Origin of the sequence: Cyclobacterium qasimii M12-11B (assembly GCF_000427295.1) — a bacterium.
Lineage (GTDB): Bacteria > Bacteroidota > Bacteroidia > Cytophagales > Cyclobacteriaceae > Cyclobacterium > Cyclobacterium qasimii.
Window position 1 is genome coordinate 57672 of the sequence record NZ_ATNM01000091.1, and the last position, 115343, is coordinate 173014.

Annotated in this window: 106 protein-coding genes, 4 tRNA genes, 1 other RNA gene and 4 pseudogenes (1 of these 115 only partly in view); 33 read left to right on the forward strand and 82 right to left on the reverse strand. The window is 39.1% G+C overall.

Annotation, left to right across the window (positions count from 1 at the left end; genetic code table 11):
* Positions 1 to 54 carry the beginning of a transglutaminase-like domain-containing protein gene (locus ADICYQ_RS08980; RefSeq protein ID WP_235114517.1) on the reverse strand. Its footprint begins 783 nt before the window's first position, so only the first 54 of its 837 coding nucleotides appear in the window; it begins with the start codon at positions 52 to 54; its stop codon lies beyond the left edge, outside the window.
* Positions 55 to 179: 125 nt separating this feature from the next.
* Positions 180 to 980: an N-acetylmuramoyl-L-alanine amidase family protein gene (locus ADICYQ_RS08985; protein WP_020888599.1), complete on the reverse strand. Its 801-nt coding sequence runs from the start codon at positions 978 to 980 to the stop codon at positions 180 to 182.
* 99 nt (positions 981 to 1079) lie between these two features.
* Between ADICYQ_RS08985 and ADICYQ_RS08990 the strand changes: the two genes are divergently transcribed.
* Positions 1080 to 3812: a putative LPS assembly protein LptD gene (locus ADICYQ_RS08990; protein WP_020888600.1), complete on the forward strand. Its 2733-nt coding sequence runs from the start codon at positions 1080 to 1082 to the stop codon at positions 3810 to 3812.
* 72 nt (positions 3813 to 3884) lie between these two features.
* On the opposite strand, the gene ADICYQ_RS08995 is transcribed toward ADICYQ_RS08990, so the two are convergent.
* The 9 genes from ADICYQ_RS08995 to ADICYQ_RS09035 form a co-directional block, all read right to left on the reverse strand.
* Positions 3885 to 5102: an arginine deiminase gene (locus ADICYQ_RS08995; RefSeq protein WP_020888601.1), complete on the reverse strand. Its 1218-nt coding sequence runs from the start codon at positions 5100 to 5102 to the stop codon at positions 3885 to 3887.
* A gap of 57 nt (positions 5103 to 5159) precedes the next feature.
* Positions 5160 to 6008 carry a prephenate dehydrogenase gene (locus tag ADICYQ_RS09000; RefSeq protein ID WP_020888602.1) on the reverse strand — a complete coding sequence of 283 codons (849 nt, stop codon included), beginning with the start codon at positions 6006 to 6008 and terminating at the stop codon, positions 5160 to 5162.
* Positions 6005 to 7165, reverse strand: coding sequence for a pyridoxal phosphate-dependent aminotransferase (locus ADICYQ_RS09005; protein WP_020888603.1), 1161 nt, complete (start codon positions 7163 to 7165; stop codon positions 6005 to 6007). The genes ADICYQ_RS09000 and ADICYQ_RS09005 overlap by 4 nt, the downstream gene beginning before the upstream one ends.
* Entirely contained in the window at positions 7165 to 7980 is an 816-nt protein-coding gene (locus ADICYQ_RS09010) for a prephenate dehydratase (protein WP_020888604.1), read from the reverse strand. Before ADICYQ_RS09010 ends, ADICYQ_RS09005 begins: the two co-directional genes overlap by 1 nt.
* 114 nt (positions 7981 to 8094) lie before the next feature.
* Entirely contained in the window at positions 8095 to 9324 is a 1230-nt protein-coding gene (locus ADICYQ_RS09015) for a 3-phosphoshikimate 1-carboxyvinyltransferase (protein ID WP_020888605.1), read from the reverse strand.
* 148 nt (positions 9325 to 9472) lie between these two features.
* Positions 9473 to 10420: a 3-dehydroquinate synthase gene (aroB, locus tag ADICYQ_RS09020; RefSeq protein ID WP_020888606.1), complete on the reverse strand. Its 948-nt coding sequence runs from the start codon at positions 10418 to 10420 to the stop codon at positions 9473 to 9475.
* A gap of 239 nt (positions 10421 to 10659) precedes the next feature.
* Positions 10660 to 11766, reverse strand: coding sequence for a chorismate mutase (locus tag ADICYQ_RS09025; RefSeq protein WP_020888608.1), 1107 nt, complete (start codon positions 11764 to 11766; stop codon positions 10660 to 10662).
* A 496-nt stretch (positions 11767 to 12262) separates the two neighbouring features.
* Positions 12263 to 13609: a hypothetical protein gene (locus tag ADICYQ_RS09030; protein WP_040415349.1), complete on the reverse strand. Its 1347-nt coding sequence runs from the start codon at positions 13607 to 13609 to the stop codon at positions 12263 to 12265.
* 7 nt (positions 13610 to 13616) lie between these two features.
* Complete coding sequence (locus ADICYQ_RS09035; protein ID WP_020888610.1) at positions 13617 to 14681, reverse strand: nucleoside hydrolase; 1065 nt, start codon at positions 14679 to 14681, stop codon at positions 13617 to 13619.
* Positions 14682 to 15313: 632 nt separating this feature from the next.
* On the opposite strand from ADICYQ_RS09035, the gene lysS reads away from it, so the two are divergent.
* Entirely contained in the window at positions 15314 to 17035 is a 1722-nt protein-coding gene (lysS, locus tag ADICYQ_RS09040) for a lysine--tRNA ligase (protein WP_020888612.1), read from the forward strand.
* A 96-nt stretch (positions 17036 to 17131) separates the two neighbouring features.
* Here lysS and ADICYQ_RS09045 read toward each other — a convergent pair whose 3' ends face one another.
* Entirely contained in the window at positions 17132 to 17614 is a 483-nt protein-coding gene (locus ADICYQ_RS09045) for a DinB family protein (protein ID WP_020888613.1), read from the reverse strand.
* A gap of 155 nt (positions 17615 to 17769) precedes the next feature.
* Between ADICYQ_RS09045 and ADICYQ_RS09050 the strand changes: the two genes are divergently transcribed.
* Positions 17770 to 18741 (forward strand): helix-turn-helix transcriptional regulator, encoded by a 972-nt coding sequence (locus tag ADICYQ_RS09050; protein ID WP_020888614.1) that lies wholly within the window; start codon positions 17770 to 17772, stop codon positions 18739 to 18741.
* Between the two features lie 24 nt (positions 18742 to 18765).
* Here the strand turns inward: ADICYQ_RS09050 and ADICYQ_RS09055 are convergent, their stop codons facing one another.
* The 57 genes and pseudogenes from ADICYQ_RS09055 to ADICYQ_RS09335 all read right to left on the reverse strand — a co-directional run bounded on the left by ADICYQ_RS09055 (position 18766) and on the right by ADICYQ_RS09335 (position 62316).
* Entirely contained in the window at positions 18766 to 19140 is a 375-nt protein-coding gene (locus tag ADICYQ_RS09055; protein ID WP_020888615.1) for a VOC family protein, read from the reverse strand.
* An 87-nt stretch (positions 19141 to 19227) separates the two neighbouring features.
* The gene (locus ADICYQ_RS09060; RefSeq protein WP_020888616.1) at positions 19228 to 20259 is read right to left on the reverse strand and encodes a sugar phosphate isomerase/epimerase family protein; all 1032 of its coding nucleotides are present in this window, start codon (positions 20257 to 20259) and stop codon (positions 19228 to 19230) included.
* A 503-nt stretch (positions 20260 to 20762) separates the two neighbouring features.
* Positions 20763 to 21980: a hypothetical protein gene (locus ADICYQ_RS09065; protein WP_020888617.1), complete on the reverse strand. Its 1218-nt coding sequence runs from the start codon at positions 21978 to 21980 to the stop codon at positions 20763 to 20765.
* A gap of 254 nt (positions 21981 to 22234) precedes the next feature.
* The gene (cysM, locus tag ADICYQ_RS09070; protein WP_020888618.1) at positions 22235 to 23113 is read right to left on the reverse strand and encodes a cysteine synthase CysM; all 879 of its coding nucleotides are present in this window, start codon (positions 23111 to 23113) and stop codon (positions 22235 to 22237) included.
* A gap of 11 nt (positions 23114 to 23124) precedes the next feature.
* A complete protein-coding gene (locus ADICYQ_RS09075; RefSeq protein ID WP_020888619.1) occupies positions 23125 to 23961 on the reverse strand; it encodes a serine O-acetyltransferase in 837 nt (278 codons plus the stop codon).
* 15 nt (positions 23962 to 23976) lie between these two features.
* Positions 23977 to 24489 carry a hypothetical protein gene (locus ADICYQ_RS09080; RefSeq protein ID WP_020888620.1) on the reverse strand — a complete coding sequence of 171 codons (513 nt, stop codon included), beginning with the start codon at positions 24487 to 24489 and terminating at the stop codon, positions 23977 to 23979.
* A 36-nt stretch (positions 24490 to 24525) separates the two neighbouring features.
* Entirely contained in the window at positions 24526 to 24813 is a 288-nt protein-coding gene (locus tag ADICYQ_RS09085) for an FtsB family cell division protein (protein WP_040415479.1), read from the reverse strand.
* A gap of 410 nt (positions 24814 to 25223) precedes the next feature.
* Positions 25224 to 26501, reverse strand: coding sequence for a phosphopyruvate hydratase (gene eno / locus ADICYQ_RS09090; protein ID WP_020888622.1), 1278 nt, complete (start codon positions 26499 to 26501; stop codon positions 25224 to 25226).
* A 21-nt stretch (positions 26502 to 26522) separates the two neighbouring features.
* A complete protein-coding gene (carA, locus tag ADICYQ_RS09095) occupies positions 26523 to 27614 on the reverse strand; it encodes a glutamine-hydrolyzing carbamoyl-phosphate synthase small subunit (protein WP_040415354.1) in 1092 nt (363 codons plus the stop codon).
* A 130-nt stretch (positions 27615 to 27744) separates the two neighbouring features.
* The gene (gene rplQ, locus ADICYQ_RS09100) at positions 27745 to 28332 is read right to left on the reverse strand and encodes a 50S ribosomal protein L17 (RefSeq protein ID WP_040415358.1); all 588 of its coding nucleotides are present in this window, start codon (positions 28330 to 28332) and stop codon (positions 27745 to 27747) included.
* Positions 28333 to 28338: 6 nt separating this feature from the next.
* Entirely contained in the window at positions 28339 to 29328 is a 990-nt protein-coding gene (locus ADICYQ_RS09105) for a DNA-directed RNA polymerase subunit alpha (protein ID WP_020888625.1), read from the reverse strand.
* A gap of 32 nt (positions 29329 to 29360) precedes the next feature.
* A complete protein-coding gene (rpsD, locus tag ADICYQ_RS09110; protein ID WP_020888626.1) occupies positions 29361 to 29966 on the reverse strand; it encodes a 30S ribosomal protein S4 in 606 nt (201 codons plus the stop codon).
* A gap of 17 nt (positions 29967 to 29983) precedes the next feature.
* Complete coding sequence (gene rpsK / locus ADICYQ_RS09115; RefSeq protein WP_014020645.1) at positions 29984 to 30382, reverse strand: 30S ribosomal protein S11; 399 nt, start codon at positions 30380 to 30382, stop codon at positions 29984 to 29986.
* Positions 30383 to 30397: 15 nt separating this feature from the next.
* Positions 30398 to 30775 carry a 30S ribosomal protein S13 gene (gene rpsM, locus ADICYQ_RS09120; RefSeq protein ID WP_020888627.1) on the reverse strand — a complete coding sequence of 126 codons (378 nt, stop codon included), beginning with the start codon at positions 30773 to 30775 and terminating at the stop codon, positions 30398 to 30400.
* Between the two features lie 5 nt (positions 30776 to 30780).
* Complete coding sequence (gene rpmJ, locus ADICYQ_RS26705) at positions 30781 to 30897, reverse strand: 50S ribosomal protein L36 (protein WP_009034194.1); 117 nt, start codon at positions 30895 to 30897, stop codon at positions 30781 to 30783.
* A gap of 48 nt (positions 30898 to 30945) precedes the next feature.
* Positions 30946 to 31164 (reverse strand): translation initiation factor IF-1, encoded by a 219-nt coding sequence (infA, locus tag ADICYQ_RS09125; RefSeq protein ID WP_014020643.1) that lies wholly within the window; start codon positions 31162 to 31164, stop codon positions 30946 to 30948.
* A gap of 2 nt (positions 31165 to 31166) precedes the next feature.
* Positions 31167 to 31940: a type I methionyl aminopeptidase gene (gene map, locus ADICYQ_RS09130; RefSeq protein ID WP_020888628.1), complete on the reverse strand. Its 774-nt coding sequence runs from the start codon at positions 31938 to 31940 to the stop codon at positions 31167 to 31169.
* A 2-nt stretch (positions 31941 to 31942) separates the two neighbouring features.
* Positions 31943 to 33259: a preprotein translocase subunit SecY gene (gene secY / locus ADICYQ_RS09135; protein ID WP_020888629.1), complete on the reverse strand. Its 1317-nt coding sequence runs from the start codon at positions 33257 to 33259 to the stop codon at positions 31943 to 31945.
* Between the two features lie 3 nt (positions 33260 to 33262).
* Entirely contained in the window at positions 33263 to 33709 is a 447-nt protein-coding gene (rplO, locus tag ADICYQ_RS09140) for a 50S ribosomal protein L15 (RefSeq protein ID WP_020888630.1), read from the reverse strand.
* Between the two features lie 55 nt (positions 33710 to 33764).
* A complete protein-coding gene (gene rpmD / locus ADICYQ_RS09145) occupies positions 33765 to 33944 on the reverse strand; it encodes a 50S ribosomal protein L30 (RefSeq protein ID WP_020888631.1) in 180 nt (59 codons plus the stop codon).
* Between the two features lie 3 nt (positions 33945 to 33947).
* On the reverse strand, positions 33948 to 34466 hold the full coding sequence (rpsE, locus tag ADICYQ_RS09150) for a 30S ribosomal protein S5 (protein WP_020888632.1): 519 nt from the start codon (positions 34464 to 34466) through the stop codon (positions 33948 to 33950).
* Between the two features lie 5 nt (positions 34467 to 34471).
* Positions 34472 to 34822: a 50S ribosomal protein L18 gene (gene rplR / locus ADICYQ_RS09155; RefSeq protein WP_020888633.1), complete on the reverse strand. Its 351-nt coding sequence runs from the start codon at positions 34820 to 34822 to the stop codon at positions 34472 to 34474.
* 7 nt (positions 34823 to 34829) lie between these two features.
* On the reverse strand, positions 34830 to 35387 hold the full coding sequence (rplF, locus tag ADICYQ_RS09160; protein ID WP_020888634.1) for a 50S ribosomal protein L6: 558 nt from the start codon (positions 35385 to 35387) through the stop codon (positions 34830 to 34832).
* Positions 35388 to 35396: 9 nt separating this feature from the next.
* Positions 35397 to 35792, reverse strand: a complete 396-nt coding sequence (gene rpsH, locus ADICYQ_RS09165) for a 30S ribosomal protein S8 (RefSeq protein WP_020888635.1) — start codon at positions 35790 to 35792, stop codon at positions 35397 to 35399.
* Between the two features lie 84 nt (positions 35793 to 35876).
* Complete coding sequence (gene rpsN / locus ADICYQ_RS09170; protein WP_020888636.1) at positions 35877 to 36146, reverse strand: 30S ribosomal protein S14; 270 nt, start codon at positions 36144 to 36146, stop codon at positions 35877 to 35879.
* A 2-nt stretch (positions 36147 to 36148) separates the two neighbouring features.
* On the reverse strand, positions 36149 to 36709 hold the full coding sequence (gene rplE / locus ADICYQ_RS09175; RefSeq protein ID WP_020888637.1) for a 50S ribosomal protein L5: 561 nt from the start codon (positions 36707 to 36709) through the stop codon (positions 36149 to 36151).
* The gene (gene rplX / locus ADICYQ_RS09180; protein ID WP_020888638.1) at positions 36702 to 37046 is read right to left on the reverse strand and encodes a 50S ribosomal protein L24; all 345 of its coding nucleotides are present in this window, start codon (positions 37044 to 37046) and stop codon (positions 36702 to 36704) included. Before rplX ends, rplE begins: the two co-directional genes overlap by 8 nt.
* A 2-nt stretch (positions 37047 to 37048) precedes the next feature.
* Complete coding sequence (gene rplN, locus ADICYQ_RS09185) at positions 37049 to 37417, reverse strand: 50S ribosomal protein L14 (protein WP_020888639.1); 369 nt, start codon at positions 37415 to 37417, stop codon at positions 37049 to 37051.
* A 3-nt stretch (positions 37418 to 37420) separates the two neighbouring features.
* Complete coding sequence (gene rpsQ, locus ADICYQ_RS09190; RefSeq protein ID WP_020888640.1) at positions 37421 to 37684, reverse strand: 30S ribosomal protein S17; 264 nt, start codon at positions 37682 to 37684, stop codon at positions 37421 to 37423.
* Between the two features lie 9 nt (positions 37685 to 37693).
* Complete coding sequence (gene rpmC, locus ADICYQ_RS09195) at positions 37694 to 37888, reverse strand: 50S ribosomal protein L29 (protein ID WP_040415370.1); 195 nt, start codon at positions 37886 to 37888, stop codon at positions 37694 to 37696.
* A 4-nt stretch (positions 37889 to 37892) separates the two neighbouring features.
* Complete coding sequence (rplP, locus tag ADICYQ_RS09200) at positions 37893 to 38315, reverse strand: 50S ribosomal protein L16 (protein WP_040415373.1); 423 nt, start codon at positions 38313 to 38315, stop codon at positions 37893 to 37895.
* A 20-nt stretch (positions 38316 to 38335) separates the two neighbouring features.
* On the reverse strand, positions 38336 to 39073 hold the full coding sequence (rpsC, locus tag ADICYQ_RS09205; protein ID WP_020888642.1) for a 30S ribosomal protein S3: 738 nt from the start codon (positions 39071 to 39073) through the stop codon (positions 38336 to 38338).
* A 3-nt stretch (positions 39074 to 39076) separates the two neighbouring features.
* Positions 39077 to 39466 (reverse strand): 50S ribosomal protein L22, encoded by a 390-nt coding sequence (gene rplV, locus ADICYQ_RS09210; RefSeq protein WP_020888643.1) that lies wholly within the window; start codon positions 39464 to 39466, stop codon positions 39077 to 39079.
* A gap of 2 nt (positions 39467 to 39468) precedes the next feature.
* Complete coding sequence (gene rpsS / locus ADICYQ_RS09215; protein ID WP_014020625.1) at positions 39469 to 39747, reverse strand: 30S ribosomal protein S19; 279 nt, start codon at positions 39745 to 39747, stop codon at positions 39469 to 39471.
* A gap of 2 nt (positions 39748 to 39749) precedes the next feature.
* Positions 39750 to 40562 (reverse strand): annotated as a pseudogene (gene rplB, locus ADICYQ_RS09220) (50S ribosomal protein L2); the annotation flags it as partial.
* A gap of 24 nt (positions 40563 to 40586) precedes the next feature.
* Complete coding sequence (rplW, locus tag ADICYQ_RS09225) at positions 40587 to 40874, reverse strand: 50S ribosomal protein L23 (protein WP_020888646.1); 288 nt, start codon at positions 40872 to 40874, stop codon at positions 40587 to 40589.
* A 4-nt stretch (positions 40875 to 40878) separates the two neighbouring features.
* The gene (rplD, locus tag ADICYQ_RS09230) at positions 40879 to 41508 is read right to left on the reverse strand and encodes a 50S ribosomal protein L4 (RefSeq protein WP_020888647.1); all 630 of its coding nucleotides are present in this window, start codon (positions 41506 to 41508) and stop codon (positions 40879 to 40881) included.
* Between the two features lie 4 nt (positions 41509 to 41512).
* Positions 41513 to 42145, reverse strand: a complete 633-nt coding sequence (gene rplC, locus ADICYQ_RS09235) for a 50S ribosomal protein L3 (RefSeq protein WP_040415383.1) — start codon at positions 42143 to 42145, stop codon at positions 41513 to 41515.
* Positions 42146 to 42392: 247 nt separating this feature from the next.
* Entirely contained in the window at positions 42393 to 42698 is a 306-nt protein-coding gene (rpsJ, locus tag ADICYQ_RS09245; RefSeq protein ID WP_014020620.1) for a 30S ribosomal protein S10, read from the reverse strand.
* Between the two features lie 11 nt (positions 42699 to 42709).
* The gene (gene fusA / locus ADICYQ_RS09250) at positions 42710 to 44857 is read right to left on the reverse strand and encodes an elongation factor G (protein ID WP_020888649.1); all 2148 of its coding nucleotides are present in this window, start codon (positions 44855 to 44857) and stop codon (positions 42710 to 42712) included.
* 6 nt (positions 44858 to 44863) lie between these two features.
* Entirely contained in the window at positions 44864 to 45331 is a 468-nt protein-coding gene (gene rpsG, locus ADICYQ_RS09255) for a 30S ribosomal protein S7 (protein ID WP_020888650.1), read from the reverse strand.
* A gap of 23 nt (positions 45332 to 45354) precedes the next feature.
* Positions 45355 to 45738: a 30S ribosomal protein S12 gene (gene rpsL / locus ADICYQ_RS09260; RefSeq protein WP_009053171.1), complete on the reverse strand. Its 384-nt coding sequence runs from the start codon at positions 45736 to 45738 to the stop codon at positions 45355 to 45357.
* 155 nt (positions 45739 to 45893) lie between these two features.
* Positions 45894 to 46223 carry a DUF3467 domain-containing protein gene (locus ADICYQ_RS09265; protein WP_020888652.1) on the reverse strand — a complete coding sequence of 110 codons (330 nt, stop codon included), beginning with the start codon at positions 46221 to 46223 and terminating at the stop codon, positions 45894 to 45896.
* Between the two features lie 70 nt (positions 46224 to 46293).
* Positions 46294 to 50603 (reverse strand): annotated as a pseudogene (gene rpoC, locus ADICYQ_RS09270) (DNA-directed RNA polymerase subunit beta').
* Positions 50604 to 50650: 47 nt separating this feature from the next.
* Positions 50651 to 54526 carry a DNA-directed RNA polymerase subunit beta gene (rpoB, locus tag ADICYQ_RS09275; protein ID WP_020888654.1) on the reverse strand — a complete coding sequence of 1292 codons (3876 nt, stop codon included), beginning with the start codon at positions 54524 to 54526 and terminating at the stop codon, positions 50651 to 50653.
* Positions 54527 to 54683: 157 nt separating this feature from the next.
* Positions 54684 to 55061, reverse strand: a complete 378-nt coding sequence (gene rplL / locus ADICYQ_RS09280; protein ID WP_020888655.1) for a 50S ribosomal protein L7/L12 — start codon at positions 55059 to 55061, stop codon at positions 54684 to 54686.
* Positions 55062 to 55110: 49 nt separating this feature from the next.
* The gene (gene rplJ, locus ADICYQ_RS09285; protein WP_020888656.1) at positions 55111 to 55653 is read right to left on the reverse strand and encodes a 50S ribosomal protein L10; all 543 of its coding nucleotides are present in this window, start codon (positions 55651 to 55653) and stop codon (positions 55111 to 55113) included.
* Between the two features lie 3 nt (positions 55654 to 55656).
* A complete protein-coding gene (gene rplA, locus ADICYQ_RS09290) occupies positions 55657 to 56355 on the reverse strand; it encodes a 50S ribosomal protein L1 (protein WP_020888657.1) in 699 nt (232 codons plus the stop codon).
* Positions 56356 to 56364: 9 nt separating this feature from the next.
* Positions 56365 to 56808 (reverse strand): 50S ribosomal protein L11, encoded by a 444-nt coding sequence (gene rplK, locus ADICYQ_RS09295; RefSeq protein ID WP_020888658.1) that lies wholly within the window; start codon positions 56806 to 56808, stop codon positions 56365 to 56367.
* A 3-nt stretch (positions 56809 to 56811) separates the two neighbouring features.
* Positions 56812 to 57369 (reverse strand): transcription termination/antitermination protein NusG, encoded by a 558-nt coding sequence (gene nusG / locus ADICYQ_RS09300; RefSeq protein ID WP_020888659.1) that lies wholly within the window; start codon positions 57367 to 57369, stop codon positions 56812 to 56814.
* 17 nt (positions 57370 to 57386) lie between these two features.
* Entirely contained in the window at positions 57387 to 57575 is a 189-nt protein-coding gene (gene secE / locus ADICYQ_RS09305; RefSeq protein ID WP_020888660.1) for a preprotein translocase subunit SecE, read from the reverse strand.
* A 126-nt stretch (positions 57576 to 57701) separates the two neighbouring features.
* A tRNA-Trp gene (locus ADICYQ_RS09310) sits at positions 57702 to 57772 on the reverse strand.
* Positions 57773 to 57886: 114 nt separating this feature from the next.
* Positions 57887 to 59074, reverse strand: coding sequence for an elongation factor Tu (tuf, locus tag ADICYQ_RS09315; RefSeq protein WP_020888661.1), 1188 nt, complete (start codon positions 59072 to 59074; stop codon positions 57887 to 57889).
* Between the two features lie 59 nt (positions 59075 to 59133).
* Positions 59134 to 59205 (reverse strand) — tRNA-Thr (locus ADICYQ_RS09320).
* Positions 59206 to 59238: 33 nt separating this feature from the next.
* Positions 59239 to 59311: transfer RNA gene (locus tag ADICYQ_RS09325), tRNA-Gly, on the reverse strand.
* A gap of 153 nt (positions 59312 to 59464) precedes the next feature.
* Positions 59465 to 59547 (reverse strand) — tRNA-Tyr (locus ADICYQ_RS09330).
* Positions 59548 to 59706: 159 nt separating this feature from the next.
* Positions 59707 to 62316 carry a M1 family metallopeptidase gene (locus ADICYQ_RS09335; protein WP_040415394.1) on the reverse strand — a complete coding sequence of 870 codons (2610 nt, stop codon included), beginning with the start codon at positions 62314 to 62316 and terminating at the stop codon, positions 59707 to 59709.
* Between the two features lie 432 nt (positions 62317 to 62748).
* Between ADICYQ_RS09335 and ADICYQ_RS09340 the strand changes: the two genes are divergently transcribed.
* From ADICYQ_RS09340 to ADICYQ_RS29645, 9 genes and pseudogenes are all read left to right on the forward strand, one after another.
* Positions 62749 to 64296: a glycosyltransferase family 39 protein gene (locus ADICYQ_RS09340; protein WP_020888663.1), complete on the forward strand. Its 1548-nt coding sequence runs from the start codon at positions 62749 to 62751 to the stop codon at positions 64294 to 64296.
* 447 nt (positions 64297 to 64743) lie between these two features.
* Positions 64744 to 65454, forward strand: coding sequence for a UMP kinase (pyrH, locus tag ADICYQ_RS09345; RefSeq protein WP_020888664.1), 711 nt, complete (start codon positions 64744 to 64746; stop codon positions 65452 to 65454).
* Positions 65455 to 65462: 8 nt separating this feature from the next.
* Positions 65463 to 66023, forward strand: coding sequence for a ribosome recycling factor (gene frr / locus ADICYQ_RS09350; RefSeq protein ID WP_020888665.1), 561 nt, complete (start codon positions 65463 to 65465; stop codon positions 66021 to 66023).
* 912 nt (positions 66024 to 66935) lie between these two features.
* The gene (locus ADICYQ_RS09355; RefSeq protein ID WP_040415396.1) at positions 66936 to 70112 is read left to right on the forward strand and encodes a SusC/RagA family TonB-linked outer membrane protein; all 3177 of its coding nucleotides are present in this window, start codon (positions 66936 to 66938) and stop codon (positions 70110 to 70112) included.
* A gap of 20 nt (positions 70113 to 70132) precedes the next feature.
* The gene (locus ADICYQ_RS09360; RefSeq protein WP_040415487.1) at positions 70133 to 71992 is read left to right on the forward strand and encodes a RagB/SusD family nutrient uptake outer membrane protein; all 1860 of its coding nucleotides are present in this window, start codon (positions 70133 to 70135) and stop codon (positions 71990 to 71992) included.
* Between the two features lie 306 nt (positions 71993 to 72298).
* A pseudogene (locus tag ADICYQ_RS09365) lies at positions 72299 to 75621 on the forward strand (VCBS repeat-containing protein).
* 11 nt (positions 75622 to 75632) lie between these two features.
* The gene (locus ADICYQ_RS09370) at positions 75633 to 76994 is read left to right on the forward strand and encodes a vanadium-dependent haloperoxidase (RefSeq protein WP_020888670.1); all 1362 of its coding nucleotides are present in this window, start codon (positions 75633 to 75635) and stop codon (positions 76992 to 76994) included.
* Between the two features lie 37 nt (positions 76995 to 77031).
* The gene (locus tag ADICYQ_RS29640) at positions 77032 to 77790 is read left to right on the forward strand and encodes a hypothetical protein (RefSeq protein WP_316929286.1); all 759 of its coding nucleotides are present in this window, start codon (positions 77032 to 77034) and stop codon (positions 77788 to 77790) included.
* Positions 77774 to 78388: a vanadium-dependent haloperoxidase gene (locus ADICYQ_RS29645; RefSeq protein ID WP_316929287.1), complete on the forward strand. Its 615-nt coding sequence runs from the start codon at positions 77774 to 77776 to the stop codon at positions 78386 to 78388. The genes ADICYQ_RS29640 and ADICYQ_RS29645 overlap by 17 nt, the downstream gene beginning before the upstream one ends.
* Before the next feature lie 73 nt (positions 78389 to 78461).
* On the opposite strand, the gene nadD is transcribed toward ADICYQ_RS29645, so the two are convergent.
* From nadD to ADICYQ_RS09395, 4 genes are read right to left on the reverse strand one after another with little or no spacing between them, the layout of a single operon-like run.
* Positions 78462 to 79028 carry a nicotinate (nicotinamide) nucleotide adenylyltransferase gene (nadD, locus tag ADICYQ_RS09380; RefSeq protein WP_040415398.1) on the reverse strand — a complete coding sequence of 189 codons (567 nt, stop codon included), beginning with the start codon at positions 79026 to 79028 and terminating at the stop codon, positions 78462 to 78464.
* 5 nt (positions 79029 to 79033) lie between these two features.
* Positions 79034 to 79606: a guanylate kinase gene (gmk, locus tag ADICYQ_RS09385; RefSeq protein WP_020888674.1), complete on the reverse strand. Its 573-nt coding sequence runs from the start codon at positions 79604 to 79606 to the stop codon at positions 79034 to 79036.
* A gap of 5 nt (positions 79607 to 79611) precedes the next feature.
* Positions 79612 to 79884, reverse strand: a complete 273-nt coding sequence (locus ADICYQ_RS09390) for an anti-sigma factor (protein WP_040415401.1) — start codon at positions 79882 to 79884, stop codon at positions 79612 to 79614.
* 23 nt (positions 79885 to 79907) lie between these two features.
* Complete coding sequence (locus ADICYQ_RS09395) at positions 79908 to 80498, reverse strand: sigma-70 family RNA polymerase sigma factor (protein WP_020888676.1); 591 nt, start codon at positions 80496 to 80498, stop codon at positions 79908 to 79910.
* A gap of 72 nt (positions 80499 to 80570) precedes the next feature.
* On the opposite strand from ADICYQ_RS09395, the gene ADICYQ_RS09400 reads away from it, so the two are divergent.
* The 10 genes and pseudogenes from ADICYQ_RS09400 (at position 80571) to ADICYQ_RS27395 (ending at position 94519) form a co-directional block, all read left to right on the forward strand.
* Entirely contained in the window at positions 80571 to 81464 is an 894-nt protein-coding gene (locus ADICYQ_RS09400) for a lysophospholipid acyltransferase family protein (RefSeq protein WP_316929288.1), read from the forward strand.
* A 516-nt stretch (positions 81465 to 81980) separates the two neighbouring features.
* Positions 81981 to 84226: pseudogene (locus tag ADICYQ_RS09405) on the forward strand (ATP-dependent helicase).
* Between the two features lie 107 nt (positions 84227 to 84333).
* The gene (locus ADICYQ_RS09410) at positions 84334 to 85011 is read left to right on the forward strand and encodes a DUF4290 domain-containing protein (RefSeq protein WP_020888681.1); all 678 of its coding nucleotides are present in this window, start codon (positions 84334 to 84336) and stop codon (positions 85009 to 85011) included.
* The gene (gene murA / locus ADICYQ_RS09415; RefSeq protein WP_020888682.1) at positions 85011 to 86318 is read left to right on the forward strand and encodes a UDP-N-acetylglucosamine 1-carboxyvinyltransferase; all 1308 of its coding nucleotides are present in this window, start codon (positions 85011 to 85013) and stop codon (positions 86316 to 86318) included. Before ADICYQ_RS09410 ends, murA begins: the two co-directional genes overlap by 1 nt.
* Before the next feature lie 299 nt (positions 86319 to 86617).
* On the forward strand, positions 86618 to 87103 hold the full coding sequence (locus ADICYQ_RS09420; protein WP_020888683.1) for a response regulator transcription factor: 486 nt from the start codon (positions 86618 to 86620) through the stop codon (positions 87101 to 87103).
* 17 nt (positions 87104 to 87120) lie between these two features.
* Entirely contained in the window at positions 87121 to 87294 is a 174-nt protein-coding gene (locus ADICYQ_RS29650; RefSeq protein WP_316929289.1) for a helix-turn-helix domain-containing protein, read from the forward strand.
* Entirely contained in the window at positions 87239 to 88567 is a 1329-nt protein-coding gene (locus ADICYQ_RS09425) for a sensor histidine kinase (protein WP_161625592.1), read from the forward strand. Before ADICYQ_RS29650 ends, ADICYQ_RS09425 begins: the two co-directional genes overlap by 56 nt.
* Before the next feature lie 573 nt (positions 88568 to 89140).
* Positions 89141 to 91495 (forward strand): TonB-dependent receptor, encoded by a 2355-nt coding sequence (locus tag ADICYQ_RS09435; RefSeq protein WP_235114519.1) that lies wholly within the window; start codon positions 89141 to 89143, stop codon positions 91493 to 91495.
* A 10-nt stretch (positions 91496 to 91505) separates the two neighbouring features.
* Positions 91506 to 92255: a glycosyltransferase family 2 protein gene (locus ADICYQ_RS09440; protein ID WP_020888688.1), complete on the forward strand. Its 750-nt coding sequence runs from the start codon at positions 91506 to 91508 to the stop codon at positions 92253 to 92255.
* Positions 92252 to 94519 carry a lipid-A-disaccharide synthase N-terminal domain-containing protein gene (locus ADICYQ_RS27395; RefSeq protein WP_020888689.1) on the forward strand — a complete coding sequence of 756 codons (2268 nt, stop codon included), beginning with the start codon at positions 92252 to 92254 and terminating at the stop codon, positions 94517 to 94519. Before ADICYQ_RS09440 ends, ADICYQ_RS27395 begins: the two co-directional genes overlap by 4 nt.
* Before the next feature lie 36 nt (positions 94520 to 94555).
* Here ADICYQ_RS27395 and ADICYQ_RS09450 read toward each other — a convergent pair whose 3' ends face one another.
* Positions 94556 to 95125 carry a DUF3109 family protein gene (locus tag ADICYQ_RS09450; RefSeq protein ID WP_020888690.1) on the reverse strand — a complete coding sequence of 190 codons (570 nt, stop codon included), beginning with the start codon at positions 95123 to 95125 and terminating at the stop codon, positions 94556 to 94558.
* Between the two features lie 371 nt (positions 95126 to 95496).
* On the opposite strand from ADICYQ_RS09450, the gene rnpB reads away from it, so the two are divergent.
* Positions 95497 to 95897: RNase P RNA component class A (gene rnpB, locus ADICYQ_RS25905), an RNA gene on the forward strand.
* Positions 95898 to 95925: 28 nt separating this feature from the next.
* Entirely contained in the window at positions 95926 to 97083 is a 1158-nt protein-coding gene (locus ADICYQ_RS09465; RefSeq protein WP_020888693.1) for a sigma-54-dependent transcriptional regulator, read from the forward strand.
* Between the two features lie 183 nt (positions 97084 to 97266).
* On the opposite strand, the gene ADICYQ_RS09470 is transcribed toward ADICYQ_RS09465, so the two are convergent.
* Positions 97267 to 98262: a LuxE/PaaK family acyltransferase gene (locus ADICYQ_RS09470; RefSeq protein WP_020888695.1), complete on the reverse strand. Its 996-nt coding sequence runs from the start codon at positions 98260 to 98262 to the stop codon at positions 97267 to 97269.
* 77 nt (positions 98263 to 98339) lie between these two features.
* Between ADICYQ_RS09470 and ADICYQ_RS09475 the strand changes: the two genes are divergently transcribed.
* Positions 98340 to 99011 carry a hypothetical protein gene (locus tag ADICYQ_RS09475; protein ID WP_020888696.1) on the forward strand — a complete coding sequence of 224 codons (672 nt, stop codon included), beginning with the start codon at positions 98340 to 98342 and terminating at the stop codon, positions 99009 to 99011.
* 18 nt (positions 99012 to 99029) lie between these two features.
* Here ADICYQ_RS09475 and ADICYQ_RS09480 read toward each other — a convergent pair whose 3' ends face one another.
* Positions 99030 to 101450 (reverse strand): alpha-ketoacid dehydrogenase subunit alpha/beta, encoded by a 2421-nt coding sequence (locus ADICYQ_RS09480; RefSeq protein ID WP_020888697.1) that lies wholly within the window; start codon positions 101448 to 101450, stop codon positions 99030 to 99032.
* Positions 101451 to 101804: 354 nt separating this feature from the next.
* Between ADICYQ_RS09480 and ald the strand changes: the two genes are divergently transcribed.
* The 3 genes from ald (at position 101805) to ADICYQ_RS09495 (ending at position 105237) form a co-directional block, all read left to right on the forward strand.
* The gene (gene ald / locus ADICYQ_RS09485) at positions 101805 to 102926 is read left to right on the forward strand and encodes an alanine dehydrogenase (protein ID WP_020888698.1); all 1122 of its coding nucleotides are present in this window, start codon (positions 101805 to 101807) and stop codon (positions 102924 to 102926) included.
* A gap of 127 nt (positions 102927 to 103053) precedes the next feature.
* Positions 103054 to 104391, forward strand: coding sequence for an oxygen-independent coproporphyrinogen III oxidase (gene hemN / locus ADICYQ_RS09490; protein ID WP_040415409.1), 1338 nt, complete (start codon positions 103054 to 103056; stop codon positions 104389 to 104391).
* Between the two features lie 30 nt (positions 104392 to 104421).
* Positions 104422 to 105237, forward strand: a complete 816-nt coding sequence (locus ADICYQ_RS09495) for a Cof-type HAD-IIB family hydrolase (protein ID WP_040415411.1) — start codon at positions 104422 to 104424, stop codon at positions 105235 to 105237.
* Here ADICYQ_RS09495 and ADICYQ_RS09500 read toward each other — a convergent pair.
* A complete protein-coding gene (locus tag ADICYQ_RS09500) occupies positions 105234 to 105917 on the reverse strand; it encodes a DUF2461 domain-containing protein (protein WP_020888701.1) in 684 nt (227 codons plus the stop codon). The two genes, ADICYQ_RS09495 and ADICYQ_RS09500, sit on opposite strands and share 4 nt — an antisense overlap.
* A gap of 332 nt (positions 105918 to 106249) precedes the next feature.
* Here ADICYQ_RS09500 and ADICYQ_RS09505 point away from each other — a divergent pair, with 332 nt between their 5' ends.
* Positions 106250 to 106621: a DUF7009 family protein gene (locus ADICYQ_RS09505; protein WP_020888702.1), complete on the forward strand. Its 372-nt coding sequence runs from the start codon at positions 106250 to 106252 to the stop codon at positions 106619 to 106621.
* 6 nt (positions 106622 to 106627) lie between these two features.
* On the opposite strand, the gene ADICYQ_RS09510 is transcribed toward ADICYQ_RS09505, so the two are convergent.
* From ADICYQ_RS09510 to ADICYQ_RS09525, 5 genes are all read right to left on the reverse strand, one after another.
* Positions 106628 to 107338, reverse strand: coding sequence for an SIMPL domain-containing protein (locus ADICYQ_RS09510; protein ID WP_020888703.1), 711 nt, complete (start codon positions 107336 to 107338; stop codon positions 106628 to 106630).
* Positions 107339 to 107484: 146 nt separating this feature from the next.
* Complete coding sequence (locus tag ADICYQ_RS09515; RefSeq protein WP_020888704.1) at positions 107485 to 107934, reverse strand: MarR family winged helix-turn-helix transcriptional regulator; 450 nt, start codon at positions 107932 to 107934, stop codon at positions 107485 to 107487.
* Positions 107935 to 108018: 84 nt separating this feature from the next.
* Positions 108019 to 110289, reverse strand: coding sequence for an ABC transporter permease (locus ADICYQ_RS09520; RefSeq protein ID WP_235114526.1), 2271 nt, complete (start codon positions 110287 to 110289; stop codon positions 108019 to 108021).
* Positions 110290 to 110312: 23 nt separating this feature from the next.
* Positions 110313 to 110510, reverse strand: coding sequence for a hypothetical protein (locus ADICYQ_RS28445; protein ID WP_235114528.1), 198 nt, complete (start codon positions 110508 to 110510; stop codon positions 110313 to 110315).
* Between the two features lie 19 nt (positions 110511 to 110529).
* Positions 110530 to 111207: an ABC transporter ATP-binding protein gene (locus ADICYQ_RS09525; protein ID WP_020888707.1), complete on the reverse strand. Its 678-nt coding sequence runs from the start codon at positions 111205 to 111207 to the stop codon at positions 110530 to 110532.
* Between the two features lie 92 nt (positions 111208 to 111299).
* Between ADICYQ_RS09525 and ADICYQ_RS09530 the strand changes: the two genes are divergently transcribed.
* The 4 genes from ADICYQ_RS09530 (at position 111300) to ADICYQ_RS09545 (ending at position 115335) form a co-directional block, all read left to right on the forward strand.
* On the forward strand, positions 111300 to 111989 hold the full coding sequence (locus ADICYQ_RS09530) for an arylesterase (protein WP_020888708.1): 690 nt from the start codon (positions 111300 to 111302) through the stop codon (positions 111987 to 111989).
* 104 nt (positions 111990 to 112093) lie between these two features.
* The gene (locus ADICYQ_RS09535; protein ID WP_020888709.1) at positions 112094 to 113833 is read left to right on the forward strand and encodes a GMC oxidoreductase; all 1740 of its coding nucleotides are present in this window, start codon (positions 112094 to 112096) and stop codon (positions 113831 to 113833) included.
* 4 nt (positions 113834 to 113837) lie between these two features.
* Positions 113838 to 114554 (forward strand): gluconate 2-dehydrogenase subunit 3 family protein, encoded by a 717-nt coding sequence (locus ADICYQ_RS09540; RefSeq protein ID WP_020888710.1) that lies wholly within the window; start codon positions 113838 to 113840, stop codon positions 114552 to 114554.
* A gap of 91 nt (positions 114555 to 114645) precedes the next feature.
* Entirely contained in the window at positions 114646 to 115335 is a 690-nt protein-coding gene (locus ADICYQ_RS09545) for a 3-keto-disaccharide hydrolase (protein WP_020888711.1), read from the forward strand.
* Positions 115336 to 115343 lie beyond the last annotated feature (8 nt).

The window sequence follows — 115343 nt, forward strand, 5'->3', positions numbered from 1 at the left end:
CTGATCCCCATCATCCAACAAAGACACAAGAGCATTTAATTCTTTATCTGTCATTTGCATATTCATCTCAACTAACCCTCACAGTTTCAACTAACCAAATTTACCAATTTTTGGGGATAAAATACCTGTCATTTTATTTTTAAGTGAGATGTTAATTGAATTTGAGCGCTAAAAAACCATCATATAGCTTCCAATTCTTCTTTATAGGCCTTAATCGCCCTGAATATACCAGAAGCCACATAAGTTTGTCCACTTTTACTATTAAGGTATTTTTCTTCTGCCGGGTTTGACAAAAAGCCTGTCTCTATTAACACACTCGGCATACTCGTTGTCCATAAAACATAAAAAGGAGCTTGTTTTACCCCTCTTGAATGCCTATTCACTCTCGTTGACAAATCAGTTTCAATTTTCTCGGCTAAAGAAAGACTATTGGCAAAGTAAGCCTTTTGCATCAAGTTAAACATCATGTAAGACTCAGGTGACTTTGGATCGAAGCCCTCATAGTTTTGCTGATAATCGTCCTCTAGCAGGATTACTGCATTCTCTCGTTTTACTATCTCAAAATTGCCATTGAAATTTTTATTTCCCATTACGAAGGTTTCGGTACCGTAAGCTCTGGTTGAGGAAATCGCATTGCAATGGATGGAAACAAACAAATCCGCTCTATTCCTATTGGCTATGTTTGCCCTTTCTTTAAGTTCTATAAACACATCTGTTTCTCGGGTATAAATTACTTCCACATCAGGAAGCAACTCTGAAATATACCCACCAACCTTCAGCGCAATGGCAAGCGTAACATCCTTTTCTCTCGAAATTCTACCAGAAGTCCCAGGATCCTTACCACCATGTCCGGCGTCTATCACTATCCTTCTTAATTTGAACTCTGCCTTTTTTTCGTCAGGAGGAATAAATCCCACTAATACAGCAGTAATGAAGAGCAATGAAATTATAAGAATATTTTTCAATTTGGTTCGTTCCATAAACGTTAATAACCTTAACTTTACTGAAAATTAAATGATTTTTATAGCTAACATAATTTATTAGTGCAGATAATAAAGAACGTATTTCTTTCCATCTGTATGCTCACCTTCTTTGGGCATACTGTCCTGGCCCAGGAATCCGGCAATGAAAGAACTTCTGAACTAGAACTTACAGTTCCTGACACCTTGGGAAATCCCGAAGTCAGGTTAGACACATTAATGCCTGTACTTCCAGACAGCATACTTAACATCACTGCTGCTGATTTGGATTCGACCCTGAATCAACCAAAAGGTGATATTCAAACCACAATCAATTATTACGCCGAAGACAGTATCATAACTGACTTTGCACAAAATAAAGTATTTCTGTATAAAGGTGCATGGTTTGAGTATGGAAATATACGGCTGGATGCAGATTATATCGCAATTGATTGGAAAAAAAATGAACTCTACGCCTCAGGATTGAAAGACAGTCTCGGTGTGGCACAGGGAACGCCAATGTTCAAGGAAGGCAATAGCGTTTATGAAATCCGCAAGGAGATGCGCTATAACTTTAAAAGCCAAAAAGCCATTATCTCGGATGTTGTAACCCAACAGGATGAAGGCCTTCTCCGTGGAGCCATTGTCAAAAAAGACAATGATGGTTCTGTTTATCTGAGTAAAGGTTTTTATACCACCTGTGATTTGGTGGAGCCACACTGGCACATTTCCTCTTCTAAAATCAAATCTGTCCGTGGAAAACACATTATTTCCGGGCCATTCAATTTGTATTTCAACAATATCCCAACACCCTTGGGACTTCCTTTCGGTATAATACCCGATACTCCTGAAGAAAAATCATCTGGTATTATTTTCCCTTCCTATGGGGAAGAACAACTCCGAGGCTTTTTCCTAAGAGATTTTGGCTATTATTTTGCATTCAATGATTATGTGCACACGCGTGTAACTGGTGAAGTTTATTCTAAAGGAGGATATGGCTTGAAGACGGCTTCGGTTTACAACAAAAGGTACCGATACAAAGGAGGATTGAATATTGATTATCAAAAATTCCAAAGTCCAGAGACAGCTGAAACTCCTCTGGAATACAATGCTTTTTGGTTTAGGTGGAACCATACACCTGAATCCCGAGGCAATTCCAGATTCTCTGCTTCCGCTAATTTTGGCACCAAGTCCTACAATGACAATATCCTTAATCAGGGGAATTTCCAGCAAAATCAGCAATCAGATTTCTCTTCTAATATATCTTATAGCAAGACATTTACTGGAACACCTTTTAGTATGTCAGCCAACTTGAGGCATTCTCAGAACCAAGTAACGGACGAAGTGAATTTACTCTTGCCGGATGTGGCGATCAATATGAACAGGCAAAATCCTTTTAGCAAGGTGAAATTCGAACCACTTAAGACATTGAATGTCTCCTGGAATTTTAATGCCCAAAACTCGATCAATAACCGTATCACTACAGAACTAGGTGTAGATCCAGGGCTTCAGCAGGAGCTTGAGGAGTTGGGAGTAACCTCCACCCCAGATGTGATTCCATTTACTATTGCCAATATCCCTCAACTACTTAGGGATGCTGACAACGGTTTCAAAAATACGGTCCCTATATCCTCTAACTTTAGCCTCTTCCGGTTCTTTACAGGTACGGCCTCAATGAACTTCACGGAACTATGGTACCTGGACAAAATCAATTATTATTACAACCCTGAAGAAGAGCGGTTAGATCAAATCCTGGAAAGTGGCTTTAACAGAGTAAATTATTACAACAGCTCTTTTAACCTCTCTACCAATGTTTATGGCTTTTATACCTTCAGGAAAGGTTCTAAAATAGAAGCAATAAGGCACCACATGCAACCTACTTTTGGTTTCACCAGTACTCCGGATTTCTCTGATCCTAAATATGGGTATTACCAGGAAGTACAGACAGATGCCGATGGGACCCTTATGCGTCTATCGCGCTTTCAAGGCTTTATCTATGGTGGTGCTCCTTTAGGCGAGTCAAAATCTCTGAGCATCAATATAAGAAACACGTTAGAAGCCAAACTTAAAACAGAAAGTGATACTGCAGAAGCCACAACCAAGAAAATACCACTACTGCAATCATTAAATGTATCTACCAATTACAACTTTGCGGCAGATTCATTTAACCTTGCGCCCTTCAGTTTCAGTACCAGAACTTCGTTATTTGATAAAAAGCTATCTGTCAATCTGAACACAACCCTAGATCCTTATGCTACCGGGACCTTCACCAATGGTGAAGAAGTAACCACTCGAAGAATAAATGAGTTTGCCTGGAAAAAAGGACAAGGAATTGGCATCATAAGAAGGGCCTCTTTAAACATCAATGGAAGCATTAATCCAAGTAAAACAGAGCAATCACCAGGGGAGGTAAGAGATGATCTCACCAATGATTTCCTAAATCAGGGTGGCCAAATGAATGATTTTGTGGAAAATGAAATCAATCGAATAGCCAATGACCCGAGCCAATACATCGACTGGTCAATTCCCTGGAACATGACTTATAGCTATAACCTGAGTTATAATAAGGCCGCCTCGGGGACGAAGAATGTTACTCAGGCGATCAATATTTCGGGTGATCTAAGTCTGTCTGATAAATGGAAAATTAACTTTACCAGTGGTTACGATCTTTCTACTGCTGCGATCACCCAAACCATGGTAGGTATTGCAAGGGACTTACATTGCTGGCAATTGAATGCGAATTGGGTGCCTTTCGGTAGGTTTACATCCTATAGTATCGATATACGAGTAAAATCAAACATACTTCGTGACCTTAAAGTATCCCGAAGAAGGTCCTTCTTCGATAGTTTTTAAGCCGTACGCTGTTACTGAGTCACTAAAAAGGGATGGGAATCCCTTGTGAAATCATTGGCGCTTTTCAGTCGCTTATAAAATCACCTCCCTGGCAATCGGTAAACTCATACACCTTGGCCCACCCAAACCTCGGGAAAGCTCTGATGAAGGCATTTCCAACACTTCCACGCCATAATCTCTCAATGCGCGATTGGTGTGTTTGTTTCTATTATAGGAGATGACCTTCCCTGGACCTACGGTAAATACGTTGGCCCCATCAAACCATTGTTCTCTCAGTGCATATTCCTGGTTTACTTTGTCAGTACCTATTATTTCCAAATCAGGTAATTCCATTCTAAGCACCTCTCTTAACGGTTTCTTTAATACCGTTCTTTTGATGTTAACCTGCTCATTGTCTTCATCTTTTCTAGTATATACCGAAATGCGCTGAATAGCTTGAAGGGCATCAGGGTAAGTCAGCACCCTGTTTTTATCCAAAATAGTAAATACAGTATCCAGGTGCATAAAATTTCTTTTCTTGGGCAAATGGATTTCATAGACACGTTCAATTCTACCTTCAGCGATAAGATTTTTGGCTACATGGTATACGGCTTTTTCGTCAGTTCTTTCAGAGCATCCAATCGCCACAGCTTTGTCTGACAGAATAATTACATCTCCTCCCTCTATGGATGGTGTATGATTGTGGGTTGTCAGGGGATATACTTGTTGGATTTTATCTTTAAACAGAGAGTGATTTTCAAAGATTTTCCTCACCATATTGGCTTCTCTCTGTCGTTGATCCAGGCGCATACTGGAAAAAATCATACCTCCTGGTAAAATGGCCGCCGTATCTCGCTGGAAATACAAATTAGGACATGGAGGAATCAAAAATGCTAAGTCTAAAAGATCAGCCAATGCCGCAGCACTTACTCTTCCCCTAACCTCATGCACTTTTATGCCTGCTATTAAGGCTTGAACACATTGCTCCTGGCTAAGTACCCCTAGCAGTTCATCACTTAAATGCTCCAATCTGGAAACAGCAAGTGCTTCCCGTATCAAGTCATTTCTTAAGGAATTGTCTTCAAGAATATCACCTAATAATTTGTCAAAAAAATGAACTTTAGCACCGCATTGTTCACTAATAAGCTGGGTGAAAACATCATGCTCTCTCTGCATTTCTTCCAGATAAGGGACATCTTCAAACAACAACAAGTGCTTGTTGTAGGGTGTCAATCTATCTATCTCACGTCCAGGCCTATGAACTAATACTTCTTTTAATGTGGCAAATTCAGAGTTGATGGTCAAATGCATATTCACCAATTTACAACAAAACCACAATTAATGAACTATTAGTACCATTTTTTCAATTTATTCTTTAAAATCTAAAATATCTCTAATTCTATTGGCTTCTCTCATATCGGCCTTCAAACCGTCAATATCATCTTCAGCTATTTTTTTTCTAAAAGCTGTCAAATGTTCAATGTAGCTATCAAAAGCTTCTAAGACATTGCTTTTGTTTTCTAAAAAAATTGGCCCCCACATTTCAGGAGAGCTTTTTGCCAGTCTGACAGTGGATGTAAATCCGCTCCCAGCCATGTCTAGAATATTTCTTTCATCTGCTGTTTTATCAATAACAGTCTTTCCCAAAACAAAGGATGTAGCATGAGAAAGGTGTGAAACAAAAGCCAAATGAAGATCATGATCTTTTGGATCCATGAAACGCAACCTAAGGTTTAGGGCGTCAAAAATCTCATAGGCCATCCCTTTAAGATGGACATCTGTCTTCTCCATTTCACAGATGATCATTACATTTCCATCAAAAAGATCAGCTTGAGCAGCTCTAGGGCCCGAATTCTCAGTCCCCGCAATAGGATGCACTGCAAGAAACTGCTGCCTTTTAGGATGCTGACTCATTTGGCGACAAAGTTGGTCTTTTGTAGAGCCAAAGTCCATCACCAATGTATTTTCACCTACTTGATCGAGCGTTTTTTCTAAAAGCGCAAATAACGTATCAACAGGTGTTGCTAGGATCACTATATCAGTATCCTTGTCCGGTACAGCAAGACCTCTGGAAATAAGTTGCATGTCCAAAGCAAGGTCCAGGTTTCCACTGTCTGAATCAAATCCAGTGATTTCTAATTCAGGATATATTTTCTTCGCTGCCAGTGCAAAAGAACCACCCAGCAGCCCTAGCCCTATGATATGTATTTTTTTCATGGCGTAATGTAATTTTTCAACCTTGTAATGGCTTCATTAATTTTATCTTCACCTATACACAATGAAAAGCGAACATATGAAGCTCCTTTGCTACCAAATATTAATCCCGGAGTAATGAAAATATCGTATTCATAGAGCAATTGATCCACTATTTCTGTGGCCGTCTTATCGTCTGGAACTTTCCCCCAAACAAATAAACCTACTGCATCCTCCTGTACGTCAAGCTGCAATAACTTGGCCATTTTTAACACAAGTGCTTTTCTCCTTGCATATATTTTATTCATGGAGCTTATCCAGGTACTATCTAGTTTTAAAGCAGCTACTGCACCCTCTTGAATCCCCAAAAACATTCCAGAATCCATATTGCTTTTCACCCTCAATACGGCATCAAGATAATCACTCCTTCCGGCCAACATCCCCACTCTCCAACCCGGAATATTGAAAGTTTTACTCAAAGAGTTTAACTCAAGGGCATGGTCTTTAGCACCTGATATTTCCAATAAGCTTTTTGGTTCTTCATTCAAAATGAAGCTATAAGGATTGTCATGAACCAAGAGAATATTGTGCGTTTTAGCAAAATCCACCAGCTTTTTAAACAAGGATTCACTTCCCTTTGCACCGGTAGGCATGTGGGGGTAATTGACCCACATCAATTTTACCTTTGAAAGATCCATTTGAGCCAACGCTTTCCAGTCCGGTTCCCAATTATCGTCCTCATTGAGGGAATAATAAACAGGAATGGCATTAAGCAACTTGGTCACGGAGGTGTAAGTAGGGTATCCTGGATTGGGAACCAAAACCTCATCTCCTTCATTCAGAAAGGCCATGGAAATGTGCATAATCCCTTCTTTAGAGCCCATCAAAGGCAATACTTCTGAAGTAGGGTCTAGAGACACGCCATAATTCTTATCATAAAATGCAGCAATAGCATTTCTCAACGCAGGGATACCCTGATAGGATTGGTACCCATGTCCCGAAGGGGAGTCAGCTGTGCTTTTCAACGCCTCTATCACGCTAGGATCAGGAGGCAAGTCTGGGCTACCTATTCCCATGTTGATTATCGGCCTTCCACTTTCTCTAAGTTTCTGTACCTCTTTAAGTTTTTTGGAGAAATAATACTCCTTAACTTCTCCCAACCTGTCGGAAAAACCTTTCATTATTTTCTACTTTGATAAGTTCCAAAAATCTTAACTGACCCAAAATCAGAAGCGATTAATTCCATCGCCCGATTAAATTGCTCAACATCAGAAATAAGTGTATCGACAAAAAAGGAATATTCCCAGGGTTTGCTCATTACTGGAATAGACTGAATCTTTGTTAAATCAAGGTCATTGTCACTCAAAACGGTTAGCAATTTGGCCAAACCTCCTTTTTGATTTTTTATCGTAATTTTCAAGCTTGCTTTTGTAGGAGAAGCCATGCTTATGGGTTTCTCCTTTTGAAGAATGATAAATCGAGTGAAATTGTTTTTCACCGTCTGAATATCCTCGGCCAACAATTCTAATCCATAAAACTCAGCAGCTTTTATACTGGCCACAGCCCCTAGACCTTTGATTTTTTGTTCTGAGATAATCTTTGCAACATACGCAGTATCAACATCGTCTATTGGATTTATAGACGGGTGACTGGCAAAAAAATTCTTGCATTGCAACAGTGCCATAGGGTGAGATCTTGCTTCTGTAATATCAGATAACTGTTGACCTGGCAATGCCATTAAATTGTGAGAAATGGGTAAATAGTATTCATCGGTGATATAAAGTTCATACCGATCGATAATGTCATAATTAGGCAAAATAGCACCTGCAATAGAGTTTTCTATGGCCATTACAGCCACATCCACCACCTCATTCCCAACACTTTTGGCTACTTCCTCAAAAGTATTGTAACCGAACACCTCAATATTTTCCCCAAAATATTGTTGGGCAACCTGGTGATGAAAAGAACCCAGAACTCCCTGTATTGCTATTTTCATTTTCTTTTCCAAAATCTATCTATTAAGTGTATTATACTGTAAATTCAGCTTATTCTCTCAGCTTTCCCTACCATAATTGCTCCTAGCTAGCGAGGAAAAAACCATTGTGACGGATTATTCTTTGATAAATTCTGGCTGAATATCCAATAAGGAACAATGCTTCCAGAAACTTGGATACGACTTATTAACCACCTCAGGATCTTCTATTTCCAGTTTCGTTCTGGTGATCAACGGCATAAATGCCATTGCCATTCGGTGATCATCGTAAGTTGCAATACTTACGGTATCAGGTATATTCGTTGCAGGAACAAGAGTGAAAACACCTTCTTTGCGTTCCTCAAGTAAAGCACCAATTTTCGCCAATTCCTTTTGTAACGCATCTATACGGTCTGTTTCTTTTATTCGCAAGCTTTCTAAGCCAGTGAAATCAGAAGTTTGTCCTGTAAGTGCGCAGGTAACTGCTACTGTCTGTGCCAAATCAGGACAATGGGTAAAGTCAAATGAAGGTAGACCGCTAATCGCTTTTTTCTTAAGGAGTATTCCATCACTTGTAAATTCGCTCTCCACCCCCAACTTATCCATTATAGTGACGATTTTCGCATCACCCTGTAAGCTTTCTGCTTTGAGACCTTTAAGGAATAATACCCCAGAATCAGCACATGCCAATAAACTAAACCAATAACTGGCTCCTGACCAGTCGCTCTCTACTGAAAAAGTAGTGGACTGGTATTTTCCAGGCTTGATTTTGATCTGGCTTCCTTCAAATATATAATCAACACCGAAGGCCTTCATTAATTCCAGGGTCATGGTGATATATGTCCTTGAACCAATTTTACCAGTGAGGTTAAGCACTAAGCCTTCAGGAAGTAACGGTGCATTCATCAATAAGGCTGATATGTACTGACTGCTGACATCGCCTCGAATTTCTATTTCTTTGGTTTTTTGACCAGTAAACCCTTCAATAGTCAAGGGCGGATAACCTTCTTTCTTCAGATAACTTATACTAGCCCCTATTTCTTTTAAAGCATCTACCAAAATACCTATAGGCCTTTCACACATTCGGGGAGTTCCCGTCATGGTTTTTTGTCTATTGTTTAGCGCAGCATAAGCTGTCAAAAACCGCATCGTAGTCCCTGCATCCAACACATCATAAGTGTCTGGATCCTCTTCGAGTAGTCGAATCATGGTTTGCGTATCTCTTGCTTCGGCCAAGTTGGAAAGTGTATTCCCTCCTTCGGTGAGAGCGTCGATGATCAAAACCCTATTGCTTTCACTTTTGGATGAAGGAAGAGGAATTTGAATTTCACCAAATGCGCTTTTTTTTGGTAGTAAAATAGTATTCATGAATTATTTAAAGCTTAAATTTTACAGGTTTAATACGACTGAGGGGCATTGTTCATCTTTCAATTTTCCAATTGATTGTAATATTTCAAGGCCTCTATAATGGCTTCTTTTCCTACCACAATATTAAAATCGCATTCTCCAATTCTTTTTAACAAGGAAAATTAAGCACATTTCCTTCATTTTTCTTGTCCTGAAAACATAAGTCAATTATTGCCTCAAAATCTTTTTCATCAATATGGACCTTTCCATATACTGTCAAAAGTTTTTGTTGGATAATCTCAAGTTGCTCCTTTGGCAATCGTAAAAATTTCTGCGAAAGATATCCTTCAGTTACCATACCTATGGCAATCGCTTCACCGTGGAGAAGATGTAAAGGTGTATCAAGATAATGTGACTCTACGGCATGTCCGATGGTATGTCCAAAATTCAGGATTTTTCTGAGCCCTTCTTCCTTTGGATCTTTTTCAACTACCTCTCTTTTGATTCCTACCGAAACAGAGATAATGTCTTTCCAAGATTGATTCTGCCAATTTTCAGTCTTTAGGCTATTAAAGTAATTTTCATTCCTTATCAACCCATGCTTAATGACCTCTGCATATCCAGAGCGCAATTCAGGCTCAGGAAGCGTTCCTAAGAATTCTTCACTTATTAAAACCCCTTCAGGTTGGTTGAATACGCCGATGTGATTTTTGAATCCCTTAAAGTCAATTCCTAACTTGCCACCAACACTGGCGTCAACTTGGGAAAGCAGGGTAGTAGGTAAATTAATAAACCGAATACCACGTTTATAGGTACTGGCACAAAAGCCTCCCATATCACCTGTTACTCCACCACCAATATTCAGGATGAGGGTCTTTCGGTCGAAACTATTCTCTGTCATCCATTCCCAGATAGCTACACAAGTGTCTAGGGTTTTATGCACTTCACCTGCTTCAAAAGCAAAACTGCTGTGCTCAGGAAGGTGACTGGAAATTAATGGGTAACAGTGTTTGATGGTATGACTATCCATAATGACTCCAAGTTTGGAGTACTTTTTTGAATCGAGAAACCGAACCAAATCCTGTGCTATTCGGGAAGAAAATATAATTGTTTCCAAAAGCTGTTTTTTTGTAAAGGTAAAATTAAACCCGTTTTTATCCCTTAAAAGAATGGATTGGAAAAAGGTTATTTAACACGCTATTTCCAATCTCTGAATATCAATCCATTGAACCCTAAACAGGCTATTAAACCCTATTTCAAGCTAAACTTACTTCACGTCCTACTACAAAGAATAGGTACGAAATAAATTTATGGACAACATTCAGCACTTATTTAAGAATAAAAACGGGCTTAACATCAAACTGATTTTTTTGCGGAAACGTCTCCCCTCAATTTTTTCTCTTGACGTTTAACAGACTCTTCATGAATACAATAAAGTAATTCTTTCATGAACTTTTCGCTAAGATTTTTATCCATTCCTTTGGCAGTTCTGGACTCCATTACTTGCTTCCAACGATCTGCTTGAAAAACAATAAGGTTATTGTCTCTTTTGTGCTCACCAATTTGGTCTATAATAGAAAATCTTTCTGCAAGAAGATCCATCAATTGATCGTCTAAATGATCAACAGCATTTCTAAGATCTTGCAATTTCTCTGAAGGGTTCTCATTTTGAACCGGGTGTTTGAAATCAATTTTATCCAAAATCTCTCTAAGCTGCTGAGGAGTTACCTGCTGCTTCGCATCACTCCATGCATTGTCAGGATCATGATGCGTTTCTATCATCAATCCGTCAAGTCCGAAATTAATCGCACGCTGAGCTGTTTCGTATATACCTTTTCTATTACCTACAATATGACTAGGATCATTGATGACTTGCATCCCTTTCCATAACCTTTTCAAATGAATAGGCATAGACCAGTTTGGCTTATTACGGAATTTAGTATCATAAGCATCACTGAAACCTCTATGTATGGCTGCAAGTTTGTTCACTCCCACCACCTGAAGTCTTTCCAAAGCTCCTCTCCAAAGTTCCAAATCAGGATTCATTGGGTTTTTTACCATTACAGGAATATCAACACCTTTAAGCGCATCAGCAATTTCCTGAACAGCAAATGGATTTACCGTAGTTCTTGCTCCTATCCAAAGAATGTCTACGCCATGTTTTAACGCTGATTCTACGTGAGATGCATTTCCTACTTCTATCGTAATTGGAATATTAAGTTTCTCTCTAACGATTTCCAACCAACCCAATCCTTCTTCACCAATACCTTCAAAACTTCCTGGTCTTGTTCTTGGCTTCCAAATTCCTGCTCTGAAAACGTCAGGGACAACATTGGCGGTGATCATGTCTGCGCAAACCTTTTCGATTTGCTCAGGAGTTTCTGCACTACAAGGTCCTGCTATAATCAGGTGCTCGTTGTTAAGACCTAAACCCCAGTCTTTTGTTTGTAAGTGATTTTCCATTTCTGTATTCTCGGTTAAATATTAAAATAAAAAAGCCCGACTCTTTCGAATCGGGCTTCTATGTTTTTTATCTTTTTTTATTTTTTGTTAAGACAATACGCAGCTCCGATTCGACTTTGGGGACGAAAGTAAAAGTAAAAGAAGCTAAAGTAGGTAGCTGCGAAATTTTTCATGCGTCAAATGTAACCTATCCCCCTTTAAAAATCAAATAGTTATTGGTTTATTTCGTATTAAGTCTTGAATTTAAACTGGATTGCACCATCAAATTTTCATCTCCTACTTAATAAAGAATATAATCAATAGACAATCAATTGTTTACGATGTTTCATTTTATTATTAACCTAAAGCAGGAATGCTCCAGTAATTAAGGAGGGCTAGCTCATAGCTAGCAAATTACAAGGCATTTACAGCAGTCTCTTTCTGAATTTTAAGCGCTACTATAGGGGATAATGTCATAATATCCCTTTTCATGTCTTGCCTTTTATGGGTAATCCGCTTATTTCTGTCCGCTCAATATTTCCCTAAAAACAGCAAGTGGGCTTGCTACAGAGGTAAGGTAAACGGGGTTTTGGGTTCCGCCCTCCTTATCAAAGCATTCATAAGGCGCACCAAAAGCTGTTCCCTTTCTAAAATCATTTTCTATTAACTCATCTATGTATTCCGTCGCCAATTGTTTGGCAAGCTCAGGACTGCTTTGGTGAATGGCATAAGCCACCCAGCCGGTAGGAGTTCCCCAATAAGCGCCATTTTGATAAGTGTTTTTCGCTGCTATAGACTTTTCCCAGACTTTATTTTCATCAAAATCATGGTCTGTAGGTACATGCCTGATATTCCCACGATAGCTAATAGTACCCTTCTTATAAGCTTCCATCAAAACCTCACTGGCAGCAGCAAGTTCTTCACCTTCTAAAACGCCCAGGTAAACCGCAAGGGAAGTTCCCCAAACATCCGGTTGTGCACTCAGTTTTGTGGATGCCTTTAAAAATCCGCTGTCATCTCTGAACACATTGGGTATGCTTTCCTTGATAGCCTTTGCTATTTGCTGGTATTTCACGGCCAGCTCTGGGCGGTTCATAATTGAGAAAAGCGCTGACAGTTCCAAGGCAGCTCTGTACTTAAGCAGAGATGGATACAGTAACTCACCTGTGAATTCAATCGCATCCCTAAACCCAAAATCTACGCCTCTAAATTTCTCAGAGGCAATTACCAACTGATTTTCTAACCCAGAAGGAGGTACGTGAAAAGCCAGTGTAAGCCTCTCTATTAAATTCAAACCATTGATTTCTTCCGAGAGAATTGACATCCCCCCATTCGCTTTCACATAAATATACGCCATGTGGACAAACATAAACTGATCCCCATAGGGAGGAAGGCTACCCCATTTTTCTGTCCCTTGATCGGTAAAACTATATGTTCCTGGGAAATAAATGGGAAGGCCATCATCTATTCGGATATGGTCAGCAATTGCTCCCACAGGAATCATACTTCCACCTGATGTAATCCATGTTTGATTTGCTTGTGTTTGAGCTGTGAGCAATAACATGTGCTTTTGTTCTTCTAGCGAAATCAGCCCAGTTTCTAAGGACATTGCATAGTCCCTAATCCAGAATGAAGGGTAAGCATTTCTTCCTCCAGGCCGGATTAGCGTCCCGCCTGTGTTGTTTGCCCCAAACGCATCAGATATAAATTGGTTTGGATAGATCCTGGACGCTTCAAGTACTGCTTCAGTTAAACCTTCCAGAAACTCAAATTGATCTTTGGATAAAACTTCGGTCTTATCAAGTGTTTGCCCTTGTAGCAAAAAGGGAGCGGACAACATCAAATATGCCAAAACTAAAAACATGATCTATTCATTTCGCAATTGATTTTTTGGGGCTAGCACTAATGGCCGAATTTAACTTGACAGCAAATGCTTTGTCAACATCCTTTCGCTGTAATACAAAATGGTGCAAAGGGTTGACCTTGTCAGAAACCCATCTACTCCCCTCTTCCATATCAAAGGTTAAAGCACCAGGCCCTAACTCTTGTAAAAATTCACCTGGCCCAATTACTGCATAATAAACAGTAGCCAGATCCCAACTTGGCCTTTGATCCTTAATTCTTTTACTTTCCACATTCCAAAGCCAGTCCCTATATGCTGTTCTAAGAATGTTTCCAGGGCTTAATGCTTCGAGAGATTCTCCAGTAAAAACCTTTGCTCCTGCATCCACAAAATAAGTAGGTTTTGGAAAATGGTCTATTAAGTAATCGGTATAGCTAGCCGTATTGTTTCTGAAAAAATTCCAATCTTTCACCCCCACTCCTTCTTCATTGGATGCCCCCAATGCACCAAGTGCCACCCATCTTTTCACTTTTTGAGTTACTAATTCTAAACCAGTCAATGGGGAATCACTACCTGGGGACGATTTAAGTAATTCATACAAACCTTTGGTATGGCCTATAGTGATATAGGTAACTGAGTTGTCCGCTGTTTGTATCAGGAGTTTTCTATTTAGAGCAGTTTGCTCCATGGCATCATGATTATGAACCAATTTATTTTTATAAGCCACAGTGTCTTTGGCAAGCTTTTCAGCATGCATTTTATCCTTTGGATCCCCAAAGTTCAGGTCATGACTGGCTCCTACCGGTATTTCAGGTCTCCCATAGTAAACGTTGATGGCATCAATTATACCGACCCCATAAGGGACTTTTCCAGAACTATAGATCACTCCAAGTATTTCCACTTTTCCTTGGTCAGCAAAATGGTGTAACAAAGCCATGGCCCCTACATCATCACAATCGGAACCCATATCTGTATCCAGTATAATTTTCTCAGCCTGACCTATTGAATCATAAGGCTGAGAAAATAGAAAGGCAAAAAGGAAGACACAAAAAAACGGATGGAGCAAATTAATTTTCGAAATACGGTTGAGCATACTTTAAACTATGATTTATAAAACTAAAGACACTGAAAATAAAAGTTAGAAATCTCCTATTCTCCAGAACAAGGTATTTCTATCGGTACCTATTCCCAAGTCTTGAAACACATAAAACAATAATGAACAGCATCATTATAATGTGTTAGAAAATTAGGCAATTCTATTTTTTAGATTCAAATAATTCTAAATTTAGGTATTCTGACTTAAAAACCAAGGTAGTTAAATCAAGGGTTAAGTGATAAAATCACACCTCAAACCCTGCCCTTAGTTGTTTTTTTTGGTATCTTTGCGCTCTGAAAATGAGAATAAAACCTGATTTTTCTTTTGATAATCTGGGAATTGACTTTGTACATCTCAAAGTTGATGAATTGGAAAGGATAGAGAAGTTGATTGAGTTAAAGAATTCGGCTTCTATTTAAAAAGCTGCTATTTAAACCTGAATCCCTTTTCAACTTATACGACCCAAATCACACTTATAATACGGCTGGTTTTCCTTCAGTCTTATAGGGGGAATAGAATAAATAGCCTTTAAACTGTTTAAAGCAGAATAAATTTGAAGGATATTGCACAATCTATGTTAAAAGAAAAAATCTAAAAAACTTCCAAAAATAGCATAACTGATATTATCCATGCAATTACTGAACGAACAGGAGATAGAAAGAAGAAAAGACCGGGAGGCATTAATTAATTTGGGAATTGATCCATACCCAGCCCTTTCTTACCCTATAAATGCCACCGCGGCAGACATTCATCAAAATTACGAAAATCGTAAAAACGATTACAAAGCAATAACCATAGCGGGAAGGCTTATGACCAGAAGGATCATGGGTTCTGCCAGCTTTGCAGAAATACAAGACAGTACTGGCAGGCTTCAGATCTACGTTAAAAGAGATGATCTTTGTCCTGATGAAGATAAAACCCTTTACAATACTGTATTTAAAAAGCTATTGGGTATCGGGGATTTCATTGGACTTAAAGGATTTATTTTCACCACCCAGACTGGCGAAATTTCTTTGCATGTTCAGGAATTCATCTTATTGGCTAAATCAGTAAAGCCACTCCCTATAGTCAAGAGAGACGATGAAGGAAATGTATTTGATGGATTTAAAGATCCAGAACTAAGATATAGACAACGGTATGTTGACCTTATTGTCAACCCTGAGGTAAAAGAAACCTTTGTCACACGGTCCAAAATCATTTCCACCATGCGAAGGTACTTTGATGACCATGGCTGGATGGAAGTAGAGACGCCAATATTACAACAGGTGCATGGAGGTGCGGCAGCAAAGCCTTTTGAAACACACCATAATGCATTGGATACTCCTTTATTTTTAAGAATCGCCAATGAGCTTTATTTAAAGCGATTGATCGTAGGTGGTTTTGAGGGCGTATATGAAATAGGTAAAATGTTTCGTAACGAAGGCATGGACAGAACGCATAATCCTGAGTTCACCTCTATGGAGATTTATGTCGCCTATAAGGATTACATCTGGATGATGGAAATGGTTGAGAACCTAATTTCACAGATTGCAACCAAAGTTTTGGGCACTACTCAAGCAAAGGTTGGCGATAAGGTGATTGAATTTGAAGGGCCCTACAGGCGCTTGTCCATGTTTGAATCTATACAGGAATATACCGGTATAGATGTCAGCCAAATGGATGAAAAAGGCTTGAGGGAAGTCTGTAAGGACATGGGAATCGATGTAGATGACAGCATGGGTAAGGGTAAATTGATCGATGAGATATTTGGAGAAAAGGTAGAAGAACACCTGATCCAACCAACTTATATTACCGACTACCCTATAGAGATGACCCCACTTGCTAAAAAGCATCGATCCAAACCAGGATTAGTGGAAAGATTTGAATTGTTTGTCAATGGCAAAGAGATTGCCAATGCCTATACGGAGTTGAATGACCCAATAGACCAGAGAGAGCGATTTGAAGACCAACTCAAACTAGCCCAAAGAGGTGATGACGAAGCCATGGCCATGGATGAAGATTTTCTCCGGTCTTTGGAATACGGCATGCCTCCTACGTCTGGATTGGGCATAGGTATAGACAGGCTTTGCATGATGCTTACCAACCAAAGCACCATTCAGGAAGTTTTATTCTTTCCGCAAATGAAGCCTGAGAAAACCATAAAAGTTGCTACGGATGAGGAGTTTATAGGATTAGGTATCCATCCTGGTCTTGTTCCAGCTATTAGGGAACTTAACATCCACACCATTGAACAACTTAAAGGACTGAACCCTAATAAGCTTTTTAATGATGTTTGTGGTAAAAAGAAAAAATTGAAGTTGGAAGTACCCAACCCCAGCAAGGAAGATGTTTCCAACTGGATAAATGGTTAAAAGGAAAGCCCGAAGCAATAATCGCTTCGGGCTTTTTTTATGCCCTAATCATAAGACTTAATAAGATGGCTTTGCCTTACCTCAGTCTCAAGTCCTCTAGTGTTCCCAAAAATTAGGTGGCACTATCCCCAATGCACGCAGGTATACATATCCTTGCCCTCTGTGATGCACTTCATTGTCAATAAAATACATCAAAGAACAATAAACCTTGTTTTCATACTGGCCAAAAGCTTTCACAGTATCCTGAAAATCTTCAGTTGAAAGCTTGGGAAACCATTCGTCTATTTCAATTGTAGCCTGATCCCAAAGCGCTAATAATTTTTCTTTGCTTTCTTCTACCCCATGCTCTTCATTTAGCGGCTCCCATTCCCTGGTCACAAGGCCTTTGATCCCCGGGCCTGCTATTCCTATTAATTCCTGAGCCATTTCTCCAAAAGGACGCATTTCCCCCAAAGTAAAGTGAAAAAGTTGCTCTTCCGGAAATGCCTCAATTATCCGACGTGTAAGCCCTCGGTGTCCTTGCCAGTGCTTTAATAGTTGCTCTTGTGAAATGATCATTTGAAGTTCATTGGTTTCCATAATACAAGTTTTTTTAAGTGAATAATGAATGCTTATGACAAACTTAGGCACCGCTAGTGACAGCCCTATGTCAGTAGGTTTGAAAAAAAATAGCACATGGTTAAATGTTTTTTTAGTGTGAAAATTTCATTAGTTTTAATTGACCTCAATCCTCCATGAATAGATTAAACAGACTTACCGCCATACTCACCCAATTGCAGAGCAAAAGGCACATCACAGCAGAAGAAATCTCGAAAAGATTTGATATAAGCCTGAGGACAGTTTATAGAGATGTCAGAGCACTTGAGGAAGCCGGAGTGCCATTAACAGGCGAGACGGGCAAAGGATACGCCTTGGTTGAAGGATATAGACTACCACCAGTAATGTTTGATGAAAAAGAAGCCTATTCATTATTGTTGGCAGAAAAAGTAATCGAACAATTTACAGATAGAGAAATAAGTGAAAGATTTAAATCGGCACTGATCAAAATTAAATCCGTATTAAAAGACCGTCAAAAATATGCATTAGATCACCTTGATCAACAGGTTGCTTTTTATAGCAAGGATATACACGACTCTAACAGAAATGAGCAGGTAATTCAAGGGATTTTATCGGGCTTGGCTGATAACAGCGTCTTACAATTTAACTACACAAGCTTTCTAAAAGAAGAGAATACCAGTAGAGCAGTAGAACCAGTCGGTATGTACTATTCGAAAGAAAACTGGTACTTAATTGCCTATTGCAAACTCCGTGAAGATTATAGAACTTTTAGGATAGATCGAATCCGAAATCTGGAGATAGGTGAGGCTATTTTCAACACCAATCATCCCACTTTAAAAGCCTATTTAAAAAAAATGGAAGAGGGGCATGAACTGACTAAAATAGTAATACAGATGGAACCTTCATTTGTCAAGTATATAGATACCCAAAAATACAATCATGGCTTTGTATTGCAGGAGACTATAGGGCAGAAAGTACAGCTTACTTTTATGGTTGGTTCTTTGGAGTACTTTGCTCGCTGGGTCATTTCTTTGGCAGACATTATTAATGTCATACAACCCAAGGCACTTTCTGACAGGTTAGAAGTTTTACTTACTACTATGATTAAAAAGCTAAAAGAAGGAGGTCAAACTCAGGAAGCCAATTGATCTAAAAGTCTCACCATAATCCTATCATGGTGCATGTTGGTCAATCAAAATAACATTTCCATCCGGATCTTTGACCATTATGCTTTCAGGGCCTTTACTATTCTCTTTAGCTTCTTTATCAAGAGTCAAACCCTGTTTCTTAAGCGCTTGTTGAATTTCTCTAACATCTTGATAATCCTCCAGCACATTAGCATCTGCATCCCACCCAGGATTAAAAGTCAAAATATTCCCTTCAAACATTCCTTCAAAAAGGCCAATTAGGGTATCCCCATTTTTCATAATGAGGTAATGATTTTCCTCAGACCCTCCAAACTTTGAAAAGCCTAACTTTTCATAAAATTCTTTGGATGCTTTTAAGTTTTTTACGGCAAGACTGACAGAGAATGCACCTAATTTCATAATTGATAAGATTTAACTTTAACAATCAATTTAAAAAGGTGGAGAATTTAATGTCAAACATAAATTCCCCACCTCATTTATATTGCTCTAGGCAAGTGACCTTCTACAATATTCAAGGCAATTCTGAACTTCTTTAACAGCATCAGATCCTTCTGGCACCTTATATTCAAGCTCTATGGTAGCAGGGAATTTATACTTTCTGCTTTGGATTTCACTCAATAATTCCACAATAGGTGTATCTCCTTCACCCCACGGAAGGTTGTGCTGCCCATTTGCCAGGGTTTGACGGTCCTTGGTATGCATGCTTAAGATGCGTTTGTGATGTTTTTGAAGTAAATCCATAATATCAGTATAACCTGCGGCGATATAATGGCCAGCATCTAAGTTCAAGACATTTCTGGGGCTTTGTGCCAAGGCAGTATCCCAGAAAGTTGGGGTCTGTTGCGTATGTCCATGGTATCCTACAGACATTTTATTTACCTCTCCCATCTTGCCCAATTTCAAGGTACGGGCATCGTCAGCTGGATGTTCTAAGGTAACATGCGTAGCTCCCAAGGCCCTAGCTGCTTTCATGCCATAGGCAATTTCCGCATCGGTATTGTTTCTTCCAAAAGCACTGGGCTTGAAAGCATAAATGCTCACCCCAGCATCTTTGTACATTTTTCTAAACTTTTCGAATTTTTTATAATCTGTTTTCGCACGCCAGTCCGCCACTGTATTAGAGTAAGCAGTGGCTTCTTTTTGCAGTTCACCGAATTCCTTGGCTTCATCAGCAGAAAGTTGTCCTCCATCCCTCTTTTTACGGCCTAACTCATTGAACCTCCCTTTGTCCATGTTGGATTCAGGAATGCCTGCAAAAGACTCGGCCGGTCCACCCATTAGTTCTATGGCACTAATACCACTATCGGTAACATATTTAAGTGTGGCGTCTGCACTTTGATCCGCCATAGATCGGAAGGAATAGGTAATACAGCCTATCTGAACCCCGTTAATTTTCGAGTTCGGCTTGTTATAGTTTTTGATTATAGCTGGCGCTCCTTTTATCAACGAAGTTGAAGCCAACGCAAGGCCTGCAGTACCTAAAACGGACTTTATTAAAAACTCTCTTCTATTTTTCATTGGATGGGAATTTAGGTTTAAACTGTAAGATAAGAATTGGCTGATTAAAAATTATTCTTTTCGACCAAAAACGCTAAAAATCTACCAAATAATTAGTAGGAAATGCCGTGAATTAAGGCCTTTTATAAAATGGATTTACCCAAACTACAGGATATGGAGAATTGATTCAACCATAAATGGGGAATAGCCATTCTAGTAAGTGGTGGAAGTACTTACTTAGAAAAATCCGGAAATCTTATCGTACAACTCCATTTAATGCTTAATTAATTTACTTTATTCACTTTATCAATCTAGACTATTCCATCGCGTCCTAATAAATAGCATTGAAAAGACCAAACCTTTCAGCTTCCGATGGAAGCGCGAATTCAGAAAATAGTTCAATTTGGTTTTGGCAGCATTGCTGGATTTTCAGGGACTACCTACAAGGATTTAAATAAAAAAGGCCCGAAACAAAAATGCTAGTTTCAGGCCTTCCTCTTGATCAACTTATCAATTGGGTCTACTTATTTGCTTACTTTATCTTTCAAATCATTGATTATTTTCTCAATCACTTGCCTGTTATTCTCAAGGCTAATACCGACCTCTGCGGCCAAAGCTTCCAGATCAGGTTCTTTTTCAGCCGTAATTGCAGCTATTGCTAACCCTGCCAATTGATCAAGTTTCCTAAGCTCTTCATCCATTTCCTCTTCATTTTCTTGCTCAAACATAAGCTCAAGAGGCATGAGTTCTATACCCCGCTTTAAAATCTCCTGAGCGGTATTGTGCATAGAAGGTCCCAAATAAATATCTGCATTCTTATTCAGCTTTACCCCGAACTTTGCCAAGGCATCTATCAATGACTCGAAGCCCTTTTCTGTCAATGCAGTGGCCTGAATTGTTTGGTCCTTTTCATTGTAGTAGGCTACTGCAAAATGGGGGGACACCTCCAATTCCTTGAGTCCAAGTCTGTAAACACCACCTGTATAGCTAACATTGAATTCTCCTTCCATCTCCTGAACGTTAGGAACAGTTCCTTTCCCTTCAGTTATGACCATTACCAAACGCTCCCCTTCGTGTACTACGGAAGGTTGTGTCGACCCTGCAAATAACATCATGTATGGGGTTGGATTATTATCGACATCCTTGATCAGCGCACCTTCATCTTCAATCAAATGATTGAGTTCTGTAGCAAAAAAGAAAATATCATCGGGACTAAAACTAGCATAACCTGACAAAGGGCCATACGTTTGCCAACATTCGCCATTAAAGCCAATCAGGTTAAACCAAAGTTCTTTTTCCCCATCTCTGCTTACAATATCTTTTATAGACGGAGAATACAGAAGGTAATTTTCACCTGAAAAAACATCTTCCATTTGATAAAAATCTTTCTCTGGCTGACTTTTTACTTCAGAAAAAGTAAATCTCCAGGGATTTTCTGACTGAAAAGCCATCCAATTCCTCTTGTTTTCCTCGAGACTACTAATTGCAGCGTGTTTTAGGTATTTGGTAATAAGCCCTCCATCCTTCATTAACCTGTGGATAATGTATTGAGATTTAAGCATATCAAACCAGTGGCGACCAAATTTTTCAATGATGTGCCTATACACATGTAACTTTTGATCAGCCTCCTTTCCTAATTTATCTTTTTCAGAAGCATAGGACAAAAGGAACCTGTCCAGAATGGCTACACTCAAGGCTGTATTTTCTTCACAAGCCTTCTTTATCTTAAGAAAATCTTCCATGGCTAAAAGATAAGCCGAAATTAACTTTTCATCAAATGATTTTATTCCAATAAGAAAGAATTTCCTTATTCAGGGAGATAATCCATGAAATCCAATTGAAAACCTGGTAATCATAAATAACATAACCAAAAGGTTATAAAGAGATTACAAGGACAGGTTCATTTACTAGCGAAGCTTTCCAAAAAAAATCATTTTTAGCAGTATTAAAAAATGGATCAATCCGGTCTTTTTTATCGAAATCCAAATGCCTTTAACTACCCAAATAAATCAGAACTTAGGTAACGGTCTCCACGGTCACAGGTAATACAAACAATTACTCCGCTTTCTAAGGTTTCAGAAAGCTTAATGGCCGCATACAGGGCTCCACCACTGCTCATTCCTCCCAATATACCTTCTTCCTTTGCCATCCTTCTAGTCATCTGTGTCGCGTCTTCCTGGCTTACATCTATGACCAGATCCACTCTTTTTGGCTCAAATATTTCAGGAAGAAATTCTGGTGACCATCTTCTTATGCCTGGAATACTTGAACCTTCGGTTGGTTGAGTACCTACGATTTGTATGTCTTTGTTTTGTTCTTTAAGGTATCTTGACACCCCCATTATAGTTCCAGTAGTACCCATCGCGGACACAAAATGAGTTATTTTACCTTCAGTCGCTTTATAAATCTCTGGTCCTGTAGAATTGTAATGGGCCAAATAATTGTCCGGATTTGAAAATTGATTGAGCATAAAATACCCTTGATTTTCGGCCATGTCTTCAGCCAGGGTTCTGGCGTATTCTATGGATTTTTCTGCAGGTGTAAGGATGACTTTTGCGCCATAGGCCTCCATAGACAAAACCCTCTCTCTGGTAGCATTGTCTGGCATTATCAAGGTCATTTCAACGCCTAGGAGATTGGCAACCATGGCTAGGGCAATACCAGTATTACCTGAAGTTGCTTCTACCAATTTGTCTCCTCTCTTAATATCTCCCCTGTCTAATGCTGATTGGATCATATGGTAAGCTGCACGATCTTTAACAGACCCACCGGGATTCTGCCCTTCCAGCTTACAATAAATTTTCACATTGGGATTTACAGGAATATTTTCGAGTTCAATTAAAGGGGTATTTCCTATTAATTCAAATAACTTCATAATTGTATTTATCAGGCTTCGCTTTTCAGCACATAAAAATCTGTTAGATTGGAAGCTCCGTCTAACATTTTGGTTTGGTAATATATTTTACTCTTAGCGGGTATACTTTTGGTCAACCAAACATTTCCACCTACCACACTGCCTTTACCAATAACGGTATCTCCACCCAAAATAGTAGCACCTGCATAAAGCACTACATCATCTTCAATGGTAGGATGTCTTTTCTTGTCAGCATCCTCTTTATTGACACTTAGGGCCCCAAGGGTAACCCCCTGATAAATTTTAACCCTATCACCAACGACTGTAGTTTCGCCAATAACGATCCCTGTGGCATGATCAATGCAAAAGAACCTACCAATGACGGCTCCTGGGTGTATGTCGACACCCGTTTTACTGTGTGCATATTCAGTAATCATCCTGGGTATCAAAGATATCCCCAATCGATGCAACAAATGCGCTACACGATAAGCAGATATGGCATAAAATCCAGGGTAACAACGAATGATCTCAGTTTTTGACTTGGCGGCAGGATCACCGTTATACATGGCATCGATGTCTTCATGAAGTTTATTATAAACTTCTTCTTCCAATTTATCAAAAAACTCATCGGCCAATGCTTCTCCATTGGATTGATGAAGTGCCACGTTAAGTTTTAGGATTTCACGTAATTGTAACCTTAGGCCGGAAAATTTCACTTCCAAACTTCCCAAGTCCTTTAATGCTTTACTAGAATGCTCTGGAAATAAAATCCCCAAAATATCATCAAAAAAACTATTGATCACCTTCGGAGAAGGACATCCTGGACATAGGCTATGGGCTTTTTGTAATCGGTTTAAGAATCCATCCATACTAAATTTATTACTTTAGAATACAAAACCGACTCGCAAAACATATGGTTCATTATAATTTGACCTTTTACTGTCATAACTGAAATTATACAACGCCATAAAGTTCATCCCGCCTCTATCTCCGAAAGGGACAAAGTATCCTGCTCCTGCAAACAAACCAGGTATCCATTCCCTAGAAAAGGAAATTTCATTGTTGGCCAAGGTGTAAGGCACCTCCAAATTCAGTGCTTCATATTCAGCATGAACAAAAATTTGACGGAATACATTGTATCGATTAAAAATGCGTGCCCCATAAACATGGGAGGTTCCATCAACATAAAACTTGTTGTTATAATATTGGTAGGTAGCACCAACCCCTGCTGAATATTTGTCCGTAATCATGGCTCCTACCAATGGAGAAGCATCGATATAGGTGATGTTACCTAATTGGAGGCTAAAGTTGCCCCCATAATACAATCGTTCTGTTAATGGAGGGTTTTCATCTTCATAAATAACCCTTTGGGCATTCACCTCACCATTAAAAAACAAATAAAAACAACGGTAAACAGTGTTAATGCTGCCGATTTACTCTTCCATAATAACATAAAGGTCTTCCGTTTTTCTTTTCATTAAATACCGCTCTCGAGCAAATTTTTCCAACAGCTCAAAATTACTGAGCAATTCCTCTCGTTCAACTTTAATTTTCTCCTTCCGTTCTTGATAAAATTCCTTTTGCTTTTCAAGCTCATTTAATTTTGAACGAAGTTTGAAATGACTGACAATATCATTGCTATCAATGAATATCATCCACATAACGAATAAAACGGTAAAAACGAAGTAGAAGTTTTTGGTATACTTTAAATATTTAGCCATAATCTGCTTCAGTGTTTCTACAAATATATTAAAAGAAAAACAATCCCTTCTTTCAGTGTCTTGAAAATAACGTTGAAACACTCAACAGAGTTTAAATCGTGAACCAGGATTATTCAATAGTTATCGAATTCTAGGGTGATTAAAAAATAATAATATGGCCTTAGGTCGTAAATTAGGCCTAATTAAATGCAGCATGCTTATAAACGCACAATCTACAATCTGCCACTCTTGCCATTTGGTTAAATTACATTAAATACCTACAATACCTTTTTTAAAAAATGCTTGTTTTCAACATGAGTAAAAAAAATCTATAAAAACATAAAAGCCTTTTCAGGAAAATCCTGAAAAGGCTAATTATAGATTCCATTGAAAAAAAGGAACCAGATTAGATTCAAATTTTGAATCGTATATTAAAATTTAAGTCCTGGGAAATAAGCAGACTCACCAAGTTGCTCTTCAATTCTTAACAATTGATTGTACTTGGCCATTCTATCAGACCTAGAAGCAGAACCAGTCTTGATTTGTCCTGTATTCAAAGCAACTGCAAGGTCAGCAATAGTAGAATCTTCAGTTTCACCAGAACGATGAGACATTACTGATTTGTATTTGTTTCTATGACAAAGGTCCACTGCATTGATTGTCTCTGTCAAAGAACCGATTTGGTTTACTTTAACAAGAAGTGCATTGGCAATATTTTCGTCAATACCTTTTTGCAATCTTTCAACATTGGTTACAAACAAATCATCACCAACTATCTGGATTTTATCTCCAACATATTCAGTCATCATTTTCCATCCAGCCCAATCATCTTCTTGCATTCCATCTTCAATGGATTTGATAGGGTATTTGCTTACCCAGTCTTTCCAGTAATCAGCCATTTGAGATGAAGTTAATTCATCACCAGTAGATTTCTTGAATACATACAACCCTTTTTCTTCGTCATAAAACTCAGAAGAAGCAGCGTCCATGGCTATGAAAACATCTTCACCTGGTCTAAAACCAGCTTTTTCGATTGCTTGTAGTACAATCTCAACAGCTTCAACGTTAGAACGTAAATTTGGAGCAAATCCTCCTTCATCACCTACGTTAGTACTTAAACCTTTTGCTTTAAGAACTGACTTAAGGTTATGGAAAATTTGAGTTCCCATTCTTAATGATTCAGAGAAAGAAGTAGCACCAGCAGGCATTACCATGAATTCTTGAAAATCGATAGCATTATCAGCATGCGAACCACCATTCAAGATATTCATCATTGGAACAGGAAGGGTGTTTGCATTAACACCACCTATGTATCTGTATAGAGGCTGACCAGATTCCATAGCTGCTGCTTTAGCTACTGCTAAAGAAACACCGAGTATAGCATTGGCTCCAAGTTTTGATTTATTCTTGGTACCATCAAGGCTACACATGATCTCATCAATTTGATTTTGCTCAAAAATATCAAAACCAATAAGCTCAGGTGCGATAACATCGTTTACATTGGAAACCGCTTTCAAAACGCCTTTACCCATGTATACACTCTTGTCCTCATCTCTAAGCTCTACAGCTTCATGTATACCTGTAGAGGCGCCACTAGGAACTGCGGCCCTTCCGAAGGCGCCGGTTTCTGTAAAAACATCAACTTCTACCGTAGGGTTACCACGGGAATCTAATATTTGTCTTGCGTGAATCGATTGAATTAATGTCATATCAATATTAAGGTTAATGAATTATTTCTGAATTTGTGAAATAAATTGGTCAAATAAATACCTGGAATCATGTGGCCCTGGAGAACTTTCAGGGTGATATTGAACAGAGAAAGCAGGTTTATTGGTAAGTTTAATACCAGCTACCGTGCCATCATTTAAATGAACGTGAGTAATTTCCAACTCTTTGTTGTTATCAATGTCATCTTTATTGACAACAAACCCATGATTTTGAGAAGTGATTTCACTTTTACCAGTCAAAAGGTTTTTAATTGGATGGTTAAGTCCTCTATGCCCATGGTGCATTTTAAAAGTACCTACACCACATGCTCTTGCCAAGATCTGATGTCCTAGACAGATACCAAAAAGTGGTTTGCCTAAATCAAGAATCTCTTTAGTAGTTGCTACAGCATAACTCATTACAGCAGGATCCCCAGGTCCATTTGAAAGAAAATACGCATCAGGATTCCACTTTTCCATTTCTACTAAACCGGTTTTTGCAGGAAATACCTGACAATAAACGCCTCTATCAGTTAAACATTTTAAAATGTTTCGCTTAATGCCATAATCTACACATGCAATTTTAATAGAAGCATCCGGATTACCTACAAAATAAGGTTCTTTTGTAGAAACTGTGGAAGAAAGTTCAAGACCATTCATGTCAGGCACCTTATCCAACTCAGCCTTAAGGCTTTCGATATCTTCAAATTCAGAGCTAATGATAGCATTCATTGCACCACTAGACCTAATATGTCGAACCAATTTCCTGGTATCTATATCTGAAATCCCAGTAATGTTATGATTTTCTAAAAACTCTTGAAGTGAGGATTTAGCATCCAATCTACTGTAAATTTCAGAGAAATCATTCACAACTATCCCGGCAATAAGAGGCGTAGCTGATTCCTGTTCTTCATCAATTACCCCATAATTACCAATATGTGGGGTAGTATTTACAATAATTTGTCCCGTATAAGAAGGGTCGGTGTAAATTTCTTGATAGCCTGTCATGCCTGTATTAAAACAGATTTCACCTCCGTTTGTGCCATGGCTACCAACGAGGTTACCAGTGAATACAGTGCCATCAGCTAAAAGAAGTATTGCTTTTTTCTTTTTCATATCAAATTTTGCTATGCAAATTTAAGAATTTTCTAATTTGTAAAAAGCTTTCGGCGAAAAGGATATAAAAAAAGGGACTGAACAAAAGCCCAATCCCTATTAATATTAAAGAAGGTATAGCATAGATAGATTACTCTGCTTTTTTATCTTCATCCTTATTTTCGGCTTTATCTTCTGAAACAACATCAGAAGCATCTGCCGAAGCTTCCTCTTCAGGTGCTTTTTCTGCTTTTGCACTTTCTTTAGCTTCTCCAGCAACTTCTTCAGTAGCTGCACCTTCTTCGCTTGTCGCTTTTCCGGTACCTCTTCTGCTTCTTCTGCTAGATTTTTTAGCTGGTTTTTCTTCTTTCAACATCAATTCGTTGAAGTCAACCAATTCGATGATACACATTTCTGCGTTGTCACCTAATCTAAAACCAGTTTTGATAATCCTTGTGTATCCACCAGGTCGGCCACCAACTTTTTCTATTACTTCTCCAAAAAGAAGTTTAATAGCCTCTTTATTTCTAAGGTAACTAAACGTTATCCTTCTATTGTGGGTAGTATCATCTTTGGCCTTTGTGATCAAAGGTTCGACATATTTCCTCAACTCTTTGGCTTTGGCAAGGGTGGTGCTGATCCGCTTGTGTTCCAAAAGAGATTTGGCCATATTCGAAAGCATGGCCTTTCTATGTGAGGCGGTTCTACCCAAATGGTTAAATTTCTTACCGTGTCTCATTTTTAATTATTCTTCATCAAGTTTATACTTAGACAGATCCATACCGAAGGTCAGGCCTTTTTCCTGGATTAGTTGTTCCAATTCTGCCAAAGACTTCTTACCAAAGTTCCTGAATTTCATCATATCAGAAATTTCAAGTTTGGCAAGATCTCCTAGACTCTTAACATCGGCTGCTTTAAGACAGTTATAAGCCCTAACAGAAAGATCCAAATCACTTAAGGAGGTTTTAAGCAACTTCCTCATGTGTAGGTATTCTTCGTCTATTGGCTCAATGGCACCGCTTCCTGGAGCATCGATAACCATAGTCTGATCTGAAAACAGCATGAAATGTTGAATCAAGATCTTTGCAGACTCTTGCAAGGCTTTTTCAGGATGTATAGACCCGTCTGTGCTGACTTCCATGATCAATTGCTCATAATCAGTCTTTTGCTCAACTCGGGTATTTTCAATCCTGTATTTTACATTTTTTATAGGCGTAAAAACAGCATCTACTGAAATCGTACCATAAATCTGTTCCTTAGGTTTGGACTCCTCTGCAGGAAGATATCCTCTACCTTTGTCAACCGTAAGTTCTATCTCAAGGTTTTTTGAATTATCCAAATGACATATAACCAAATCAGGATTCAACACTTCAAAAGAGGTAGTAAATTTGGCAATATCTCCTGCGGTAAAAACATCCTGATTTTTTACTTCCACTGTAATTTTATTATCAATGGCATCATGGATTTTTTTGAACCTGACCTGTTTTAGGTTAAGGATAATATCTGTAACGTCTTCAACCACTCCCTCAATACTCGAAAATTCATGTACTACTCCCGGTAATTTCACGGCAGTAATAGCATATCCTTCCAATGAAGACAAAAGAATCCTTCTGAGGGCATTTCCGATGGTAACCCCGTACCCTTTTTCAAGTGGCTTAAAGGTAAACAGTCCGTGGAAATCGTCTGCTTTCTCCATTACCACTTTCTCTGGCATTTGAAATGCTAATATGGACATATCTTTAATTCTTTTTTTAGGAATGTAAATGATTACTTAGAGTACAATTCTACGATGAGTTGTTCTTTTATGTTCTCTGGAATATCTTCTCTAATTGGAACATTTACAAACTTACCGCTCAGGGAACCATTGTCCCATTCCAACCAACTGTATCTGGTTGTTCCTTTGCCTCTTAAACTTTCTGTAATAGCCTCAAGAGATTTAGATTTCTCTCTTACGGCAACTACGTCGCCAGGCTTCAACTGAAAAGAAGGAATATTTACAACGGTTCCGTTTACAAGAATATGTTTGTGTGAAACCAATTGACGTGCTCCTCTTCTGGTTGGTGCAATTCCCAGTCTATAAACTGAGTTATCCAAACGACCTTCCAACAATTGTAACAAGTTTTCACCCGTAACTCCTTTTTTCCTGGAGGCGTGATCAAACATTTTAGCAAATTGCCTTTCCAATACACCGTATATGTATTTAGCCTTTTGTTTCTCCATCAACTGAACAGCAAATTCAGACTGCTTTTTGCGTCTACCTCTGCCATGCATTCCCGGAGGATAATTTTTCTTCTGAAGCACTTTGCTTTGCCCTTCAATGGGCTCGCCAAATTTCCTGGCAATTTTTGCTTTTGGACCTCTATATCTAGCCATGCTATATTTTCTTTAAATTAAACTCTTCTGCGTTTTGGAGGACGACAACCGTTGTGTGGTAATGGGGTGACATCAGTAATGGTAGTCACATCCAGCCCAACATTTTGTAAGGTTCTGATGGCAGATTCTCTACCAGCACCAGGACCTTTTACAAATACTTCAATCTTTCTAAGACCGAGGTCATACGCAACCTGCCCACAGTTTTGAGCAGCCATTTGAGCAGCATAAGGAGTGTTCTTTTTAGAACCTCTGAATCCCATTTTACCAGCAGAAGCCCAAGAAATCACTTGACCTGAATTATTGGTAATGGATATAATGATGTTGTTAAAAGAAGCCTTGATATGGGCCTGTCCCACAGCTTCAACTTTAACAACCCGCTTTTTAGCTTTTGTCTTTTCGTTTCTTTTCTGAGCCATAATCTATGTCAGGATTTATTTAGTCGCTTTCTTCTTATTGGCAACAGTTTTTCTCTTACCTTTTCTGGTTCTGGCGTTGTTTTTGGTTTTTTGACCACGAACGGGAAGTCCCTTTCTGTGTCTCAAACCTCTGTAACAACCAATATCCATCAGCCTTTTGATACTCAACTGTACTTCAGATTTAAGTACACCTTCCGTCTTGTATTCCTCAGCAATGATGTTCCTGATGGCGGTAGATTCATCATCATCCCACTCCCCGGCTTTCTTGTCTAAAGAAATACCTGCTTTTAATAGTATGGCTTTAGCCGTACTTCTGCCGATACCAAAAATATAGGTAAGGCCTATTTCACCACGTTTATTGTCCGGTATATCGACACCTGAAATTCTAGCCATAGTATTTAACCTTGTCTTTGTTTAAACTTCGGATTCTTTTTGTTGATGACATAAAGCTTTCCTTTCCTTCGGATCACTTTACAGTCAACACTTCTTTTTTTAATAGATGCTTTAACTTTCATATCAATACTAATTTTCCTAATTTGATACTGCTTACTTACTACTACAATTTACTTGTAACGGTAGACGATTCTTCCTTTTGTAAGATCATAAGGAGACATTTCTAACTTAACCTTATCCCCTGGTAAAATTTTAATGTAATTCATTCGCATCTTACCGGAAATATGTGCAATCAATTGGTGACCATTTTCAAGTTCCACCTTAAACATTGCGTTGGACAATGCTTCGACGATGGTACCGTCCTGCTCAATAGATGCTTGTTTAGCCATAATTAAAATTTAAAATTCTCTTCTATAAAACGATGTGTTGTCAAGATTTCGGTTTTATCCTCTAATATGGCAACCGTGTGTTCATAATGGGCGGAAGGCTTCCTATCAGCAGTTCTAATAGTCCAACCATCACGCTCTTGAACAACATTGCGGGTACCTAGGTTTACCATTGGTTCTATGGCTATTACCATCCCTGCTTTTAGTTTGGCTCCTCCTCCTCTTTTCCCCCAATTGGGAACTTCCGGAGACTCATGAAGTTGTTTACCAACACCATGACCAACTAATTCTCTAACAACAGTGTATCCTTTTGCTTCTACAAATTTTTGTATTGCATTACCGATATCACCAACACGGTTTCCACAAACCGCTTTTTCTATCCCTAAATAAAGGGATTCCTTTGTAGCTTTTAAAAGTGCAATCGTCTTGGGAGAAACTTCACCAACAGGGTAAGTATAAGCGGAATCGCTATGAAAACCTTGGTGAAAGACTCCACAATCTATTGAGATTATATCGCCATCTTTCAATTGATATTGACTTGGAAATCCGTGAACAACAACTTCATTCACAGAGATACACAAAGATGCCGGGAAACCATTATATCCTTTGAAGGATGGAATGGCTTTATTATCCCGGATAAATTCTTCAGCAATTTTATCTAAAAAAGAGGTCTTTACCCCTTCTTTCACATGTTTGGCTACTTCACCGTGCGCTTTTCCTAAAATCAGCGCACTTTCTTTTATTATTTCAATTTCTTCTGCAGACTTGAATTGTATCATACTTAAGCCACTGCATAACTTGAAGGGTCATTTTTCATGTTACCACTTTTCATCATACCTTCATAGTGTCTCATCAAGAGGTAACTTTCAATCTGGCGAAGGGTATCTAAGATGACACCTACCATAATCAATAGTGATGTTCCTCCATAAAACTGAGCAAATTCGCTACTTACACCTGCAATGATTGCAAAGGCTGGCATAATGGCTACTAGTGCTAGTAAAATGGATCCTGGTAAAGTTATTCTTGAGATAATGTTGTCAATGAAATCACCAGTGGGTCCTCCAGGCTTAATACCTGGTACAAATCCACCATTTCTTTTCATGTCTTCTGCAATTTGTTCAGGATTAACCGTGATCGCAGTATAGAAGAAGGTAAAGAGTATGATCATCAAAGCAAAAACAAGATTGTATTGCCAAGAAGTAAAATCACTAAATGTGGTACCGATGTAAGATGCTATATCACTGTTGTCAGCCCAAATTTGTGCAATCAATGCTGGTAAGAACATCAACGATTGTGCAAAGATAATAGGCATAACTCCAGATGCATTTACCTTAATTGGTATGTACTGTCGTTGTCCACCATATACTTTACCTCCAACAACTTGTTTGGCGTATTGTACAGGTATTCTTCTTACAGCTTCTGTGAGAGCAACCACTCCAACAACTACAAAGAAGAGAATTACAGCTTCTAGAAGTAATAATAATATACCTCCTCCGCCTTTGGATAAACTCTCAGAGATAATGGCACCTGGCAAAGCAGATATGATACCGATCATTATTAGCATTGAAATACCATTGCCAATACCTTTTTCGGTAATCTTCTCCCCTATCCACATACAGAACATTGTTCCGGCTGTCAATAGTATAAGGGCAGATGTCATAAAGAGGGTCTTATCAATAACTATCGCTTCATCAGGAATAGTGGCTGTAATATAGCCAATCCCTTGAGCTAGAGTAATCAATATGGTGAGAACTCTGGTGATTTGATTGATTCTCTTCCTACCAGACTCTCCATCCTTTTGTAATTTTTGAAAATAGGGTACACCAACAGTCAACAATTGAAGAACAATTGAAGCAGAAATATAAGGCATAATACCCAAGCCAAAAATGGACGCCCTACTGAAAGAACCACCTAAAAAGGTATCTATCAATCCGAAAATACCAGATGCAGCTTCTCCAAGGCGACTTGGATCAACACCTGGCAGGACGACATAGGACCCTATTCTGAAAACGATAAGTAAACCTATAGTATTCAGGATTCGGATTCTTAAATCCTCTATCGAAAAGATATTCTTTACTGTTGAAATAAACTTTTTCATGTATTAAATCTTATTTACAGATCCTCCAACTTTTTCAATCGCCGCTATGGCACTAGCAGAGAAACTGTGGGCACTTACGTTTAATTTTGAAGTAAGTTCGCCTCTTCCTAGGACTTTTACAAGATCTTTTTTGGAAACTAATCCATTTTGATGTAAAACATCGAAATCTATACTGTCCGTGTTAAGTTTGCTTGCCAACTCCTGAATGATATCAAGATTTACTGACTGATAGGCTACCCTATTGTGATTTGTAAATCCAAATTTAGGCACCCTACGTTGAAGAGGCATTTGACCACCTTCAAAACCTAGCTTGGTTTTATAACCAGATCTGGATTTAGCACCTTTATGTCCTTTAGTGGATGTACCTCCTCTACCAGAACCTTGACCTCTACCGATCCTTTTTCTAGTTTTTATGGAGCCTTCCGCCGGTTTTAATGTATGTAATTTCATTTTACTTAGATTTTCGATTGGTTTAAATATTGAATAACTTTTAGGTTACCCAACTTTAAACTTCCTGTACCTTAACTAGATGGGCTACTTTTTTGATCATGCCTTGTAACTGTGGAGTATCTTCTTTCTCCACTGTTCTGTTGATCTTACCTAGTCCCAAAGCTGAAATCGTAGCTTTCTGAGATTTGGGTCTATTAATTATACTCCTTATCTGAGTGATTTGTATCTTTGCCATTTCTTAACCGTTAAAAACTTTAGCAATTTTAATCCTTCTTTGTTGAGAAACAGCAATAGCATCTCTCAATTTCAAAAGCGCTTCAATAGTCGCCTTAACCACGTTATGTGGATTAGAAGAACCTTTCGATTTAGCAAGAATATCAGTATATCCAGCACTTTCTAATACGGCACGCATAGAACCACCAGCCAAAACTCCAGTACCAGGTGCTGCAGGTTTAATTAAAACCAAACCCCCACCATACTTTCCTAATTGCTCATGAGGTATAGTACCTTTATACAAAGGAACTTTAATCAAATTCTTTTTAGCGTCTTCTATACCTTTGGTAATAGCATCCGTTACCTCATTGGCTTTACCTAAGCCATAACCAACAACTCCGTTGCCGTCACCAACCACAACAATTGCTGAAAAGGAGAATCTACGTCCACCCTTTACAACCTTTGCTACACGATTAATGGCAACAACTTTTTCGGTTAATTCTGTATCTGTAGCCCTTATGGGTCTTTTACTTACTTGGGACATAGTTATTAAAATTTAAGGCCTCCTTCTCTGGCACCTTCTGCCAAAGCTTTTACATTACCATGATAAAGATATCCACTTCTGTCAAAGACAACATTATTCAAGCCGTTGGAAACAGCTTTTTCAGCCAATTTCTTACCAACTTCTTTAGAAACAGATACGTTTACATTCTTAATTGCACCCAATTCCTTGGATGAGGCTGCTGCAAGTGTTTGACCTTTTAAATCGTCAATCAATTGAGCGTATATTCCTGTATTACTTTTGAATACAGAAAGTCTTGGCCTGGCATCGGTACCTGAAATCTTCCTTCGGATACCTCTTTTAATTCTCAGTCTTCTAGTTGTTTTCTTGAAAGCCATCTTCTAATTATTTTTTAGCGGCAGTTTTACCAGCTTTACGTCTAATAACTTCTCCTACAAACTTAATACCTTTGCCTTTGAAAGGTTCAACTTTACGTAGGGATCTTATTTTAGCAGCTACCTGACCTATTAATTCTTTGTCGATACTATCTAAAGTAACCAATGGGTTTTTACCTTTAGGAGTTTCTGTTTTGATAGCAACTTCCTGAGGGATCATCAAAAAGATATTGTGAGAGTATCCCAAAGAAAGTTCAAGAACTTGACCTTGATTAGTGGCTTTGTAACCCACACCTACCAGTTCTAATTCTTTTTTGTAACCTTCCGTTACGCCTATCACCATGTTATTCAACAATGAGCGGTAAAGCCCATGTAATGATTTGTGACGCTTGGAGTCAGTTGGCCTTGTAATTACAAGACTACCTTCTTCATTTTCTACTGTAAAATCAGGATGAACATCTTGATTCAGTGTACCTTTGGGACCTTTAACAGTTATCTGATTATGCTCAGTAACGTCTACAGTCACACCCGCAGGTAGATTTATCGGTTTTTTACCTATTCTAGACATATCAATTTATTAGTAAACGTAACAAAGTACTTCGCCACCCACACCTTCTACGCGGGCTTCTTTGTCAGTCATTACACCTTTAGACGTAGAAAGAATCGCAATTCCCAAACCATTAATGACTCTAGGAAGAGAATCTTTGTCTACGTATTTTCTTAAACCTGGCTTACTTACTCTTGTAAGGCTTACAATAGAATTTTCTTTTGTTTGAGGGTTGTACTTCAGGGCAATTTTAATAGTGCCCTGAGGTCCTTCCTCAACAAATTTATAATTCTGAATGTACCCTTTTTCAAGAAGAACTTTTGTAAGTTCTTTTTTAATGTTAGAAGCAGGTATTTCTACTATCCGGTGAGTTGCCTTAATGGCATTCCTCAACCTGGTTAGATAATCAGCTATTGGATCAGTCATATTTGTATTAGTCTAACTGCAAAACCCCTAATGGGCCTGCAAAGTTACACAATGAAATTAAGAATAAAAACTATTATATAATTTTTACCAGCTAGACTTGGTTACACCCGGTATTTTACCTGCTGAAGCCATTTCTCTAAAAGTCACCCTATTGATGCCAAATTTTCTCATATATCCTTTCGGACGGCCGGTAAGTTTGCAACGGTTATGAAGCCTTACTGGAGAAGCATTTTTAGGAAGCTTATCCAATCCCTCGTAATCACCAGCTGCTTTAAGCTCAGCGCGTTTGTTGGCATACTTAGCTACCATACGCTCTCTTTTTCTTTCGCGGGCTTTAATCGATTCTCTTGCCATAATTATTCTGCTTTATTATTATTTACGAAAGGCATTCCAAGTGACTTCAACAAAGCAAGTGCTTCTTCGTCAGTATTTGCAGTGGTCACCAAAGTGATGTCCATACCAGAAATTCTGTTCACCTTTTCGAGACTAATTTCAGGAAAAATAATTTGTTCTGTTACACCTAAAGTATAGTTACCTCGGCCATCAAAGCCTTTATCAGAGATTCCTTTGAAATCCCTAACCCTTGGCAAAGCGATGCTTACCAAACGATCTAAGAATTCAAACATTTTATAACCTCTAAGCGTAACTTTTGCGCCGATTGGCATTCCATCTCTTAATTTAAAGTTAGAGATAGAATTTTTAGCTTTAGTAGCTACAGCTCTTTGACCAGTGATCAATGTAAGTTCTTCAACTCCTTGATCTACTAATTTTTTGTCAGCTACAGCAGCACCAATACCTTTGTTTAAAACAATCTTGGTCAACGTAGGTACTTGCATCACACTCTGAAATTGAAATTTATCTTTCAATTCAGATTTGATTTCGTTGTCGAATTTTTCTTTTAATCTAGGTTTAGCCATTGATCACCTCCCCGGTTATCTTAGAGTATCTTACTAATTTTCCGTCCTCATTCTTTTTCCTACCTATTCTAGTAGCATCACCTGTCTTAGGGTCTACTAGTTTAAGGTTGCTAATATGAATGGGCGCCTCTTTCTTTTCAATACCACCTTGAGGAGAGTTAGTAGTAGGTTTAATATGTTTGGTTACCATATTTAAACCTTCAACTATTGCCCTTCTTTTGGCACGATCAACAGAAAGGATCTTACCTTTTTTGCTTTTATCATCGCCTGCAATTACCAATACGGTATCTCCAGTCTTGATATGCAATTTTGGTTGCTTATTAAATTTTCTTTCCATGATTACAATACTTCAGGGGCTAAAGATACAATTTTCATAAACTGCTTTTCCCTAAGTTCCCTGGCTACTGGGCCAAAAATACGGGTTCCCCTCGGTTCGTCATTGTTGTTTAAAAGTACAGCTGCGTTATCTTCAAATCGGATATACGAACCGTCTTTTCTTCGGACTTCTTTTTTAGTCCTTACTATTACCGCTCTAGACACGGTACCTTTTTTCATATTACTGGATGATAGGGCTGATTTAACAGTGACCACAACCTTGTCTCCAATAGAGGCATACCTTCTTTTGGTTCCTCCCAAAACACGGATTACAAGTACTTCTTTCGCACCTGAATTATCCGCTACACTTAATCTGGATTCTTGTTGTATCATGATTTATAATGCCCTTTCTATTATTTCCACCAATCTCCAACGTTTGCTCTTACTCAGCGGACGCGTTTCACTGATTTTAACCAAGTCTCCTTGCTTACAATCATTGTTTTCGTCATGAGCCATGAATCTGGTCGTTTTACCAACAAATTTACCGTAAATAGGGTGTTTTACACGACGCTCTATTGCCACGGTTATGGACTTATCCATTTTGTTGCTAACTACCTTGCCTATTCTTTCTTTACGAAGGTTTCTATCTGTAGTAGCCATTTTTGTTTATTATTTAGCTAGTTGTTTGGCTCGTAAGAATGTATTCAACCTTGCAACCAAACGCCTTGATTCTCTTATTCTATTAGGATTCTCAATAGGGGATATCGCATGAGCAAAACGTAATTTTGTCAAGTTCTCCCTCTCCGCTTCAACGCGGGATTGTATTTCGCTCTCTGTTAGAGCAATGATTTCAGAATTTTTCATCAGCTTATGATCCAACGTAATCTCTACGTACGATAAATTTTGTACTAACAGGAAGCTTTTGTTGTGCTAATCTAAGGGCTTCTTGCGCAACTTCCTCAGAAACACCAGTAGCTTCAAAAAGGATTGTTCCTGGTCTGATAACTGCTACCCAGTATTCAGGAGCTCCTTTACCTTTACCCATCCTTACCTCAGCAGGTTTTTTAGTGATCGGTTTATCTGGAAATATTCGGATCCAAACTTGTCCTTCCCTTTTCATTGCTCTTGTCATAGCAATACGGGCAGCTTCTATTTGTCTCGAAGTGATCCATCCAGGCTCCAGGGATTTGATTCCAAAATTACCAAAGGCCAAAGTATGACCTCTTTGGGCAATTCCTTTGATCCTCCCTTTATGCATTTTTCTAAATTTCGTTCTTCTTGGCTGTAACATGATTGCTCAGTTAAGGATTTTTAGTTGTTTCTTTTTCTTCTCTTAGGTCCGCCTTCTCTTCTTCTTCTGTTACCAGCAGGCGCGTTTCCTTTGGAATCATTGCTTAGCCCAGCGTTAGGAGAAAGATCTCTTTTACCGTAAACTTCACCTTTGAAAATCCAAACTTTGATCCCTATTTTACCATAAACTGTTTGTGCTTCAGAAAGCGCATAGTCCACATCTGCACGAATGGTGTGCAATGGAATTCTACCTTCTTTGTACATCTCAGATCTAGCCATTTCAGCACCACCTAATCTACCGGAAAGTTTTACTTTAATCCCTTCAGCGCCTACTCTCATAGTAGCTGCAATGGATTGTTTCATAGCTCTCCTAAAAGAAATCCTGGCCTCTAATTGCTGTGCAATAGATTCACCAACCAACTTTGCATCTAATTCAGGACGTTTGATTTCAAATATGTTAATTTGAATGTCCTTATCAGTAATTTTCTTAAGTTCTTCTTTTAGCTTATCCACCTCAGAACCACCTTTTCCAATCACTACACCAGGACGTGCAGTTTGAATGGTTAGGGTTATTCTTTTAAGAGTCCTTTCAATAATCACTTTAGAAATACCACCTTTAGGGATCCTGGCAAAAACGTATTTTCTGATATTCTGGTCTTCATAAAGCTTATCAGCGAAATCGCGTCCTCCATACCAGTTAGAGTCCCACCCCTTAATGATACCAAGCCTTAAACCAATTGGGTTAACTTTTTGTCCCATATTTTAGTTTACTTTTTCATTTGATTCAACAATATCAGCGGTAACTTCTCCGGCAACGGAGTCTACTACTAGCGTTACATGATTTGATCTTTTACGGATTCTATGTGCTCTTCCCTGAGGTGCAGGTCGAAGCCTTTTCAACATCCTACCTCCATCTACAGAGATGGTCTTGATATACAATTCAGCGTCTTCAAGCTTTTCATCAGGATTTTTCGCCTGCCAGTTGGCAATAGCGGATAAAACCAGTTTTTCAAGTCTGATAGATCCATGATTAGGCGTAAATTTCAAGATGCTTAATGCCTGACCAACTTTCTTTCCCCTTACTAGATCCGCAACCAGACGCATCTTTCTGGGAGAGGTAGGAACATTATTTAATTTTGCTATAGCTTCCATGATTATCTCTTTCCTTTATCTTTTTTGGCAATGTGTCCACGGAAATTCCTGGTAGGTGCAAATTCACCTAACTTATGTCCAACCATATTGTCGGTCACAAAAACAGGAATAAATTTGTTTCCATTATGCACTGCAAAGGTCAGTCCAACAAAATCTGGAGAAATCATTGATCTTCTGGACCAAGTTTTGATTACAGATTTTTTCCCAGATTCGTTCATAACATCCACTTTCTTTAACAAGTGGTGCTCTATATATGGGCCTTTTTTTAACGAACGTGCCATGTTTACTTAGTTCTTCTGCTAATGATAAATTTATTGGAGTACTTTTTGGGCGAACGAGTCTTTTTACCCTTGGCCAATAAGCCATTTCTCGAACGTGGATGACCACCTGAAGAACGGCCTTCACCACCACCCATTGGGTGATCTACAGGGTTCATAGCAACACCTCTTGTACGAGGTCTTCTTCCAAGCCATCTCTTACGACCAGCTTTTCCAAGTACTACGTTCATATGGTCTCCATTAGAAACAGTTCCAATCGTAGCCTTACATGTACCCAAAACAATTCTCATTTCGCCAGAAGGCAATTTGAGTGTCACGTATTTTCCTTCTCTAGCCAAAAGCTGAGCGTATCCACCCGCACTTCTTGCCATTGCTCCACCTTTACCAGGCTTCAATTCAATGTTGTGAATAATTGTACCCAAAGGAATTTTACTCAAATACAAAGTATTGCCAACTTCAGGACTTGCTCCTTCACCAGAAACAACCGTTTGACCTACTTCAAGTCCTTCAGGTGCAATCATGTAAGCTTTAGTACCATCTACGTAAAACAACAAAGCAATCCTTGCTGTTCTATTTGGATCGTATTCTATCGTCTTAACAACTGCAGGAACGCCTTCTTTATTTCTTTTGAAATCGACGATCCTAAGTCTCTTTTTATGTCCGCCACCTAGATATCTGGTGGTCATTTTACCGCTATGATTCCTGCCACCGCTTTTCTTCAAAGGAGCCAAGAGGCTCTTTTCCGGCTTAGAGGTAGTAACTTCATCAAATGAAGGTGCCACCCTAAAACGGGTACCAGGAGTTACAGGTTTTAATTTTTAACTGCCATTGCTCTGATTCAATTAAATTTCTCCGTAAAAATCAATGATTTCACCTTCTGCTACCTGTACCATTGCCTTCTTAAAGGTGTTGGTATATCCAGAAACAATTTTAGCTTTGGTGTACCTCGTCTTTTTCTTTGCAGCATAGCGCATGGTGCGTACTTCAACCACTTTAACACCGTACATTTTCTCTACGGCATCTTTAATTTGAGGCTTTTTTGCAGTTCTTTCAACTACAAAACCGTACACCCCACGTTCGTTCATGGCTGAGATCTTTTCTGTAATTAAAGGTCTTTTTAATATATCCATGATTTTACTTCGATAAAAGGGTTTCTAACTTACTTACTGCACCTTCACAAAGAACAAGACTATCAGCATCAAGAACTTCGTAAGTATTCAACTCACTGAAAATTCTAACTTTCGTCTTTGGTACGTTCCTAGATGACAAATAAACATTTGGATTGTTTTCACCAACCACTAGAAGTGTCTTTTTATCTGATAAAGATAACTTGGACAACAGATTGATAAAATCTTTGGTCTTAGGTGCATCAAAAACCAAATCTTCTAAAATCACTAAACCATTTTCTTTGGCTTTGTAACTTAATGCAGACTTTCTGGCAACCTGCTTCAATTTCTTGTTCAATTTAAAAGAGTAATCTCTAGGCCTTGGCCCGAATACTCTTCCTCCTCCTCTAAATATTGGAGATTTGATAGACCCTGCACGAGCACTACCGGTACCTTTTTGCTTTTTAATCTTTCTGGTAGAGCCGGAAATTTCCGCTCTTTCTTTAGATTTATGCGTACCCTGTCTTCTATTCGCCAAATACTGTTTTACATCCAGATAAATCGCGTGATCATTGGGCTCCATAGAAAATATATCTTCCGAGAGCGTGATCTTCCTTCCGGTTTCTTCACCGGTTTGTTTTAATATCGCTAATTCCATCTTATTACTTCTCTAGAATCACAAAAGAATTTTTGGCTCCCGGTATTGAACCACTAACTAATAGTAGGTTCTTTTCAGGATATATTTTAAGTACTTTCAAATTTAGTACTTTGACCCTGTTACCACCGGTTCTTCCAGCCATTCTCATGCCTTTAAAAACCCTTGAGGGCCAAGAGCAAGCACCGATAGAACCTGGATGACGTAGTCTGTTGTGCTGGCCGTGAGTGGCACCGCCAACCCCTGCAAACCCATGACGCTTAACAACACCTTGGAAACCTTTCCCTTTGGAAGTTCCTATGGCATCAATAAAATCGCCTTCAACAAAGATCTTGTCAGATACCACAGTTTTACCCATGTCAACCTGACCTTCGAATTCCACTCTGAAATCCCTAAATTCAACAACTTTCTGTTTTGGAGTTGTCCCAGCCTTTTTAAAATGGCCAATTAATGGTTTAGGCGTATTTTTTTCTTTACGCTCCCCATAAGACAACTGTACAGCGTTGTACCCGTCTGATTCTACATTTTTTACTTGCGTAACTACACAAGGACCAGCTTCTACTAACGTGCATGCGACATTTCGTCCATCGGCACTAAAAATACTAGTCATTCCGATTTTTTTACCTATTATTCCAGACATCTTTGGATATATGATATACAATGATTCACAAGTGTCTACACACCTGTCCCCTTTAAAGGATTGCAAAGTTAGTAATTTAAACTCAGGTAACAAACTGCAACATGAATATTTTCAAACAATTAGCTTAGAAAACATCCGGAAGCAGAGTTATATTTTACTTTCTACTAAAACCAACGCAAAAAATTTGCTCAAAAAAAAACCTACACCAGAAATGGTGTAGGTTTTTTTCAAATTTTATAAGTAAAGATTAAACTTTAATTTCTACATCAACTCCACTTGGAAGTTCGATTTTCATCAAAGCATCTACAGTTTTTGAACTATTAGAGTAGATATCTACCAATCTCTTGTACGTACAAAGCTGAAATTGCTCTCTAGCTTTTTTGTTTACGTGTGGAGATTTCAATACGGTGAATTTCTCTTTTTTAGTTGGAAGAGGAATTGGACCTACAACCACTGCACCTGTAGATTTTACAGCTTTCACGATTTTCTCTGATGACTTGTCCACCAGGCTATGATCGTAAGACTTTAGTTTTATTCTGATTTTTTGATTCATGTTCGATTATTTTAAGCCTTCTCTCCTTTTACTTTAGCTATGATAGCTTCGGCAATGTTATTAGGAACAGGGTCATAGTGTGAGAAAGTAAGTGAGGCAGAAGCCCTTCCTGATGTAATGGTTCTCAAATCTGTAACATAGCCAAACAATTCTGACAATGGTACTGAGGACTTGATAACAGAAGCTACACCTTTTGTATCCATCCCTTTCATCAAACCTCTTCTACGGTTCAAGTCACCTGTTACAGGTCCTGTGTATTCTTCAGGTGTAACTACTTCCACAGCCATGATTGGCTCCAATAATTGAGGCTTACATTTTTTAGCTGCTTCCCTAAATCCTAGTCGCGCTGCCATTTCAAATGACAATGCATCTGAATCCACATCGTGGAAAGAACCATGGAACAATCTCACTTTCATGGATTCAATTGGATATCCTGCCAATGGACCATTCTTCATAGACTCCGCAAAGCCTTTCTGAACTGAAGGGATAAATTCTCTTGGAATAACACCACCTACGATACCATTTACAAAATCCAATCCTGCTTTGATCTCATTGGTTTCAGGATCTGGGTCTTTTGGTCCAATTTCGAACACAATGTCTGCAAATTTACCCTTACCACCTGTTTGCTTCTTGTACACTTCTTTGTGTTCAATACCAGCAAAAAGAGCTTCCTTATAAGCTACCTGAGGTGCACCTTGAGTGATCTCAACCTTAAACTCACGCTTAAGCCTGTCGATAATAATTTCAAGGTGAAGTTCACCCATACCTCTCAAGATAACCTGACCAGTTTCGTGATCTGTGTTAACGTGTAGTGTAGGATCTTCCTCAACCAACTTAGAAATAGCCATACCTAATTTATCGACATCCGCTTGAGTTTTAGGCTCAATCGCATAACCAATAACTGGTTCAGGGAAAGTCATTTCTTCTAGGATAACTTTATGTTTTTCATCACAAAGTGTATCCCCAGTTTTGATATCTTTAAAACCAACACCAGCACATATATCTCCAGCTTCTACCCTATCAATTGGGTTTTGCTTGTTGGAGTGCATCTGAAGTAGTCTTGATATTCTTTCTTTTTTATTCGTTCTAGTGTTGAATACATATGATCCAGAACTCAAGTTTCCAGAATACACACGCATAAATGCCAATCGACCAACAAATGGATCGGTAGCAATTTTAAATGCTAGTGCTGCAAATGGTTCATCACTGTCAGGATGTCTTAACACTGGCTCTTCAGTATCAGGATCAGTTCCTTTTACAGGAGGCAAATCAAGAGGTGAAGGCAAGTATGCCATTACAGCATCCAATAAGGCCTGAACTCCTTTGTTTTTGAAAGCAGAGCCACAAAGAACAGGAGAAAAGTCCATGTTAATAACTGCCTTTCTGATGGCTGTCATTATTTCTTCTTTGGTGATGGAGTTTTCATCCTCAAAGAATTTAATCATTAAATCCTCATCATAAGAAGCTACTTGCTCAATAAGACTTTGTCTGTATTCTGCAACAGTCTCCTTAAGATCTTCAGGAATATCAATGACTTTATATGTCATTCCCTGATCCTCTTCATTCCATACAATGGCCTGATTAGTGATAAGGTCAACAACTCCTCTAAATGTGTCCTCTGCTCCAATTGGAATCTGAAGAGGAACAGGGTTAGCACCTAATTTCTCTTTGATTTCAATAATAGCATTGAAAAAATCAGCTCCGGCACGATCCATTTTGTTTACAAAGCAGATTCTTGGAACGTGATATTTATCAGCTTGTCTCCAAACTGTTTCGGACTGAGGCTCTACACCTGACACAGCACAAAACAAGGCAACTGCACCATCCAATACACGAAGGGATCTTTCTACCTCTACGGTAAAATCCACGTGACCTGGGGTATCAATCAAGTTAACGTGATATTCTTTAGTGGTTTCTAAAGGTTGTCCTTGATTTGTTGGGTATTTCCATTTGGTAGTTGTAGCGGCAGAAGTGATGGTAATCCCTCTCTCCTGCTCTTGCTCCATCCAGTCCATAGTGGCTGCTCCATCATGTACTTCACCGATTTTATGTGACAAACCAGTGTAATACAAAATACGCTCGGAAGTTGTTGTTTTTCCGGCGTCAATGTGAGCCATTATACCAATGTTTCTTAAATATTGTAAGTCTTTCTTAGCCATTACTTATTAAAATCTAAAATGCGAGAATGCTTTATTGGCTTCCGCCATCCTATGCGTATCGTCTTTCTTCTTCACAGCCGCTCCTTCTCCTTTAGAAGCTGAGATAATCTCTCCAGCCAGTCGATCCATCATGGTTTTTTCACCTCTTTTTCTAGCAAAAGTAATCATCCATTTAATACCTAAGGAAATTTTACGGTCAGGCCTAACTTCCAAAGGTACCTGGAAAGTTGCACCCCCAACTCTACGACTCTTTACCTCTACGGCAGGAGTGATAGTGTTAAGCGCTTTTTTCCAAACCTCAAGACCATTCTCACCTACTTTTTCTTCTACTTTGCTGATAGCATCATAGAATATTCTGTAAGCAATACTTTTCTTACCGTCTACCATAAGACAATTGACGAACCTGGTGACCAAAGTGTCATTGAATTTGGGATCAGGAAGAATATACCTCTTTTTTGGTTTTGCTTTTCTCATTTTATTCTGTTATTAATATGATATTATTTTTTAGCGGCCTTAGGTCGCTTAGCCCCATATTTAGAACGGCCCTGCTTACGGTCTTTCACGCCTGCAGTATCCAATGCTCCACGGATAATATGGTATCTAACTCCTGGTAAATCTTTAACCCTTCCACCACGGATCAACACAATAGAGTGCTCTTGAAGGTTGTGACCCTCTCCAGGAATGTAAGCGTTGACTTCTTTACCATTGGTCAATCTAACCCTGGCCACTTTTCTCATGGCAGAATTAGGCTTCTTTGGCGTAGTAGTGTACACACGGGTACACACACCTCTCCTTTGAGGACATGCATCCAAAGCCCTTGACTTGGATTTGCTCTCAAGAGTGGTTCTACCTTTTCTAACTAACTGTTGTATAGTAGGCATTAATAGATAAATTAATTAATCTGCTTTAAACTTATAAAATTCGGATTGCAAAGGTAAACAAATCAATAAAACAAACAAAATTAAGGAGTTATAATTTGTAATGGTCCTATAAACTATCTTCACGGTAAATAGGATTTTTACGTTACTCCTGATTATTATGCTTCTCCTAATGTTCCCCCAAAATTCATTGGGAATTGAGGTGCATCCTTTCCTCCTTGGATTTTCCCAAATGCTTTTTCGTACTTTTCGATGTTATCTTTCAAAGCATGTAAAAGCCGCAAAGCATGATCTGGCGTCATTATTATTCGTGATTTAACCTTTGCCTTAGGTATTCCAGGCATCAGGCGAATAAAATCTACGACAAATTCTGAATTAGAATGAGCGATCATTGCTAAATTGGAATATATTCCTTCAGCAATCTCATCCGTCAGCTCAATATTTATTTGCTGCTTTTTCTGCTCCTCTATTTTTTTATCATCTTCCATAGCGTATGTCAAATAGGATAAAAAAAGGTCTGCTCCAAAAAGCAGACCTTTTGTATTTAGGAATTATTTTTTATTTAATTACCTCGCGAACCTTCTTGTAACCCGCCTCTTTCTCAGCCGTCAACAACTCATATTCTTCTTTTGACCCTACGATCAAATTGTTGAATTTTCGTTGTCCTGTTCCAGCCGGAATAAGGTGACCAACAATTACGTTCTCTTTAAGACCTAATAACTCATCTCGCTTGCCTCTGATAGCAGCCTCACTAAGTACCTTAGTGGTCTCCTGGAAGGACGCAGCAGAAATAAAGCTTTCTGTACCTAAAGATGAAGCCGTAATACCTTGCAATGTAGGTCTAGAAACAGATGTTTGTGCATCTCTAACCTGAACTATCTTGAGGTCCTTACGCTTCAAGCTAGAATTCTCATCTCTAAGCTTACGCGCAGAGATTATCATTCCTGCCTTCAAGGCTGCTGAATCGCCTGGCTCTACCACAACCTTTTTGTCAAGAATCATATCATTCTCTTGACGGAAAGCCCATTTGTCTACAATCTGATTCTGAAGAAATCCTGTATCTCCAGCATCAAGGATTTCAACTTTCTGCATCATCTGGCTTACAATTACCTCGATGTGCTTGTCATTGATTTTTACACCTTGTAGACGGTATACTTCCTGAATTTCATTTACCAAGTATTCCTGAACAGCTGTAGGGCCTTTGATAGCCAATATGTCATTCGGAGTAATGGCGCCATCAGAAAGTGGCTCACCAGCTCTTATAAAGTCATTCTCTTGCACCAAAATGTGCTTGGACAAGGATACCATGTATCTTTTCCTAACGCCATCTTTGGATTCAATGAAGATCTCACGGTTACCTCTTTTGATTCCACCGTACAATACTACACCATCAATTTCAGATACTACAGCAGGGTTGGATGGGTTCCTGGCTTCAAAAAGCTCAGTAACTCTTGGAAGACCACCGGTAATATCTCTTGTTTTACCTACAGAACGAGGAATTTTAACAAGGATCTGACCAGATTTAACGTCCTCTCCTTTTTCTACTGAAAGGTGAGCTCCAACAGGAATATTGTAAGACTTGGTATCATCACCATGCTCTACAACTACAGCTGGGTTTTTCGTTTTATCTTTGGTATCGATAATTACTTTTTCTCTATAGCCAGTTTGATCATCAGCTACCTCCTTATAGGTAACTCCCTCAATGATTGCTTCAAAATCAACTTTACCGTCAAACTCAGAGAGGATAACAGCATTGTATGGATCCCAAGTACATAGAGAATCGCCTTTAACGATTTTCTGTCCGTCAGCTACATTAAGAATAGACCCGTAAGGGACGTGATTAGAAACCAAAGTTTTACCAGATTTCAGGTCATTAATTTTAATTTCACCTGATCTACCCATTACGATAGAAACATCATCACCATCTTTATTAGTGGTTTTGATCCATCTTAGCTCGTCTTCAAATTCTACAATTCCATCAAACTTAGAGTTAATATTTGCCTCTACAGATATATTGGAAGCTGTACCCCCAACGTGGAACGTTCTCAAGGTCAACTGAGTACCTGGCTCTCCAATAGACTGAGCAGCAATTACACCAACTGACTCTCCAACTTGAACAATGCTACCAGTTGTAAGGTTACGACCGTAACATTTACAGCAAACACCTCTTCTGGTTTCGCAAGTCAATACAGATCGAATTTCAACTTCTTCTACTGCAGATTCGTCAATGATCTTAGCGATCTCATCAGAAATTTCTCCACCGGACTCAAGTATCAATTCGTCAGTTAAAGGATCAATCACATCGTGAACTGCAATTCTACCTACAATTCGCTCAGATAATGGCTCTACGATCTCATCATTGTCTTTCAAAGCTTGAACAACAAGCCCTCTCAATGTACCGCAATCTTCTTCAGATACGATCATGTCTTGGGCTACATCCACAAGTCTTCTTGTCAAGTATCCAGCATCCGCAGTTTTAAGTGCTGTATCCGCTAGACCCTTTCTTGCACCGTGAGTAGAGATAAAGTACTCCAATACATCCAATCCTTCTTTAAAGTTAGATAGAATAGGGTTTTCAATAATCTCTCCTACTGAACCTTGAAGATTTTTCTGAGGTTTGGCCATCAGCCCACGCATTCCACCCAACTGTCTGATCTGCTCACGGGAACCACGGGCTCCTGAGTGCATCATCATATAGATGGCGTTGAATCCCTGGTTGTCTTCCTCCATCTGACGCATAAGAATATTCGTCAGGTTAGAGTTGGTTCGGGTCCATATATCAATTACTTGATTGTATCTCTCATTATCAGTGATCAATCCCATCAAGTAATTGTTCCATACCTGATCAACATCTGTAGTAGCTTTCGCTATCAACGGATCTTTTTCATCAGGAATAATTACATCGTCAAGTCCCATAGACAGGCCTCCTTTAAAGGCTGTTTGGAATCCTAAATGCTTGATATCATCAAGGAATTGTGCTGAACGTGCAATGCCACAAATCTTAACCACCTCAGCAATAATTTGCTGCAGTTTTTTCTTGGTCAACAATTCGTTTACAAAGCCTACTTCATCAGGCACAAATTGATTGAATATTAATCGACCAGCTACAGTTTCTATTAATTCTACAGCCAGAGATCCATCATCTTTCCTTACTTTAACTTTACACTTAATATGGGCATGTTTAGAAATGGCACCTTCATTCAGTGCGATCAAAACCTCTTCTAGACCATAGAAAGTCATTCCTTCACCCTCAACTTTTTTCTCTGGGGTAGATCTCATGCCTTTGGTTACATAATAGAGACCCAAAACCATATCCTGTGAAGGAACAGTAATCGGTGCACCATTGGCAGGATTAAGAATGTTGTGAGAGGATAGCATCAAAGTTGAGGCTTCCAATATCGCTTCATGTCCCAAAGGAACGTGAACAGCCATTTGGTCACCATCAAAATCCGCATTAAAGGCAGTACATACAAGTGGATGAAGTTGAATTGCTTTTCCTTCGATCAACTTGGGTTGGAATGCCTGAATACCCAATCTGTGCAATGTTGGTGCACGGTTTAGCATGACAGGATGCCCTTTAAGAACATTTTCTAAGATATCCCAAACAACCGGGTCTTTCCTGTCTACTATTTTCTTAGCAGATTTCACTGTCTTTACAATGCCTCTTTCTATCAGTTTCCTGATAATAAAAGGTTTGAAAAGCTCAGCTGCCATATTCTTAGGCAATCCACATTCATGTAGTTTAAGCTCAGGCCCAACTACAATCACAGAACGTCCAGAATAATCAACCCTTTTTCCCAAAAGGTTTTGACGGAATCTACCTTGCTTTCCTTTCAGCATGTCTGATAAGGATTTTAAAGCCCTATTTCCATCAGATCTTACCGCATTGACTTTCCTTGAATTGTCAAATAAGGAATCAACAGCTTCCTGAAGCATTCTTTTCTCATTTCTAAGAATTACTTCTGGTGCTTTAATATCAATTAATCTTTTCAGACGGTTATTTCTAATAATAACCCTTCTGTATAGATCATTTAAATCTGAAGTAGCAAATCTACCACCGTCAAGAGGAACCAAAGGACGAAGCTCTGGTGGAATAACCGGTACCATACGTACGATCATCCATTCAGGTCTGTTTTCTATTCGTGTCCTGGCATCTCTGAAAGCTTCTACAACCTTAAGTCGCTTCAATGCTTCAGCTTTTCTTTGCTGAGAAGTATCGGTAGCGGCCTGGTGTCTAAGGCTATAAGATAGATCGTCCAAATCAAGTCTAGCCAATAACATTTCAAGTGCTTCTGCACCCATTTTGGCAATAAACTTATTCGGATCATCATCATCCATCATATGGTTTTCCTTAGGAAGCTTATCCATAATATCAAGATATTCATCCTCCGTTAGGAAATCCAGGTATTGCAATCCATCATCCGCTTTTATACCAGCGTTGATCACTACATACCTTTCATAATAAACGATTTGATCCAGCTTTTTTGTAGGCAATCCCAACAGGTAACCAATCTTGTTGGGAAGGGATTTGAAGTACCATATATGCGCTACGGGCACAACCAACTCTATGTGGCCCATGCGCTCTCTCCTTACCTTCTTCTCAGTAACTTCTACGCCACAACGGTCACAGATGATACCTTTATACCTTATGCGCTTGTATTTCCCACAATGACATTCCCAGTCTTTTACCGGCCCGAAGATTCTCTCACAAAACAATCCACCCATTTCAGGCTTGTAAGTTCTGTAATTGATCGTTTCAGGTTGTGTAACCTCACCATGCGAACTGTCCAAGATGGACTCAGGTGAAGCCAAACTAATGGTGACTCTGGAAAAGTCGTTGTTTAGTTTTTATTTTTTCTGAACGCCATAGTTTTTATGTGTAATTGAAGGCCTTAAAGGCCTAATGGTTTCTAAGTTAGTCAAGCGTAATTTCCAATGCAAGTCCTCTGAGCTCGTGTACAAGTACGTTGAAGGACTCAGGAATGTTAGCTTTTGGTAAATTCTCACCTTTTACGATGGCTTCATAAGCTTTTGCACGGCCTATAACATCATCAGACTTCACAGTTAAGATTTCTCTTAGTACATGAGAAGCACCAAATGCCTCAAGTGCCCAAACTTCCATTTCTCCAAAACGCTGTCCACCAAACTGAGCTTTACCACCCAATGGTTGTTGTGTAATAAGAGAATATGGTCCGATTGACCTTGCGTGCATCTTATCATCTACAAGGTGACCTAGTTTAAGCATATAAGAAATCCCAACAGTAACAGGTTGGTCAAACTTATTACCCGTAAGGCCATCGAATAGGTAAGTCCTACCGAATGATGGTAGACCAGCTTTACCAAGTTCTTCCGCAACTTCTTCAGTAGTAGCACCGTCAAAGATTGGAGTAGCATAGGTTTTACCTAAGATTCTTCCTGCCCAGGCAAGAACAGTCTCATAGATCTGACCAATATTCATCCTAGAAGGTACACCAAGTGGATTCAACACAATATCCATAGGCTGTCCGTCAGCAAGGAAAGGCATGTCTTCATCCCTTACTATCCTTGCAACAATACCTTTGTTACCGTGTCTACCTGCCATTTTATCTCCTACCTTCAACTTACGTTTCTTGGCAACATATACTTTGGCCATTTGAACAATACCAGCTGGTAATTCATCACCTACTTCTAAAGTAAATTTGTTCCTTTTGAAGATACCTGAAATTTCATTTCTGGTATTGGTATAGTTTTTCACCAACTGCTGAACCAAAGAATTGGTATGCTCGTCCTCAGTCCAGTCATCCAAAAGGATATCTGATATAAGGTTTACCTCTTCAGCCACATTGTAGTTGCTTTCGTCTCTATAAGGATTCTTAGCAGGGAAAAGATTGTTTTCAATGTTTTGATAATTGAATTTAACCCCTTTGCTAATTATCTCATCACCAAACTTGTGACGAATACCTTTCGAAACTTTTTCCTCAAGAACAGTAACAAGCTTTTGAATCATCCTTGATCTTACACCAAGTAGATCTTTGCTGTATTTTTGTTTAAGTTTCTCTACATCAGCTTTCGCTTTTGCACGAAGATCCTTGTCTTTCTTAGGTCTGGAGAATAATTTAGTATTGATAACCACACCATTCAACGATGGAGAAGCTTTCAATGAAGCATCTTTGACATCACCAGCTTTGTCCCCAAATATGGCACGAAGTAATTTCTCTTCCGGAGTAGGATCAGTTTCACCTTTTGGTGTAATCTTACCTATGATTATATCTCCTTCTTTTAATTCAGAACCTACTCGAATGATACCATTCTCATCAAGATTCTTAACTGCATCTTCAGACACGTTAGGAATTTCAGAGGTAAGCTCTTCTTCACCACGTTTGGTATCTCTAACTTCGAGTTGGAATTCTTCGATGTGTATGGAAGTAAATACATCTTCCCTTACTACTCTCTCAGAAATCACGATTGCATCTTCAAAGTTATACCCCTGCCATGGCATGTAAGCCACAAGAAGGTTTTTACCCAATGCCAACTCGCCTTTATTGGTTGAGTATCCTTCTACCAATACCTGACCTTTAACTACCTTTTGTCCTTGTAATACAATCGGAGTTAGGTTAATTGTAGTATCCTGGTTAGTTCTTCTGAATTTAATCAGTTTATAACTTTTATACTCGTCACTGAAATTTACCAGCAATTCATCATCTGATAATTCATATTTGACGGTTATTTTTTCAGCATCTACATAATCAATAACGCCATCAGCTTCTGCCAATATTAGCGACCTTGAATCTATCGCAGCTTTACCTTCCAGGCCAGTACCAACAATTGGTGCTTCAGCTTTTAGCAAAGGAACTGCTTGACGTTGCATGTTTGAACCCATTAGGGCACGGTTTGCATCATCATGTTCCAAGAAAGGAATTAAAGATGCCGCAACAGAAACAATTTGATTTGGTGCTACGTCCATGTAGGAAATTTCTTTAGGTTCAAGAACCGGGAAATCACCTTCAAATCTGGCTTTTACTTTATCATTAATAAATACACCTTTGTCATCAAGTGGCGCATTTGCCTGTGCGATATTGTTATCATCCTCTTCTTCTGCGGTAAGGAATACAACATCTTCAGGTTTCATACTCACTTTACCCTCGCTTACTTTTCTGTAAGGGGTCTCTAAGAATCCCATGCCGTTTACTTTGGCATGAACACAAAGAGAGGAGATCAATCCAATATTTGGACCTTCAGGAGTTTCAATGGTACAAAGACGTCCATAATGCGTATAGTGAACATCTCGTACTTCAAATCCTGCACGTTCTCTGGATAGTCCACCAGGTCCAAGCGCAGAAAGTCTTCTTTTATGGGTCAACTCCGCAAGTGGGTTGGTTTGATCCATAAATTGACTTAGTTGATTCGTTCCGAAGAAGGAGTTGATTACAGAAGAAAGCGTTCTTGCATTGATAAGATCAACAGGTTTGAAATCCTCATTGTCCCTAACATTCATTCTTTCTCTGATCGTTCTAGCCATTCTAGCCAAACCAACACCAAATTGGCTATACAGTTGTTCTCCAACTGTTCTTACCCTTCTATTGCTCAAGTGATCAATATCATCAACTACAGCTTTAGAGTTGATCAAACCAATAAGGTATTTTACGATAGAGATGATGTCCTGGGTAGTAAGAACAATTTTCTCAGAATCGATATCCAATCCTAATTTTTTATTGATCCTGTACCTACCTACTTCACCTAAATCGTATCTTTTGTCTGAAAAGAATAGACCGTGTATAACTTCTCTTGCTGTAGCTTCATCAGGAGCTTCAGTATTTCTAAGCTGACGGTAAATTACCTCAACAGCTTCTTTTTCAGAGTTAGAGTTATCTTTTTGAAGGGTATTATAAATAATGGAATAATCAGCAATATTGACATCCTCTCTATGAAGGATGACACTTTTTGCACCTGACTCCTGAATTAACTCAATGTCCTCATCGGTTAAGATGCTGTCTCTTTCCAATAAAACTTCGTTTCTATCAATAGAAACTACCTCTCCTGTATCTTCATCAACGAAATCTTCTACCCAGGTACGAAGCACCCTAGCAGCAAGTTTTCTACCGATGATCTTTTTAAGATTGGATTTATTGGATTCTACTTCTTCTGAAAGACCGAAAAGATCAAGTATTTGTTTGTCTGATCCATAACCTATGGCCCTCAAAAGGGTGGTTACAGGGAATTTCTTTTTCCTATCAATATAAGCATACATTACATTATTGATATCAGTAGCAAATTCAATCCAAGAACCTTTAAAAGGTATAATCCTGGCTGAATAAAGCTTGGTACCATTTGTATGTTTACTTTGCGCAAAGAATACGCCAGGTGAACGGTGCAATTGAGAAACAATAACCCTTTCAGCACCATTGATTACGAAGGACCCTTTTTCCGTCATGTAAGGAAGATTTCCTAGGAAAACTTCTTGTTCGATGGTTTCAAAATCTTCGTTGTCCTCGTCAGAGCAAAGCAATCTTAATTTTGCTTTAAGCGGGACAGAATAAGTAAGACCACGGTCAATACTTTGTGAAACATTGTATTTTGGAGGATCTACGGTATAGTCGATAAATTCAAGGGTGAAATTTTCCCTAGAGTCACTGATGGGAAAATTTTCTGAGAAAACCTTGAAAAGACCATCCTGCCTTCTTTTCTCTGCAGGAGTATCCAACTGAAAGAAATCTTTGAAAGATTGCAGTTGAATATCTAAGAAATCCGGATAGTCTTTGACTACCTTAATGGATGAGAAACTTTTCCTTCCGGTTTGATTCTGGATAGCCAAGGCAGTATATAGTTTTAGTGAAAATTTTTATATTTATAATACAATACACACTTAAAAAAGTGCAATTGTTTCAATGTCCATAAACAGGAAAAGACCTGACTAAAAAGTCAGGTCTAATGCTGCTTAACCAATCCTAAGAGGAGTTGGCTATTCAATTCTATTTAAGCTCAACTTCAGCTCCAGCTTCTTCAAGTTGTTTCTTAAGGGCTTCAGCTTCTTCTTTGCTTACTCCTTCTTTAACAGCTTTAGGAGCGCTATCAACTACTTCTTTCGCTTCTTTAAGTCCAAGACCTGTCAATTCTTTAACAAGTTTTACGACTGCTAATTTTTGTCCACCTGCAGCTTTCAAGACAACATCAAAAGAAGTTTGCTCTTCTTCAGCAGCACCCTCACCGGCTCCACCAGCAGCTACCACAGTAGCAGCAGCAGCAGCAGGTTCGATACCATAATCATCCTTCAAAATTGCGGCTAACTCATTTACCTCTTTTACAGTTAAGTTAACTAACTGCTCAGCGAATGCTTTAAGATCTGCCATTGTATTAAATATTTAAATTGATTGTTATTTACTAATTTGAATGTTTGTATTATGCTTCTTCTTTTTCGGCCAGTGTTTTCACCAAACCTGCAAGAATATTTTTTCCGCTTTGAAGCGCTGAAACCACATTGGTAGCAGGAGATTGTAGTAGGGAGATTACCTCGCCTATCAATTCCTCTCTTGATTTCAATTTAGAAAGCATTTCGAGATTTTCTTCTCCTAGAAATTGTGCGCCTTCGATTGAAGCACCTTTAAACCAGGGCTTTTTATCTTTGGTAGCAACTTTCTTCCTGTAGTCAATAATGACTTTAGCAGGAAGGTTTCCAACTTCGGATGAGAACAAAATACCTGAAAAGCCTTTTAAGGCATTCTCTGCGAATTCAGAATAATCTGTCTCGAGATTTTCCAAGGCTTTTCTAATAAGCGTATTTTTATACACTTTATATTCTAAGCCTTTATCGAAGCACATTTTTCTGAAACCATTTACCTGAGCTACACTAAATCCTGATGCATCGGCGATATAGAAATGCGGAGTAGATTTTAGCTTTTCGGTAAGTTCGTCAATTATGCTTTTTTTGTTTTCTCTAGTCATAATTTATAAACCTTGAATACTACTCTTATCAATAACGATACCCGAAGACATAGTGCTGGATAAATGAATACTTTTAAAATAAGTACCTTTAGCAGCGGATGGCTTCAATTTGGAAATGGTAAGAATTAATTCTTCCGCATTTTCCTGGATTTTTTCAGCAGAGAATGAGGCTTTGCCTACACTCGCATGGATAATACCAAACTTATCTACTTTAAAATCAATTTTACCAGCCTTTACTTCATTAACTGCTTTCCCTACATCCAGGGTTACAGTACCAGACTTAGGATTAGGCATTAGTCCACGAGGACCTAATACTCTACCTAGTCTACCTACTTTTGCCATTACATTGGGAGTAGTGATGATGACATCAATGTCAGTCCAACCACCCTCAATTTTTGTAATGAACTCATCCAATCCAACAAAATCAGCTCCTGCTTCTTTGGCTTCTGCTTCCTTATCAGGACTACAAAGTACTAAAACCTTCACTTCTTTACCAATGCCGTGAGGCAAGGCCACTACACCTCTAACCATTTGGTCAGCTTTTCGTGGATCTACACCTAGACGAATGTCCAGGTCAATAGAAGCGTCAAATTTAGTTGTTGTTATGTCCTTAACAATGCTAGAAGCCTCCGCCAAGGAATATTGTTGGCTAGGGTCGTATTTAGAAAGAGCTTCTTTTTTCTTTTTTGTTAACTTAGCCATATTTACGTATTATTCCTCCCAAGGAGCTTTTCCTGAAACCGTGATCCCCATACTTCTAGCTGTACCAGCTACCATTCTCATAGCAGACGATACTTCAAAAGCATTCAAATCGGGCATTTTCACTTCTGCAATTTCTTTTACCTGATCCCAAGATACTGAGCCTACTTTCTTCCTGTTTGGTTCTGGTGAACCACTTTTCAATTTCGCTGCTTCCAATAACATCACTGCTGCTGGAGGCGTCTTAACGACAAAATCAAAAGACTTGTCCGAATAAATCGTAACAAGGACCGGAAGAACCTGGCCCATTTTTTCCTGAGTCCTAGCATTAAATTGCTTACAGAACTCCATTATGTTCAACCCTTTTGAACCAAGGGCTGGACCAACTGGAGGAGATGGGTTAGCCTGGCCACCCTTTACCTGTAGTTTCAGATAACCAGAGATTTCTTTAGCCATTTCCTAATCTAGTTTTTCTACTTGAATAAAGTTTAATTCTACGGGAGTATTTCGTCCGAAAATCTTAACCATAACGTTAAGTTTTTTCTTATCTTCAAATACTTCCTCAATCATACCCGAGAATCCACTAAAGGGACCGTCCATTACTTTAACAGTCTCTCCAACTATAAATGGTGTATCCAGTTTTTCCGCAAACTCATCAATCTCTTCAACACGTCCGAGGATCCTGTTGATTTCTGATTGACGTAATGGCTCAGGGGTTTTGGAAGCCCCCCCTTGGTTTGACCCTAAAAAACCGATTACTCCCGGTATACTTGTAATTACGTGATTAGCTTCTCCATGTCCGAGATCCGCATTGACCAAAACATAACCAGGAAAGAAATTTCTTTCCCTTACACGCTTTTTGCCATTACGCATTTCATATACTTTCTCAGAAGGTATCAAGACCTCAGGAATAAAATCTTCAAGCTTTTGTCGGGCAATTTCATTGTCCAAATAAGTCTTTGCTTTTTTCTCCTGACCTGCCACTACCCTGAGCACGTACCAATTGTGATCTGCCATCCCGTTATTTAAAATTTTTAGAATAAATCATAAAACCATGTCATGATATTTTCGAAAGTCAAATCGATAAGTCCGATGACCAAAGCGAAAATTAATGAAGCCACCAATACCAAAACAGCACTGTTTTGAAGTGAAGAATACTTTGGCCATGTGACCTTGTTCCTCATTTCATCAATGGACTCAATTACAAAATTTTTAACATTCATCCTTGTAAAATTTGTTTTTCAAAAGCTCCTTTCACCCTTTAAAGATTAATCAAACTCTTGATTATGTCATGTAAAGGATTAACTATTAAGCCTTAACCTCTTCATGGTTTTATCTTCCTTAGATTGCACGGGCGGAGAGATTCGAACTCCCATCAACGGTTTTGGAGACCGCTATTCTGCCATTGAACTACGCCCGTAGGTCTTACGAACCTCTAATAAGGAACGCAAAAGTAGTGAATCTATCCATAAGAAACAAATGCGATCCCGAAAAATTCAAGATCGCATTTGTAATATGGTCTATTAATAAACGATTAGTCCAAAATTTCAGTTACCTGACCAGCACCTACAGTCCTACCACCTTCTCTGATGGCAAATCTTAGTCCTTTTTCCAAAGCAACTGGGTTGATCAATTCAACTTTTATAGTGATGTTATCACCTGGCATAACCATTTCAACATTCTCAGGAAGAGTGATCTCTCCTGTAACGTCAGTAGTTCTTAAGTAAAACTGAGGTCTGTATCTGTTAAAGAAAGGAGTGTGTCTTCCACCTTCTTCTTTGGATAGTACATATACCTCTGCGTTAAAAAGAGAGTGAGGTGTTACAGAACCAGGCTTACAGATGATCATACCTCTTCTGATTTGGCTCTTTTCAATTCCTCTAAGCAACAAACCAACGTTGTCACCAGCTTCTCCTCTATCTAGAATCTTACGGAACATCTCTACACCAGTAACGGTAGATTTAAGTCCTTCAGCTCCCATACCAATGATATCAACACCTTCACCTGAATTGACAACTCCTCTTTCGATTCTTCCTGTTGCTACAGTACCTCTACCTGTGATAGAGAATACATCTTCAACTGGCATCAAGAAATCCTTGTCAATAGCTCTTTCTGGAAGCGGAATGTGATCATCCACAGCTTTCATCAATTCCATTACAGTATCTTCCCATTTGGCTTCACCGTTAAGCGCTCCAAGAGCAGAACCTGCAATTACTGGGATATTATCTCCATCAAAATCATAGAATGAAAGAAGTTCTCTAACTTCCATCTCTACTAATTCAAGTAATTCGGGGTCATCCACCAAATCTACTTTGTTCATGAATACTACCAAAGATGGTACACCTACCTGACGGGCAAGAAGGATGTGCTCTCTAGTTTGAGGCATTGGACCATCAGTGGCTGCAACTACAAGAATTGCACCATCCATCTGAGCAGCACCAGTTACCATGTTTTTAACGTAGTCAGCGTGACCTGGACAATCAACGTGGGCATAATGTCTAGCCTCCGTTTGATATTCTACGTGTGAGGTATTAATTGTGATACCTCTTTCCTTTTCTTCCGGCGCGTTATCGATGGAAGCAAAGTCTCTTAATTCAGAAAGACCCTTTCTGGCCAACACAGTAGTAATGGCAGCAGTCAAAGTAGTCTTACCATGATCGACGTGACCAATCGTACCTATGTTTACGTGTGGTTTGGAACGGTCAAAGGTTGCTTTTGCCATGCGTGAAAATCCTCTGTTTAGTTAAAGATTAAATTTCGTTAAAATTGTTAAATGTTCAGAGCCAACGATGGGATTTGAACCCATGACCTCTTCCTTACCAAGGAAGCACTCTACCCCTGAGCTACGTCGGCTTTTTACATCCAGTTATGCTTCTAAAAGCATAGAGCGGGAGACGAGGCTCGAACCCGCGACCTACAGCTTGGAAGGCTGTCGCTCTACCAACTGAGCTACTCCCGCTTATAAAATTGCTTTCCAATTTTTCAATTGGTTCACAAATTCTTTATTTAATATTTAGAAACCAAAAATTTCCAGCTTTATAACATAAAATTGTTTGTCGCTGGAATATTTCGTTCTCTTCTCTTGCTATTTTCCAAAGATAACAAAAAATAGTGGGGGAAACAGGATTCGAACCTGTGAAGACATAAGTCAACGGATTTACAGTCCGTCCCAGTTGGCCGCTTTGGTATTCCCCCAAAAACTTGATAATTTGTTACTCCTGAAAACCTCTTTTGGATTTCTTTGTTGTCGTAACGGATGGCAAAATTATACCCTTTTGGCAAACATTCAAAATAATCTAAAAAAAAAGTCAGGTTTTTTTCAAAAAGAAAAGTATCTCACTAATCATCAGCATTTTAATTATCATTTAAATATGGAGAAAGATAATACTCTTGGTACTCCCGAATCATTTCATCCTTTTCTCCCCCCTGAATCGACCTTACAAGCTCCAATACTCCTGGCTCATCTATAAATCCAAAAAGAGACTGAAAAGCAGCCAACCTTACATAATTCAATTTATGAACCCTCGCAAGCTGCGCTAGTGAGGAAATCGCTTCCTCCGTTGGTACTCCTTCTACACTTGCGAAAAAATCGCCGTAATACCCTAAAAAATAATACAGCGATTCACCCTCCAGAAGATCCAGTTTTTCTTGCATCCATCCTGCTTGACCTGTAATTTTCTGAATGGTTAAATAATCTGCCAATGGCGCAAGGATCCGAATGTTCTCCTCCTGTTTTAGGCGGTTAAACAATTCTTCCTTTTGGGTATCATTGCCCTCCAAATCCAAATAAGCCGTTAAGGCAGCTCCCGACACCTGATACGAGGGGGCATTGATCAACCTGTAAAACAATTGCTCATACTTCCTATTGTCAATCCCAGCCAATGCTTCGATGGCTGCTGCTCTCACTGCGTTGTTTGGATCTCCTTCTGCCATCTGAAGGATTTTATTCTCCAATTGAACAATGGCATCTGTTGCTGCTTCTAAGCGATTTAAACGATGCAACGCCAATTCTCTCACCACGTGAAAAGAATCATCCAATGCAAGCTGCATTGTGGGTAAAAAATCCAGGGCTTCACTATTGTTGCTTGTTAAACTATCCAGGGCTTCTACTCTTGCCAATCCGGATTGGGACCGGAAAAACTGTTTTGCCAAAAGCTCCCCACCCCTTGTCTCCTCTCTTACACTCAATATTTCGCTGTACTCGTCAAAAAGAGCCAGCTCTGTGTCTGGCCCATTCTCCAATGCAAATTGCTGACTGGCCTGGTCCATGGTATAGGTTTGCTCTATGCGTTCACCATCCTTGTAAATGCTTACCTTAAAAGGGATTTTAAAGATTGGAAACCTGGTAATATCTTGTTGTTGCTCAAGTGTCAAGAGTATATTGTCAGGCTGTGAATAATCCCAATTGATTTTTAACTCCGGATGTCCTGCGGAAAGAAACCATTGGTTAAAAAACCAGTTCAAATCTTTCCCTGACACCTCCTCCAAAGCCAGCCTTAGTTGGTGTACCTCCACACTACTCAAGGCATTTTCTTTTAAATAGAATCTAAGCCCTTCAAAAAACACTTCATCCCCCAAATACTTCCTTAGCATATGTAAGACCCTGCCTCCTTTGGCATAGGTATGACTATCAAACATGTCCTCGCTGTCTTCATGATAAAAACGGACTAAATCTAGCTGCTTTTCTTCTGCCTCACCCATGTATTGCTCTATGGCGTTAAAATGATGCATGTCTGCCTCATCCCTGCCTTCCTTGTGCTCAAGCCATAAGTATTCCGCATAATCTGCAAAGCCCTCATTCATGGTTAAATTAGCCCAGGACTCCGTCGTGACATAATTACCAAACCATTGATGAAACAATTCATGGGCAATGATATAGTCCCATTCACTGTCTAAGGCTTCTCGTTCATTCAAGTTAAGGGCTTCCATAAAAATGGACAATGTGGTGTTTTCCATAGCGCCAGAGACGAAATCTCTTACGACCACCTGATCGTATTTTTGCCAGGGAAATGGCATTTCAAGCAATGAAGAGAAGAAGCGTATCATTTCAGGGGTATTTCCAAAGACCATTTTAGCTCCTTCCTTGTATTTTGGTTCTACAAAATAGCGCAAGGCTAAACCTTCAATATTTTCTTCAATTGTAGCGAACTCACCTACCACCAATGCTGACAAGTATGGGGCATGTGGTAAATTCATTTGCCAATGGTCCGTTCTGGTACCATCAGCATTCTTCTGACTATTCACCATCTCTCCATTGCTAAGGCTGATGTATTGATCTGGTACAGTGAGGTAAAAATCATGGGTTTGCCGCTCATTAGGACTATCTATGGTTGGAAACCACTTTGAACTATGTACCGTTTCTCCCTGTGTCCAAATTTGAATGGGTTTGTCTTTTACTGCTCCGTCTGGGTTAATAAAGTACAAGCCTTTGGTGTCTGTAATAGCCGCACTGCCTTCTTTGCCTCCCTTCTCTGGGAAGGCAGTATAGGCAATAGCGATTTGAAGGGTGTCGTACCTACCCATTTTCTCAGGTAAAAACAAAGTCAACTTTTCCTGGTCATAATTGAACGTTAAAGGAAGATCTTCTCCCCCCTTTAGCATACTGGTACTGTGCACATCAAAATCCTTGGCATCCAAAACCAATGTTTTCTGAGGATAGATTAAGGGCTTTATGGTCAATATGGCTTCCCCATTTACCGTTTGGGCAGCGTAATCGAAATTAACTTTAAGTGCTGTATGCAACAAATCCCAATCCCTGGTTTTGCTGGCCTGGTACTCTCTAATTTTTGCCTCCTTCTCGCTAACAAGTGTTTTGTGCGCTGAGCTGACTGCTGTTACAGATGTATCAACTGATGCATTTTGGGAGATGTCCATCGTTCCGTTTCCAGGCGATGATGTTTTACATGAAATAAAGCAGAGCGATAGGGCCAGAAAACAACCTGAAGTTCTTAAGAGGAATGGCATGTATGTTTTGATATTTGATGTTATAAAGAGGATCAATCAATTCCCTGCGACCTTATTGCTAAATCCCAGGCTGTTAATACTTGTTTGTCGCTTGTCAAATTTAAAGAAACGATCGAAATTAAACCAAACAATTCGTTTTATAATCTTTTCCTTCCTACGAATGTCTTTCGCTAACGTTGAAAGGCCGAAAGTAGTTTTTCAAGAACAATACCAATAAAGACAATGACCATTCTATTCACCAACTAAGCGCCTTCATATCAGCCAAATTTTATAATTTCTACTACTCAAGAGAATAGAAAATTCAGGCCGATGACTGGCAATGCAAGCCATAATTCAGTTTAAAATAGTACTAATCCACTACTATGCGTCATAAAAAGGAAGACAAATGCTACTATTTCGCTAATTGTAGCATTTTCCTATTAAATTTATAAGATGCATCGCTTTTCAAAAAACACAAAGCCTTGGGTATTAGGTGGTTTTATACTGCTGAAATTTTTTATGCAGTATGTGCTTTTAAGCCCTACCTATGAATTACACAGGGATGAATTCCTCTACCTGGATCAAGGACATCATTTGGCATGGGGCTACATTTCCGTTCCTCCACTAACCTCATGGTTTTCTGCGGTCATCTATTTCCTTGGCAATGATGCGTTTTGGGTAAAATTCATACCTGCGATGTTTGGTGCATTGACAATCCTTGTGGTATGGAAAACTATTGAAGAACTCAAGGGAGATTTATTTGCTTTGGTCCTGGGCGCTACCTGTATTTTATTCTCCAGCCTTTTAAGCGTAAACATCCTATTCCAACCCAACTCATTCGACATTCTGAGTTGGACAGCATTTTCCTTTTTTCTCATTAAATATTTCAATTCTGAAAAATCAAAGTTTCTTTTTTTGGCAGCACTGATTTTCGCTTTAGGTTTTTTGAATAAGTACAATATTCTTTTCCTAATCATCGGTATTTTCCCAGCCATCCTACTGACTTCACAACGGAAAATGTTTTTGAAAAAAGAGTTTTATCTTGCCATTGCTCTGGGATTGTTTCTAATCAGCCCCAATCTTGTATGGCAATATGAAAATGATTTTCCTGTCGTTTGGCACATGACAGCCTTAGCAGAAAAGCATCTTGTCCACGTAGATAGGCTAGGATTTTTAAAAGCTCAAATTCGTTTTTTCGCAGGTTCATTAATTGTGATTTTTTCTGCCCTATATGCACTCTGTTTTCATCCTCCTTATCAGAAATTCAGGGCCTATTTTTGGTCCTTCTTTTTCACTCTTATCATTTTTGTTTCCCTAAGAGCAAAAGATTATTACGCCATAGGTCTTTACCCCATTTATATTGCTTTTGGGTCGGTTTACCTTTCAGGGATTTTAAAGAATGACTGGAAATATTATCTCAGGCCAGTACTTATTGTAATCCCTCTACTGATTTTTATTCCCTTTTATAAAATTTCATTCCCAAATCGAGCCCCTGAATACATCCTAAATCATGGCAGCAGCTATAAAGATTCGGGTATGCTTCGGTGGGAAGATGGTAAAGACCATACACTTCCACAGGACTTTGCCGACATGCTGGGCTGGAAAGAATTGGCCCAAAAAGTCGATGCCATTTACAGGGATTTGGAGCTAAAGGATCCTAACCAAACCCTGGTCCTATGTGACAACTACGGTCAGGCAGGCGCTATAAATTATTACAGCAATGCCTCCATCAAAGCCGTTTCTTTCCATGCAGATTATATCAATTGGTTTGTATTTGACCATCAATACAAGCACCTGATCAGGGTTTTATATTTTGATGAGAATAATGAAGAACTGAAAGAAACAGGCCGCTACTTTTTAAAGGGAGAAATATCGGATTCCATCACAAATCCATACGCTAGAGAATTCAAAACAATGATTTTCACTTTTAAAGAAACTAAAATTAATATTAACGAGCGGATTAAACATGAAATTGAAACTGTCAAAAAAAGTCAAAAATGAGACAGCAGTGGGATATCGATTGCCAACTTCAGGCATGAGCCAATATTGAATTAAAATTATAGGACACTGTAAATATTCAAGATTTCAGTCTATCTCAGAGGCAATATAAATACTTATTTAGGCCATATTGGGAAGGATCTGGTTTTTTGGAATTGTTCTAAACAAAGCATAACTATTGCTACAGTCAGTATCAAGACCAGCATTCAATTGGGGTTATAAATTCTTTTAATCCACATTCTCAAAAATTAGCTCCTTTTAAAATTAAGATACTCAGAAGCCAAAACTTTAGAGAAAAGCACAAAAATCGCAGGAATTGCACCATTTTTACCTTTAAGATTTAGTATTCTAAAAACAAGGATTTATATTTGTCGGGCTTATTGAGATCAAAAAATTTTTAATAGTCCTAATCAAGGCCTTTCACTAGTAAAACTGAAAATAATTCGGAAGATGAAATACAAACGAATACTCCTTAAGCTTAGCGGAGAAGCCCTGATGGGAGACAATAGCTATGGCATTGACTCCAAAAGACTCCAAGAATATGCTTCTCAAATAAAAAGCGTTCATGACATGGGCGTTGAAATTGCCATTGTAATCGGTGGGGGAAATATATTTAGAGGTGTTCAGGCTGGCAAGGTAGGCATAGACAGGGTACAAGGTGACTACATGGGCATGTTGGCGACACTGATCAATGCTATGGCCCTTCAGAGTTCTCTAGAGCAAAACGGCATTTTTACGCGTCTAATGTCTGGAATTAAAGTAGAAAGTGTCTGCGAACCATTTATTAGAAGAAGAGCAATCCGTCACCTGGAAAAAGGTAGAGTTGTGATTTTTGGTGCCGGTATTGGCAACCCTTACTTCACAACCGATTCCACAGCTAGCCTAAGGGCAATTGAGATTGAAGCAGAGGTAGTACTAAAAGGTACCCGAGTGGATGGTGTTTATACCGCAGATCCAGAAAAAGACCCCACTGCCACGAGATATACCAACATTACTTTTCAAGAGGTTTACGAAAAAAACCTGAATGTAATGGACATGACAGCATTTACCCTTTGTCAAGAAAACAACCTTCCAATAATTGTTTTTGACATGAACAAAACGGATAATCTATTGGACCTGATCAACGGCAAAGAAGTCGGAACTTTGATTACATCTAAATAACTTAACTCATGGAAGAGATCCAGCTATACTTAGACGAGGCAAAATCGCTAATGGATAAATCGATTCAGCATACTGTTGCTGAATTGGTAAAAATAAGGGCAGGAAAAGCAATGCCTAATTTTCTTGATGGAATAATGGTTTCTTATTACGGAAACCCTACACCACTTCAACAAGTAGCTTCAGTTACAACACCTGATGCAAGAACCCTGGCCATCAAACCATGGGAGCCAAAGTTAATCCCAGAAATAGAAAAAGCAATCATCAATTCAGATCTTGGCTTGAACCCTCAAAACAATGGAGAAATGGTTTTATTGACCATCCCACCACTAACAGAGGAAAGAAGAAAAGGACTGGTAAAGCAGGTTAAAAACGAGTGCGAAAATGGTAAAATAAGTATAAGAACCATTAGGAAAGACACCAACGATGCATTAAAAAAACTCCTCAAAGATGGTGCTGCAGAGGATGAAGTAAAAAGAGCAGAGGACATCGTTCAAAAAATGACGGACAACCACTCTATAAAAATTGATGAACTCTTCACTAAAAAAGAAGTAGAAATAATGAAAGTTTAACGCTTTCAACATCAAACAAATAATCAAGCCCTGCATTTAAAATGTCAGGGCTTTTTTTATACCTAATTGATTCTCGAAATGCCCGCAATGCGACCTATAGTGGTAGGTGAATAGTTAAAAGGGGTTTCATAAGGCACTAATACAACTATTGTCTTTTCAACCCAATCCTAATTTTTTAATACCGGCCACTCTTATATAAAGTGTAGTTAAATAATGAGCGCTAAGTAAGCGAAAAGCCATAAAAAAAATACTGACCATCGAGTATTTTGATATATCAAGAAAAAGTTTTCATTAGCCTGCAATGGTACTGATGATAGGATAAAAAGAAATAAAGAACAGACAGCCAAGAGCTGACCATTCTTTTCTGTTTTAAACCTTATGGCACAAATATAATCAAATAGAAGGAGATAAAAAACAAAGCCAATCACCCGCACAAAACACAACAAAACCTTGTTAACATTTGGCAATCCTTAAGATAACCTAGTAAAGAAGGCCCAACACAATTGCCCTAAGTCAAAATAAAGCCCAAGCACATATTAGTTAAGATGGACAGTCAATAGTGCCTCTCATTCAGTGAATGAAAATACTGATACAAAACCCCTGAAGACAACACCTATTTACCCTTCAAAGCCAAAATCTACCTTAGCCAACAACCAACACTTACTTTTATCATATTTTATCATAGAATATACATTTTCATTTTTAATATTATTTCAACGATACACTAACGATTCGAAACATATAATCGTGTTATTTTAACACTTTATTAGAATAAACGTACATCATTAACATTTCGTAATACCTTTTAAATCCACACCCTCCTTGCCCAATTGTTTATCTTAAAAATTACTATCAACTTTAAAGTGTCATATTAACCTTTCTTTAATAATTTTTAACCTAACTAAATAAAGAATGCAAAACTATTTACCCAAAATTAAATTGTTTTTGTTAGGCCTGGCATTGCTATTAGCAAGTAGCCTAACATTACATGCACAGTCCAAAGAAGTGACGGGAACTGTCATTTCCGGAGAGGATAACCTACCCTTACCGGGTGTCTCGGTACTGGTAAAAGGCACTGTAAGAGGTGCGGTATCTGATATAGATGGAAAATATAAAATCACATTACAACCATCTGATCAAACTATCATATTTTCTTTCGTAGGTTTCGAAAGTAAAGAGGTGACAATTAGTAACCAAAGCACCGTTGACATCACCTTAAACCCTGACATGCAATCACTAAGCGAAGTGATCGTGGTTGGATACGGGGAACAGAAGAAGGAAACCATTACAGGTTCCGTAGCTACTGTTAAAGGTGCTGATCTGGTAAAATCACCGGCCATGAACCTTTCAAATTCTATCGCAGGTAGAATGTCTGGTGTAATCGCCGTGAATAGAAGCGGTGAGCCAGGTTATGACGGTGCAGGTATTAGAATTCGTGGATCCAATACCCTTGGAAACAACGATGCTTTAATTGTAATTGATGGAATTCCCGCAAGAGCTGGCGGTATTGACCGATTAAACCCTAATGACATTGAAACCATCTCTGTATTAAAAGATGCATCTGCAGCCATTTATGGAGCAAGGGCCGCAAATGGTGTAATTCTGGTAACAACCAAAAGAGGTAAAGAAGGCAAGCCCGAACTTACCTATCAGTTTAACCAAGGATTTGCCCAACCTACTACTATACCTAAGTTGTCTGATGCCGCTCAGTATGGTGAAATGCTCAACGACCTGAACGTTTATGAGCTTCCTTCCAGCGAATGGAGATCTGCTACAGATGCCTATAGATCTACAGGTACTTACCTAACACAGGGAGGGCAGGAAAGAACTGCGCCATTTAGCCCTGAAGCATTGGCATTGCACCGATCAGGTACTGACCCTTGGAACTACCCTAATACTGATTGGTATGGTGAGACTTTAAAAACCTGGTCTCCACAGACAAGGCACAATTTGCAGTTGAATGGCGGTTCAGAAAGTTTAAGGTACATGGCTTCTTTGGGCTACCAAAATCAGGATGCCTATTACAAAAATTCAGCAACAGGATTCAAGCAATATGACATGCGAATCAACCTGGATGCAAAGATCAATGAATACATTGACCTTCAATTAGGCGTATTGGCAAGGCAAGAGTACCGCTTTTTCCCTACCAGAGGAGCAGGTGCTATTTTCAGAATGCAGATGAGGGGCAAGCCACATGAGCCTGCTTATTGGCCTGATGGCAGACCTGGTCCGGATATTGAAAATGGAGAAAACCCAGTGGTGATCACTACAAATGCTACTGGATACGACAGAGATACAAGAAATTATTTCCAAACCAATGGTGCTTTGAATATCAAAATACCAGGGGTTGAAGGATTGAAATTTCAGGGAACAGCCGCAATTGATAACCTCAGCAGATTCCAAAAAAGATGGGAAACGCCATGGATCCTATACCAAAAAGGCAATGGCTTTGAGGCAGATGGAGTAACACCTATACTTGTTCCCAGTCAAAGGGGACCAGCTGAACCAAGATTAAGGCAAGAAAACATCAACCAATTGAACATATTGCTAGGCGGTATTCTTACCTACGAAAAGCAAATTGGTGATCACAGTTTTAATGCCCTGGCAGGTGTCAATAAAGAAACTGTCGAAGGGGATGATTTCTTTGCCTACAGAAGATACTTTATCTCTCCAGCCATCGACCAGATGTTTGCAGGTGGAGATTCTGAAAAAGACAACGGTGGTGGGGCTTTTACCAGAGGTCGTCTCAATTATTTCGGAAGGGTTGCTTACAACTACCAGGAAAAATACCTTTTAGAATTTCTTTGGAGGTTTGATGGTTCTTATATCTTTCCTGAAGCTTCCAGATTTGGTTTTTTTCCAGGTGTAATGGCCGGTTGGGTGGTTTCAGAAGAAGATTTCTGGAAAAACAATATCTCTGCCATGGACTTCTTCAAAATCAGAGGATCCTGGGGACAAATGGGTAATGACCAAATATATTATGACGACGAACTTCAGGAATACCAGTTCCTGGCCACTTATGGTTTCAGAAGTCAGATATTGGAAAACACAGAAGCCAAAACTTTGTATGAAACCAGGGTTCCTAACAATGCAATTACCTGGGAAGTGGCGAACAATTCTAACATAGGAATAGAAGGTCAAATGTATCAAGGAAAAGTTTTCTTCGAATTTGATTACTTCTATAACAAGCGTACCAATATCCTTTGGAGAAAAAATGCATCTGTTCCTCAGTCAAGTGGGTTAGCTTCTTTGCTACCTGCTGAGAATATCGGAGAGGTAGAAAACAAGGGTTTTGACATCAATATTGGTTACAGGGGGCAAAAGGGAGACCTCTCCTACAGTGTCAGCGCAAATGGTGGCTATGCCAAGAACAACATTCTTTTCTGGGATGAGCCTCCTGGAGCACCCGCATGGCAACTGTCTACCGGAAAGCCTATGAATACTCCAGACCCAGTATACTTATACGACGGTGTATTCCCTAACCAGGCTGCTATAGATTCTGAAAACCTGGATTATTCAGACATTACCAATAATCTACGTCCTGGCGACATGAAGTTTAAAGATTACGATGGTGATGGTCATATCACGCCTCTGGATAGGGTCAGGCTTGATAAAAACAATATCCCAAGGTTTCAGGGTGGTGTCAATCTTAACGCCTCCTTCAGAAACTTTGACTTAGCGATACTGTTCCAGGGAGCTGCCGGTGCCATTGCACAGGTAAGTCTTGGAGAATCTGGAAACATTGGTAATTATCTTTTGGAATTTTACGAAAACAGGTGGACAGTCGACAATGAAAGCTCGGAATACCCTAGAATTGCCAACAGGAGTGACCAGTATTATTCCAATGGAAATGATTTTTGGTTCAGAAGTTCAGATTACATTAGGTTAAAAAACTTTGAAGTAGGCTATACTGTTCCCGAGCAATTTGGCGACAGGTTCGGCATAAGCAACCTAAGGTTCTATGCCAACGGGCTAAATCTCATCACCTGGGATAAACTAAAAGTCTATGATCCTGAATCTGATAACGCTACAGGACAATATTACCCACAAGCTAGGGTAATCAACGCTGGTTTGTCCGTAACATTCTAAATCTCAAAACCTTGAATATGATGAAAAATATAAAATATCTAGGGTTGGCATTAACGATCTCTTTTCTCAATTTCTCTTGTGATGAAGAGTTTTTAAATGCACCACCCCAAGGAGAAGTTTCTGAATCTGCCGTATGGACAGATGCAGGGCTCGCAGAAGCATTTGTGACTGACCTTTACATAGGTTTAGGTCAGGGTGGTTTTAGTGAGCAGGCTTTGGCCTCATTAACAGATGAAGCCATCTTTACCCACCCGGGCAGGAATATAACCACAATCACTGAAGCCAGGTCTAACCCACAAGAACCAGGATGGATGGACTATACCAGAAACTGGCCAGACTTGTACAGCAATTTGAGAGCAACCAATATAGCGATCGACAACCTGTCAACCCCACTATTTGACAATGATGGCGGAATAGCAGATCGTTTGTTAGGTGAAGCATCATTTATGCGTGCCTACTTTCACCATCAATTGTTAAGGAATTTCGGTGGTATACCAATTGCCGACAAGACCTTTACTCTAGACGAGGAAACCTACGAACTTCCGAGAAATACCTATGAAGAAGTAGTGGATTTTATAATCGCTGATTTAGATAAAGCGGCTACTTTATTGGCTGGAAAAGACCTCGTCAGAGGTAGAGCAAATGAAATTGCCGCCCTTGCCTTGAAGTCAAGGGTACTGATTTACGCAGCCTCTGACTTGCATGACATGTCTACAGCCTCCTCAAAATCGCCTGTGATTTCAAGTTACCAAAACAAGGAACTCATTGGTTATTCCAGTGGCAGCCAAACAGAACGATACCAGGCTGCTGCTGCAGCAGCCAAAGCCGTTCTTGACAAGGCAAGTGGAAATATGCTGGACCTATCGGCACCTTTATCTCCTGAGGAAGCTATTCAAACTTATATGAATAACTCACTTTCGAGAAATGGTGGAGAGAAAGAAATGATATTCGGAAGGTACTTCTTGGCCCAAAAGCCAGAAACCGGCGGACGTCATGGCCTTCACAATGGCCCAAATGGATACAATAACTGGGCAGGAAACACCCCTGTACAACTTCTCATCGATGATTATCAAATGATGGATGGCTCAGATTTTGATTGGGACGATGAGGAACATGCAAGTGCTCCTTATGAGGACCGTGAGCCAAGATTTTATGCAACTTTCCTTTATGAAGGTGCTCCATGGAAACCACGTTCCTCAGCAAATCAAGCAAGGGATCCATTAGGTCAAATCCAAACAGGAACTTATGAAGTACTCAATGGTGAAGGCCAAAAAGTAACTCATTTTGGTCTTGACACCAGAAATAGCCCTATTGAGGATTGGAATGGCAGTTACACCGGCTATTATATCCGGAAATTTGTAGAGCCAGATCCGAACTTCGTAGATCAGAACACCTGGCAGGAAATTCCCTGGCCAAATATTCGGTTTACCGAAGCTGTCTTTAATTACGCGGAAGCGAATATTGGCTTAGGCAATGATGAGGAAGCCAGAACCTATTTAAACAAAATCAGATTTAGAGCAGGTCTTCCAGCCGTGACTGCCTCAGGTGAGGAATTAATGGAAGTCCTTATCAATGAGAAGCGCAAGGAGATGGTCAATGAGGAGCAACGGTATTATGATGCGAGGCGTTGGATGATTGCTCCAGATACTTTTGGAAGACAGGCCAATGGAATCAATATCGTGGGAACGCTAAAATCAGGCAAGGACGTAACTATCTACAGTTACAATACTGAAAATTACGATTATTCCTATGAGGTAATCAACATTGATCCTGGCAAGGAAAATCGACTCTGGCTTGACAAAATGTATTTTATGCCAATCAATTTTGATGAAATGCAGCGAAACAGAGAACTCATTCAAAATCCAGGTTACGAAGATTAATCTAATTTCTGTAGACAATAAAAAAGAGCGATCAATTGATCGCTCTTTTTTGATTTATAGAAAGGCAAAGAATGTCTTCCCAAATAAGTTGCAGACCTGCTACTTGGGAATGAAGCAAATCCAAAACAAAGTTACGATTCAATTATTATCCTCTCATGATTAATAAGGGCATCAAAAGTCCTCTCCACTCAAAAGAACAAGGATTTAGGCTTTAATCATTAAATCTTTATCTGTAGGATAAGCCTTCTCTTTATAAGGAGAAGCTGTCAAAACTCATTATATTAGCATTACTATTGAATCATTCCTATGTCCAATATTCTACGCAATAAAATACTGTTTACTTTCGCCCTGTTGGCATTGATTGGCTGTCAAAAGGAATCGATTGAAACAAATGAATTAAAGCAATTTACACTTTTAAACCCTCAGGAAAGTGGGGTAATGTTTGAAAATACGCTTACAGAGGGATTGAATACTAACATACTCATGTATGAATATTTTTATAATGGCGGAGGAGTAGCTGTTGGAGACCTTAATGGAGATGGTTTTGAGGACCTGTATTTTTCTGGCAATATGGTTGAAAACCGCCTTTACCTCAACAAAGGAAACATGCAATTTGAGGACATCACCGCTCAGGCAGGTGTGGCCACCAAAGCTGCTCCATGGAAAACAGGAACGTCCATGGCTGATGTAAATGGAGATGGCCTTTTGGATATCTATGTATGCTACTCAGGAAATTTACCTCCTGGTAAAAGAAAAAACCAACTCTTTATCAATCAGGGAAACTCGGAGAATAACCTCCCAACTTTTATAGAGATGGCTGGTCATTATGGTGTAGACAGTGAGGCTACCAGTACACAGGCAAGTTTCTTTGACTATGACAATGATGGGGATCTGGATCTTTTTCTACTCAACCACAATCCAAAATCAATCCCCATATTGGATGAAGCCAATACAAAGGAAATTTTGAAAATGACAGACCCAGCCGGGCCTCAATTATTCAGGAATGATGGGGAAACTTTTACAGAAGTTACTGAAAAAGCTGGGATCTTAAAGGTGGCTTTATCCTATGGCCTGGGAGCAGGAATAGCAGACACCAATGGCGATGGTTGGCTGGACATATATATTAGCAATGACTATACAGTTCCTGACTATCTGTATCTCAATAATGGTGATGGGACCTTCACAAATAACATTAACAATGCTTTGGGGCATATTTCGCACTTTTCAATGGGAAATGATATTGCAGACATAAACAACGATGGACACGCGGACATTTTCACTTTGGACATGCTACCGGAAGACAATAAAAGACAAAAGCTTCTAATGGCTCCAGACAACTACGAGAAGTTTGAATTCGGCCTGAAAATGGGTTTTCATCACCAATACATGCGCAACATGTTGCACATTAACAATGGCAATGGGGATTTTAGTGAGGTTGGACAGATGGCGGGAATTTCAAATACAGACTGGAGCTGGTCTGCCTTGTTTGCAGATTTTGACAATGATGGGTTAAAAGATTTGTTCGTCACCAATGGTTATGCCCGGGATTACACCAATCAGGATTTCCTGAAATACATGGCAGATTACTTAAAAAACAATAAAAACGGACTTAGAAGAGACAACGTCCTGGAATTGGTTCATCAAATGCCCTCCTCAAATCTCCATAACTACATCTATAAAAATCTTAACGGATATAAATTTGAGAATAAAGTGGAATCCTGGGGCTTAGATCAAAAAGTAAACACCAATGGTGCAGCATACGCTGATCTGGACAACGATGGGGACATGGACCTGATAACAAATAATATCAATCAACCCGCCTCTATTTATAGAAACAACGCAGATAGTCTCTCCAGTGAGAATTACTTAAAGGTAAACTTAAAAGGCGCGCATAAAAACAGCTTTGGGATAGGTGCAAGAATACGTATTTATTCAAACGGAAAATTGCAACAGCAGGAGCAAATGCCAGTCAGAGGGTACCAATCCTCTGTAAGTCCAATCCTACATTTTGGTTTGGGAACAGCTACCAGTATAGATTCTTTAGAAATTTTATGGCCAGGCGGTCAAGTGGAACGTCTACGAGACATTAAGGCAAACCAAACCCTCACCCTTGCTCAGCAAAATGCGGATGAGAAATTATATAAACAGGAAAAGACACTAACCTTGTTAGCTAAAATCCCTTCCCCAATTGATTATAAGCCCATCTCGAAATCAATCAATGATTTCAAAAGGCAGCCACTTTTGGTAAACCCAATATCTTTTTCGGGACCGGTAATGGTTAAAGCTGATATCAATAACGATGGGTTGGAGGATATTTTTATAGGAGGACAAGCTGGCGAATCGGGCCTTTTATGGATGCAAGTTCAAAAAGGTGTTTTCAAAGAAAGAAAACACCAGCCTTTGAAACTGACCGAGACCACCAGGACACCGATGCAGTGTGGGCTGATTTTAATGGAGATGGAACCATTGATTTATACGTCGCTAGTGGAGGCTATGGCGATTTCCTTCCCACAGACGAGCGACTACAAGACAGGTTGTATTTAAATGACGGAAAGGGAAATTTAAGCCGAATTGATCATTCCCTTCCAACGATGCTTACCAGTACCGGAGCAGTCGCAGCTAATGACGTCAACAAAGATGGATTTCCTGATCTTTTTGTTGGGAGCAGGGTGATTCCAGGCCGCTACCCTGAAATCCCGAAAAGTTACCTCCTTATAAACAATGGTGAAGGGCTTTTTCGGGATGAAACGGAACTATGGTGTAAGGACCTTAGCACTCTTGGTCTGATTACAGATGCGGAATGGGTAGACTTGAATGGAAATGGCAATGTTGAACTGATTGTAACTGGAGAATGGTTGCCACTCACCGTATTTGAAAATGACGGGCAAAACCTCCACAATGCCAGCTCAGACTATTTCCAACATGAATACAATGGATGGTGGAACAGCCTCCACATCTCAGACGTGGATTCAGACGGTAGGCCAGATATTATTGTCGGCAACCAAGGCTTGAACAGCCAGGTGAAAGTTAGTACCGACGAACCTGCGGAAATGCATTATAAAGATTTCGACAATAACGGAGCAGTAGACCCCATTTTGAGTTTTTACATTCAGGGAAAATCTCACCCTTTCCTTACCCGAGACGAGCTTCTTGATCAAATATCCATGATGCGTACCCGGTTTACGGATTATGAAACCTATGCTGAAGCTGGGTTAGAAAATATTTTCAGTAAAGAGGAATTGGAAAACGCAGGGTATTTCAAAGCAACTTTATTAGAAACAAGCCTTTTTCTTAACAAGAAAGAAGGATTTCAAAAAACTACCCTACCTTCGGAAGCTCAAATATCTCCGGTATTTGCGATTGAAAGTCTGGACATAAACAAAGATGGTCATTTGGATTTGATCCTAACAGGGAATATTTCCAATGCCCGACTCCGCTTTGGTAAATTTGATGCAAACCATGGACTTGTGTTCTTAGGGGATGGCAAAGGTGATTTTGAATACCTCCCTCAACGTTTTTCAGGATTGAATTTAAAAGGAGATGTTCGAAGTATTTTAGCAATTGATGACCTACTCCTATTTGGCATTAATCAAAAAATGATAAAAGCTTACCAAGCGGGGCAAAATTAAATACACAGCCAATGAATACTTTAAAGATAAATCTTAAAAAGCCATTTGGGACTGTTTATTTTGTTTTTGTCCTAACAACTTTGCTGCTGATAAATTCCTGTCAGGCACCATTACCCAAGCAGGAAATCCCTGCCAAAAGCATAGAATGGGTCACTGAGAAAATGACTGAGTTGATGGTTCACGACATCACCAATCCACCTTTGGCCGGCAGGTTTTATGGCTATGCTTGTCTTTCAGGCTATGAAACCATTGCCAGTATGAATAAAGATTACCCCTCATTTACTGGGTTTTTAAACGAATTCCCCTCAGTATCAATCCCTGAAAATGAAAGCCCATCCATTGAAATAAGCGCGCTATTTGCCATGCTTCAAACGGCAGCCGCGATGCAACCTTCCGGCTCTCAGCTCAAGTCATTAAGACAATCCTTCTCTGATTCCTGTAAAACATGGGGCTATTCAGAAGAAGAAATTTCTGCTGCAGAGCAATACGCTACAAAAATAAGTGGACAAATATTAAATTATGCGCAGAAGGACAAATACCGTGACATTAGCAATTATCCCAGGTACCAACCTTCCGAAGGAGAAGGGAATTGGTACCCTACACCACCTGGGTATTTTGCGCCAGTAGAACCTTATTTCAATACGGTCAGGCCATTTACCTTAAAAACTGCCGACCAATTCCAACCTTTACCACCGGTGGCCTTTTCAACAGACCCTAACTCAGAATTTTACAGTTTAATGCAGGAAGTTTACTCCCTGGAAATGAACAAAGAACAACGTGAAATCGCTGGATTTTGGGATTGTAACCCATTTGCGCTAGAGGAAACGGGACACCTTATGGTAGGGATCAAACAGATCTCCCCTGGAGGGCACTGGATGGGCATTACTGCAATTGCCTGCCAGCAATCAAACCTGGACTTTTATGAAACTTTAAAAATCAATTCTTTGGTAGCCATCGGTTTAATGGATGGGTTTATCAGCTGTTGGGATGAAAAATACAGAAGCGACAGGATAAGGCCTGAAACAGCCATCCGCAAGTACATAGACCCAAACTATCAACCCATGCTTCAAACACCTCCTTTTCCTGAATACCTCAGTGGACACTCGACCATATCTACCACTTCAGCAGTCATTCTCACCTACTTTTTTGGTGACAATTACAAATACACAGATACTGTAGAGGAACAATATGGTTTGGGCAGTAGAAGTTATACTTCTTTTATGCATGCGTCTGAAGAGGCAAGCATCTCCAGATTATATGGTGGTATACATTATATGGATGCCATTACCAGAGGACAGGATCAGGGCAAAGAAGTTGGAAATTGGATTATTGAAAATTATCAAAAGCACCTGAGCCACTCAAGTCGATATTAAAAAGCGCTTAAAATATTATTTTTATATCTTTACAATTATGACATCAAGAAATTTACAATATCATTTCAAATCTTATCTATTTGGGCTTATTCTACTTTTCATAATGAGTTCTTGTGGTAAAAGTGACTCTTACAAAAAGCTTTTGGCTGAAAAATATTACCTGGTAGCGGCCAATGAAAAATTGACAGAAACCATGGTTCACGACATATTTTCTCCTCCAGTTGCGAGTAGAATTTATGCTTACCCTTCCATAGCAGCTTATGAGGTAGCTGTACTTGCCGCTCCGGATGAATTTTATTCCCTGATGGGACAATTGAATGAATCCAGTGCCCTTTCGATAAATGCTGCTGATTATGAGCAGGCCAATTTTCAATTGGCAAGTCTTGCTGCTTATTATAAAGTGGCGATACAGTTAATATTTACTGAACAATTTCTGATAGAGGATAGAGAAGCTTTATTTGAGGAAATTAAAAATGCAGGAATGCCTGAAGAGGAATTTCAAGCCTCCCTAGCCCTGGGAGAAGCAGTAGCAGATGAAATATTAGCTTATGCTTCTGAAGACAATTACCACCAAAGCAGGTCCTTCGGTAAATACACTGTTAAAAATGACTTAGGAAGTTGGAAGCCTACCCCTCCTGCTTATATTGAAAGCATAGAGCCCCACTGGAATAAAATAAGGCCCTTTTTCTTGGATTCAGCCAGCCAGTTTGCCCCTGTGGCTCCACCTCCATTTGACACTATTCCTGAAAGCACTTTTTTTTCAAGATGCCATGGCTGTCATGGATGCAGGAAATAATATGGAGGGAGAACAAGAAGAAATAGCCTTCTTTTGGGACTGCAACCCTTATAAAATGAATGTTAAAGGGCATGTAATGTTCGCAGAAAAGAAAATCACTCCCGGAGGACATTGGATGGGCATTGCTGGCATTGCGGTAAAAAACAAAGGCATGGAATGGAAAGCTACCGCCGAAACCCTAGCTACTACCTCTATCTACCTATTTGACGGCTTTATTTCCTGCTGGGATGAAAAATACCGCAGTGCATTGATAAGACCAGAAACCTATATCAATTTATACATGGATGAAAATTGGTTACCATTGTTACAAACACCACCTTTTCCTGAGTATACAAGTGGACACAGTGTAGTATCTACCGCTGCTGCAGAGGCTTTGACGAAATTACTTGGTGAACCCTTCCATTTCATTGATTCTACAGAGGTTAAATATGGGTTAGGTGTCAGGGAATTTGATTCTTTCCGTATTGCTTCAACGGAAGCTGCCATTAGCCGCTTTTTTGGAGGTATCCATTACCTTCCGGCCATTGATAACGGCGTTGAACAAGGAAAGGAAATTGCCCAGATGATCAATCAAAAAATAAAGACCCGAAAAGAATAATTACAATTGAGCTAATCAATAGTCCTTCTGTTTCGTCAGGAAATAGAAGGACTATTGGCTTGATTTTTAAAGATTAAATAAAGAATTTTTTATCCCGAATATAATCCATTACATGTGGATGTAGCAAATATTTCACCGAGCCTCCTTTACTTATCGTTTTACGAATGAAAGTTGCAGAGATGTCAAGTAAAGGCGCCTCCACAAAATGAATGTTTTTATGTTTCAGGTCTTTGCTTTTCCCTGGCCTGGGATAGACATATATTTTGTATTGATTTAATAACTCCTCACTGTTTTTCCATTTGTGAAAATGATTCAGGTTATCACCTCCTAGGATAAGGGAAAAATCATGGGTTGGGTATTGTTCAGAAAGATAGGTGAGCGTATCGATTGTATAGCTGGGTCTGGGCATGTGAAATTCCGTGTCCTTCACTTTGAATTTAAAATGATCGGCTGTGGCAAGTTCCACCATTTTGAGCCTATCAAATTCATGTAACAAAGACTTGCTTGATTTTAACGGATTTTGAGGCGACACAATAAACCAAACCTCATCCAGATCAGTTTGATCCTGCATCGTATCAGCAATGATCAAATGCCCTATGTGGATTGGGTTAAATGACCCAAAAAAAAGTCCTACTTTCAAAATAATTATTTATTTATAAAATCTTTGACCAATGCTTCAGCTTCTTTTAAGGAACGATTCAGGTCTTCATTGACAAGGACAACATCAAATTGCTTTTCGAAACCCATTTCAAATTTCGCTTTATAAATCCTTCTTGAAAGGCTTTCTTCAGATTCTGTACCTCTGTCCCGCAACCTTTGAGCCAAATCCTCCATTGAAGGGACTTTTACAAAAACAGCTAGTGCTTTGTCTCCAAAATATTTTTTAAGATTGATACCTCCTTTTACATCTACGTCGAAAATGACATGCCTTCCTTCAGCCCAAATCCTTTCAATTTCTTCTTTTAGCGTACCATAAAAGTTACCTGCATATACTTCTTCCCATTCGATAAAGGCATCCTGATTGATTTTTTCACGAAATTCTTCAGGTGACAAAAAATAATAATCTTTACCATTTTGTTCCTCTCTGCCTCGCTTGTCTCTGGTACATGCAGAGATGGAGAAACCTAGAAGTGGTTCATATTCTAAAAGATGCTTGACAATAGTAGTTTTACCAGATCCGGATGGAGCTGAAAATATTATGACTTTTCCTTGAGGCATAAATTTTATTTTAATTCCTGAATTTTTTGCCTGATAGTGGCTGCCAATTCGGAGGGTACCATGTGCTTGGTACATTTATTTTGCAAAATCTCTTTGATCACTTTTTCCAAGTGGTAATGCTCAAAACATGGTTGACATTTTGCTAACTTTTCGTTAAGCATCTCCTTTGAATCAACCGCTCCCTCTCCATCCAAAATGCTTTCTAATAGTTCAAAGCATTTGTTTTCATCGCTACAGTTTTGCTTTCTTTCGCTGGATGTGTTTAGATTCTTGTCCATTTTAAGTATTTTCGATGCTATTTTTATTCTTCCTCAGTATCATAACCCATATTTTCAGCATAGGAACGAAGTTTATCCTTTAAAAGGTTCCTTGCTCGATGAAGTCTAGACCTTACAGTTCCAATTGGGATGTCCAAAATCTTTGCCATCTCTTCGTAAGTAAACCCTTCAAGGTCGCAAAGAATGATTACTGTCCTAAAATCAACAGCAAGACTATTCAGTGCATTTGAGATCTCATCTCCCAACATATCCTTGACCGCATCCACTCTTAAATCAGAGGTCATACTATAGTCAACATTATCAGAGTTATAATAAGTTTCCACCTCCTGGTAATCTACCTTGGCGGGTTGCTTACTCTTCTTCCGATATTCATTGATAAAGCTATTTTTCAGTATCCTGAATAACCAGGCTTTGGCATTCGTTCCTTTCTCAAAAGAATTAATAAACCTGTATGCCTTAAGATAGGTATCCTGTACCAAATCCTTGGCATCATCCTCATCAAAAGTCAACCTGTACGCAAAATTGTACATAGAGTCTATATGAGGCATGAATTCATGATCAAAAATGTTATTTTTATCTTTATCAGAATATTTTTTTCTTTGTACTTCGGACATAGACCATAAAATTACTAATTGGGTTTATTTATAACTAATTTTCCTCAAGAAAGTCGCTATAATTTCATTCTTTTGACCCAAGATAAATTCTTATTAAATCTCGCAGATAGTAATATGCTCTTATTTCGGCTGTTTTCCAAACTACCTCTGGAAGTATTGTTTATTTTTTCGGACCTATTTTATCTATTGGCCTACTATGTCTTGGGCTATAGAAAAAAAATAGTCCTTAGTAATATTAAACATGCTTTCCCTGAAAAAAATGATGTAGAAGTTCGTGCCATTGCTCGAAAATTCTACCGAAACTTCACTGATTCAATGGCCGAAACCATCAAGCTACTGACGATGAGTGAGAAGGAACTCCTGCGCCGATTCGTTACCAAAAACTCAAATTTGGTCTTTGACAATGTGGCCAATGGCGAGATAGTAATTGGCATGTGTGGTCATTTTTTCAACTGGGAAGGTCATTTGGTGGCAGCCTCCTCACAGGTTTCGGATAAATGTGAAACCATCTACACAAAATTAAGTCAGCCCTTTTTTGAAAAACTAATGAAATCCATCCGTTGCAGATTTGGCGCCATACTTACGGAAAGGAAATCCTTTCAACGAACCTTTTTGAGAAATAGAAATCAACCTCGACTAATCGTATTAGCTGCAGACCAAAGACCAAATCTTGCCGACATCAGGTATTGGGCCCCATTTATGAATCGAGAGACAGCTTTTTTTGAGGGAGGAGAGAAATTGGCGAAAAAATTCAACACCAAGGTTATTTATGCACATACCAGTAAACCTAAGAGAGGACATTATGTATTTGAGTACCAAACAATCGCCCAGCCTCCTTATACAGACGATTTAGCACATTCCATTACCGATAAATTTATAGCGCTTTTAGAAAACAACATAAAAGATTCTCCCTCTCTTTACCTTTGGTCCCACAATAGGTGGAAACAGAAAAAACCTAAAGATTAACCCTGAAAGAGGCAATAGCCATTCTAATTCATTCTGGGCAACTTTCTGAAAAAATCGGGACAGCCTATGAATAATTCTTTTGCATAAAAGGGGTTAAATTTAAACCACTTCTTTCATTTGGTTTAATATTATCTACGACACTTTTTTTCTGACAGACACATTCTAGCTTTGTTTTTGCAAGCATGGAATTTGGACATTAATACCCAATTCATTCAACAATAACTATTGGCAATTTCAGGGATGGGTTTGGATTAGAATAAACGGCCTACCATTAGATTAAAGTGATTTCACCATGGGGAAGATATTTATTACTGATAGGGCTTATACCCCTATTAAAACAATTTATGCCTTGGCATAAAGCAGGTAACAAGTTTTAAAGCTTAAAAATTATTACCTTATATTCACGATTTTTAAAAATACAGACATTAAAATTGTATCAGAGGATAAGCTGGAAAAGAATTGATAACTTTGAGCCTGCTAGAATTGCCTCCCTGAATACAATAAATTAACTATTATATGGATTATTTAGCCACCCTCAACCCTCCTCAATTGGAAGCTGTCGAAAAAACAGATGGTCCAGTTATGATTATTGCAGGAGCAGGGTCCGGAAAGACCAGAGTACTTACCTTTAGGATTGCCCATTTAATACGTCAAAAGAAGGTTGATGCATTTCAGATTCTCTCCCTAACATTTACCAATAAGGCTGCCAGTGAAATGAAGCAGCGAATAGAAAAACTTATTGGGCTTGAGGCTAGAAATACCTGGATGGGTACCTTTCACTCTGTGTTTGCAAAAATCCTGAGAGTGGAAGCTTCTAAATTAGGTTACCCCAGTAATTTCACCATTTATGACAGTGACGACAGCAAATCGCTCATCCGATCTATTGTAAGAGAAATGAAGTTGGACGATAAAGTCTATAAAGCCAATACGGTACTTTCCAGGATCTCTGGTGCTAAAAACAGACTAATAGGATGGGAAGCCTATCTGAAGGATCCATACATTGCAGCAGATGATGAAGCTGCCATGAAACCAAAAATGGGGGAAATCTACAAAACCTATCAGAACAGGTTATTCAGGTCGTCTGCAATGGATTTTGACGATTTGCTTTTCAACACCAATGTTTTGTTCCGTGATCACGCTGATGTATTGTACAAATACCAGCAACGATTCAAATACGTAATGGTGGATGAGTTTCAAGACACCAACCTTTCACAGTACCTTATCACAAAAAAACTGGCGGCAGTTCATCAGAATATCTGTGTAGTAGGCGACGATGCACAGAGTATTTATGCATTTAGAGGGGCCGACATTCAAAATATCCTCAATTTTGAAAAGGACTATCCTGATCTTTTTGTGGTAAAATTGGAGCAAAACTACCGCTCCACAAAAAACATTGTTGAAACAGCCAATTCTATCATTGCCAAAAACAAATCACAACTTAAAAAGAATGTTTGGACGCAAAATGACTCTGGAGACCTGATTGAATTAATGAAGGCCACTTCTGACAATGAGGAAGGCAGAATGGTTGCGGCAACAATTTTTGAAGAAAAAACAACAAACAATTAAGCAACAGTGACTTTGCGATATTGTACCGGACCAATTCCCAATCCAGGTCAATGGAGGAGGCCCTGAGGAAATCAGGAATAGCTTATAGGATCATTGGAGGACTTTCGTTTTATCAAAGGAAGGAAATTAAAGATCTCATGGCCTATTTCAGGTACACTGTCAATCAGGAAGATGAGGAAGCTTTCAAAAGAATCATCAATTATCCTAAAAGAGGAATCGGCAATACAAGTGTAGAGAAACTGCTGGTTGGCGCTTACGAGCATGACATTTCACTGTGGAAAGTACTCACAAATAGCAAGAGTTTCTTGTCCGGAAGAGGTGCCAATGCTGTTTCCGATTTTTGCACAACCATCAACAGTTTTAAAATGGAGATAGAAAGAAAGGATGCTTTTGAAGCGGCTACTTCTATCGCCAAACAATCTGGGCTGTTGCGGGATTTATACGAAGACAAAACCATAGAGGGACTCAACAGGTACGAAAACGTTCAGGAATTACTCAATGCAATTAAGGAATACGTAGACAATTCAGAGAATGAAGACAAATCCTTAGGGGCTTTTCTTCAAGAAATTGCCTTACTTACGGATGAGGACCAGAACAAAAACAACCAGGACACCGTTACCATGATGACCATACACTCCTCCAAAGGGCTGGAGTTTAAGTATGTTTTTGTGGTAGGAATGGAAGAAGACCTTTTCCCCTCCCAGATGATGATGCAAAGCAGGGAAGATCTGGAGGAAGAAAGGCGTTTGTTTTATGTGGCCACCACCAGGGCCATGGAAAAGTTGTACTTCAGCTATGCACTCACCCGATACAGGTATGGTAGATTATTGAATTGTGAGCCAAGTAGGTTTTTGGAAGAGATTGACCCAACCTATATAAAGGTTAACAAAAAAATAAGCACAAAACTCTCTAGTTCTTTTAGAGAGAGCGAAGGCAAACAGGGCTTTGTAGGGCTAAAGAAAAAGCCAGCCATGAGAAGCACCACTACAAAGTTACATGATCCGGGGCCTAACTTTAAACCATCCAATACTAACTCCTTGCAAGAGGGCATGAAGATAGAACATCCTAAGTTTGGCTTTGGTAAAGTCCATGCCATTGAAACTGAAGGAACGAACAGAAAAGCACATATTCATTTCGAGCATTTTGGAGATAAAACATTATTACTTAGCTTTGCAAAGCTTCGCATAGTGGAATAGAAAATATCCATAGACACCAGAAGTGCCAGGAACTTACTAATGCATATTTTTTAGTATATTGACATTAGTATATTGAGAAGAGTTCAGGAAACTTAAATGAAGGTGTCATGGTAAATAATGAAAAGCCTAAAAACAAAGTTATTTTGAAAGAATACGGAAAAAACATCCAAAAATTAGTGGATTATGTAAAGACTGTTCCAGAGCAAGACAAAAGAACAGAGTATGCATATGCCCTAGTGGAATTGATGAAACAACTCAATCCATTATTAAAAACCGAAAGTGATCAAAAGCTTTGGGATGACATGTACATTATGTCTGATTTCTCTCTAGAGGTCGATGCACCTTTCCCAATGCCTGAAAAGGAGCTTTTAGGTAAAAAGCCTCTGCCGATAGGTTATCCAAAGGGAGAAGTTCGATTCAAACATTATGGCAGAAACATTGAAAAACTCATAGAGAAAGCCATTGAGATTGAAGATGATGAAGAGCAAGAAATTGCCTTGATCTATATTGGGCAGCTAATGAGAAGCTTTCACTCTACATGGAATAGGGAAAACTTTGATGATGCCATCATTTTAGATGACATCAAGACCCTCTCCAAAGGAAAACTCCACATCGATCTTGAAAAGGTCAGGGAAAATGGTCTTTTCGAAACCAGCATGCGCAGAGATTTCAAAAGCAATGTTCCAACTACCCCTGCAAGCAATAATACCAACAGTGGAAGAAGGAATTATACGGGAGGGAAAAGAAGAAATAGCAATTCTAATAGCAAAAAAAGAAGAAATTAATGGCATCATTCCGGGTAAACGGAGGGACAAAACTGAAAGGCGAAATCACTCCTCAAGGCGCTAAAAATGAAGCCTTACAAATCCTCTGTGCCGTATTACTTACACCTGAGGAAGTTATTATTAACAATCTCCCCAATATAAGGGATGTCAATAAATTAATTGAATTGCTCTCTGACATGGGAGTAATCGTGAAGAAACTTGGTCCGGAAAGCTATTCTTTTACGGCTAAAAACATCAAACTATCTTACCTGGAAACGGAGGAGTATCTCGAGAAAGCCTCTGGCTTAAGAGGATCCGTAATGCTTTTGGGCCCCTTGCTTTCCCGATTTGGAAAAGGGAGAATATCCAAACCAGGAGGAGATAAAATTGGTAGGAGAAGAATGGACACTCATTTTACGGGTTTCCAAAACCTTGGTGCCAAGTTTCATTATGACGCTAAAAAAGGATTGTATAAAATTGATGGCAGTAAGCTGAAAGGCGCTTACATGTTACTTGATGAAGCTTCTGTAACAGGCACTGCAAACATTCTTATGGCTGCTGCAATGGCTGAAGGTAAGACAACCATATACAATGCGGCTTGCGAACCCTATATACAGCAGCTATGCCTAATGATCAATAGCATGGGCGGCAAGATTACTGGAATAGGTTCGAACCTTTTAGAAATTGAAGGAGTGAAGAGTCTTAAAGGCACTACGCACAGACTTCTTCCCGACATGATAGAAATTGGCTCTTTTATTGGCTTAGCGGCCATGACCCAATCAGAAATCACCATTAAAAATGCCCAAGTAGACAAATTGGGGATTATTCCTGATACTTTCAGAAGGCTAGGCATTCAGCTCGAAATTAAAGGCGATGATATTTTCATACCTGCTAAAAAACATTTCGAGATTGACACCTTTATTGATGGATCTATATTGACTGTCTCAGATGCTATCTGGCCAGGTTTCACCCCTGATCTACTAAGCATTGTATTGGTAGTGGCTACTCAAGCCAAAGGGACTGTCTTGGTTCATCAGAAAATGTTTGAAAGCCGATTGTTTTTTGTGGATAAATTGATTGACATGGGTGCCCAGATCATCTTGTGTGACCCTCACAGAGCCACCGTAATCGGATTGGATAGAAAGTACCCACTAAAGGGTATTCGAATGACTTCCCCCGATATACGGGCAGGAGTATCCCTCTTGATTGCAGCCATGTCTGCTGAAGGAGTATCGATTATAGACAATGTAGAACAAATAGACCGAGGCTATCAATACATCGATCAACGACTAAATGCCTTAGGAGCAGATATCGTAAGGTTTAATTAGCAGATAAATTTCAAATCACATTTTTAAAAAACTAAAAGCAGCAATAGTCATCCTTACTATTGCTGCTTTTAGTCTTCAATGATATTAGATTTTCTATTTTGACTATACTTATACCCCAGGTTCCAGGGCCGCAATAAGTATTCTTAGATCGACAATTGAGAACAGCAAGGTGATTTTTTCACGTAAAAGTAACGTTATTCCATATTACGTATAAATAAAGCACAGGTGAATAAATGGTTTTATTTTCTGTTCTTTGGTATTTTTTTTATGTCTTCAATATAAATGCATAAATTAAAACCATGAAAATCCTGGTAATTGAAGATGAGAAAGAATTGGCTACAGATATTGTCAATTACTTGACTTCAGGAAATTACCTTTGCGAAGTAGCTTATGATTTTAATTCTGCATTAGAAAAAATAAGCTTGTACATGTACGATTGTATTTTGCTTGACCTCATGTTACCTGGAGGGGATGGCTTTCAAATTTTACAGGAATTACGAAGCCAAAACAAGCAGGACGGCGTAATCATTATTTCGGCTAAAAATGCTTTAGAGGACAGAATAAAAGGTTTAAATATCGGCGCTGACGATTATTTAGCCAAACCTTTTCATCATTCCGAACTGGCGGCTAGAATCCATTCGGTCATTCGGCGAAAGCAATTTGATTCCTCAAATTTAATTGTATTCAAGGAGCTACAAATCGACCTGCTTTCTAAAACAGTAACAATTAATTCACTTCCCATAATACTTACCCGAAAGGAATACCAATTACTATTGTTTTTATAGGAAACAAAAACAGGGTTTTGCCCAAAAGCGCATTAGCGGAACATTTGTCAGGAGATGTAGCGGACATGTTTGATAGCTTTGATTTTGTTTACGCTCATGTAAAAAATCTCAAGAAAAAGCTAAATGAACAAAATTATGGCGGCTACCTTAAAACCATCTATGGAACGGGATACAAATGGGAAACAGCATAAACTTCTAGACAGTCCTTTTAAGGCATTTTCAATTTATTCTCTTGCTATTTTGGTGCTTAGTATTCCTAGTTATTTTCTGGTGGTAGATTGGATTTGGGTGACCGAAATCGATGATAATCACGAGATAATAATGGAGCGGATCGAAAATAGGTTTGATCAAATACATGTCTCTGAGAAGGATTTAGAAACCATATTAAACACCTGGAATATTTTACAACCCAGTTCATCCATTACGAGCCTAAGTCACTTAGACGCCAAACCGGACAGCATCTATGAGATCACCAAATACAATGAATATGAAGATGAGTGGGATCGTTTTCGTGGATTACAATCTGTAATAGAAATCAACAAAAAGCCCTATTTACTTAACGTAGAAACCAATGTAGAAGAATCCTATGAAACAATTTTCGCCATTGGCATAATTACTTTACTGATGTATGGGCTGCTTGTTTTTGGCTTTATTCGATTAAATAAAAGCATATCAAAAAAAGTTTGGAAACCTTTTTACCTCACCCTCTCAAAGTTAAGGTCATTTGATATCAATGAGGGAAAGGAGGTGGTTTTTGAAGAAAGTGACATTGAAGAAATTAACGAGTTGAATCAAACCATAGGTTCCCTTATCAATCAAAGTATAAATGCTTATAACCAGCAAAAATCCTTTGTAGCCAATGCTTCTCATGAACTTCAGACACCGATTGCTTTGCTAAAATCAAAGCTCGACATTCTCCTCCAGCAAGAAAACCTCTCCCAGAAACATGCTGATTTAATACAAGGTATTCAACTCCCATTGTCCAGATTGACAAGGGTTAATAAAAACCTTTTGTTACTTGCGAAAATTGAAAATAGCCAATTTGCAGATCTGGAAAAAGTGGATTTTCTGGTTCTTATTGATAAAAGCGTAGACTTGCTCCATGATTATATCGAGGAGAGAAACATCAAGTTTGAAAAAGAAATCGAAGATTTTGAAACCGCATTCTGCAGTAAATTTTTAGCAGAAACTTTAATCAACAACTTGCTCTCTAATGCGATCAGGCATACTCCTATTGGTGAATTTATTCAAGTAAAATTATCCATTAGGGAATTGACTATTTCAAATTCTGGGCAGAACAAATTAGAAGAAAAAGCACTCTTTGAAAGGTTTTCCATAAGTACCACTGCTACGACAAATAGCGGCCTGGGGCTCGCTATTGTTAAGGAAATTTGCAAGCAAAATGGTTGGACGGTAAGCTACAAATTCAAAAATTCTATGCATATTTTTTCAGTACAATTCTAAAATTCAAAATATCTTCTAATTTCATTGGCACATTTGAATATTGAAAAGAGATTAAACGTGGACTGGAACACCTTGCTGTAACGATATAAAGCTAATATAGGTAAAGATTTAGTCAGCATCATTGCAGAAAAAAGCAACAATTCTGCCAAAACCCCATGTATGTGTTTCACTTTTCCATGGGTTAAAACCCCATGGAAATTGATTTTACCGTTATCAAGTAGTTTGGAGATTGAGCCTAACAATGCAATGGCAAAATTGAAAATAGTAACGATTGACTGATTTTGAAGCGCTTTTAGCATGTAATAGATTGTCTATTGTGATTTCCGGTTTAAAGCAGGGTTTTTGAGGAATTTCATTCAATTTGATTCATCATTTAAGGCCAAAATTTATACTTTCTCTCTTATTTTAATTTCGAAATGCCTGTCGTGTCATTAGAAGTTTTGAGCATACCGCCATCTTTCAAAATACAATAGTAAAACGGGCTTGAACTAGCTCTTTTTCTTCATTTATTAATCAAAAATGAGAGTACTTTTCTGTTTATTATTTGTTCTTCTTAAACTCACACAAGGAGTTATGGCACAGGAACCGAAAGTAAAGATTTCGGGGAAAATTCTGGGTCAAATTTCCTTAAAACCCATATCCTTTGCCAATGTTATTTTAAATGCAAAAAATGACAATAGCTTTATCACTGGCACAATAAGCGATGAGAAAGGGCGCTTTACCTTGACAGAAGTAATCCCCGGAGATTATAATTTAGAGATTCGATTGATCGGGTATGAAATACAGTTCAAATCCATATTTATAGGGTCAAATTCTCCTTATTTAAATATTGGAGAGGTCTTAATGAAAGAAGCGTTTCAAGAACTACAGACAGTAGAGGTCATTGGGGTGGAAGAAGGGCTTAACCAAAAGATGGATAAAAAAACCTATAATTTGGCCACCAATATAAGTCAAAGCGGCGGATCTATTCTTCAGGCAATGCAAAATCTACCAGGCGTGAGTGTTCAGGATGGCAAAATTCAAATCAGAGGAAATGACCGGGTAGCAATATTAATTGACGGTAAACAGACCGCATTAACTGGTTTTGGTAACCAAGCAAATTTGGACAACCTACCATCCTCCTCCGTAGAAAGAATTGAAATTATAAATAATCCATCTGCTAAATATGATGCAAATGGGAATGGCGGTATCATTAATGTTATTCTAAAAAAAGAGAAAAAAGAAGGTTTTAATGGTAAGGTCGGTATGGCATTAGGACAGGGTGCCCTTTGGGAAAAGAAGGCAAATTTGCCAGGAATAAGACCACAGTATGCTAGAACCCCAAAAGTCAACCCCTCCCTTAATTTAATTTATAGGAATAAGAACATTAATCTTTACCTGACTGCAGACAATCTTTATACCCAGACACTAAATAAAAACGAATTTGTTACAAGAGTATATGAGGATGGGTCAGTCATACATCAGCAACTTAAAAGAAACAGAAACACTAATTTTTTCACTTCAAACTTAGGGTTGGACTGGAAAATTGATTCCATCAATACCTTGACAATTTCAGGCCTTTTTGGAAGTGAGAAAATAATAGACAAAGGAGACCAGCCATTTTTCACAAAAGATTATTCGGAACGTTTGCGACTATGGCAATTTCTGGAAGATGAGCTAAAAACCACTGTTATGGGTTCACTCGCATTTTCCCATCAATATGTAGATCCCGGGCATACACTTTCCGCTGCAGTCAACTATACCTTCCATAGAGAGGATGAGCAATATTTCTTTACAAATACTTTACCCTCTTCTAATGGTGAAGATGCTTTTAAATTACTTTCCAATGAAAATGTAGTGGACGCCACCTTTGATTTTGTAAAGCCTCAAAGAAATGGAAGGTATGAAGCGGGTCTTAAAGTTAGGCGAAGATGGATCCCTACAAATATGCAATTTTTCCCCGGCCTGAATTCACCTATAGATTCCCTTGCAGGAGGAGCTGCCACCTATAAGGAAACTATTCCAGCGGTGTATGGCAATTACACCTATGAAACCAAAAAAATTGATGCTGAATTGGGGCTTAGGATTGAATATGTCAACTTAAAATATGAGGTAAATCCTAACCATCCTACCTATACAAGCGATGGTTATAGTTATTTTCAACCTTTTCCAAATTCACGAATTTCCTATAAAATCAACAGTAATAATAAAATTACCGGATCGTATAATCGGAGAGTTGACAGACCTAATGAAGTGGACATTAGAATATTCCCCAAATACGACGATGCTGAAATTATCAAGGTAGGGAATCCAGCCCTGAAACCTCAATTTACAAATGCCCTTGAGCTTGGGTGGAAAACAGTATGGAATTCAGGATCTCTTTATCTTGCAGGGTATCAGCGATGGGTGACGGGGTCAATCACCAGGATTTCTACTACCTACGGGCAAAGTAATTTAATCTATGCCATATTCCAGAATGCTGGCAAAAGTTATAATTCAGGATTAGAAATAATTTATGACCAGGACATTAATAAATGGTATTCGTTTGATTTGAATTTACTTGGATTCAAAAACCAGATCGATGCTTTTTCGGTAGAAAACCTTTACCCCTATCCCCATACCTTCAGTGCGACTAAGCAGGAAATTTTTTCCGGGAATTTTAAATTGAATTCCAAGTTCAAGTTTTCTGAATCCACAACAGGCCTGTTGACCATTATTTACCTGGCTCCTGATATCATTCCACAAGGAAAAATTAAGCGTAGGTTTTCACTGGATATGGGAGTAAAAAAGACCCTGCAAAAAGGAAAAGGCGAGTTGTTTGTAAATGCCACTGATTTATTGAATACCATGATTATTCAAAAAACAATAAATGGAAATAATTTCAGCTACACCAGTTCAGACTATTACGAAACTCAAGTGCTGAGAATCGGCTATAATTACAATTTTTAACCGTATTACTGTGAAAGAAACCCCTAATGGTATTACTATAATTATCCCTGTTTTCAACGAGGAGGCTGGTATTAAAGGTATTATTCCTGCATTTGAAAATTACCTTTACAATACCAGTTTAGCTGTCAGGATCATTTTTGTGGATGATGGCTCTACCGACAAGAGTTTGGTTCAGATTAAAAAGGTTTGCATCCAATATGACTATGTGGATTTTATATCCTTTGAAAAAAACACAGGGCTTAGTGCTGCCATACGAGCAGGATTTCAAACTGCAGACACCTATTGGGTGGGATATATAGACGCTGATTTACAAACCAACCCATCTGACTTTTTAAAACTAGAAGACCTGATTCATAATTACGATTTGGTAACTGGTAAACGAGAGGTACGTAGAGACAGTAGAATAAAAAAACTATCTTCAGAATTAGCCAATTGGTTTAGGAATGCTCTCCTACACGATAATGTAGGAGATTCAGGTTGTCCGCTAAAAATCATTAAACGGAAAGTTGCTTTAGACATGCCCTTCTTCAAAGGGAATCACCGTTTTTTCCCTGCTTTGGCATTACTTCAAGGAAAAGATATTGTAGAAGTTCCTATCAAGCATTACCCAAGGTTAACCGGGAAGTCAAAATTTAACGTTTGGAATCGACTATTGTCGCCATTGCAGGATACTTTCGCTATCAGATGGATGATGAAAAGACAAACACCCTTTATAATTTATCAAAGCTCCATCGGAAAAAATAAAATCGAAATAAAGTGAAAAACTGGGCCTTACTTGGAATTGGGTTTCTAGCTCAAGGACTTTTCTCTGCAAGATTCCTTATTCAGCTAGTAAAGTCTGAAAAGGCAGGCAAAGTATTGTCTCCTGTCATTTTTTGGCAATTGAGTTTAATGGCTTCCTTTCTTCTTCTTGTTTATGGGACATTTCGCCAGGACATGGTAATTGTTGGGGGACAGTTAATTGGCTACTACATATACATCCGTAATTTACAGATTCTCAAGGCATGGAGTGCTTTTACAACTACATTGAGGTTGTTATTTTTGCTGCTTCCTCTATTATTTTTACTTTATCTGCTGTTAATCGCACATTATGATTTTTTCTTGTTGGTAAATAACCCTGAAATTAGTAGTGTACTATTAACTTGGGGAACTTTTGGCCAGGCCATTTTCACTTTACGTTTTGTAGTACAATGGCGTTACGCTGAAAAGAAAAGGAAAGCTGAGTTTCCTGTTGCCTTTTGGTACATTAGTTTTGTAGGTGCAATACTCATCGCTTCCTATGCCATATATAGAAAAGACAGTGTACTATTTATCGGGCAAGCATTTGGAATTATTGTCTATTTGCGCAATCTTATGATTTACTATGGAAAGGCGAATACCAGCCATCAAACCTACCTTTACAGGTTAAAAAAAATCCGACTCTTTCTTCTAATGTTATTTACAGGTTTGGCCTTGTTCTTTAACCTTGGTTCATGGTCTGTAACAGAATCGAGTGAGGCAAGGTATGCTGAGATTTCGAAAGAAATGTTAACGAGTGGTGACATGCTACACCCACAGTTGATGGGGATTTATCATTACCATAAACCTCCAGTAACCTATTGGCTGACCGCTGTTAGTTTTAAGCTTTTTGGAACATCACCTTTTTCTGCCCGTCTATTTCTCCAACTGTCCGCATTGATATTGATTTGGCTTGTATATAAGATCGCAATGCTCTTTTTTAACAACACAAATCATGCATTCCTTGCTGCTATGCTCTATGCCTCGTTCCCTACTTTGATTATCGGGAGTAGAGCCCTGACGACAGACATGTATTTGACCGTATTTGTTCTTACAGCCATGTATTTTTGGTTTTCATACTGTAAGAAACAAAACTCCACTTTTCTTGTCCTATGTTATGTTTTCCTCGGCATTGGATTTCTTACCAAAGGACCTGTGGTATTAATTGTACCAGCTATGGTAGCCTTGTTTCAAGGATTGGTGCAAAAAAAGAATCTTGGATCCTGGAAAACACATGTAATAGGCTTAATACTCATGTTGGCAATTGGGCTAAGTTGGTTTGTCTACTTATTTTTAGAAGATGCCCGATTTTTAAATTATTTCCTGTTTAAACATACTATCCAACGATTTGCTACAGATACTTTCAAAAGAGGGCAGCCCTTTTGGTTTTACATCGCCGTTTTATTGGGAACTGCCTTTCCTTGGGCAATCCTATTATTTAAGCAACTACCAAGAAGATGGAAGGACTTTCAAAACATTGGCACCCTTCTGCTAATGTGGGTACTTCTGCCTTTGTTGTTTTTCTCTATGAGTCAATCAAAATTGGTCTTGTATATATTACCTCTTTATCCTGGTTTGGCAATTGGTGCGATTTACTATTGGGAAAAACTGAAACCTGCCCAGCATAAATTATGGGAAAGGTTTCAAACTGTTTATCATACTATCCTTATGATTGCCCTATTAAGCCTGCCATTCATCGATCCTGAAATCTCCCTCAATTATAAATATTATTTCATCTGGTTTATACTTGCGTCTCTATTGGTCGCTATTCAGCAAGTGAAAATCAGAAAAGTAGATCGTACAGTAATATCAGCATTTATTTTCACTTTAGGGTTGACCTGTATGTCCACCTATTTCTTAAGTCAAAACCCTGGGATTATTAACGACACCCATCGGGTTACAGATTGGATTTCAGTACAGGAAAAGACAGAGAGTCACGTATACATTTACGATAAACGATTACCTTCTGTACTTTTCAATTCCAATCTTCAGGTCATTTCTGTTTTTGATGGAGACGAAAGTTTGAATAGAGAAACCCAATTTCAACAAGATCAGACCTGGAAAGGCCAACTTATAAACCTGAAGTCAAACCCTAATTGGATTTCTTCATCAGCTCCAGATAGGTCCATTTGGATAGTGAAAAGCAAAAAAATATTACCCCAATCTGATGGGGATTTTAGCTGGCGACAACTAACGGAAATAGATGGATGGAAAATAGTAAGGTTAATAAAAAAAATAAAGCCTTAATTGAAAAGGCTTTTATAATAAAAAAACAGGAGGAATTTACTCCTCCACTCCTATTTCTTCCAGTAGTTCTGCATACCATTCTGCCCCAAATTTCCTCACCAATGCATCTTTTAAAAATCGATACAAGGGCACGCCTAGGGAATTCCCTAATGTACAGGCTGCATCACAGATTTCCCATCTGTCATAATTCAACGCCTCATATTCATCGTACTTTGTGATTCTGATTGGATACAGGTGGCAGCTTACCGGTTTCTTAAAGGTTGTTTTGCCCTGATTGTAGGCGTCTTCTATCCCACACTTCAGAATCCCTCTATCATCCTTAATAGAAAAAGCACAAGCACCATTTTCTCCAATGGTACTTGTACCCTTCTCGTTCTCCTGATCAATTACCCAAGTACCTTTTTCGGCAATTGCTTCTCTGCCCTGATCTGTGAGAAAAGGGGCTATTGAAGGATAATCTTTATCCAGGATTTCTATTTCATTATCTGTAAGGGGTGCTCCAGCATCACCTTCGACACAGCAAGCGCCTTTACATTTTCCTAAGTCGCAAACAAAAAATTGCTCCTTTATGTCATCGCTGATTACTGCATTCCCAACTAATATCATATACTCATTTTTTTACAAAGGTATTCTTTTCCTGAATAGGTTAAAAATAAAACCTAACCTATGCAGTAATTAAGTGGGTTGTTTGACCAGAATTATCACCTTAACTGCATTGGCCCAAAAGGAACCAAATCAAGATAAAAACCAGGACAGTACTAAAACACCCACCACCTAATTTGTAGGCACCATATCCAGCGATTAATCCTTTAAATAAATCTTTCATAGCCTTGAGTCAGTTTTTGGTTACATTTTCTATAGAAATATAAACAATAAATCTGAAGCGAAAAATAGATTTTACGGATATCAAAACGGGAAAGCATTAATAAAAACCGATAGGATTGTGAATAATGGCTTTATTTAATTTATTTTTGTGAAGTGCAGGCTGGTTTGTCGCTGTTCTTGGTGATTTCACCAAGGAAAGAGGAAAGTCCGGGCAACATAGAGCGCCATACTTCCTAACGGGAAGGTGTCCTGGTAGGAATACCAGAATAACAGACAGTACAACAGAAAGAAAACCGCCACAGCTGGTTTTCCAGTTGGGGTAAGGGTGAAATGGTGGAGTAAGAGCCCACCGGGTATCGGGTGACCGATATTGCAAGGCAAACCTTATGGGTTGAAAGACCAAATAGGCTCCGGTCACTGGGCTGCTCGTCCAAATCTAACAAGATAACCGGAGTGGGTAGGTCGTTGGACCTTTTTTGTGAAGAAAAGGCTAGATAAATGACAAGCACTTTGTAAAAAGTTACAGAACCCGGCTTATAGGCCTGCACTTTTAATTTTACTAATTAACGGATCGCTTTAATATGCCGAAAATTTTAATAATAGATGATGAAAAAGTCATCAGGTCTACGCTTAAAGAAATTCTTGAGTATGAAAAGTATGAAATCTTTGAAGCCGAAGATGGTGAAAAAGGTCTCGAAATGATAAAAAACGAGGATTTTGACTTGGTTCTTTGCGATATCAAAATGCCAAAAATGGATGGAATGGAAGTTCTTACCAAAGCATCTGAGCTAAGTAAGCAGCCTCAATTTATTATGATCTCTGCTCATGGCTCCATAGAAACGGCAGTTGAAGCTACCAAAAAAGGAGCCTTCGATTTTATTCCTAAACCCCCTGATCTAAATCGCCTATTGCTAACCGTAAGGAATGCCTTAGACAAAAAGGATCTCGTTCAGGAAACGAAAGTGCTTAAGAAAAAGCTTTCTAAAAAGCTAGATATGGTCGGTGAATCCAAAGCCATTTCCATAGTTAAAGAAACAATAGAAAAAGTAGCTCCTACTGATGCCAGGGTTCTAATTACAGGCCCTAATGGAACTGGTAAGGAATTGGTTTCGCACTGGATACATCAAAAAAGCAATCGGGAGAAAGCCCCATTTATTGCGGTCAATTGTGCTGCCATACCAGCTGAGTTAATTGAGAGTGAACTGTTTGGGCACGAAAAAGGATCTTTTACATCAGCTGTAAAACAAAGACAAGGGAAATTTGAGCAAGCAAATGGGGGAACACTCTTCCTGGATGAAATAGGTGACATGAGTCTTTCAGCTCAAGCGAAAGTATTGAGGGCTTTGCAAGAGCATAAAATCACTCGTGTAGGAGGAGACAAAGACATTAAAGTCGATGTAAGGGTATTGGCTGCTACCAATAAAAACCTAAAGCATGAAATTGCAGAAGGTAACTTCAGGGAAGATCTCTACCATAGAATAAGTGTCATACTTATTCAGGTTCCCTCACTAAAAGACAGAAGTGAGGACATACCATTGCTAGTAGACAAGTTCTTAGGAGATATTGCCGGAGAGTATGGGACTGCAAAAAAGGAAATAGATAAAGCTGCCATTCAAAAGTTACAGGAATTTCCCTGGACAGGAAATATCCGAGAACTCCGAAATGTTATCGAAAGACTGGTAATACTCGGTGGTAAAAGTATCTCTACCGAAGACATTAAAAAGTATGCCGATTATTGAATGGCTGCCTAGTATTTAACCATTTGCTTCTACATCACCTGTTGTTGCGTAAGCTGGGCAGGGTTTGCTAGAAGCACATGAAGACAATACCAAAATCGCACAAGCCACCAAAATTGTCATTAAAGTTTTCATATTATAAAATTATTTAAGCCAAATATGTGTAAATACTAAATAAATACAAAATTAATTGATCATTAAATTACAGCCTCTCGTTTCGCTGTTATCCATTCTCCCCAAAACTGTGAAGCTTCCGTCTTTGTTTTGCAAGCCCAGATCTTCTGTTTCTATAAAGGAACAAGAGTGGAAATTGGCCAAATCAATGACATTAATTGCACCTGTGGTACCAGAGGTATAAGCAAAAGGATCATATACATCCCTTATCAGCACCTTCATAAAAGGAGAGCACCAAAATTTACCCTCTCCTGGTGAATAGGCCTGTGACATAAGTTCAGTCATTCCATATTCTGAATGAATATGCTCCACCTTAAAAGCAGCCTGGAGTACCGTGTGAACTTCCTCTCTAATCATTTCCCTTCTTCTTCCTTTCATGCCACCGGTCTCCATAACGATCACCTCACCAAAATCTGTGTGGCCATCCGTTATCTCTGCTATATCTAACAATGCAAAAGTCACGCCAAGTAACAATGTTTTTTTTCGGTCATTTTTAAGGCTTTCCATTTTTCCCAATAAAGCCTCATGTTCATATAAATAAAATCCGGATTGATCGGATTTACTTTTCTCAATAAAATGGGCTGCCATGTCTACAAGAGAGCTGCCTTCCCTTTCCAAATAAGAAGGAAGCAATGCCAAGACATGAAAATCTTCTAAAGCCCCATAGACCGCCTCAAAGTTATTGACACAATGTTCCAGGTAAAAGGCTTTGGACCATACATAATGCCTGCTGTTTTCCTGACCTGTGGTCCCACTACTGGAATACCAGAAATCATATAAATGCGCTGGTCCTGAGATAACCTTTGAAGTTTTAAACAATGCTATAGGTAAGAAAGGAATATCGGATACTTCCGTAATGTCTTTTGGCTGTATCCCCCTTACTTCAAGATACCTCTGGTAAATTTTATTGTGGGTAGACTGATAGATAAATACATCCATGGCCATGGCATCAAAATCCTGGATCTGTCCAGATTTAATTTTTTCAGAAAAACTTTTAAAAGAATTCATCGTTATTTTATGGTAAAACCCAAATTTTGATCATTTTTACATTCACAGAGGCGGAAGTGTAAAATTACGGATTACCTATGAAGTTAAAAAATCACACCATCATTACCCTGCTCTTACTTTCAGTATGGGTTGGATGCATTTCCCCACCGGATAATTTCCCAACGGTACCACAAATTGATTTTGATGATCTGGAATTTGTTCAGACGGCAGGGTCAGATTCATTAATTGTAACGCTAGACTTTCGTGATGCCGAAGGAGATTTAGGCTTAAATGCCACAGATATCTTCCCTCCTTTTAATGAACTCAATTATTTCACCAATGAAGCGGGTCAATTTATCACTTATAGCGAACGACCTGACGATGCTCCAGACTTCAATAACAGGGATTGGGTTATTTTCCCATTGATCAACAATCAGGAGATCAAAGACACCTTATGGGTATCAGAGAATGAAGATTACTACAATATATTGATTAAATTCTTTATCAAAAGGGGCGGTAATTACACTGAATTCAATTGGTCAGACCCTCCTTACTTCACCACATTTAATGGCCGCTTTCCGCGAATGCTTGAAACCGAACAGTTGCGGGCCATAGAAGGAAAGATCCGGTACTCCATGTTATCTTTGGGATGGAATAGCATATTCCGAAATGACACCATAAGACTAGAGTTAAAAGTCAAGGACAGGGCATTAAATGAAAGCAATGTGGTCACCACGCCTGATTTCACCTTATCACAGATTGAACGCTGATTGAGGAATTAATAGCTATTAGAAAATTGAAGGGTACTTTCCTGGGTCTGCTTCATGCATCACTCCATATATTTTCTCAACAACATCATCTGCACTTGGTTTGGAGAAATAGTCCCCATCAGATGAATAAGCTGGGCGATGTTCTTTTGCCGAAAGCGTCATTGGTTGAGAATCGAGATAATAATAGGCATTCTGCATTTCCAGCACCTGCTGCATCATAAATGCTGATGCTCCACCAGGGACATCCTCATCCGCAAAAACAACCCTGTTGGTTTTCTTTATTGAATTTAAAATCACCTGCTCAAGATCAAATGGCATCAAAGTCTGCACATCTATAACCTCCACATAAATCCCTATTGTAAAAAGTCGTTTTGCAGCTTCCATTACAATCCTGCACATGGAACCATACGTCACTACTGTGATATCTTTTCCTTCTTGTAGTATTTCAGCTTTCCCCAGGGCCACTTTAAAATCCCCAATATTGGAAGGCATTTTTTCTTTAAGCCTGTAGCCATTCAGTGTTTCAATAACGATGGCAGGCTGATCTGATTCTAGAAGCGTATTGTACATGCCCGCTGCTTGGGTCATGTTTCTTGGTACACACAATAATATACCTCTAAGACTGCTTAAGATCATGCCAATAGGAGAACCTGAATGCCAAACGCCTTCAAGTCTATGTCCCCTTGTACGGATAATCAACGGTGCTTTTTGACCGCCTTTGGTTCTATAATGCAGGCAAGCCAAATCATCCGATAAGGTCATTAACGCATAAATCAAATAATCAAGGTATTGAATCTCAGTGATAGGTCTTAAACCTCTCAATGCTGCACCAATGCCTTGCCCAATGATGGTCACCTCACGTATGCCAGTATCTGTCACTCGCAAATCACCATGCTTGGCTTGCAAACCAGCAAATGCCTGATTAACATCTCCAATCAAACCAACATCTTCACCAATCACAAAAACCCTGGGGTCTCTTGTGAGTATGGCATCGAAACAAGCTTTCAGAATTTCACGTCCATCCAATAAAGCTGGCTCGTCAGCATAACTGACTTCAACAGGAGCAATTGCCCCAACCCTAAACTCGGATTCACTGTATTGATGACTTGAATACCTATCCTCATTTAACTTCGACTGACTTTTATACCAGTTTTGGAGTCTGGCCTTAATTTCAACCGGTTCTGTTCTTACCAATAACAAGGCTTTTCGGACGGTACTAATGACATCCATACGAACAGGGTTCAGCGTCTGCTTAAGTTCATCTGCCATTCGAAAAAGCGCTTCATTCCCTTGAGTATTTTTCGCCAATTCACTCAACAAAACTACGGCTTCGTCTAATTCCTTTTTGATCGAAGCTGTAAATGCTCTCCACGCTTTGTCCTTGCTTTCTTTAACAAGTTGCTTCGCTTCCGCATCTATTTGATCCAATTTCTCCTCAGAGGCAATTTTATTGTCTAAAATATATTCTTTGAACTTAACTACGCAATCGTATTCAGCTTCCCAAGCAAGTCGGTCTTTGCTTTTATACCTTTCATGGGATCCTGATGTAGAATGCCCCTGTGGTTGGGTCATCTCGATTACATGCACCAATACAGGAACATGCTGCTCCCTAGCTACTTTATTAGCCCTACTATAAGCATTAACCAATCCCTCGTAATCCCAGCCTTTTACAACTATGATTTCATATCCTTTATGCTCATTATCTCTTTTGAAACCTTCTAAGGCTGCGGAAATACTTGCTTTTGTTACTTGTAAATCGTTGGTGACAGAAATACCATAATCATCATCCCATACAGAAATCACCATAGGCACCTGTAAAACGCCTCCAGCATTAAACGTTTCAAAAAACATTCCTTCTGCCGTGGAGGCATTCCCTATTGTCCCCCATGCTACCTCTCTTCCTTTATTGGAAAATTCAGTCATATGATGTAGCGCAGGGTTTGCTTTAAAAAGCTTGGATGCATAAGCAATCCCTAGCAATTTGGGCATTTGAGCGGCTGTTGGAGAAACATCGGCCGTTGAATTCTTTATTTTCATGAGGTTTTTCCAACTCCCATCCTCATTTAAGGACCTGGTTGAAAAATGCCCATTCATCAAGCGACCACCCGTTGCCGGCTCCACCTTAATATCAGTATGTGCATACAGTTGAGCAAAATACTCCTGAAGGCTAAGTTCCTCCATAGCAAACAACAAAGTTTGATCTCTGTAGTATCCTGACCTGAAGTCACCCAACTGAAAAAACCTCGCCATGGCTATTTGCGCCAGTTCCTTGCCATCCCCATAAATACCGAATTTAGCTTTACCCATAAAAACCTCTTTCCGTACGGTCAATGACGCATGCCTGCTTATCATGACCAATTTATAGTCATTCAAAACATTTTGTACACCAAAAGTGTTTACGCTTTCTTTCGTAAGTGTAGGGAAATATTCAGTATTCATCAATTAAGCCATTTTTCACCATTTGAAAATCCAAGGATTTCAAAAATACACAATTTTTGGAGTTATCCCAATTTATAACAGGAGCCAAAATGAATATAAAACAATATTATTTTGCAATAACTATAAATAAACGACCTCAAAGAAATATTATTTCGAATTAAGAATGAAAACTTTATCATTTAACAGCATGGCAACTAAATATTAATTGCATACACCTCATTTAAAGTGAATTAACCAATAGTTGTAATAATAAAAAAAGTAAATAATAATAAAAATTATTTTTCGGTAAATCGTTTTTCTTGTGGGGATGTACTGGTTATATTTGATTAATTCGTTAACCCTAAAGCCACTAACATGCGCATTGCCGTCCCAAAGGAAATTAAAAACAATGAAAATAGGGTTGCCCTCACCCCAGCAGGCGCCCAGGAATTCACCAAGAATGGTCATCAGGTATTTGTACAGGAAACTGCAGGACTAGGCAGTGGATTCCCTGATGAGGCTTATCAAAAAGCCGGTGCTACAATTCTGCCCTCCATAGAAGAAACTTACAGTAAGGGGGACATGATTATGAAAGTAAAAGAGCCTATCGAAGAAGAGTACCCACTTATACAGGAGAACCACTTGCTGTTTACTTATTTTCACTTTGCTTCCAATAAACCACTCACACAGGCAATGATCAATAGTAAGGCGATCTGCCTGGCTTATGAAACAGTAGAAAAAGAGGACAAAACCCTACCCTTATTGATCCCTATGTCAGAAGTGGCAGGAAGAATGTCTGTACAGAAAGGCGCCAACTACCTGGAAAAACCACTAGGCGGTAGAGGTATATTACTGGGAGGTGTACCAGGAACGCTTCCTGCCAAAGTGATAATATTAGGAGGAGGTATTGTAGGTACTCAAGCAGCATGGATGGCTGCAGGCCTTGGGGCCGATGTGATTATTTTAGATGTATCTCTTTCCAGGATGCGCTATCTATCAACTGTAATGCCCAAGAACGTCAAAACAATGATGTCGAATGAATTCAACATTAGAAGCCTTATCCCAACCGCAGACTTGATCATTGGCGCAGTGCTGATACCCGGTGCTAAAGCCCCACACTTGATCACCAGAGACATGCTAAAAGAAATGCTTCCTGGAACTGTTTTGGTGGATGTGGCCGTAGACCAGGGAGGCTGTATTGAAACCTGTACACCTACAACTCACGAAGACCCCACCTACACCATCGACGGAGTATTGCATTACTGTGTAGCCAATATGCCTGGCGCAGTACCCTACACCTCCACACTAGCCCTCACCAACGCAACACTTCCCTATGCCTTGGAACTGGCGCAAAAAGGTTGGAAAAAGGCTTGTATCAAATTTCCTGAGCTGAGTTTCGGCTTCAACATCATCAAAGGGGATATCGTGTACCAAGCCGTGGCAGACACTTTCAACCTACCTCATGTACCTGTCAGTTACTATTTAAACCACCATTAGCCAAGACCTTTCTAATAGTTTTTCGGGATATTAAACATGATCTATATCAGTAAAATCTCTCATTTTTCTCATGCTTTAGGGAGCTAAGTATTGGGAAATTTGTGCCCCAAATCAATTTATTGTGGCCATGATACAACCTTCCCTGATACAGAAATACAATGTTCCTGCTCCAAGATACACGTCTTACCCAACTGTACCGCACTGGAACAATATAGTCAACCCTACAAACTGGGCCAAGTCCTTTACCAGCGCCTATCAAAATTTTGGTCCGGAAGAAGGCATAAGCTTGTACATTCACCTTCCTTATTGCGAAAGCTTGTGTACCTATTGCGGCTGTAATAAACGCATTACTAAAAACCACAAGGTTGAGCTGCCCTATATTTCTGCATTAATGAAGGAGTGGGACATGTATACCAGGTTATTGGGAGAAAAACCAAAATTAGCTGGGATACATCTGGGTGGTGGGACTCCCACCTTTTTTTCCCCCTCAGCACTTTATACGTTGATCAACCATATTACCCAGGCATCTACCAAAATGGATGACTTTGAATTTAGTTTTGAAGGCCATCCAAACAATACAACCATTGAGCATCTTCGAACACTCGCAGGATTTGGCTTTGACAGAGTTAGTTATGGTATTCAGGACTTTGACAGCAAAGTTCAATTGGCCATTCACCGAATCCAACCTTTTGATAGAGTCAAATATGTGACAGATGAAAGCAGAAAAGCTGGATACAGCTCTATAAATTTTGACCTTATTTATGGACTCCCCCATCAGACCTTAGAAACGTTAAAAAACACCTTTAAAAAAACCAGCGAATTACTTCCCGACCGCATAGCATTTTACAGTTATGCCCACCTTCCTTCGGTATTTCCTTCGCAAAAATCCTTTGAAAAGCACCTACCGAATGAAAGTGAAAAAAGAATGCTCTATGAACAAGGGAAGATCTGGCTCAAAGAAATGGGCTATGAAGAAATTGGCATGGACCATTTTGCACTAGCAGGAGACCCATTATTGAATGCCAAATCAAACAGTACGCTACACCGAAATTTCATGGGCTACACCACCTCACCATCCAAAATACTGCTGGGTTTGGGATGCAGTGCCATTAGTGACGCTTACTATGCTTATAGCCAAAATGAAAAAAACATTTCTGCATATTTGGAGAAAATAGAAAATGGCGAATTCCCTATAATTAAAGGGCATGTTCAAAGCGAAACAGATTTGACTACCAAAGCTTTCATTATGAATCTGATTTGCAACCATAAAGCCCCGTGGCAGGCATGTGATAAAATCCCTGATTCACTTATGGAATTCTTGATTGAAGGTTTGATATCCTTTGAAGAGGGTGAAATTAACATTACCGAGGCTGGCAAACCTTTTGTAAGAAATATTTGCATGGCCTTTGACCCAAACGTTCAAAATTCAGAAAAATCCAGCGCTGTCTTTAGTAAAGCCATTTGATTGATTATCTTCGGGCAAACCTTTTTAAAAATGAAAATTAGCGCCATTTGCACCGATATCGACGGTACCCTTTTAGATAAAAACAGACAATTATCAGCCAGAACCCTGGATGTTTTTGCTGCTTTGCCGTCGGATTTCCCTATCATTCTAGCATCTTCTAGAATGCCCAGTGCCATGGCTCATTTGTTGGAAGAGTTTAAAAGAATCGACAATCCACTGATTTGTTACAATGGTGGCTTTGTGATTCGTTCCAAAAACAAAGATTACCAGCAAGTTGATTCAACCTATATATCAACAGAAACCTGCCGTGAAATTTTCCAGTTGACCGGGCAAACCAAGGTACATGTCAGCCTGTATTCAGGAGACAATTGGTATGCTCCTACCAGAGACAAATGGACCATAAAAGAAGAAATGGTCACAAAAGTTCAGGCAACTTTAGACCATCATCATGCTGTAATTGGAAACTGGGAAGAAAATAGAAGAGGTGCACATAAGGTGATGTGCATGGGAAATGCGGACGAAATTCAATGGCTTTATGACAAATTGATCGAAACGCAAGGCACTTCCTTGCATTTGTACAGATCAAAAGACACTTATATTGAAATTGCTCCTAAGGCGATCTCGAAAGCCTCTGCCCTTAAACAAGTTTTAGCTGAGCTTGCAATCCCCATGAGTGAAGCACTTGCTTTTGGCGACAATTACAATGACATCTCCCTAATAGAGGAAGTCGGATATGGGGTGGCTGTAGCCAATGCCAGAGATGAAGTAAAAGCTGTAGCAAAAGAAATTACGGCCACAAACATCGAGGACGGCGTAGCTAAAACCATTGAAAAGCTACTGCTTTAGAGCAGAATATCGTCTTCATCAGTAGTAGAAATTGCGCTATTAAGAAAGGCATGGAAGGGTCTCATTTTTGAAAAAGCTTCCAAAGAACTGGCTACGAATGCTCCGGATCGGATTTCCTCATCCGAGAAAGGGTGAGAGAGAATAAAACTTTTGTACCTTAAATACTCAATGTATTGATGGTCTTTCTCAAAGCCTTTTGGAGAGGTTTTAAGTTTTGCACCTTGCATCTCGCCGAAATTTTCTTTTATCTCAGGAGACAACAGTAACTTTTTCAATTCCCCGCCGGAATAATCTATTTCCTGCCTGATTTTCTTTAAAATAGGCGCTGCCGGCATCCATATTCCTCCACCAACAAAGGATGCTCCAGGCTGAACATGCACATAATATCCAGGCCCTTCTGATTTCTTACCTCCTACTGAAAAGTAAGCAGCCATATTGCTTTTATATGGGGCTTTATTGGCACTAAATCGAATGTCCCTATTTTGCCTAAAGACACAGTCCTTAGGCCGCAATTCTGAAAATCCCGGTTGCCATTTACTTAACTGGGCCAATATCTCAGCTACACTTTCAAGAAAAGAGGCTTTCTCTTGTTCATACCAGCTACGGTTTTCGTCCATCCATTCTTTGGAATTGTTGATAGACAGTTCAGTAAGAAAGTTTAAAAGGTCTTTATTTGGCATGTAAACAAACGCTAAATTGAAGGAAGATTTACTGTTGGTAAATTGGGTATACTTTCGGCGAAATCAAAAATTTTCAAGGTCAATCTGCCTATACCTTTTTAAATATTTCATAATCAAAACGACTGAGAATAACCTCCTATTCCATCGTCAAAGATACTTTCATAACCCTAATTAAAGAGGAGGAAAGCATGGCTACCAAAAACTACAAGATAGCATAGGTTAAGGCCTTTCAAATGCCCTTATCCTCAAAATTGGATAATTAAGGTTATATTCACCTATCATTACAACATTATTTCAATTCCTTATTTCGTGCTATAACCTTATTTAAATCTATGAAAATACGCATCCATAATGACGCTATTCGGTTAAGACTTTCTCAAACTGAAGTCAATCAGCTAGCAAAAGGAATAGCCATACGAGAAGAACTAAAATTTCCTGCTCCTTATCCCGCATTCGTATATGCCCTGGAAATTCCAGACATAGGGGATAAACTCACTGTAAGCTTTTTGGAGGGGAAATTGAGCATTAACCTTCCTGCATCAAAGATAGATAACTGGGCCAACACTGATCAAGTAGGAATATCCGAGACTATTTCTTTAGAGGATGGGGCCAACCTTCAGGTTTTAATTGAAAAAGATTTTCAATGTCTCCACAAAAGGCCTGGGGAAAATGAAAAAGACAATTTTCCCAATCCTCAAGCCTAGTACAATTTATTTATCGAAGGTGAAAATCACTTTTACCTGGTCAGTTAAGGTTTGCTCATCCGGTTCGATAGTAGGTGGTGTTCGCTGATTGTCTGCGACAATCCTCATAGATTCAGCCCCGTACATTTTTGGTTGATAAGAACTAGTGAAATCGCCATAAATCACCTGATGAACAACTATCTTCCCCAATTCAAGCGAATTGGCTATTATTTCGGCTTTGTTTTTAGCATCCTTTATAGCTAAGCGCAACAATTCCGCTTCGTATTCTTTCCTTTTATTGTCAGACAATTGAAACTCAAATTGGAAGCCCATATCAATATTATTGTGCAGGGTTTCCATGATTTTCACCAAGTCTTCTCCAGAATTATCTTTCACCAATATTCTTAGGGTTTGGCTGGCCACATAACCACTGTCCTTAGATGTGCCTTTTGTATACACCCTATTTACATTGACAAAGTAGTTGTCCGCCTTTAATTCATAATTATCTACTCCGCTTTTCTTGAGGGCCTTGGTTACCTCGGCTGCTTTTTTATTGAGCCCCTCAGTGGCATCCGCTGTTTTCATCGCTTTCATGGATAGTGAAACCCGAATCAATGCTTCATCAGGCAAAACCTTGATTTCACTTTTACCGTCAACCGAGATTTTAGAGGTTTCTTGTGCCATAGACATCATCTGAAACCCTATAAATAAACAAACTATTGCAAGTAACTTTTTCATACCCCTACCTCCTATTATTAGTATTTTAACTGTTTCTATTCAGACAATCCTTTAACAAATCATAGGCCAAAAAGAAACTGAGGCTATGGTGTTACGAAAAAAAATGAATGGGCCAGCAAATAGAACCCCTATAGAAAATTAAAGTTTTAACCTCTCAATTTATCCAAAAGGGTATTGAGCTGGTCTACTTCTTTTTCGTCGAGGTGAATGGTGTCAACATTGAAATTTTTAACCTCAGCATCTAGCAATTCTAAAAGTTCAAGCCCTTTTTTAGTAATTACTATGTCTACCTGTCGCCTGTCTTTGGGACATGCCGAGCGTTTCACCATCCCCTTTTGTTTTAGCTTTTCCACCAATCTGGAAGCATTGCTCATTTTGTTAAGCATTCTTTCCTGAATGGATGAAACCGTAGTGGGGTTGGGGAATTGTCCTCGCAAAATCCTGAGCACATTGTATTGCTCAGGCGATAAATCATGAGGCTTAAAAATCTTACTCTGGCGGGTAACCAAATAACTCTGAGTAAACAATAAATTTACAAATGCTTTTGTATAGCCGTCTTTGAATGGATTTTGTTTTATTTCCTCTTCAATTTTCATTTGATGTACTTGTATCTAATTTAGATACATTGATTATATCCAAAAGGTTCATTTACCAATTATTGATTCACTTTTGAGGGCTTGCTAAGACCTTAGAATATCCATCGTATTTGCTTTAAGTATGTTCAAACTATTTATCCAGCCTAAAAACACCGTAAGCCCAGTGATTAGCCCAAACACAATGAATAAAGGCTGCCAAGCCAAACTAAACGCTATTTCAAAAACAAAATAACTAAGCAGGAAAGAGGCCAGAACAGACAACACCAATCCCCCACCAGCTGCCAGGCTACCAAGAAAGAGGTATTCCAGAATATTTATCTTTATCAACACTTTTCTTTCAGCGCCTATTGTCCTTAATAGGATATTTTCTCTAACTCTCTGAAATTTACTAATGAGCAAGGAGCTAATCAATACCAATATTCCTGTTAGAATACTGAAGAAAGCCATAAACTGAATAACAAATCCAATCTTGCCCAAAAGATCTTCAAGGGTTTCTACAATCATACTTAGGTTCACAACAGATACATTTGGAAACTGTCTGACGATCGTATTTTGAATATTTGCAGAAGCTATGTCATCTTTTGTTTTGGTAATCAGCACATGGAATTTCGGTGCATTGTCTAATACTTTGTCAGGAAAAACCACAAGGAAATTTGTAGAGACCCTTCTAAAGTTAACCTTTCTTATACTCCCAACATAGGTTGTCAAAGGCCTTCCCTGTACATTGAATACTATTTCGTCTCCAATTTTCATATGGTTTCGCTCCGCATAACCTTCCTCCATGGAAACAAAAATACTGTCTGATTCCACATTATATGGCTTAAGCGCACCTTCCACCAACTCTTCTGTATTTATAAGGCTATCCCTATAGGTAACTCTAAATTCTCTATTGTAAAAAGAACCTGATCTCCTCTCTTCGTCCTCAAGCTCCTCATTGTCCAATTTTGAAAGTCCATTGACCTCAGAAACGCCCATAGTAATAATAGGCACATGTTGCAATATTGGAAGGTCTTCGGATTCAAGCACTGTTATCATGCTGTCTACCTGACTGGTCTGAATGTCAAAAAACAACATATTGGGCTGGTCTTCTTTGTCTGCAAAACGAACCTCATCCAGAAGTTGGTCTTGGATAAAAAACAAAGTACCTATCATGGCAGTCCCCAAGCCTATCGTCGCCAGAAGAGATACTGTTTGATTATTGGGACGGTATAAATTGGACAATGCTTGCCTCACCGGATAGTTTAAGGAAATTGGGAGAAAGGTTCGAATTGCTTTCATCACTCCCATTGCCAAGAGCCATAAAGCGCCAAATGACAAAACCACAAATCCCGTGAACCAAAGTGTTTGGTCCCATTTCCCCAACAGGAAAAAACTGAAAAGCAATATGAAAACGACAATGGCAAATAAGACAAATATCCTTGCAGGGTCGTTTCCAAAACCGCCAGATTGATCATCTGGCCTTAAGGTCATCATTGGAGAAACCTTTCGGATCTTCAAAAGAGGAATCAAAGCAAACAGAATGGAGATCATTACACCAGTAACAATACCAACACCAATGGCTCCCCAAGCCAATTGCACAGTCACTTCAACAGGCAAAAATTCACTAAACACCAAAGGCAATAAAAACTGAAGCAATGCACCAGCTATGGCCCCTATGATGGAACCAACCAATCCCATGAAGAAAATTTGCACCAGATAAACAACAATTATATCCAGGGCTTTCACTCCCAGACACCTTAAAACGGCAACTGAGGGGAGCTTTTCTTTCACAAAAACATTCACTGCACTTCCTACTCCTACACAGCCTAGTAATACTGCAATAAAAGCCACAAGGGTCAAGAAATTCGAGAGGTTTTCAAAAGACCTTCCAGTAGATTCCTTTTGGGATTGAACCGTATCAAAATTCACCCTGTCTTCATCCCAAACATCTTTATTTTCATCAATTAAGGATTGTAAATCAAAGGTCTCAGGAAATAAAAAGTAATGGTTGTAATTGACCCTGCTGCCATATTGCACCAAACCTGAAGCTTCAAGTTGATCCATAGGGATATAAACTGCTGGCGCTACTGTGGCCGTAATTCCCGTTTGTCCAGGGACTTTTTGCAAAGCTCCAACAATCTCAAGGGTTACATTTCCCACCTTAATACTGTCTCCCACGACCGCACCAAACTGTGCCATCAGGGTTTTTTCTACCAATGCCTTCTTTCCTCCTGATCTAAATGCCCTTTCGCCTTCCTGAGGCAATGTTTCAAGGGTTCCGTAATAGGGATACTCCCCTTCCAAAGCCCTAACCTGAGTCAACCTGCTATCTCCTACTTTAGGGAAATACACCATGGAAGCAAAGTTGATTTCCAAGGAATGTTCACTAGCGATTTCTTCTATTTCAAGAAACTCAATGTTTTGGTTTTCTTTAGCAGCAGGTCTGCTCCTAATAATTCCTTTGCCTGATTGTCAATATCCTTACTTAAATTGTCCCCAAAGGAAGTGACTGCAACCAAAGCTGCAATACCGGTAACAATAGCAGAAACAAACAAGATTAATTTTACACCTGTTTTTCTGAACTCTCTTTTCGCCATTTTAAAAGACCAACCCCAATCAACCATTGGTAGCCTCCTGTATTTTTCCGCCTTTGATATGTAAGGAATGGTGGGTTCTGGCTGCCAATTCAAGATCATGTGTAACCAAGATCAAAGTAGTCCCATGTTGTTCATTGAGGTTAAAAATCAGGTTTTCTATCAACTCACCTGTTTCAGTATCCAAATTACCTGTTGGCTCATCTGCAAAAAGAATTTTAGGCTCATTCGCAAAAGCCCTGGCGATGGAAACCCTTTGCTGTTCTCCACCAGAAAGTTGATTTGGATAGTGGGTAAGTCGATCTCCCAAACCTACATTTTCCAAAAGCTCTTTGGCTTTCTCTTTGGCATCCTTCCGCTTCTTCAGCTCCAATGGAACCATTACATTTTCTAAAGCAGTTAATGTTTGTAAAAGTTGAAAATTCTGAAAAATAAACCCTACCATCTGGTTTCTTATGCCAGCTCTTTGGTCTTCGGTCATGTTTTCAAGGGGCTTTCCATCTATTAGTACACTTCCTGAACTGGCGACATCCAGTCCGGCACAAAGTCCCAAGAGGGTGGTTTTGCCACTACCAGAAGGACCAACAATAGATAGGGTTTTACCCTGTTCGACCTCAAAATTAACCTGATCTAAAACAGTAAGTTCCCTGTTTCCGCTTCGGTAGGTTTTGGTCAGATTTTCAACGCTTAGTATGTTCATATCTTTCAAAGAAAAAAACTTATCCCTTTTGAACAAAAACAATAGTGGATTAAGTTTAGTATTTTTGATAATTGACTGTAAAAATAATTCAAATGTTAAGAGCAATAAAAACAGCATTCACTGCCATTCTCCTGCTTGCAGTAATTTCATCTTTAACTGTTTCCTGTAATCAAAAACAGGAAACAGCCAAAAAGGTTGCACCAGAAACGACTAAAGCTGAAGAAAAGAGCGAAAAAAAGTACATTCTATTTTATGGCAACAGCCTTACCGCTGGCTATGGACTGGACGAAGAGGCTTCTTTTCCTTCCTTAATTCAGAATAAAATAGACAGCCTTGACTTAAACTACCATGTGATTAATGGTGGTTTAAGTGGAGAAACCACTGCAAGTGGACTCAGTAGGTTGGATTGGTTTCTTGAAGAACAGCCAGAAGTCTTTGTTCTTGAATTAGGCGGAAACGATGGGTTGAGAGGAATTCCTCTTGAAGAGACCAAAAAGAACCTCAATGCAATTATTTCTGCTGTATCCAAAAAATTCCCAAGCACTAAGATTTTATTGGCGGGAATGCAAATCCCTCCCAATATGGGGCTGGAATATTCAGAAGAATTCAGAGAGATGTATGCCGAGGTAGCTGAAAAACAAAGTGTAGCCATTATACCTTTTCTTTTGGAAGGGGTTGCCGGCAATCCGGAATTAAACTTGCCAGACGGCATCCACCCAACAAGTGACGGGCAACAAATCGTCGCCCGAACAGTTTGGAAACATTTAAGACCGTTACTATAATTAATAGCCTCTTTTTGGCATTGGAGGTATTGTTCTTTAAAAATGTTTCTTTTTATTATCAGAAAATTATCTTAATTTTTCCGAGTAATTAATAAAAACAAAGGATGAGTATTCAAATACAGACTGCTGGAGATGTTTACGATGTAATTATTGTAGGATCTGGAGCAGGCGGTGGAATGGCTTCCAAAATTTTGGCAGAAGCTGGATTAAAGGTAGCAGTAGTAGAAGCTGGCGCTGATTTTGACCCCGCATTAGAGGATCACAGAACCCAATTGAGACCACCATGGGAATCCCCAAGGAGAGGTGCTGGTACAGTACGTCCATTTGGAGATTTTGATGCTGCGATTGGCGGATGGGACATAGAAGGAGAACCCTATACACGTGCTGAAGGCAGTGAATTTGACTGGTTTAGATCGAGAATGCTCGGTGGAAGGACCAACCACTGGGGTAGAATCTCTTTAAGATTTGGCCCCTTGGATTTTAAGCGTAAAGATTTTGATGGCCTTGGTGAAAACTGGCCTATCAGCTATGAGGACATGGCTCCTTATTACGACAAAGTAGATAAATTAATTGGTGTATTTGGCTCCAAAGAAGGAATTAATAATGAACCTGACGGTAATTTCCTCCCTCCACCAAAGCCACGTTTACACGAATTATTCATAAAAAAGGGAGCGGATAAAGTCAATATACCCGTTATACCTTCTAGACTTTCAATACTTACCAGACCTGTAAACAATGACCGGGGAACTTGCTTCTTTTGTAGTCAATGTAACAGAGGCTGTCAGGTTTATGCAGATTTCTCTGCAGGTACTTGCCTGGTCAAACCCGCAATGAAAAAAGGTCAGGTAGATCTTTTCACCATGGCCATGGTGAGAACGGTAATGACCAATGAACAAGGCGAAGCTACCGGCGTAACCTATATTAGTAAACTAGACATGCAAGAATACAAGCTATCTGCAAGGGTAGTAGTATTGGGTGCATCTGCGTGTGAATCAGCACGGATTATGTTAAATTCAAAATCCAAAAACCATCCTGATGGATTGGGCAATAGTTCTGGTCATGTAGGGCATTACTTGCATGACTCTACTGGTGCTGACAGAATGGGGATCTTACCTGACATGATGGACAGGGAAAGGTACAATGAGGATGGAGTAGGTGGCATGCACGTCTATACCCCTTGGTGGCTAAATGAAAAAAACCTGGATTTTGCCAGAGGCTATCATATTGAATATTGGGGTGGAATGGGAATGCCTTCCTACGGTTTTGGAGGAGGTATGGACACCATGCGTCAACATGTCAAAGATGAGTTTGGAAATCCTGGCGTAAATGGCGGCTATGGTGAAGGGCTCAAAAAGGATATTCGAAGATTTTACGGAAGTACTGTAGGCATGTCTGGTCGAGGTGAAAGCATTCCACGATATGAAAATTATTGTGAAATTGACGACCAGGTAGTAGACAAATACGGTATTCCTGTTTTGAAATTTCATTACACATGGAGTGACCAGGAATTGAACCAGGCCAAACACATGCATGAAACCTTTGAAGAAATATTAACCAGCATGGGAGCAGTAATGCTCGGCAGCAAACCGGGTGCTGACAAACAATTTGGACTTCACAAACCTGGAAGGATTATTCATGAAGTAGGAACCACCCGTATGGGCAATGATCCTAAAACATCCGTTTTAAACAAATATTCTCAAGCACATGATTGCAAAAATTTATTTGTAGTGGATGGTGGTGCTTTTGTCTCACAGGCAGATAAAAATCCTACCTGGACGATTTTAGCCAACTCTTGGAGAACTTCCGAATATATTATTGATCAACTGAACAAGAAAAATATCTAAAGCGATGAACAGAAGAGAAAACTTAAAACTTTTATTTACAGGTTCCCTGGCTTCGGGTATACTGTTTACAGGCTGCGGGCCAGAAACCCCTGAAACTGTAGAAATTCCTCACAACCCTAAAATAGGAGAGTTTGGAAGCTATGGCCGTACGCCTGAAGAGATCATTCATAATGAAAGTCTAAAATCCTCCACTTTTTTCACTGAAGATGAGCGAAAGAAATTAGACATCCTTGTGGACATGATCATACCTGCGGATGACACTTCAGGAAGCGCAACTGGCGCCGGTGTACCTGACTTTATTGAATTCATGGTAAAAGACATTCCTAGCTACCAAACACCGCTAAGAGGAGGTCTGTTATGGCTTGATTACAAATCAGATGAAATGTTTGGGAACAAATTCCTTGAAATATCTGAAGATCAACGCATACAAGTCATAGACCTTATCGCTTACCCTGACACTGCGAAACCTGAAAATCTAAGTGGTGTGAAGTTTTTTAACAACCTTAGAAACCTAACTGCAACTGGCTTTTTTACTAGCGAAGAAGGCTTCAAAGACTTGGGTTATGTAGGTAACAAACCAAATGCATGGGACGGTGTACCTGAAGAAGTATTGGCCAAACATGGTTTAGAAAACGACCCAAAATACAAAGACGTATATCTTGATGTAACTACAAGGGGAACCATTGCCCAATGGGATGACAATGGCAACTTGATCGGATAAGCTTGTCCGAGTACTAATCAATATCAACAGGGGAGCGTCTTAAAAGGTGTTCCCCTGTTTGTTTTTCAATTCACAATAATACCACTACAATATGAAAACGCTTTTTTCCCTGACTTCATTGGCCTTTGTATTTCTACTCAGCCCTTCTATTGCACAGCAGTTACCTCTTTTCAATGGAAAAGATCTCTCGGGATGGCACGTGGATGTTCCTGAGCAAGATACCAACAAAAATGTAAGTCCTTCTTTTGTTGTCAAAGATGGATTGCTTATAAGTATGGGGAACCCTCAGGGCCACTTAATTACTGATGATGAGTATGAGAATTATAGGATTACTACGGAATACCGATTCCCAGAAGCCACGGGCAATTGTGGTATATTAATACATGCTTCTACGCCGAGGTCACTATATAAAATGTTCCCCAAATCCATTGAAGTCCAAATGTATCATGAAAATGCGGGCGATTTTTGGTGCATCGTAGAAAACATCGAAGTGGACAACATGGTCGAAAGAAGAGGCCCAAAAGAAGAATGGGGCGTAATAGAGGGTAAAAAAAGAAGGATACTAAACCTTACTGATGGTTCGGAAAATACTCCCGGATTGTGGAACAGAATGGTAATAGAATGTCTGGACAACAGGGTTAAGGTCTGGGTAAATGGGGACTTCGTAAATGAAGGATACAATTGTACCGCATCCAAAGGACAAATAGCTGTCCAGGCTGAAGGAGCAAAAGTGGAATTCAGAAAACTTATTCTCGAACCGATAACGGAACTTTCTGAATAGTAGGAAGC

Bases quoted from the DNA above. Each gene is read 5' to 3' on its own strand.
- rpmJ (WP_009034194.1), bottom strand. From the start codon at position 30,897: ATGAAAGTTAAAGCATCTATTAAAAAAAGAAGTGTTGACTGTAAAGTG.
- ADICYQ_RS09355 (WP_040415396.1), top strand. From the start codon at position 66,936: ATGCAAAACTATTTACCCAAAATTAAATTGTTTTTGTTAGGCCTGGCA.
- ADICYQ_RS09360 (WP_040415487.1), top strand. From the start codon at position 70,133: ATGAAAAATATAAAATATCTAGGGTTGGCATTAACGATCTCTTTTCTC.
- rplN (WP_020888639.1), bottom strand. From the start codon at position 37,417: ATGATACAACAAGAATCCAGATTAAGTGTAGCGGATAATTCAGGTGCG.
- ADICYQ_RS09465 (WP_020888693.1), top strand. From the start codon at position 95,926: ATGCCGAAAATTTTAATAATAGATGATGAAAAAGTCATCAGGTCTACG.
- ADICYQ_RS09000 (WP_020888602.1), bottom strand. From the start codon at position 6,008: ATGAAAAAAATACATATCATAGGGCTAGGGCTGCTGGGTGGTTCTTTT.
- ADICYQ_RS28445 (WP_235114528.1), bottom strand. From the start codon at position 110,510: ATGGCGAAAAGAGAGTTCAGAAAAACAGGTGTAAAATTAATCTTGTTT.
- fusA (WP_020888649.1), bottom strand. From the start codon at position 44,857: ATGGCTAAGAAAGACTTACAATATTTAAGAAACATTGGTATAATGGCT.
- ADICYQ_RS09035 (WP_020888610.1), bottom strand. From the start codon at position 14,681: ATGCTCAACCGTATTTCGAAAATTAATTTGCTCCATCCGTTTTTTTGT.
- rpsS (WP_014020625.1), bottom strand. From the start codon at position 39,747: ATGGCACGTTCGTTAAAAAAAGGCCCATATATAGAGCACCACTTGTTA.
- rplR (WP_020888633.1), bottom strand. From the start codon at position 34,822: ATGGCTTTCAAGAAAACAACTAGAAGACTGAGAATTAAAAGAGGTATC.
- ADICYQ_RS09005 (WP_020888603.1), bottom strand. From the start codon at position 7,165: ATGAAAGGTTTTTCCGACAGGTTGGGAGAAGTTAAGGAGTATTATTTC.
- secY (WP_020888629.1), bottom strand. From the start codon at position 33,259: ATGAAAAAGTTTATTTCAACAGTAAAGAATATCTTTTCGATAGAGGAT.
- ADICYQ_RS09505 (WP_020888702.1), top strand. From the start codon at position 106,250: ATGAAAATACGCATCCATAATGACGCTATTCGGTTAAGACTTTCTCAA.
- rplE (WP_020888637.1), bottom strand. From the start codon at position 36,709: ATGGCTAAACCTAGATTAAAAGAAAAATTCGACAACGAAATCAAATCT.
- ADICYQ_RS08995 (WP_020888601.1), bottom strand. From the start codon at position 5,102: ATGCATTTGACCATCAACTCTGAATTTGCCACATTAAAAGAAGTATTA.
- rpmC (WP_040415370.1), bottom strand. From the start codon at position 37,888: ATGAAAAATTCTGAAATCATTGCTCTAACAGAGAGCGAAATACAATCC.
- rplC (WP_040415383.1), bottom strand. From the start codon at position 42,145: ATGTCTGGAATAATAGGTAAAAAAATCGGAATGACTAGTATTTTTAGT.
- ADICYQ_RS09495 (WP_040415411.1), top strand. From the start codon at position 104,422: ATGAAAATTAGCGCCATTTGCACCGATATCGACGGTACCCTTTTAGAT.
- rpsQ (WP_020888640.1), bottom strand. From the start codon at position 37,684: ATGGCTACTACAGATAGAAACCTTCGTAAAGAAAGAATAGGCAAGGTA.
- ADICYQ_RS09105 (WP_020888625.1), bottom strand. From the start codon at position 29,328: ATGTCCATATTAGCATTTCAAATGCCAGAGAAAGTGGTAATGGAGAAA.
- rpsK (WP_014020645.1), bottom strand. From the start codon at position 30,382: ATGGCTCAGAAAAGAAACGAAAAGACAAAAGCTAAAAAGCGGGTTGTT.
- ADICYQ_RS09025 (WP_020888608.1), bottom strand. From the start codon at position 11,766: ATGGAAAATCACTTACAAACAAAAGACTGGGGTTTAGGTCTTAACAAC.
- rpsC (WP_020888642.1), bottom strand. From the start codon at position 39,073: ATGGGACAAAAAGTTAACCCAATTGGTTTAAGGCTTGGTATCATTAAG.
- rpsL (WP_009053171.1), bottom strand. From the start codon at position 45,738: ATGCCTACTATACAACAGTTAGTTAGAAAAGGTAGAACCACTCTTGAG.
- rpsE (WP_020888632.1), bottom strand. From the start codon at position 34,466: ATGTCCCAAGTAAGTAAAAGACCCATAAGGGCTACAGATACAGAATTA.
- ADICYQ_RS08985 (WP_020888599.1), bottom strand. From the start codon at position 980: ATGGAACGAACCAAATTGAAAAATATTCTTATAATTTCATTGCTCTTC.
- ADICYQ_RS08990 (WP_020888600.1), top strand. From the start codon at position 1,080: ATGCTCACCTTCTTTGGGCATACTGTCCTGGCCCAGGAATCCGGCAAT.
- rpsN (WP_020888636.1), bottom strand. From the start codon at position 36,146: ATGGCAAGAGAATCGATTAAAGCCCGCGAAAGAAAAAGAGAGCGTATG.
- ADICYQ_RS09435 (WP_235114519.1), top strand. From the start codon at position 89,141: ATGGCACAGGAACCGAAAGTAAAGATTTCGGGGAAAATTCTGGGTCAA.
- rpsM (WP_020888627.1), bottom strand. From the start codon at position 30,775: ATGGCTAGAATTTCAGGTGTCGATATACCGGACAATAAACGTGGTGAA.
- ADICYQ_RS09050 (WP_020888614.1), top strand. From the start codon at position 17,770: ATGAATAGATTAAACAGACTTACCGCCATACTCACCCAATTGCAGAGC.
- ADICYQ_RS09055 (WP_020888615.1), bottom strand. From the start codon at position 19,140: ATGAAATTAGGTGCATTCTCTGTCAGTCTTGCCGTAAAAAACTTAAAA.
- map (WP_020888628.1), bottom strand. From the start codon at position 31,940: ATGATACAATTCAAGTCTGCAGAAGAAATTGAAATAATAAAAGAAAGT.
- rplK (WP_020888658.1), bottom strand. From the start codon at position 56,808: ATGGCTAAAGAAATCTCTGGTTATCTGAAACTACAGGTAAAGGGTGGC.
- ADICYQ_RS09540 (WP_020888710.1), top strand. From the start codon at position 113,838: ATGAACAGAAGAGAAAACTTAAAACTTTTATTTACAGGTTCCCTGGCT.
- rplJ (WP_020888656.1), bottom strand. From the start codon at position 55,653: ATGACTAGAGAAAACAAAAAAAGCATAATTGACGAACTTACCGAAAAG.
- ADICYQ_RS09335 (WP_040415394.1), bottom strand. From the start codon at position 62,316: ATGCCATTCCTCTTAAGAACTTCAGGTTGTTTTCTGGCCCTATCGCTC.
- ADICYQ_RS09530 (WP_020888708.1), top strand. From the start codon at position 111,300: ATGTTAAGAGCAATAAAAACAGCATTCACTGCCATTCTCCTGCTTGCA.
- ald (WP_020888698.1), top strand. From the start codon at position 101,805: ATGCGCATTGCCGTCCCAAAGGAAATTAAAAACAATGAAAATAGGGTT.
- rpsH (WP_020888635.1), bottom strand. From the start codon at position 35,792: ATGACTGATCCAATAGCTGATTATCTAACCAGGTTGAGGAATGCCATT.
- ADICYQ_RS29645 (WP_316929287.1), top strand. From the start codon at position 77,774: ATGGATGCAGGAAATAATATGGAGGGAGAACAAGAAGAAATAGCCTTC.
- lysS (WP_020888612.1), top strand. From the start codon at position 15,314: ATGCAATTACTGAACGAACAGGAGATAGAAAGAAGAAAAGACCGGGAG.
- ADICYQ_RS09030 (WP_040415349.1), bottom strand. From the start codon at position 13,609: ATGTTTTTAGTTTTGGCATATTTGATGTTGTCCGCTCCCTTTTTGCTA.
- ADICYQ_RS09475 (WP_020888696.1), top strand. From the start codon at position 98,340: ATGAAGTTAAAAAATCACACCATCATTACCCTGCTCTTACTTTCAGTA.
- rplX (WP_020888638.1), bottom strand. From the start codon at position 37,046: ATGGAAAGAAAATTTAATAAGCAACCAAAATTGCATATCAAGACTGGA.
- ADICYQ_RS09065 (WP_020888617.1), bottom strand. From the start codon at position 21,980: ATGGAAGATTTTCTTAAGATAAAGAAGGCTTGTGAAGAAAATACAGCC.
- tuf (WP_020888661.1), bottom strand. From the start codon at position 59,074: ATGGCAAAAGCAACCTTTGACCGTTCCAAACCACACGTAAACATAGGT.
- infA (WP_014020643.1), bottom strand. From the start codon at position 31,164: ATGGCTAAACAAGCATCTATTGAGCAGGACGGTACCATCGTCGAAGCA.
- ADICYQ_RS09510 (WP_020888703.1), bottom strand. From the start codon at position 107,338: ATGAAAAAGTTACTTGCAATAGTTTGTTTATTTATAGGGTTTCAGATG.
- pyrH (WP_020888664.1), top strand. From the start codon at position 64,744: ATGAAATACAAACGAATACTCCTTAAGCTTAGCGGAGAAGCCCTGATG.
- ADICYQ_RS09340 (WP_020888663.1), top strand. From the start codon at position 62,749: ATGCATCGCTTTTCAAAAAACACAAAGCCTTGGGTATTAGGTGGTTTT.
- ADICYQ_RS09045 (WP_020888613.1), bottom strand. From the start codon at position 17,614: ATGGAAACCAATGAACTTCAAATGATCATTTCACAAGAGCAACTATTA.
- ADICYQ_RS09535 (WP_020888709.1), top strand. From the start codon at position 112,094: ATGAGTATTCAAATACAGACTGCTGGAGATGTTTACGATGTAATTATT.
- ADICYQ_RS09420 (WP_020888683.1), top strand. From the start codon at position 86,618: ATGAAAATCCTGGTAATTGAAGATGAGAAAGAATTGGCTACAGATATT.
- ADICYQ_RS09515 (WP_020888704.1), bottom strand. From the start codon at position 107,934: ATGAAAATTGAAGAGGAAATAAAACAAAATCCATTCAAAGACGGCTAT.
- rplA (WP_020888657.1), bottom strand. From the start codon at position 56,355: ATGGCTAAGTTAACAAAAAAGAAAAAAGAAGCTCTTTCTAAATACGAC.
- ADICYQ_RS09425 (WP_161625592.1), top strand. From the start codon at position 87,239: ATGGCGGCTACCTTAAAACCATCTATGGAACGGGATACAAATGGGAAA.
- ADICYQ_RS09060 (WP_020888616.1), bottom strand. From the start codon at position 20,259: ATGAAAAATAGAAGAGAGTTTTTAATAAAGTCCGTTTTAGGTACTGCA.
- ADICYQ_RS09545 (WP_020888711.1), top strand. From the start codon at position 114,646: ATGAAAACGCTTTTTTCCCTGACTTCATTGGCCTTTGTATTTCTACTC.
- gmk (WP_020888674.1), bottom strand. From the start codon at position 79,606: ATGCCTCAAGGAAAAGTCATAATATTTTCAGCTCCATCCGGATCTGGT.
- rplF (WP_020888634.1), bottom strand. From the start codon at position 35,387: ATGTCTAGAATAGGTAAAAAACCGATAAATCTACCTGCGGGTGTGACT.
- ADICYQ_RS09010 (WP_020888604.1), bottom strand. From the start codon at position 7,980: ATGAAAATAGCAATACAGGGAGTTCTGGGTTCTTTTCATCACCAGGTT.
- ADICYQ_RS09085 (WP_040415479.1), bottom strand. From the start codon at position 24,813: ATGGCTAAATATTTAAAGTATACCAAAAACTTCTACTTCGTTTTTACC.
- ADICYQ_RS09410 (WP_020888681.1), top strand. From the start codon at position 84,334: ATGGTAAATAATGAAAAGCCTAAAAACAAAGTTATTTTGAAAGAATAC.
- rplW (WP_020888646.1), bottom strand. From the start codon at position 40,874: ATGGATATATTAAAAAGACCTTTAATTACAGAAAAGATCTCAGCCATG.
- rplD (WP_020888647.1), bottom strand. From the start codon at position 41,508: ATGGAATTAGCGATATTAAAACAAACCGGTGAAGAAACCGGAAGGAAG.
- ADICYQ_RS09450 (WP_020888690.1), bottom strand. From the start codon at position 95,125: ATGATATTAGTTGGGAATGCAGTAATCAGCGATGACATAAAGGAGCAA.
- ADICYQ_RS09265 (WP_020888652.1), bottom strand. From the start codon at position 46,223: ATGGAAGATGATAAAAAAATAGAGGAGCAGAAAAAGCAGCAAATAAAT.
- ADICYQ_RS09395 (WP_020888676.1), bottom strand. From the start codon at position 80,498: ATGTCCGAAGTACAAAGAAAAAAATATTCTGATAAAGATAAAAATAAC.
- eno (WP_020888622.1), bottom strand. From the start codon at position 26,501: ATGACATTAATTCAATCGATTCACGCAAGACAAATATTAGATTCCCGT.
- rpmD (WP_020888631.1), bottom strand. From the start codon at position 33,944: ATGGCAAAGATACAAATCACTCAGATAAGGAGTATAATTAATAGACCC.
- rplL (WP_020888655.1), bottom strand. From the start codon at position 55,061: ATGGCAGATCTTAAAGCATTCGCTGAGCAGTTAGTTAACTTAACTGTA.
- ADICYQ_RS09390 (WP_040415401.1), bottom strand. From the start codon at position 79,884: ATGGACAAGAATCTAAACACATCCAGCGAAAGAAAGCAAAACTGTAGC.
- hemN (WP_040415409.1), top strand. From the start codon at position 103,054: ATGATACAACCTTCCCTGATACAGAAATACAATGTTCCTGCTCCAAGA.
- rplV (WP_020888643.1), bottom strand. From the start codon at position 39,466: ATGGAAGCTATAGCAAAATTAAATAATGTTCCTACCTCTCCCAGAAAG.
- rplQ (WP_040415358.1), bottom strand. From the start codon at position 28,332: ATGAGACACGGTAAGAAATTTAACCATTTGGGTAGAACCGCCTCACAT.
- rpsG (WP_020888650.1), bottom strand. From the start codon at position 45,331: ATGAGAAAAGCAAAACCAAAAAAGAGGTATATTCTTCCTGATCCCAAA.
- rplO (WP_020888630.1), bottom strand. From the start codon at position 33,709: ATGAAATTACATACATTAAAACCGGCGGAAGGCTCCATAAAAACTAGA.
- ADICYQ_RS09015 (WP_020888605.1), bottom strand. From the start codon at position 9,324: ATGAATACTATTTTACTACCAAAAAAAAGCGCATTTGGTGAAATTCAA.
- ADICYQ_RS09480 (WP_020888697.1), bottom strand. From the start codon at position 101,450: ATGAATACTGAATATTTCCCTACACTTACGAAAGAAAGCGTAAACACT.
- secE (WP_020888660.1), bottom strand. From the start codon at position 57,575: ATGAATGTTAAAAATTTTGTAATTGAGTCCATTGATGAAATGAGGAAC.
- ADICYQ_RS29640 (WP_316929286.1), top strand. From the start codon at position 77,032: ATGACATCAAGAAATTTACAATATCATTTCAAATCTTATCTATTTGGG.
- rpsD (WP_020888626.1), bottom strand. From the start codon at position 29,966: ATGGCTAGATATAGAGGTCCAAAAGCAAAAATTGCCAGGAAATTTGGC.
- ADICYQ_RS09500 (WP_020888701.1), bottom strand. From the start codon at position 105,917: ATGCCAAATAAAGACCTTTTAAACTTTCTTACTGAACTGTCTATCAAC.
- carA (WP_040415354.1), bottom strand. From the start codon at position 27,614: ATGAAAAAGAAAAAAGCAATACTTCTTTTAGCTGATGGCACTGTATTC.
- ADICYQ_RS09075 (WP_020888619.1), bottom strand. From the start codon at position 23,961: ATGGATGGATTCTTAAACCGATTACAAAAAGCCCATAGCCTATGTCCA.
- rpsJ (WP_014020620.1), bottom strand. From the start codon at position 42,698: ATGAATCAAAAAATCAGAATAAAACTAAAGTCTTACGATCATAGCCTG.
- rplP (WP_040415373.1), bottom strand. From the start codon at position 38,315: ATGTTACAGCCAAGAAGAACGAAATTTAGAAAAATGCATAAAGGGAGG.
- nusG (WP_020888659.1), bottom strand. From the start codon at position 57,369: ATGGCAGATCACAATTGGTACGTGCTCAGGGTAGTGGCAGGTCAGGAG.
- ADICYQ_RS09525 (WP_020888707.1), bottom strand. From the start codon at position 111,207: ATGAACATACTAAGCGTTGAAAATCTGACCAAAACCTACCGAAGCGGA.
- cysM (WP_020888618.1), bottom strand. From the start codon at position 23,113: ATGAAGTTATTTGAATTAATAGGAAATACCCCTTTAATTGAACTCGAA.
- ADICYQ_RS09470 (WP_020888695.1), bottom strand. From the start codon at position 98,262: ATGAATTCTTTTAAAAGTTTTTCTGAAAAAATTAAATCTGGACAGATC.
- ADICYQ_RS09370 (WP_020888670.1), top strand. From the start codon at position 75,633: ATGAATACTTTAAAGATAAATCTTAAAAAGCCATTTGGGACTGTTTAT.
- frr (WP_020888665.1), top strand. From the start codon at position 65,463: ATGGAAGAGATCCAGCTATACTTAGACGAGGCAAAATCGCTAATGGAT.
- murA (WP_020888682.1), top strand. From the start codon at position 85,011: ATGGCATCATTCCGGGTAAACGGAGGGACAAAACTGAAAGGCGAAATC.